Source organism: Streptomyces sp. NPDC012474 (genome assembly GCF_042955185.1).
Classification (GTDB): Bacteria; Actinomycetota; Actinomycetes; order Streptomycetales; family Streptomycetaceae; genus Streptomyces; species Streptomyces cahuitamycinicus.
The window spans coordinates 171,980-282,967 of record NZ_JBIBEP010000004.1; the positions used below are offsets into that span (position 1 = coordinate 171,980).

Annotated in this window: 105 protein-coding genes, 2 tRNA genes, 1 pseudogene and 1 riboswitch (2 of these 109 only partly in view); of the genes and pseudogenes, 35 read left to right on the forward strand and 73 right to left on the reverse strand. The window is 72.1% G+C overall.

All coding sequences use genetic code 11. The features are described from left to right. The 3 genes in view from ACFY9S_RS11430 to ACFY9S_RS11440 are tightly spaced (at most 4 nt apart) and all read right to left on the reverse strand, a layout consistent with a single transcriptional unit that may run on beyond the window. Nucleotides 1–809, reverse strand: partial view of a family 16 glycosylhydrolase gene (locus ACFY9S_RS11430; RefSeq protein WP_391125876.1) — the 5' portion only. Its footprint begins 13 nt before the window's first position; 809 of the gene's 822 nt are visible here — the first part of the coding sequence; its start codon is at nucleotides 807–809; its stop codon lies off the left edge, out of view. Between the two features lie 4 nt (nucleotides 810–813). After that, a complete protein-coding gene (locus ACFY9S_RS11435) occupies nucleotides 814–2,568 on the reverse strand; it encodes an NAD(P)-binding domain-containing protein (protein WP_391125878.1) in 1,755 nt (584 codons plus the stop codon). After that, the gene (locus tag ACFY9S_RS11440) at nucleotides 2,565–4,394 is read right to left on the reverse strand and encodes a glycosyltransferase (protein WP_391125881.1); all 1,830 of its coding nucleotides are present in this window, start codon (nucleotides 4,392–4,394) and stop codon (nucleotides 2,565–2,567) included. The genes ACFY9S_RS11435 and ACFY9S_RS11440 overlap by 4 nt, the downstream gene beginning before the upstream one ends. Nucleotides 4,395–4,588: 194 nt before the next feature. Here ACFY9S_RS11440 and ACFY9S_RS11445 point away from each other — a divergent pair, with 194 nt between their 5' ends. Continuing rightward, complete coding sequence (locus ACFY9S_RS11445) at nucleotides 4,589–5,461, forward strand: alkaline phosphatase family protein (RefSeq protein WP_391125884.1); 873 nt, start codon at nucleotides 4,589–4,591, stop codon at nucleotides 5,459–5,461. Between the two features lie 9 nt (nucleotides 5,462–5,470). Here the strand turns inward: ACFY9S_RS11445 and ACFY9S_RS11450 are convergent, their stop codons facing one another. Beyond that, a complete protein-coding gene (locus ACFY9S_RS11450) occupies nucleotides 5,471–6,556 on the reverse strand; it encodes a GNAT family N-acetyltransferase (RefSeq protein WP_391125886.1) in 1,086 nt (361 codons plus the stop codon). Beyond that, entirely contained in the window at nucleotides 6,553–7,644 is a 1,092-nt protein-coding gene (locus ACFY9S_RS11455; protein ID WP_391125889.1) for a phosphotransferase, read from the reverse strand. The genes ACFY9S_RS11450 and ACFY9S_RS11455 overlap by 4 nt, the downstream gene beginning before the upstream one ends. Nucleotides 7,645–7,805: 161 nt before the next feature. Here ACFY9S_RS11455 and ACFY9S_RS11460 point away from each other — a divergent pair, with 161 nt between their 5' ends. Continuing rightward, nucleotides 7,806–8,534 (forward strand): TetR/AcrR family transcriptional regulator C-terminal domain-containing protein, encoded by a 729-nt coding sequence (locus ACFY9S_RS11460; RefSeq protein ID WP_391125892.1) that lies wholly within the window; start codon nucleotides 7,806–7,808, stop codon nucleotides 8,532–8,534. Here the strand turns inward: ACFY9S_RS11460 and ACFY9S_RS11465 are convergent. From ACFY9S_RS11465 to ACFY9S_RS11475, 3 genes are all read right to left on the reverse strand, one after another. Then, the gene (locus ACFY9S_RS11465; protein WP_391125895.1) at nucleotides 8,500–9,324 is read right to left on the reverse strand and encodes a DUF427 domain-containing protein; all 825 of its coding nucleotides are present in this window, start codon (nucleotides 9,322–9,324) and stop codon (nucleotides 8,500–8,502) included. The two genes, ACFY9S_RS11460 and ACFY9S_RS11465, sit on opposite strands and share 35 nt — an antisense overlap. 54 nt (nucleotides 9,325–9,378) lie before the next feature. Then, on the reverse strand, nucleotides 9,379–10,362 hold the full coding sequence (locus ACFY9S_RS11470) for an aldo/keto reductase (RefSeq protein ID WP_391125898.1): 984 nt from the start codon (nucleotides 10,360–10,362) through the stop codon (nucleotides 9,379–9,381). Between the two features lie 135 nt (nucleotides 10,363–10,497). Further along, nucleotides 10,498–10,571: transfer RNA gene (locus tag ACFY9S_RS11475), tRNA-Pro, on the reverse strand. 99 nt (nucleotides 10,572–10,670) lie between these two features. On the opposite strand from ACFY9S_RS11475, the gene ACFY9S_RS11480 reads away from it, so the two are divergent. Both ACFY9S_RS11480 and cobF read left to right on the forward strand, forming a co-directional pair. After that, a complete protein-coding gene (locus ACFY9S_RS11480; protein ID WP_391125901.1) occupies nucleotides 10,671–11,210 on the forward strand; it encodes a DUF309 domain-containing protein in 540 nt (179 codons plus the stop codon). Nucleotides 11,211–11,360: 150 nt separating this feature from the next. Next, a complete protein-coding gene (gene cobF / locus ACFY9S_RS11485) occupies nucleotides 11,361–12,131 on the forward strand; it encodes a precorrin-6A synthase (deacetylating) (RefSeq protein WP_391125904.1) in 771 nt (256 codons plus the stop codon). 59 nt (nucleotides 12,132–12,190) lie between these two features. Here cobF and ACFY9S_RS11490 read toward each other — a convergent pair whose 3' ends face one another. The 3 genes from ACFY9S_RS11490 to ACFY9S_RS11500 all read right to left on the reverse strand — a co-directional run bounded on the left by ACFY9S_RS11490 (nucleotide 12,191) and on the right by ACFY9S_RS11500 (nucleotide 15,051). Beyond that, nucleotides 12,191–12,931, reverse strand: a complete 741-nt coding sequence (locus ACFY9S_RS11490) for a cobalt-precorrin-6A reductase (RefSeq protein ID WP_391125907.1) — start codon at nucleotides 12,929–12,931, stop codon at nucleotides 12,191–12,193. A 49-nt stretch (nucleotides 12,932–12,980) separates the two neighbouring features. Beyond that, nucleotides 12,981–13,754 (reverse strand): sulfite exporter TauE/SafE family protein, encoded by a 774-nt coding sequence (locus tag ACFY9S_RS11495; protein WP_102913242.1) that lies wholly within the window; start codon nucleotides 13,752–13,754, stop codon nucleotides 12,981–12,983. Between the two features lie 109 nt (nucleotides 13,755–13,863). After that, entirely contained in the window at nucleotides 13,864–15,051 is a 1,188-nt protein-coding gene (locus ACFY9S_RS11500; protein WP_391125910.1) for an acetyl-CoA C-acyltransferase, read from the reverse strand. A gap of 211 nt (nucleotides 15,052–15,262) precedes the next feature. Between ACFY9S_RS11500 and ACFY9S_RS11505 the strand changes: the two genes are divergently transcribed. From ACFY9S_RS11505 to ACFY9S_RS11520, 4 genes are read left to right on the forward strand one after another with little or no spacing between them, the layout of a single operon-like run. Next, nucleotides 15,263–15,493 (forward strand): WhiB family transcriptional regulator, encoded by a 231-nt coding sequence (locus ACFY9S_RS11505; protein WP_391125913.1) that lies wholly within the window; start codon nucleotides 15,263–15,265, stop codon nucleotides 15,491–15,493. After that, the gene (locus tag ACFY9S_RS11510; protein WP_102913240.1) at nucleotides 15,490–15,966 is read left to right on the forward strand and encodes a Dps family protein; all 477 of its coding nucleotides are present in this window, start codon (nucleotides 15,490–15,492) and stop codon (nucleotides 15,964–15,966) included. Before ACFY9S_RS11505 ends, ACFY9S_RS11510 begins: the two co-directional genes overlap by 4 nt. Nucleotides 15,967–16,018: 52 nt before the next feature. Further along, nucleotides 16,019–16,363: a DUF3140 domain-containing protein gene (locus tag ACFY9S_RS11515; protein WP_031135226.1), complete on the forward strand. Its 345-nt coding sequence runs from the start codon at nucleotides 16,019–16,021 to the stop codon at nucleotides 16,361–16,363. A 3-nt stretch (nucleotides 16,364–16,366) separates the two neighbouring features. Then, complete coding sequence (locus tag ACFY9S_RS11520; protein WP_391126593.1) at nucleotides 16,367–17,014, forward strand: endonuclease; 648 nt, start codon at nucleotides 16,367–16,369, stop codon at nucleotides 17,012–17,014. 172 nt (nucleotides 17,015–17,186) lie between these two features. Here ACFY9S_RS11520 and ACFY9S_RS11525 read toward each other — a convergent pair whose 3' ends face one another. From ACFY9S_RS11525 to ACFY9S_RS11555, 7 genes are read right to left on the reverse strand one after another with little or no spacing between them, the layout of a single operon-like run. Continuing rightward, nucleotides 17,187–17,876, reverse strand: a complete 690-nt coding sequence (locus tag ACFY9S_RS11525) for an SDR family oxidoreductase (protein ID WP_391125917.1) — start codon at nucleotides 17,874–17,876, stop codon at nucleotides 17,187–17,189. Next, nucleotides 17,873–18,754, reverse strand: coding sequence for a cupin domain-containing protein (locus tag ACFY9S_RS11530; RefSeq protein ID WP_391125920.1), 882 nt, complete (start codon nucleotides 18,752–18,754; stop codon nucleotides 17,873–17,875). Before ACFY9S_RS11530 ends, ACFY9S_RS11525 begins: the two co-directional genes overlap by 4 nt. Beyond that, the gene (locus tag ACFY9S_RS11535) at nucleotides 18,751–20,112 is read right to left on the reverse strand and encodes an amidohydrolase family protein (RefSeq protein ID WP_391125923.1); all 1,362 of its coding nucleotides are present in this window, start codon (nucleotides 20,110–20,112) and stop codon (nucleotides 18,751–18,753) included. The genes ACFY9S_RS11530 and ACFY9S_RS11535 overlap by 4 nt, the downstream gene beginning before the upstream one ends. A gap of 41 nt (nucleotides 20,113–20,153) precedes the next feature. Next, complete coding sequence (locus ACFY9S_RS11540; protein ID WP_391125926.1) at nucleotides 20,154–21,134, reverse strand: pyruvate dehydrogenase complex E1 component subunit beta; 981 nt, start codon at nucleotides 21,132–21,134, stop codon at nucleotides 20,154–20,156. Further along, nucleotides 21,122–22,099, reverse strand: a complete 978-nt coding sequence (locus tag ACFY9S_RS11545; RefSeq protein WP_391125929.1) for a thiamine pyrophosphate-dependent enzyme — start codon at nucleotides 22,097–22,099, stop codon at nucleotides 21,122–21,124. Before ACFY9S_RS11545 ends, ACFY9S_RS11540 begins: the two co-directional genes overlap by 13 nt. After that, nucleotides 22,099–23,493: a M24 family metallopeptidase gene (locus tag ACFY9S_RS11550; RefSeq protein WP_391125932.1), complete on the reverse strand. Its 1,395-nt coding sequence runs from the start codon at nucleotides 23,491–23,493 to the stop codon at nucleotides 22,099–22,101. The genes ACFY9S_RS11545 and ACFY9S_RS11550 overlap by 1 nt, the downstream gene beginning before the upstream one ends. 52 nt (nucleotides 23,494–23,545) lie before the next feature. Next, nucleotides 23,546–24,187, reverse strand: coding sequence for a cupin domain-containing protein (locus ACFY9S_RS11555; RefSeq protein ID WP_391125935.1), 642 nt, complete (start codon nucleotides 24,185–24,187; stop codon nucleotides 23,546–23,548). Between the two features lie 206 nt (nucleotides 24,188–24,393). On the opposite strand from ACFY9S_RS11555, the gene ACFY9S_RS11560 reads away from it, so the two are divergent. From ACFY9S_RS11560 to ACFY9S_RS11580, 5 genes and pseudogenes are all read left to right on the forward strand, one after another. Next, nucleotides 24,394–25,209, forward strand: coding sequence for a hypothetical protein (locus ACFY9S_RS11560; protein WP_391125938.1), 816 nt, complete (start codon nucleotides 24,394–24,396; stop codon nucleotides 25,207–25,209). A gap of 149 nt (nucleotides 25,210–25,358) precedes the next feature. Continuing rightward, on the forward strand, nucleotides 25,359–26,171 hold the full coding sequence (locus ACFY9S_RS11565; RefSeq protein ID WP_391125941.1) for an SAM-dependent methyltransferase: 813 nt from the start codon (nucleotides 25,359–25,361) through the stop codon (nucleotides 26,169–26,171). Between the two features lie 74 nt (nucleotides 26,172–26,245). Continuing rightward, nucleotides 26,246–26,515 (forward strand): annotated as a pseudogene (locus tag ACFY9S_RS11570) (amidohydrolase family protein); the annotation flags it as partial. Nucleotides 26,516–26,591: 76 nt separating this feature from the next. Next, entirely contained in the window at nucleotides 26,592–27,128 is a 537-nt protein-coding gene (locus ACFY9S_RS11575) for an NUDIX hydrolase family protein (protein ID WP_102911208.1), read from the forward strand. A 32-nt stretch (nucleotides 27,129–27,160) separates the two neighbouring features. Next, nucleotides 27,161–28,162 (forward strand): family 43 glycosylhydrolase, encoded by a 1,002-nt coding sequence (locus tag ACFY9S_RS11580; RefSeq protein ID WP_391125944.1) that lies wholly within the window; start codon nucleotides 27,161–27,163, stop codon nucleotides 28,160–28,162. A gap of 70 nt (nucleotides 28,163–28,232) precedes the next feature. Here the strand turns inward: ACFY9S_RS11580 and ACFY9S_RS11585 are convergent. The 13 genes from ACFY9S_RS11585 to ACFY9S_RS11645 form a co-directional block, all read right to left on the reverse strand. Further along, nucleotides 28,233–28,306 (reverse strand) — tRNA-Pro (locus ACFY9S_RS11585). Nucleotides 28,307–28,545: 239 nt separating this feature from the next. After that, on the reverse strand, nucleotides 28,546–28,905 hold the full coding sequence (locus ACFY9S_RS11590; protein ID WP_391125947.1) for an MmcQ/YjbR family DNA-binding protein: 360 nt from the start codon (nucleotides 28,903–28,905) through the stop codon (nucleotides 28,546–28,548). Between the two features lie 29 nt (nucleotides 28,906–28,934). Then, nucleotides 28,935–29,462, reverse strand: a complete 528-nt coding sequence (locus tag ACFY9S_RS11595) for a GNAT family N-acetyltransferase (RefSeq protein ID WP_391125950.1) — start codon at nucleotides 29,460–29,462, stop codon at nucleotides 28,935–28,937. Continuing rightward, nucleotides 29,459–30,031 carry a helix-turn-helix domain-containing protein gene (locus ACFY9S_RS11600; RefSeq protein WP_391125953.1) on the reverse strand — a complete coding sequence of 191 codons (573 nt, stop codon included), beginning with the start codon at nucleotides 30,029–30,031 and terminating at the stop codon, nucleotides 29,459–29,461. The genes ACFY9S_RS11595 and ACFY9S_RS11600 overlap by 4 nt, the downstream gene beginning before the upstream one ends. A gap of 46 nt (nucleotides 30,032–30,077) precedes the next feature. Next, nucleotides 30,078–30,980, reverse strand: a complete 903-nt coding sequence (locus ACFY9S_RS11605) for a LysR substrate-binding domain-containing protein (protein ID WP_391125956.1) — start codon at nucleotides 30,978–30,980, stop codon at nucleotides 30,078–30,080. A 36-nt stretch (nucleotides 30,981–31,016) separates the two neighbouring features. Beyond that, nucleotides 31,017–32,210, reverse strand: a complete 1,194-nt coding sequence (locus tag ACFY9S_RS11610; protein ID WP_391125959.1) for a glycine C-acetyltransferase — start codon at nucleotides 32,208–32,210, stop codon at nucleotides 31,017–31,019. Between the two features lie 33 nt (nucleotides 32,211–32,243). Continuing rightward, nucleotides 32,244–33,272, reverse strand: coding sequence for an L-threonine 3-dehydrogenase (gene tdh / locus ACFY9S_RS11615; protein ID WP_391125962.1), 1,029 nt, complete (start codon nucleotides 33,270–33,272; stop codon nucleotides 32,244–32,246). Nucleotides 33,273–33,450: 178 nt separating this feature from the next. Further along, nucleotides 33,451–34,023 carry a GAF domain-containing protein gene (locus ACFY9S_RS11620; RefSeq protein WP_391125965.1) on the reverse strand — a complete coding sequence of 191 codons (573 nt, stop codon included), beginning with the start codon at nucleotides 34,021–34,023 and terminating at the stop codon, nucleotides 33,451–33,453. A 60-nt stretch (nucleotides 34,024–34,083) separates the two neighbouring features. Continuing rightward, entirely contained in the window at nucleotides 34,084–34,713 is a 630-nt protein-coding gene (locus ACFY9S_RS11625; RefSeq protein WP_391125968.1) for an ATP/GTP-binding protein, read from the reverse strand. Then, nucleotides 34,691–35,062 carry a DUF742 domain-containing protein gene (locus tag ACFY9S_RS11630; protein WP_062930368.1) on the reverse strand — a complete coding sequence of 124 codons (372 nt, stop codon included), beginning with the start codon at nucleotides 35,060–35,062 and terminating at the stop codon, nucleotides 34,691–34,693. Before ACFY9S_RS11630 ends, ACFY9S_RS11625 begins: the two co-directional genes overlap by 23 nt. 2 nt (nucleotides 35,063–35,064) lie before the next feature. Then, nucleotides 35,065–35,496, reverse strand: coding sequence for a roadblock/LC7 domain-containing protein (locus tag ACFY9S_RS11635; RefSeq protein ID WP_031135180.1), 432 nt, complete (start codon nucleotides 35,494–35,496; stop codon nucleotides 35,065–35,067). A 68-nt stretch (nucleotides 35,497–35,564) separates the two neighbouring features. Then, nucleotides 35,565–37,802: an ATP-binding protein gene (locus tag ACFY9S_RS11640; protein WP_391125971.1), complete on the reverse strand. Its 2,238-nt coding sequence runs from the start codon at nucleotides 37,800–37,802 to the stop codon at nucleotides 35,565–35,567. 634 nt (nucleotides 37,803–38,436) lie between these two features. Continuing rightward, nucleotides 38,437–39,702, reverse strand: a complete 1,266-nt coding sequence (locus ACFY9S_RS11645) for an MBL fold metallo-hydrolase (protein WP_391125974.1) — start codon at nucleotides 39,700–39,702, stop codon at nucleotides 38,437–38,439. Between the two features lie 128 nt (nucleotides 39,703–39,830). Between ACFY9S_RS11645 and ACFY9S_RS11650 the strand changes: the two genes are divergently transcribed. Further along, on the forward strand, nucleotides 39,831–41,009 hold the full coding sequence (locus tag ACFY9S_RS11650; protein WP_391125977.1) for a Glu/Leu/Phe/Val dehydrogenase dimerization domain-containing protein: 1,179 nt from the start codon (nucleotides 39,831–39,833) through the stop codon (nucleotides 41,007–41,009). A 95-nt stretch (nucleotides 41,010–41,104) separates the two neighbouring features. After that, nucleotides 41,105–41,716, forward strand: a complete 612-nt coding sequence (locus ACFY9S_RS11655; protein WP_391125980.1) for a TetR family transcriptional regulator C-terminal domain-containing protein — start codon at nucleotides 41,105–41,107, stop codon at nucleotides 41,714–41,716. A 94-nt stretch (nucleotides 41,717–41,810) separates the two neighbouring features. On the opposite strand, the gene ACFY9S_RS11660 is transcribed toward ACFY9S_RS11655, so the two are convergent. From ACFY9S_RS11660 to ACFY9S_RS11675, 4 genes are all read right to left on the reverse strand, one after another. Continuing rightward, nucleotides 41,811–42,596, reverse strand: coding sequence for an SGNH/GDSL hydrolase family protein (locus tag ACFY9S_RS11660; protein WP_102907316.1), 786 nt, complete (start codon nucleotides 42,594–42,596; stop codon nucleotides 41,811–41,813). A gap of 145 nt (nucleotides 42,597–42,741) precedes the next feature. After that, the gene (locus ACFY9S_RS11665) at nucleotides 42,742–43,458 is read right to left on the reverse strand and encodes a DUF6250 domain-containing protein (protein ID WP_391125983.1); all 717 of its coding nucleotides are present in this window, start codon (nucleotides 43,456–43,458) and stop codon (nucleotides 42,742–42,744) included. Nucleotides 43,459–43,640: 182 nt separating this feature from the next. Continuing rightward, nucleotides 43,641–44,570 carry a peptidoglycan DD-metalloendopeptidase family protein gene (locus ACFY9S_RS11670; protein WP_391125986.1) on the reverse strand — a complete coding sequence of 310 codons (930 nt, stop codon included), beginning with the start codon at nucleotides 44,568–44,570 and terminating at the stop codon, nucleotides 43,641–43,643. A 4-nt stretch (nucleotides 44,571–44,574) separates the two neighbouring features. Next, a riboswitch (cyclic di-AMP (ydaO/yuaA leader) is annotated at nucleotides 44,575–44,736 on the reverse strand. Between the two features lie 309 nt (nucleotides 44,737–45,045). Beyond that, nucleotides 45,046–47,121: an alpha-galactosidase gene (locus ACFY9S_RS11675; protein WP_391126598.1), complete on the reverse strand. Its 2,076-nt coding sequence runs from the start codon at nucleotides 47,119–47,121 to the stop codon at nucleotides 45,046–45,048. A 179-nt stretch (nucleotides 47,122–47,300) separates the two neighbouring features. On the opposite strand from ACFY9S_RS11675, the gene ACFY9S_RS11680 reads away from it, so the two are divergent. After that, complete coding sequence (locus ACFY9S_RS11680) at nucleotides 47,301–48,098, forward strand: tyrosine-protein phosphatase (protein WP_391125989.1); 798 nt, start codon at nucleotides 47,301–47,303, stop codon at nucleotides 48,096–48,098. A 16-nt stretch (nucleotides 48,099–48,114) separates the two neighbouring features. Here ACFY9S_RS11680 and ACFY9S_RS11685 read toward each other — a convergent pair whose 3' ends face one another. From ACFY9S_RS11685 to ACFY9S_RS11780, 20 genes are all read right to left on the reverse strand, one after another. Next, a complete protein-coding gene (locus ACFY9S_RS11685; protein ID WP_102907312.1) occupies nucleotides 48,115–48,234 on the reverse strand; it encodes a DUF6126 family protein in 120 nt (39 codons plus the stop codon). Beyond that, nucleotides 48,231–48,875 (reverse strand): helix-turn-helix domain-containing protein, encoded by a 645-nt coding sequence (locus ACFY9S_RS11690; RefSeq protein WP_391125992.1) that lies wholly within the window; start codon nucleotides 48,873–48,875, stop codon nucleotides 48,231–48,233. Before ACFY9S_RS11690 ends, ACFY9S_RS11685 begins: the two co-directional genes overlap by 4 nt. Before the next feature lie 82 nt (nucleotides 48,876–48,957). After that, nucleotides 48,958–50,373, reverse strand: a complete 1,416-nt coding sequence (locus ACFY9S_RS11695; protein WP_391125995.1) for an aminotransferase class III-fold pyridoxal phosphate-dependent enzyme — start codon at nucleotides 50,371–50,373, stop codon at nucleotides 48,958–48,960. Further along, the gene (dxs, locus tag ACFY9S_RS11700) at nucleotides 50,370–52,265 is read right to left on the reverse strand and encodes a 1-deoxy-D-xylulose-5-phosphate synthase (protein WP_391125998.1); all 1,896 of its coding nucleotides are present in this window, start codon (nucleotides 52,263–52,265) and stop codon (nucleotides 50,370–50,372) included. Before dxs ends, ACFY9S_RS11695 begins: the two co-directional genes overlap by 4 nt. Before the next feature lie 29 nt (nucleotides 52,266–52,294). Next, nucleotides 52,295–53,452 (reverse strand): flavodoxin-dependent (E)-4-hydroxy-3-methylbut-2-enyl-diphosphate synthase, encoded by a 1,158-nt coding sequence (gene ispG / locus ACFY9S_RS11705; protein ID WP_391126001.1) that lies wholly within the window; start codon nucleotides 53,450–53,452, stop codon nucleotides 52,295–52,297. Between the two features lie 4 nt (nucleotides 53,453–53,456). Then, entirely contained in the window at nucleotides 53,457–54,479 is a 1,023-nt protein-coding gene (gene hpnH / locus ACFY9S_RS11710; protein ID WP_391126005.1) for an adenosyl-hopene transferase HpnH, read from the reverse strand. A 5-nt stretch (nucleotides 54,480–54,484) separates the two neighbouring features. Next, nucleotides 54,485–55,126: a 1-hydroxy-2-methyl-2-butenyl 4-diphosphate reductase gene (locus tag ACFY9S_RS11715; RefSeq protein ID WP_391126008.1), complete on the reverse strand. Its 642-nt coding sequence runs from the start codon at nucleotides 55,124–55,126 to the stop codon at nucleotides 54,485–54,487. Beyond that, nucleotides 55,126–57,120, reverse strand: coding sequence for a squalene--hopene cyclase (shc, locus tag ACFY9S_RS11720; RefSeq protein WP_391126011.1), 1,995 nt, complete (start codon nucleotides 57,118–57,120; stop codon nucleotides 55,126–55,128). Before shc ends, ACFY9S_RS11715 begins: the two co-directional genes overlap by 1 nt. Before the next feature lie 122 nt (nucleotides 57,121–57,242). Next, the gene (locus ACFY9S_RS11725; RefSeq protein WP_391126601.1) at nucleotides 57,243–58,376 is read right to left on the reverse strand and encodes a polyprenyl synthetase family protein; all 1,134 of its coding nucleotides are present in this window, start codon (nucleotides 58,374–58,376) and stop codon (nucleotides 57,243–57,245) included. Then, complete coding sequence (hpnE, locus tag ACFY9S_RS11730; protein ID WP_391126014.1) at nucleotides 58,376–59,788, reverse strand: hydroxysqualene dehydroxylase HpnE; 1,413 nt, start codon at nucleotides 59,786–59,788, stop codon at nucleotides 58,376–58,378. The genes ACFY9S_RS11725 and hpnE overlap by 1 nt, the downstream gene beginning before the upstream one ends. Continuing rightward, entirely contained in the window at nucleotides 59,788–60,351 is a 564-nt protein-coding gene (locus tag ACFY9S_RS11735; RefSeq protein ID WP_391126017.1) for a DUF6380 family protein, read from the reverse strand. Before ACFY9S_RS11735 ends, hpnE begins: the two co-directional genes overlap by 1 nt. Next, a complete protein-coding gene (gene hpnD, locus ACFY9S_RS11740) occupies nucleotides 60,348–61,298 on the reverse strand; it encodes a presqualene diphosphate synthase HpnD (protein ID WP_391126020.1) in 951 nt (316 codons plus the stop codon). Before hpnD ends, ACFY9S_RS11735 begins: the two co-directional genes overlap by 4 nt. Beyond that, nucleotides 61,295–62,197, reverse strand: a complete 903-nt coding sequence (hpnC, locus tag ACFY9S_RS11745; RefSeq protein ID WP_391126023.1) for a squalene synthase HpnC — start codon at nucleotides 62,195–62,197, stop codon at nucleotides 61,295–61,297. Before hpnC ends, hpnD begins: the two co-directional genes overlap by 4 nt. A gap of 360 nt (nucleotides 62,198–62,557) precedes the next feature. After that, a complete protein-coding gene (locus tag ACFY9S_RS11750; protein WP_102907300.1) occupies nucleotides 62,558–63,337 on the reverse strand; it encodes an ABC transporter ATP-binding protein in 780 nt (259 codons plus the stop codon). Next, nucleotides 63,330–64,259 (reverse strand): ABC transporter permease, encoded by a 930-nt coding sequence (locus ACFY9S_RS11755; RefSeq protein ID WP_391126026.1) that lies wholly within the window; start codon nucleotides 64,257–64,259, stop codon nucleotides 63,330–63,332. Before ACFY9S_RS11755 ends, ACFY9S_RS11750 begins: the two co-directional genes overlap by 8 nt. 107 nt (nucleotides 64,260–64,366) lie before the next feature. Then, nucleotides 64,367–65,239 carry a glycosyltransferase gene (locus ACFY9S_RS11760; protein WP_391126604.1) on the reverse strand — a complete coding sequence of 291 codons (873 nt, stop codon included), beginning with the start codon at nucleotides 65,237–65,239 and terminating at the stop codon, nucleotides 64,367–64,369. 5 nt (nucleotides 65,240–65,244) lie between these two features. Continuing rightward, nucleotides 65,245–66,024 carry a CDP-alcohol phosphatidyltransferase family protein gene (locus tag ACFY9S_RS11765; RefSeq protein ID WP_391126029.1) on the reverse strand — a complete coding sequence of 260 codons (780 nt, stop codon included), beginning with the start codon at nucleotides 66,022–66,024 and terminating at the stop codon, nucleotides 65,245–65,247. Next, a complete protein-coding gene (locus ACFY9S_RS11770; protein ID WP_391126032.1) occupies nucleotides 66,002–67,063 on the reverse strand; it encodes an iron-containing alcohol dehydrogenase in 1,062 nt (353 codons plus the stop codon). Before ACFY9S_RS11770 ends, ACFY9S_RS11765 begins: the two co-directional genes overlap by 23 nt. Then, nucleotides 67,051–67,803, reverse strand: a complete 753-nt coding sequence (locus ACFY9S_RS11775; protein ID WP_030840917.1) for a sugar phosphate nucleotidyltransferase — start codon at nucleotides 67,801–67,803, stop codon at nucleotides 67,051–67,053. The genes ACFY9S_RS11770 and ACFY9S_RS11775 overlap by 13 nt, the downstream gene beginning before the upstream one ends. Beyond that, nucleotides 67,800–69,617 (reverse strand): DUF5941 domain-containing protein, encoded by a 1,818-nt coding sequence (locus tag ACFY9S_RS11780; RefSeq protein WP_391126035.1) that lies wholly within the window; start codon nucleotides 69,615–69,617, stop codon nucleotides 67,800–67,802. Before ACFY9S_RS11780 ends, ACFY9S_RS11775 begins: the two co-directional genes overlap by 4 nt. Nucleotides 69,618–69,893: 276 nt before the next feature. Here ACFY9S_RS11780 and galE point away from each other — a divergent pair, with 276 nt between their 5' ends. The 3 genes from galE (at nucleotide 69,894) to idi (ending at nucleotide 72,838) form a co-directional block, all read left to right on the forward strand. Then, a complete protein-coding gene (galE, locus tag ACFY9S_RS11785; RefSeq protein WP_391126038.1) occupies nucleotides 69,894–70,865 on the forward strand; it encodes a UDP-glucose 4-epimerase GalE in 972 nt (323 codons plus the stop codon). Between the two features lie 148 nt (nucleotides 70,866–71,013). Beyond that, nucleotides 71,014–71,952, forward strand: coding sequence for a cation diffusion facilitator family transporter (locus ACFY9S_RS11790; protein WP_391126041.1), 939 nt, complete (start codon nucleotides 71,014–71,016; stop codon nucleotides 71,950–71,952). 292 nt (nucleotides 71,953–72,244) lie between these two features. Continuing rightward, the gene (idi, locus tag ACFY9S_RS11795) at nucleotides 72,245–72,838 is read left to right on the forward strand and encodes an isopentenyl-diphosphate Delta-isomerase (protein WP_102907292.1); all 594 of its coding nucleotides are present in this window, start codon (nucleotides 72,245–72,247) and stop codon (nucleotides 72,836–72,838) included. A gap of 24 nt (nucleotides 72,839–72,862) precedes the next feature. Here the strand turns inward: idi and ACFY9S_RS11800 are convergent, their stop codons facing one another. Next, complete coding sequence (locus ACFY9S_RS11800; protein ID WP_391126607.1) at nucleotides 72,863–73,369, reverse strand: ATP-binding protein; 507 nt, start codon at nucleotides 73,367–73,369, stop codon at nucleotides 72,863–72,865. A 219-nt stretch (nucleotides 73,370–73,588) separates the two neighbouring features. On the opposite strand from ACFY9S_RS11800, the gene ACFY9S_RS11805 reads away from it, so the two are divergent. Next, nucleotides 73,589–74,344 (forward strand): enoyl-CoA hydratase-related protein, encoded by a 756-nt coding sequence (locus ACFY9S_RS11805; protein WP_391126045.1) that lies wholly within the window; start codon nucleotides 73,589–73,591, stop codon nucleotides 74,342–74,344. Here ACFY9S_RS11805 and ACFY9S_RS11810 read toward each other — a convergent pair. After that, the gene (locus tag ACFY9S_RS11810) at nucleotides 74,331–74,966 is read right to left on the reverse strand and encodes a DJ-1/PfpI family protein (RefSeq protein WP_391126048.1); all 636 of its coding nucleotides are present in this window, start codon (nucleotides 74,964–74,966) and stop codon (nucleotides 74,331–74,333) included. The two genes, ACFY9S_RS11805 and ACFY9S_RS11810, sit on opposite strands and share 14 nt — an antisense overlap. Nucleotides 74,967–74,999: 33 nt before the next feature. Then, nucleotides 75,000–75,959, reverse strand: a complete 960-nt coding sequence (locus ACFY9S_RS11815; RefSeq protein ID WP_391126051.1) for a DJ-1/PfpI family protein — start codon at nucleotides 75,957–75,959, stop codon at nucleotides 75,000–75,002. A 114-nt stretch (nucleotides 75,960–76,073) separates the two neighbouring features. Here ACFY9S_RS11815 and ACFY9S_RS11820 point away from each other — a divergent pair, with 114 nt between their 5' ends. The 4 genes from ACFY9S_RS11820 to ACFY9S_RS11835 all read left to right on the forward strand — a co-directional run bounded on the left by ACFY9S_RS11820 (nucleotide 76,074) and on the right by ACFY9S_RS11835 (nucleotide 80,308). Further along, entirely contained in the window at nucleotides 76,074–76,949 is an 876-nt protein-coding gene (locus tag ACFY9S_RS11820; protein WP_391126053.1) for a hypothetical protein, read from the forward strand. 66 nt (nucleotides 76,950–77,015) lie between these two features. Continuing rightward, the gene (locus ACFY9S_RS11825; RefSeq protein ID WP_252100478.1) at nucleotides 77,016–77,147 is read left to right on the forward strand and encodes an LPFR motif small protein; all 132 of its coding nucleotides are present in this window, start codon (nucleotides 77,016–77,018) and stop codon (nucleotides 77,145–77,147) included. 99 nt (nucleotides 77,148–77,246) lie between these two features. Then, on the forward strand, nucleotides 77,247–79,646 hold the full coding sequence (locus ACFY9S_RS11830; RefSeq protein ID WP_391126056.1) for a helix-hairpin-helix domain-containing protein: 2,400 nt from the start codon (nucleotides 77,247–77,249) through the stop codon (nucleotides 79,644–79,646). A 113-nt stretch (nucleotides 79,647–79,759) separates the two neighbouring features. Further along, entirely contained in the window at nucleotides 79,760–80,308 is a 549-nt protein-coding gene (locus ACFY9S_RS11835) for a putative glycolipid-binding domain-containing protein (protein ID WP_391126059.1), read from the forward strand. Here ACFY9S_RS11835 and ACFY9S_RS11840 read toward each other — a convergent pair. Next, complete coding sequence (locus ACFY9S_RS11840; RefSeq protein WP_391126062.1) at nucleotides 80,305–81,945, reverse strand: ATP-binding cassette domain-containing protein; 1,641 nt, start codon at nucleotides 81,943–81,945, stop codon at nucleotides 80,305–80,307. The genes ACFY9S_RS11835 and ACFY9S_RS11840 overlap by 4 nt on opposite strands. 29 nt (nucleotides 81,946–81,974) lie before the next feature. Continuing rightward, a complete protein-coding gene (locus ACFY9S_RS11845; protein WP_391126065.1) occupies nucleotides 81,975–82,997 on the reverse strand; it encodes an oxidoreductase in 1,023 nt (340 codons plus the stop codon). A 66-nt stretch (nucleotides 82,998–83,063) separates the two neighbouring features. Here ACFY9S_RS11845 and ACFY9S_RS11850 point away from each other — a divergent pair, with 66 nt between their 5' ends. Further along, complete coding sequence (locus ACFY9S_RS11850) at nucleotides 83,064–84,014, forward strand: FAD-dependent oxidoreductase (protein WP_391126068.1); 951 nt, start codon at nucleotides 83,064–83,066, stop codon at nucleotides 84,012–84,014. Between the two features lie 73 nt (nucleotides 84,015–84,087). Here the strand turns inward: ACFY9S_RS11850 and ACFY9S_RS11855 are convergent, their stop codons facing one another. The 3 genes from ACFY9S_RS11855 to ACFY9S_RS11865 form a co-directional block, all read right to left on the reverse strand. Then, nucleotides 84,088–85,812, reverse strand: coding sequence for a BCCT family transporter (locus tag ACFY9S_RS11855; protein ID WP_391126071.1), 1,725 nt, complete (start codon nucleotides 85,810–85,812; stop codon nucleotides 84,088–84,090). An 85-nt stretch (nucleotides 85,813–85,897) separates the two neighbouring features. Then, nucleotides 85,898–87,172, reverse strand: a complete 1,275-nt coding sequence (locus ACFY9S_RS11860) for a M14 family zinc carboxypeptidase (RefSeq protein ID WP_391126073.1) — start codon at nucleotides 87,170–87,172, stop codon at nucleotides 85,898–85,900. Next, nucleotides 87,169–89,133, reverse strand: a complete 1,965-nt coding sequence (locus ACFY9S_RS11865; RefSeq protein ID WP_391126076.1) for a Xaa-Pro dipeptidyl-peptidase — start codon at nucleotides 89,131–89,133, stop codon at nucleotides 87,169–87,171. Before ACFY9S_RS11865 ends, ACFY9S_RS11860 begins: the two co-directional genes overlap by 4 nt. A 246-nt stretch (nucleotides 89,134–89,379) precedes the next feature. Here ACFY9S_RS11865 and ACFY9S_RS11870 point away from each other — a divergent pair, with 246 nt between their 5' ends. Beyond that, complete coding sequence (locus tag ACFY9S_RS11870) at nucleotides 89,380–90,873, forward strand: M1 family aminopeptidase (RefSeq protein ID WP_391126079.1); 1,494 nt, start codon at nucleotides 89,380–89,382, stop codon at nucleotides 90,871–90,873. Between the two features lie 137 nt (nucleotides 90,874–91,010). Further along, a complete protein-coding gene (locus ACFY9S_RS11875) occupies nucleotides 91,011–91,898 on the forward strand; it encodes an arginase family protein (RefSeq protein WP_391126083.1) in 888 nt (295 codons plus the stop codon). 81 nt (nucleotides 91,899–91,979) lie between these two features. Here ACFY9S_RS11875 and ACFY9S_RS11880 read toward each other — a convergent pair whose 3' ends face one another. Continuing rightward, nucleotides 91,980–93,446 carry an amino acid permease gene (locus tag ACFY9S_RS11880; RefSeq protein WP_391126085.1) on the reverse strand — a complete coding sequence of 489 codons (1,467 nt, stop codon included), beginning with the start codon at nucleotides 93,444–93,446 and terminating at the stop codon, nucleotides 91,980–91,982. A 218-nt stretch (nucleotides 93,447–93,664) separates the two neighbouring features. On the opposite strand from ACFY9S_RS11880, the gene ACFY9S_RS11885 reads away from it, so the two are divergent. Further along, nucleotides 93,665–94,390: a MerR family transcriptional regulator gene (locus tag ACFY9S_RS11885; protein ID WP_391126088.1), complete on the forward strand. Its 726-nt coding sequence runs from the start codon at nucleotides 93,665–93,667 to the stop codon at nucleotides 94,388–94,390. Here the strand turns inward: ACFY9S_RS11885 and ACFY9S_RS11890 are convergent. The 4 genes from ACFY9S_RS11890 to ACFY9S_RS11905 form a co-directional block, all read right to left on the reverse strand. Continuing rightward, nucleotides 94,376–96,562, reverse strand: coding sequence for a 3-hydroxyacyl-CoA dehydrogenase NAD-binding domain-containing protein (locus ACFY9S_RS11890; protein WP_391126091.1), 2,187 nt, complete (start codon nucleotides 96,560–96,562; stop codon nucleotides 94,376–94,378). The genes ACFY9S_RS11885 and ACFY9S_RS11890 overlap by 15 nt on opposite strands. A 34-nt stretch (nucleotides 96,563–96,596) precedes the next feature. Continuing rightward, nucleotides 96,597–97,811 (reverse strand): acetyl-CoA C-acetyltransferase, encoded by a 1,215-nt coding sequence (locus tag ACFY9S_RS11895; RefSeq protein ID WP_391126094.1) that lies wholly within the window; start codon nucleotides 97,809–97,811, stop codon nucleotides 96,597–96,599. Nucleotides 97,812–97,822: 11 nt separating this feature from the next. Further along, nucleotides 97,823–98,968: a CoA transferase gene (locus tag ACFY9S_RS11900; RefSeq protein ID WP_391126097.1), complete on the reverse strand. Its 1,146-nt coding sequence runs from the start codon at nucleotides 98,966–98,968 to the stop codon at nucleotides 97,823–97,825. A gap of 110 nt (nucleotides 98,969–99,078) precedes the next feature. Next, nucleotides 99,079–99,459, reverse strand: a complete 381-nt coding sequence (locus ACFY9S_RS11905) for an MmcQ/YjbR family DNA-binding protein (RefSeq protein WP_102913961.1) — start codon at nucleotides 99,457–99,459, stop codon at nucleotides 99,079–99,081. A 91-nt stretch (nucleotides 99,460–99,550) separates the two neighbouring features. Between ACFY9S_RS11905 and ACFY9S_RS11910 the strand changes: the two genes are divergently transcribed. Next, nucleotides 99,551–100,729: a saccharopine dehydrogenase NADP-binding domain-containing protein gene (locus tag ACFY9S_RS11910; RefSeq protein WP_391126102.1), complete on the forward strand. Its 1,179-nt coding sequence runs from the start codon at nucleotides 99,551–99,553 to the stop codon at nucleotides 100,727–100,729. Between the two features lie 5 nt (nucleotides 100,730–100,734). On the opposite strand, the gene mmpA is transcribed toward ACFY9S_RS11910, so the two are convergent. Next, nucleotides 100,735–100,881, reverse strand: a complete 147-nt coding sequence (gene mmpA, locus ACFY9S_RS11915; RefSeq protein WP_010042861.1) for a morphogenic membrane protein MmpA — start codon at nucleotides 100,879–100,881, stop codon at nucleotides 100,735–100,737. A 180-nt stretch (nucleotides 100,882–101,061) separates the two neighbouring features. On the opposite strand from mmpA, the gene ACFY9S_RS11920 reads away from it, so the two are divergent. After that, nucleotides 101,062–101,256 carry a hypothetical protein gene (locus ACFY9S_RS11920; protein WP_102914274.1) on the forward strand — a complete coding sequence of 65 codons (195 nt, stop codon included), beginning with the start codon at nucleotides 101,062–101,064 and terminating at the stop codon, nucleotides 101,254–101,256. Here ACFY9S_RS11920 and ACFY9S_RS11925 read toward each other — a convergent pair. Beyond that, nucleotides 101,244–101,936, reverse strand: coding sequence for an endonuclease V (locus ACFY9S_RS11925; protein WP_391126105.1), 693 nt, complete (start codon nucleotides 101,934–101,936; stop codon nucleotides 101,244–101,246). The two genes, ACFY9S_RS11920 and ACFY9S_RS11925, sit on opposite strands and share 13 nt — an antisense overlap. A 63-nt stretch (nucleotides 101,937–101,999) precedes the next feature. Here ACFY9S_RS11925 and ACFY9S_RS11930 point away from each other — a divergent pair, with 63 nt between their 5' ends. Then, nucleotides 102,000–102,284, forward strand: a complete 285-nt coding sequence (locus tag ACFY9S_RS11930) for a YciI family protein (protein ID WP_391126108.1) — start codon at nucleotides 102,000–102,002, stop codon at nucleotides 102,282–102,284. A 10-nt stretch (nucleotides 102,285–102,294) separates the two neighbouring features. Here ACFY9S_RS11930 and ACFY9S_RS11935 read toward each other — a convergent pair whose 3' ends face one another. Both ACFY9S_RS11935 and ACFY9S_RS11940 read right to left on the reverse strand, forming a co-directional pair. After that, nucleotides 102,295–102,618, reverse strand: coding sequence for a plasmid stabilization protein (locus tag ACFY9S_RS11935; protein ID WP_102913972.1), 324 nt, complete (start codon nucleotides 102,616–102,618; stop codon nucleotides 102,295–102,297). Nucleotides 102,619–102,688: 70 nt separating this feature from the next. Further along, the gene (locus ACFY9S_RS11940) at nucleotides 102,689–103,783 is read right to left on the reverse strand and encodes a WD40/YVTN/BNR-like repeat-containing protein (protein WP_391126111.1); all 1,095 of its coding nucleotides are present in this window, start codon (nucleotides 103,781–103,783) and stop codon (nucleotides 102,689–102,691) included. 257 nt (nucleotides 103,784–104,040) lie between these two features. Here ACFY9S_RS11940 and ACFY9S_RS11945 point away from each other — a divergent pair, with 257 nt between their 5' ends. Next, nucleotides 104,041–104,457 (forward strand): SsgA family sporulation/cell division regulator, encoded by a 417-nt coding sequence (locus tag ACFY9S_RS11945; RefSeq protein ID WP_031135075.1) that lies wholly within the window; start codon nucleotides 104,041–104,043, stop codon nucleotides 104,455–104,457. A gap of 142 nt (nucleotides 104,458–104,599) precedes the next feature. Here ACFY9S_RS11945 and ACFY9S_RS11950 read toward each other — a convergent pair whose 3' ends face one another. Continuing rightward, a complete protein-coding gene (locus ACFY9S_RS11950) occupies nucleotides 104,600–105,244 on the reverse strand; it encodes a GPP34 family phosphoprotein (RefSeq protein WP_391126114.1) in 645 nt (214 codons plus the stop codon). 302 nt (nucleotides 105,245–105,546) lie between these two features. Here ACFY9S_RS11950 and ACFY9S_RS11955 point away from each other — a divergent pair, with 302 nt between their 5' ends. The 3 genes from ACFY9S_RS11955 to ACFY9S_RS11965 all read left to right on the forward strand — a co-directional run. After that, on the forward strand, nucleotides 105,547–107,172 hold the full coding sequence (locus ACFY9S_RS11955) for an ATP-binding cassette domain-containing protein (protein ID WP_391126117.1): 1,626 nt from the start codon (nucleotides 105,547–105,549) through the stop codon (nucleotides 107,170–107,172). A gap of 10 nt (nucleotides 107,173–107,182) precedes the next feature. Continuing rightward, complete coding sequence (locus ACFY9S_RS11960; protein ID WP_391126120.1) at nucleotides 107,183–109,462, forward strand: ATP-binding cassette domain-containing protein; 2,280 nt, start codon at nucleotides 107,183–107,185, stop codon at nucleotides 109,460–109,462. 138 nt (nucleotides 109,463–109,600) lie between these two features. Continuing rightward, nucleotides 109,601–110,988, forward strand: the 5' portion of a protein-coding gene (locus ACFY9S_RS11965) for an Orn/Lys/Arg decarboxylase N-terminal domain-containing protein (RefSeq protein ID WP_391126123.1). It continues 991 nt past the right edge of the window; 1,388 of the gene's 2,379 nt are visible here — the first part of the coding sequence; it begins with the start codon at nucleotides 109,601–109,603; its stop codon lies beyond the right edge, outside the window.

Here is a 110,988-nt window from a genome sequence, read left to right on the forward strand (position 1 = left end):
ACGCGCACCCAGTCCACCGTCATCCGGGCCGAGTCCACCGAGGAGGGCGGCGACTGCGGCACTCCGACGGCGAGATTGACCAGGACCTCCATGGGCACGTGCGGGATCCGCTCGGGCTCGGTCACCCGGAAACGCCGGGTCCCGTCGACGTACCAGCTCACCTCGTCGGGGGTCCAGAGCATGGCGAAGACGTGGTGCTCGTCCGGGAACGGGACGGGGCCGTAGGTGCCGCGGGCCCGCTGCTCGCCGTCGGGGCCGCGCCAGTGCGCGTACATGAAGACCCGGTCGGTCCCCCCGAGGAACTCCATGATGTCGAGCTCGGGCGGCGTGAACTTGGACGCGGGCATCATCCAGAACGCCGGGAACATGCCCGCCTGTTCGGGGATGCGGATGGACGCCTCGAAGTATCCGTAGGTGAAGACGTGCCGGGGGTCGCCGTACCAGTCGTCCCGGCCGGTCGAGATCATGCCGGAGCGCCAGGGGTACGTCCTGCCGTCGCTGGCCCGTGTCTCACGCCGCTCGGCGTCCAGGCGGAGCTTGCCGTCGCGGACGGACACCTGGCCGGGCAGGTACCACTGCTCCTCGTCGTTGCCGCTGTTGGTGCAGCCGTCCTCGTTCCAGTCGTAGCAGGTCGCCCAGCGATCGGTGTCGAGTTCCGAGCCGTCGAACTCGTCGTGGAACGTCAGTTTCCAGTCCTGCGGCACGGGCTCGGGCCGGGACGCGTCCGTGTCCGGCTCGGTGGCACTGCAGCCCAGGGCCAGCACCAGTGCCAGCGCGGCCAGGGCGGGGCGCAGTCGTCGCGCGCGCACGGGGCTACCGCCGTTTCCCGGCCGTCACGGCGGCGGTGAGGCGACGGGCGGCGAAGCCGGTGCCGGTGACGAACCGCAGCAGCGGCCCGAAACTCGGGGCCGCCGCAAGCCCGGTGAAGTACAGGCCGGGCGTCGAGGACTCGAACCCGGAGTTCAGCACCGGCGCCCCGGCGAAGACCCGCAGTGACTGCCTCAGGCCCGGATCGAGAAGGTCCAGGCGGCGGATGTCGACCCGGTAGCCCGTGGCGGCCAGGACGTGGTCGACCACGATGTCCTCCGGATAACCGTGCTCGTCGAGCAGCCGCAGCCGGACCACCCCGTACCCCGGCTCGGCGCAGACCAGCGTGCGGCCGCACAGCACCGGGAACCGGCCGGCCGCCCGCTCCTTCAGCCACCAGGCCCCGGACGGTCGCGGTACGGTGCGCAGCAACTCCATGCGCAGCGGCGCGGGGAGGCGGCGGTAGGCCGCCCCGCCCCGGCTGACGGCAGCCAGCAGCGGACGTCCGGGGCCGAGTGGGGAGCCGGGCACCGGCAGCCGGGACCGGCCGCCCGTTCCGTTCGGCGGCGGCGGGTCGAAGACCACGGCCGGCGTGCGGGCCACGACGGTGGGCCGGGCCCGGGCCTCGTGCAGCAGGGTCGCGCACTCGAGGGCGGACTGCCCGGCCCCGAGGACGGCCACGCGTTCCCCGGTGAAGCGGCGCAGATCCCGGTGCTGACCGGTGTGCGAGGCGAGCCCTCGCGCTGTGCACGCCCGCAAGGCCCGGGGGAGGTAGGCGTAGGGCACCGCACCGGTGGCGAGCACGACGCAGGCGGCGAGCGGTTCCTCACCGGAGTCGAGGAGCACCCGGAAGCCGCCCTCCGCGGCGCGGATCCGGCGCACCCGGCACGGCTCCAGTTCAGGCACCTGGTGCTGCTGGAACCAGCGTCCGTAGTCGACGTATTCGGCGAGCGGCACCAGGCGGTCGTCGTCGGCCGCGGCCAGACCACGAGCCGCGCGGAAGTCCGCGAGGGCGTAGCCGTGCCGTGGTGTCGCGATCGCCGAGGCGGCCGGGGCGGTCTGCAGGAGCATGCCGTCGGGCATGTGGGCCCGCCACGACTCCATGGTCTGACCGAAGACACGCAGCCGTACCCGGGCGGCCCGCAGGTGGCAGGCGGTGGCCAGGCCGTACGGGCCGGCTCCGACGACGGCGACGGCGACCCGGTCGTTCGGCGGGCGGGGGTTCCGCGGCCGCGCGGGCGCGGTGCCGGGGGCCGTCCGTGGCGTGGTGCCCGGCTCGTGGGGGGTGTCCGGTTCGCGAGGGGTGTCCGTCGCCGGGGCGGGCCGGGTGCCGGGGACGGGCGGTGCGTCGTCCGGGGCGGTGGGCCGGGCTCCGGGCCGACGGCTCCCCGGTGTGGGCAGCAGCGCCAGGAGCGAGGTCATGGCCGCGAGGGTGATGATCGCCCGCGTGGTGGTGAAGGTCTCGCTGAGGTAGAACGGCTCCACCGCGAGGACCGCCAGGCACAGGCTGAGCAGCACGGCGAGGAACGCGGTCTCCACGACGTACGGCCAGCCCCTCTCGTGCCAGGGCGTGGGCCTGGCCCACCGCGTCGCCGCGAACCCCGGGCACAGCAGCAGGAACACGCAGACGACCGCCGTGCGGGGGACGCCCCCGTCGGGCAGGGTCAGGGTCGCGGCGAGCGCGAGCCAGCCGGACAGGGCGAGCGCGATGCGCAGCGGCCATCGCCGGCGCGGCGGAAGGCTCATGGGGAGTGTGGTCATGACGCCTCTCCCGCGTCGGGGTTCTGGTAGCGGAAGACCACGGCGTCCTGGTTGCGGAACACCCGCACGAAGCCCCAGGTGTTCGACATCGCCTCGTCCATGCGCTGCATGGTGTCGGCAGGCAGGGTCCCGTTGAGGTAGCACTCGGCGGCCTGAGCGCGGCTCAGCACGATGTAGGCCGGTTCCCGCACGGTCGCCCCGTCGATGAACGGGTCCAGCCCCTCGATCGGGTTCTCGACAAGTCGCTGGCGTACTTCCAGCTCCTGTTCGTTGAGCTGGATCCGCGGATGCTTGTCGTAGTTCATCTCCAGGCCGGGCACGTCCGACGTGAGGGAGACGATGAGGGACCCTGGAGGGGTGGTGGCCGTGACGAAGTGGGTGGCCGCCACCTCCTCCTCGGTGAAGTAGTTGGCCGACTCCTTGCCGTAGTAGCCGAAGAGCAGCCCGCCGAGCATCGCCAGCAGCAGCGGGGCGACCATGAGGACACGCAGCCGTGGATGTCTTCGGGATTCGAACAGCAGGGCCGCGATGAGCAGGGCGGCGGCGGGCAGCGCGAACAGGTAGGCGCGGAAGATCATCTCGCCGCCGTAGGAGTTCGCGATCAGGACCGGCATGGGGGCCAGGACGAGCAGCGGCATGCCGGTACGGCGGGTCCAGCGGCGCCGGACGAACGCGAGGGCCGCCAGCAGGAACACGGCGGCGGACAGACCGCGGTCGACCCAGGAGACCACCACCTGCCCGGGCGCGGCGGTACCCAGGGTCGCCAGTCCGGAGACCACGTTGGAGTCGGGTTCCAGCAGCGCGCCGACGAACTCGCTCAGATTGGCCGAGACGAACGGCCGCGCGACGGTGGCGTCCCAGACCACGGTCAGCAGCACCCCGGCGCCCAGCACCGGCAGCAGGACCCGCCGGTTGCGGCGCGGGAGGGACAGGGCGACCAGGGCGCTGACCATCATCAGCGGGGTCAGCGGGTGAGAGCAGACGATCACGCCCATGATCAGCACGGCGAGCAGGAATCTGCCGACGGGCCATGCCCTGGCCCGGTCGCCCGGTGGCCGCTCGGCGAAGGCCCGCAGCTGTCCCATCACGAGGGCGATCAGTGCGACGAAGAGCAGGAACGCGAACGCCTGGGGCGCGAAGTAGTCCTGCCCGACCCACGAGCAGGAGTAGAAGATCCAGACCGCTCCCCAGATCAGCCTCCGGTTCGTGGTCACGGCCCGGTAGATCAGCAGCAGCGGGGCGAGGAGCAGGACGTTGTTGACGGGTGGGGCCCACACCGCGTAGCCGAGCGCCGACTCCAGGCCGGTGGCCTGCACCACCAGTGCGTTGAGGTGGAAGAAGCCCGGCCACTGGTCGTAGACGTCGAGTTTCTCCGCGCCGGGCACGCTGCCGCCGTTGCGGATCATGGCGTCCACGACGGCGACGTGCTTCCACGCCCAGCCGTAGCGCAGGGTGGGGTACAGCAGCGCCGGCGTGGCGTGCAGGACCGCGATCAGCCCGAGGACGTAGGCGGCGAACCAGCCGCCCCGGGTCCGCCGGTCGGACAGCGCCACGCAGAAGCCGACGGCGAGCAGCCCGAGAGCGGCCCAGAAGAGCACCGGAAGCACCTGGAGCAGGCCCAGGTCGGTCATGGCGTTCAGGTTCACGTGGCGCAGGGAGAGCAGCCACAGGACGAGCGCGAGGGGCAAGGCGGCCCGGGCCGCCCACTGCAGTGCCGTCGTCCGCCGCCCACCCGACGGCCCGACCGGCGTCCCGTCGGGTCGCCGCATCTCCAGGGGAGCACGCGGTGACCACTGACCGGTCGTCAGCGGCGAACGCTTGCCCATGGATATGCCTCCCGCACAGCGGGTGCGACGACCGGGCCGAGGGCGCCATCCGTGGCGCTTCCTCCATCGGCACACACCAGAGATCCAGCCGACCAAGATGCGGCATAAGTGCTAAAAATTACGTTACTGCCGTTTGCTGTGACCGGCAGCGCGGATGGACCGACGGTCAGGGGAGAGCAGTGACACCACGGGTGATGACACCGTTCCGGCCGGTGCACCGCATGCGGACGTCGCTCGTCGCCGCCTGTGCCGCCCTCGCGATGCTCCTCCCGGTCGCGGGCTGCGGCTCCTCGGACCAGGGCAGCGGCGTCCCCCGACCGGACCACATCGTGGTGGTCGTCGAGGAGAACCGGGGCTACGAGGACATCATCGGCTCGCCCGAGGCCCCGTTCCTCAACGAACTGGCCCGCAAGGGCGCCAATCTGACCCAGTTCTTCGCCATCACCTATCCGAGCCAGCCGAACTACCTGGCCCTGTTCTCCGGTTCCACGCAGGGCGTCGACAACGACTGCCCGAACGATTTCTCCTCCCGCAACCTCGCCTCCCAGCTGCTGCAGGCCGACCTGACGTTCACCGGCTACGCCGAGAGCCTGCCGAGCGTCGGTTTCAAGGGCTGCACCAGCGGCCCCTACGTGCGCCGGCACACACCGTGGGTGAACTTCACCAACCTGCCCGACTCGGTCAACCGCCCGTGGACGGACTTCCCGGAGGACTTCTCGGACCTGCCGGAGGTCTCCTTCGTCATCCCGAACCTCGACAACGACATGCACGACGGCGGCATCGAACGGGGCGACGCCTGGCTGCGGAAGAACCTCGGGGACTACGCCGACTGGGCGATGACCAACAACAGCCTGCTGGTGGTCACCTGGGACGAGGACGAGGGCGGCGAGGACGAGGACAACCACATCCCGACCGTCGTCGTCGGCGAGCAGGTGAAGCCGGGCGACAACGACCAGCCCAACAACCTGTACGGGCTGTTGCGCACCATCCTGGACGCCTACGACCTCGACCCGCTCGGCCACAGCGCCGAGGCCGAGCCCCTGGACATCTTCAAGGGCGACGGCTGACCGGCGCGGTCAGGCGTCCTGGAACCGGATCACGCGTTTGACCGCCGTGCGCAGTCCGCGCTCGGCCCTGGAGACGGGCAGCCGCTCCCGCCAGTAGCGGGGGGACGGGCGGCCGACCGCTCCGAAGCCGGCCTTGAAGTGCTCCAGCGAGGATCCCGGGGCCGACTCCCCCAGGTCGAAGATCCGGCAGCCCTGCTCGCAGGCCTCCTCGATGGCCAGCCGGTACAGCAGCGGTGTCGCCCGGACCGGGTGGGCGACCTCGCGGTTCATGGCGGCCCGCCAGAACTTGGCGTGCGGGCCGTGCCGCAGGACGACGATGGACGCGGCGGGCTCCCCGGCACTCCAGGCCACCCAGAGCGCGCAGGACGCGCCGAACCGGTCGGCCACCGCGTCCAGCCGCTCGGTGGGGAACTCCCGCCTCCTGCGCCACCGGGCCAGCACCGGCGGCTCGTGCTGCTGGGCGGCCCAGCGCTCGATGGACCGGTCGTACAGCTCCTGGAAGACGGGAACGAGCCGGCCGGTGCGGTCCACCTCCACGTCGAGGTGTGCCTTCTCGGCGCGTTTGACGTCCCGCCTGACCCGGGTGTGGAAGCGGTCCCGCCACACGGCGCCGAAGCCGCCCTCGAGGTCCACCGCCTGCGTCATGTGGGGTTCCAGCCGGAAGGCTCCCGGGGCGGCCCGCTGCCACAGCTCCGCGCCCTGCGGCCGCAAGCGCACCCCGACGCGCAGGGCGGGCAGGCGCGCCAGGTCGTCGAAGACCGCCCGCGCCTGTTCGTACCCCGCCCCCTCGGGCGTCACCGGCCCGCCGATCCCCCACCCGGCCGGCCAGGACTCCCGCACATCCAGCCGGCGGGGGCGCCGCACCCTGCCGACGAGCGGCAGCACGATCCGGCTGCCGTCGGGGAACGCGTAGAGCCGGCTGGCGTCCCGGTACGGCCCGGTCGCACACAGGCAGTCGAGCCAGGTGGGCGTCTGGGTGACACAGATGTCCTGGTCCCGCGCGGCCAGTTCCCACCATGTCGCCCGCGGGGCCGGGGTGGTGACATGCGCGGGACCGGACGCGGTGTCGATCAGGAGTTCGGCTGATGTGTTCACGGCGTTCTCCTGCGGTGCAGGGGGCTCTGCGCCGCTTCCCGGGCGGGCGCCTCGCCCTCGTGCGCCAGTACCTCCCCGAGCACGGACACGACGTTGTCGGCGACCCACCGGTGGCTGCGCGCGTACCGGGCGGACTTCTCCAGGTTCCCCGCGACGTGCCAGAGCCAGGTCAGCAGCGTCACGGCCGTCTCCGCCCGCGGGCCGGAGGGCAGGGCCCGCACACCGGCGAGCAGCCGCCGGTCCTCGGGCAGCAGAGAGGCCCGCCGCAGCACATCGGCCACGACCCCGCCGAACTCCCGCCCCGAGAGCTGGTGCCGCATGGTCAGCACGAAGGTGTGGCAGTCGAGCAGGGTGGGGCCGTCCGGGACCGCGCCCGCCCAGTCGATCACCCCGGTCAGGGTCCCCCGCCGCTCCGACAGCAGCACGTTGCCGGGATGGAAGTCGCCGTGCGTCCACCCCACCAGCAGATGACGTCCGGCCAGATCGCGCTCCATCCGTTCGCGCACGGCCGCCAGGGCCTGTGCGCCCTCCCCGTGGCGGCACCAGCGGACCTCCTCGGCGAGGACGGCCAGCCGGGGCTTCACCCAGTCGGCCAACCGGTCCGTCACCTCCTGCGTCCGCCCGGTGGCGCGATGCAGTTCGCGGATCGCCGTGAGGGCGGACACCGTGATGCGGCGGGCCGGCTCCGGCGAGCGCCGCAGCAGTACGTCGGCCTCCACACCGGGCAGGCAGGTCTCCACCAGCAGCGGCAGCGGCCCGTCCAGGCGCCGTTCCTCCACCACGGGGAGCAGCCGCCGCCACGCGCCGAGCCGCTCGTCCCGGGTCAGCTGCCGCACGGCCTCGCACTCGTGCGCCAGCGAGGCGGTGGCGCGGGCGCTGCGGGGATGCTTGACGACGGCTGACTGCGAGTCACCGTCGTCGAGCCGGAAGACGAGGAGATCGGAGAAGGTGCGCCGGGGCCGGTGCGGCTCGCCTTCCGAGCCGAGCGAGGCCGTGAGCCTGCGGGCCGCCAGCGCGTCGACGGGACGGGTCACGAGAGGGACGGGACGCAAGGGGAGGAGGCCCCTCAGCTCCTCGGTGAACGTCACCCGGCACTCCCTTCAGCCAGATGCGCACGAATAGCCCTATATCACCTTCTTTCATCTTCAGTGCAGCTCGGCTGAGGTGCGACTCGGCCCGCATCGTGTATGTGTACGTCGTAGAGGGGCCGGCCCCGCCGGCCCCGTCCTTCGGTACACGAGGAGGCAGCATGGCGAACGGCCGTGGTCCACGCGAGGCCCGCCGCGCCAGCGACCGCGGCCGCTACGGCCGGCTGAACCGGGAGCGGGTGCTGGCCAGCGCCCTGGCGCTGGTGGACCGTGAAGGGCTCTCGGCGCTCAGCATGCGCCGCCTCGGCACCGAGCTCGGCGTGGAGGCCATGGCGCTCTACCGGTACGCGTCGAGCAAGGACTCCCTGCTCGACGGCCTGGTCGAGGCGCTGTACCTGGAACTGGAGGAGCGGCTGGCCGCCGACCCCGGCCAGGACCCCGACTGGCGGGCCGGGCTGCACCGGAACGCCCGGGCCACCTACGAGGTGTGCCTCACGCACCCCCAGGCCGTGCCGCTGCTCGCCACCCGTCTGCTGGCGGTGCCACTGGCCCGGAGGCCCGCCGCGGTCCTGCGCGATCACGAGAGGGTGCTGACCCTGCTGCGGGGCGCCGGTTTCGACGAGGCGGCCGCGGCAGAGGTGTTCCGCGCCTTCACGGCCTGGCTGCTGGGCTACGTGTTCGTGGAACTGCGCCCCACGGTGGACAACCCGGACGAGACCGACCCGGCCTTCCGTCTCGGACTGCACCGGCTGTCCGCGAAGGAGCTGCCGATGCTGCGGGAGACGGCGGCGGCGCTCGCCGAGCGGGGCGGCCCGGAGGGTCTCGCGGCCGGGCTGGACGCCCTGCTCGACAGCTTCACGAGCGGCTCCTCTTCCGCAGCATCCCGCTGAACGGCGTGTCCGGCCGTTCCAGGCGCTCCCCGTCGAGCGTGATGTCGACGACCTCGTTGAAGAAGGCCACCCGCCCCTGGATGGCCGCCACCGCGGGCAGCGGCTCCGGGTAGGTCCACACGAGGTTGGGCGGCACATCGGCGTCGCCGCGCCAGGACCAGTAGGAGGCGGTGCCCTTGTAGGGGCATCCGGTGTGGTGGCCGGTGGCGTCGAGCAGGTCGAGGCGGACGTCCTCGCGGGGGAGGTAGTAGCGGGTGGGCAGGGAGGTCTCGAAGAGCAGGACGGGGTCGTGGCTGTCCGCTACGACCTGCCCGTCGATCTCGACCCGCACGTGTCGGCTGCTGGGCAGCGCGTCGACGCGTTTGTGCGGGTCACGCGGGTGGATGAAGATCTCCTCGTCCTCCTCGTACCAGTGGTCGAGGCCCGTGTCGGTGCGCAGGAACCACTCGAAGGCGATGTGACCGGCCAGGTCGTCGGCGGGGAACGTCCAGGCCGCGTTCTTCCGTACCTCGCCGTCCGCGTCGAGGTCGTAGAAGATCCGGGAGCCGGTGTGGGCGCCCGTGGGCGGGCTCGCGGCCGGGCGGAGGAGGCCGGTGCGGACGTCCTCGCGGGGGAAGACGTACTGCGGCACGGGCAGGTGGGGTTCCCAGACGAGCACGGGGTGCCGGCTGTCGACGACGATGACGTCGCCCTTGCGGCCGCGCACCCAGCGCTCGCTGGGCTCCCACATCAGGCCTTCCGGGGTGGTCCTGATCGAGCGTGCGCCGGGGTGGGCCGGATGGGTGGTCATGGCCGGTGCTCCTTCCGGAGGTCCGTTGCCGTTCCCCTCCACGGTCCCACGGTGTCAGTGCGCCGCGTCCAGCCGGGCGCGCTGCTCCGGGGTCAGTTCCAGGTCCACGGCCGCCAGGTTCTCCTCCAACTGGGCCACCGAGGAGACCCCGGCCAGGGGCAGGACAGGCAGTTCGCCGCCGATCTGCCAGGCCAGCACCACCTGGTTGACGCTCGCGCCCGTCTCCCGGGCCACCTCCCGCAGTGCCTCCAGCCGGGCCGGGGTGCCGGGGTGGTCGAAGTCGGCGGGCAGCCGCTCCGGGCGGGCGTAGGCGCCCTTGAGCAGCGGCGAGTACGCGACCAGGGTCAGACCGGGCTCGGCCCTGAGGTAGCCGAGCAGGTCGGGGCCCGCGTGGCCGAGGCTGCCGTCCGGGAACAGGGCGTCGGGGACGTCGGCTCGGGGGCGCAGGTGGGTGTGCGCGTACTGGAGGACCTCGTAGCCGGGCAGTCCGGCCGCGGCGGCGAGGGCCCGGGCCCGCTCCACGCGCCAGACGGCGTGGTTGCTCACGCCGAGCAGTCCGGCGGTGCCCTCGGCGACCAGGGCGGCGAAGGCCTCGACGGTCTCCTGGAGCGGGACGGTGTGGTCCTCGATGTGCGCGTACAGCAGGTCCAGCTTCTCCAGGCCGAGCCGTTCCCGGCTGCGCTCGGCGGATTCGCGCACGACCTTGGCGGACAGGCCCTCGGGGTTGTCGATGTAACTGGCGCCGGGGACCAGGGGGCGGGCGCCGAGCTTGGTCGCGATGACGATCTCGTCGCCGATGCCGCGGCTGCGCCGCCAGCGGCCGAGCAGCTCCTCGCTCTGGCCGCCCTGGCCGCCGTCGGTCCAGAACGCGTAGTTGTCGGACGTGTCGATGAAGTTCCCGCCGGCTTCGACGTAGCGGTCGAGCACCGCGAAGGACGTCGCCTCGTCCGTCACCGAGCCGAACAGCATCGCGCCGAGCGCGAGGACACTCACCTCGCGGCGGGTCGTGGGGTCCGTGCCGATCGTGCGGTACTTCATGGGCGTCTCCCTCGGACCGGCCCCGGGGTTCGGGGCACGCCGGGGAGTCTTCAGCTTGGAGTGCTCTTGAAGTCAAGGGCGTACGCACAACGAAAAGGGCCCCGCAGGCATCGGCCTGCGGGACCCTTCGCACCGTCGGGACGACAGGATTTGAACCTGCGACCCCTTGACCCCCAGTCAAGTGCGCTACCAAGCTGCGCCACGTCCCGGTGCGCGCCACCCGCGGTGAACCGCGTGATCGCGCGAACAGCACTTTACCCCAGACCCCTGGCCGCGCCGAAAGCGGGCCGGGCGGGACAATCGGCCTTATGGGCAGCACAGGAGAGACCGACCCGGACCGGCCGGGCGACGCACGGGACCGCGACGATGAGGGGCGGGCGCGCAACGCCCGGCCCCGGGACGGACTCGGGCGGCCCCTGCCGTACGGCGCGGAGGGCGTGCCCCGGCAGCCCGAGGGCGTCGTCCGCACCCCGGAGGCAACCGTCGCGGAAGCGCAACGGCTGCTGGACGAGGGCAAGCCCTTCCACGCGCACGAGGTGTTCGAGGACGCCTGGAAGTCGGGGCCCGACCAGGAGCGCGAGCTGTGGCGCGGACTCGCCCAGCTCGCCGTGGGGCTCACGCACGCCGCCCGGGGGAACCTGACCGGCGGGGCCCGGCTCCTGCGGCGCGGGGCGGGAGCTGCCGAGGCCTGGGTGTCGGGGGCCGGGCAGGCCCTGCCGCACGGGATCGACGTCGTGAGCGTGGCGGCGTGGGCGCGGGAGCTGGCCGGGGACGTGGAGCGAACCGGCCGGCCGGTGGACGCGGGAGCGCGGGCGCCTCGGCTGCGGGGCCCGGCAACCGGGCGTTGAGCTGCGGCGACGGGGGAACCGGCTCCCCGAGGTGATCGGCGAACCCCAGGAGGACGCGGACGGCGTGCCTCTGTTCGCCTCGCCCAAGCCAGGGGGCCACGGGCCGACCTCGGTGTACCCGGCCCGGTCCCGGTGCGGCAGACTCGGGCCGTGCGAAAGATTCATGTCATCGGTATCGGCGCGGGCGACCCCGACCAGCTCACCCTCCAGGCGGTCAGGGCGCTGCGGAGCACGGACGTGTTCTTCATCCTGGAGAAGGGCGAGGTGAAGGCGGATCTCACCGGGCTGCGCCGGGACATGCTCGACGCGCACGTACCCGGGGGGACGTACCGCGTCGTGGAGGCGCGTGACCCGGAGCGGGACCGGAGGGCCGGCGGCGCGGCCTACTCCCCCGCCGTCGGGGACTGGCGCAGCGCCCGGGCCGACATCTACGAGCGGCTGATCACCGAGGAGCTCGGCGAGGAGCAGACCGGCGCGTTCCTGGTGTGGGGCGACCCGTCGCTGTACGACAGCACGCTGGGGATCCTGGAGGAGGTGCTGGAGCGGGGCTCCGTGGCGTTCGACTACGACGTCGTGCCCGGCATCAGCAGCGTCTCGGCGCTCGTCGCCCGGCACCGCACAGGACTCAACCGGGTGGCCCGGCCGGTACAGATCACCACGGGCCGACGGCTGGCGGAGGGCTTCCCCGAGGGCGTGGACGACGTGGTGGTGATGCTCGACGCCCACCAGACCTTCCGGCAGTACGCGCACGAGGACGTCGACATCTACTGGGGCGCCTACATCGGCACTCCGGACGAGATCCTCGCCTCCGGCCCGATCGCCGAGGCGGCACCCCGCATCGAGCGGTTGCGGGCCGAGGCCCGTGAGCGCAAGGGCTGGATCATGGACACGTATCTGCTGCGCCGGCACCCCCGCGACTGAGGGGGACCGGCGGGCACATCCTGGGCGAAGTCCCTCGCGACCGGCTGGGTGTGAGCGTCCTACCCCGGTCCCAGCCGGTCCAGCACGCCCTCCACATCGGGTACGGCCGTCACACCGTCCGGCAGCGGCGGCCGCCGTACGACCACGACCGGCAGTCCGAGGTCCCGGGCCGCGGTCAGCTTGGCCGCCGTCGCCGCTCCCCCGCTGTCCTTGGTCACCAGGACGTCGACGCGGTGCTCGCGCAGCAGGGCCGTCTCGCCGGGGACGGTGAACGGGCCCCGGGCGAGCAGCACATGGGTGTCGGGCGGCATCGGCGGCTCGGGGGGATCCACCGATCGGACGACGAAGTGGAGTCGTGTCAGGTGGGCGAAGGAGGCCAGGCCGAGACGCCCGGTGGTGAGGAACGCCCGGCGGCCGAGACGCGGAAGCAGGTCGGCTGCCGCCTCCAGCGAGGGGACCGGGTGCCAGTGGTCTCCGGGGCCGGGCCGCCATCCCGGCCGGCGGAGCACCACCGCGGGTACGCCGGTCTCGGTCGCGGCGCGGGCGGCGTTGGCCGTGATCGACTCGGCGAAGGGGTGCGTGGCGTCGACGAGCGCGTCCACGCCCTGCTCCCGCAGCCATTCGGCCAGCCCTCCGGCCCCGCCGAAGCCCCCGACGCGTACGTCCCCGTCGAGCGCCCCGGGCGTCGCGGTACGCCCCGCCAGGGACGTCGTGACGCGGACACCGGGGCGCGCGGCCAGCGCGGCGGCCAGGGCACGGGCCTCGGCCGTGCCGCCGAGGATCAGGACATGAGAGGACACGGCGTCGAGCGTACGAGGTCCGGCAAGAGGACCGGCGCTGTCGCGGGACTCAGCGCAGCAGTAGTTGCAGACCGCCCACGACGGTCGCCGCGATGACGAGCTGCTCGAACAGCCGCTGGTTGATCCTGTGCACGGCCCACTTGCCGAGCAGCGCGCCGGGCACGACGAACGCCACGAGCGCCAGGTCCAGGAGCAGCGACGGACCGTCGATCAGGCCGAGGCCCGCGCTGAAGGGCAGCTTGGAGACGTTCACGATCAGGAAGAAGAAGGCCGAGGTACCGAGGAAGCCGAGCTTGCGGAAGCCCGCGGAGAGCAGGTACATCGACATCACGGGGCCGCCCGCGTTGGCGACCATGGTGGTGAAGCCGCCGAGGACACCGTAGGAGCGGGCCTTGAGACGGCCTGGGCGCGTGGTGACCGACTCCGGCCCCTCCTCCGCGTCGGCCGCGCGCCGGCGCCACACCGTCACGGCCGCCATCAGCAGCAGGATCGCGCCGATCGAGGTCCGTACGACCGCGTCGTTTGCCCAGACCAGGAACACCGTGCCGACGACTACACCGGCGGCGACCGCCGGGAACAGCCGCCACAGGGTGGGCCAGTGGGCGTGCCGCCGATAGGTGGCGACGGCCAGGAGGTCTCCGGCGATCAGGATGGGAAGCAGCACGCCGGTGGAGGCGCGGGCGGGCAGCACCGCCGCGAAGATGGCGAGACTGACCGTGTTGGCCCCGCTCACGGCGGTCTTCGAGAAGCCGACGAGCAGGGCCGCGAAGGCGAGGGCGGCGAACTCCCAGCCGGTGATGTGCCAGAGCGTCATGGTGTTCATGCGAACACTGATGCTATGTGCAACGAACGGGCGGCCGTAAGCGCCGTCTCGCCTGCTGGGCCCACCGAAGCCCGCGGAGCCGGCGCCCGACGGCCGCTGCGTCCTGCCGCTACGTCCTCTCGACGAGGACCGCGCTCCCCTGCCCCACGCCCACGCACATCGTGGCGAGCCCGCGTCCCGCCCCCGTACGCCGCATCCGGTGGAGCAGCGTCGTCAGGATGCGGGCACCGGAGCAGCCCAGGGGGTGGCCCAGCGCGATGGCGCCGCCGCTGGGGTTGACCAGGCCGGGGTCGATGCCGAGCTGGTCCACGCAGGCCAGGGCCTGGGCGGCGAAGGCCTCGTTGAACTCGGCCTCCTCCACGTCGCCGACGCTCCACCCGGCGCGGGAGAGCACCTTGCGGGTGGCAGGGACCGGGCCGATGCCCATGACGTCGGGGTGGACTCCGGCGGAGGCGCCCGCGACATAGCGGCCCAGGGACTCCAGGCCCAGGTCGTTCAGGGCCTCCTCGCTGACGAGGAGGAGGCCGGCGGCGCCGTCGTTCATCGGTGATGCGTTGCCCGCGGTGACCGTGCCGCCGTTCCGGAAGACCGGCTTCAGCCGGGCCAGCTTCTCGGGCGAGGTGTCCTCGCGGACGCACTCGTCGGTGTCGACGACCACCCCGTCGGGGCGCTCCACGGGGAGGAGCTCGTCGTCGAAGTGGCCGTTCTTGCGGGCCAGGGCGGCGCGCTGGTGGCTGCGCAGGGCGAAGTCGTCCTGGCGTTCGCGCGGGATGCCGTACCGTGCGGCGACCTCCTCGGCGGTCTCGCCCATGGCCAGCAGGCCGTGCAGGTCGCGCATCGCCGGGTTGACCAGGCGCCAGCCGAGGCGGGTGTCGGCGGTCTCCATGCGGTGCGGCAGGGCGTCGTCGGGGCGGGGCAGGACGAAGGGGGCCCGGCTCATCGACTCGGAGCCGCCCGCAATCACGACGTCCGCCTCGCCCGCGGCGATGGTGCGGGCGGCCGTGGTCACGGCTTCCAGGCCCGATGCGCAGAGGCGGTTGACGGTGGCGCCGGGCACGGAGTCGGGGACGCCGGCGAGCAGCGCGGCCATGCGGGCGACGTTGCGGTTGTCCTCGCCGGCCTGGTTGGCGGCGCCCCAGTAGACGTCGTCGATCCGCGCGGGGTCCAGCGCGGGCACGCCGGTGACCAGGGCCCGCACGACGGCGGCGGCGAGATCGTCGGGCCGGATCGTCGAGAGGGATCCCCGGAGCTTGCCGATGGGGGTGCGGCGGGCGGCCGCGAAGTGGACGGGACGCACGAGAGGCTCCTCACGCCGCGCATCAACGCGCATTAATTAGCACTGCTAGTTTCGGACTATAGCCCCTTGGTCCACCCTCTGTGAAGATTCTGCGCCTCCCGGGGTCCCCGGGAGGTCATATCGCAGGCCGGACGACCCTCACCCGACGCGTTTGCACCAGTGCGCCCAGGGCACCCGCGCGTTCATGGAGTGGTTGCGGAGCGCCGCCTGCGTGGACGAGGACCCAGAGCTGTTCTTTCCCGTCGGCACCGCCGGCCCCGCCCTGCGTGACGTGAGCGCCGCGAAGCGGGTCTGTGCGCGCTGCCCGGTTGCCGACCCGTGTCTGAGTTTCGCGCTGAGCAGTGGTCAGGCCTCGGGCGTGTGGGGCGGCACCGGCGAGGAGGAGCGCGACGCACTGCTCCGGACGACCAGGAACGACGCGAGAAGGAGAAGTGCCCAATGACGGCTGTGAGGAGCACACTGCCCGACGACGCCCGCAAGGTCTCCTGCGAGGCACTCCAGGACACCCTGGTGGATCTGCTGGGGCTCTCGCTGGTCGGTAAGCAGGCGCACTGGAACGTCGTCGGGCCCCGTTTCCGGTCCATCCACCTCCAGCTCGACGAGGTGGTCACCGCGGCCCGGGACTTCGCCGACACCGTCGCGGAGCGGTCCGCGGCGCTGGGCGTCCCGCCGGACGGCCGGCCGGAGACCATCGCCAAGGCCTTCACGCTGCCCGCCCCGAAGGAGGGCTGGGTGCGCGACTCGGACGCCGTGCAGGTGATGGTGGAGGCGCTGCAGGACGCGGTCGGCCGGCTGCGTGAGCGCGTCGACGCGACCGAGAAGGCTGACCCGGTCACCCAGGACCTGCTGATCAGCGTCACCGCGGAGCTGGAGAAGCAGCGCTGGATGTTCGACGCCGAGAACTTCCCCCGCTGACCCGCGGGGGAAGGGCACAGGGCAACCGACGCACGTACGGAAGGGGCAGGCGATGACCGACGCCCTCGAACTCGACGCGCTGTGGGAGGACTTCCACCGCGTGGTGAACATGACCTCGCAGGAGCTCGCGGCCTGGCTGCGGGTCCGCGACGCCGACGAGGCCACCGAGCCGCTGCCGGACCAGGCCGGCTCGGCCACCGGGCAGCACGTCCTGGCGATCCTCCAGAAACGGCGCACCGACCTGACCGAGGACGACCTGCGCGTGATGCGGAAGGTCGTGGACACGGTCACCGGCCAGGTGGACCTGGAGAACGAACCCGAGCCCGAGGTGACGGCCGAGGACACCCGGCGCCGGCACCGGCTGATGACGGTCGGGCACGACCCGCTGAAGGGATAGGCCCTGAGCCGCCCGGAGCGCGTCGTACGGGAACTCCTCGGCGCGCACGGCCGGACGTACGCCGACGAGGCGGGCGTCGGGCTGAAGGACACACCGCAGCCGCTGTACCGGCTGCTGGTGCTGTCCCACCTGCTCAGTGCCCGTATCCGCGGCTCGGTCGCGCTGGCCACCGCCCGTGCCCTGCACGAGGCGGGGCTGCGCGACCCGCGCCGCATGGCGCAGGCCGGCCGGCAGCAGCGGGTCGACGCCCTGGGCCGGGGCGGCTACCGGCGCTACGACGAGCGCACGGCCACCCAGCTCGGTGACGCCGCCGAGCTGTTGAGCGAGCGGTGGGGCGGTGATCTGCGGCGGCTTCGCCGGGAGGCGGACGGCAAGGTCTCCGAACTGCGCCGCCTTCTCCGGGAGTTCCCCGGAATCGGGCCGGCTGGTGCCGACATCTTCCTGCGTGAGGCGCAGGGCGTCTGGTGGGAGGCGGCCCCCTACCTCGACGCCAAGGCCCTCCAGGGCGCCGAGCGGCTGGACCTGCCGAAGGACCCGGAGCGCCTGACCGAACTGGCCGGCGACACCGACCCGGCCGTCTTCGCCGCGGCGTTGATGCGGGCGGCGGTGGACAAGGAGGTCGCGCGGGACACACTGCGGCGTGCCGGGTGACCGGCACCTCAGCCGGCACGTCCCGCCGGTACCTCCCCTCGGCACCTCGCGCCGACCCCCCGGTCGGCACCTCGCGCCGGCCCCCCGCCGGTACCTCGCGCCGACCCCCGTCGGCACCTCGCGCCGGACCCGCCGCCGGCACCTCCCTCCGACACCTCCGCCACAAGGCCGCTCACCCGAGCAGCCACCCCCCGTCCACCGTCAGTTCGACGGCGTTGACCGACCGGTTGCGCAGCAGGAAGTCCACCGCGTCCACCACGTCCGCCATGGCGGCGAGCCGTCCCGTGGGTGTCTCAATGCGCAGCGCGGCGAGCACCTTCTCCGGCTTGGCCTGCCAGTACGGGCTGTCACCCACGACGCCGGGGTGCACGGCGTTGACCCGGATCGGAGCGAGTTCGACGGCCAGGGAGTTCATCATGCCCCGCACCCCCGCGTTGACCGTCGCCACCGTCGTCGCGCCCGGATAGGGGCGTTCCTTGGCCTGGCCGCCGAACAGCACGATGGAGCTGTCGTCGTGCAGCCGGCTGCGCAGCGTGTGCACGACCTCCGTGTAGCCGACCAGCTTCAGGGTGACCAGCCGCAGGGCGGCGTCGATGTCGTAGTCGCTCACCTTGTTGTCGTCCCGGGAGACGCCCGCGATCACGAGATGGTCGACGCGCCCCATGCCGGCCAGGGCCGCCGCGATCTCCAGCGGCCGGGCCAGGTCGAGGGCGAGTCCGCGGGCGCCGCATTCCTTCGCGACCGCTTCGGCCCGCTGGGCGTCGCGGCCGGTGAGGACGACGTCGTCACCTTGCCCGGCCCGCGCCCGGGCGAACTCCAGCCCGATCCCGGACGTACCGCCGACGACGAGCACACTGCTCATGACTTCTCCTCCAGTGCCGCACGCAGATAGTCCCAGTCCCGCGTGAACCGGTACGAGTGCCGTGACGGCGGTTGCGGCGCCTGTGTCTCCAGCCAGCGCAGCGTCCCCTGCCCCGCGTTGACGAAACCGTGCACACATCCGGCGCCCGCCCAGGCCAGATCGCCGGGCTCCAGCCGGTACCGCTCGCCGTCCAGGGTGGCCTCGGCCACGCCCTCCAGGATCAGATAGGTCTCCTCGAAGGGATGGTCGTGGGTTCCGATGACCCCGTCGGACGCGTACTGCACCATGAACATCGTCGACGCGACCGCGCCCAGATCGCCGTCGATCATCATCTTCACCGTGATCCCGCTGTAGACCAGCAGCGCGGTCCGCATGCTCGCCGTGACGGCCAGCAGATCCTGGGACTGCTGGTTGGGATCCATCTGGCCGGGCTCGAAGTGGCCGAAGCGGCGGGTGCGCGGGTCGCGGACGTCGACCCGGGACGGCTCGCGCGCGGGCAGGTCCGGGACGGCCTGGGTGTCGTGTCCGTAGCGGGCGCGCGGCACCGGGGCCAGCATGTCGGCCCAGCGGCCGCCGGTGCCCCCGGCACCGCGCCAGGCGTGCGGGACGCCGGTCGGCAGCAGGCCGTAGTCGCCCGCCTCCAGCAGGTACGAGCCGTCGGGCAGGTCGAGGATCACGCTCCCGTCGAGGAGGTGGAAGGTCTCCTCGTACGAGTGCACATGAGCGGGCACCCGGCCGTCCGGGAGCAGTTCGCACAGGCCGAAGCCGGTGTGGACGCTGCCGTCCTGCTCGCCGACCAGCGCCCGGCGCCGGTGCCCCCGGCCGTCGTGGGGCGGCTCGGGCAGGTCGGCGGCGTGGCGCACCAGGTGATTGGTCATGCCGGTGCCTTCGCCCCCTTGGCCTCCTTCGCGGCAAGGAGCCGGTCGCGGGACTCGCCGACGAGCCGCAGGGCGCGTGCCGTGTCGCCGAGGAGCCTGCCGTCGCGCTTGTGGATCACACCGTCGACGAGGACGGTGGCCACGTTGGACACGTCGGCGCACAGCGTCACCGCGGCCACCGCGTCGTGCACGGGGGCGACGTTCGGGGCGGTGGCGTCGATCGTGACGATGTCGGCGCGCTTGCCGGGGGTCAGGGAGCCGGTGCGGTCCTCAAGACCGGCGACGTGGGCGCCGTTCACGGTGGCGATCTCCAGCATCCGACGTGCGGTCAGCATGGTGTCGGGGACCGGCATGTTGGCCTGCCAGCAGTCGGCGTTGACGCGTGCGCGTTCGGCGCCGAAAGCAGCGCGGATCTGGGTGAACATGTCGCCGGGGACGGTGGTGACGACGTCGATGCTCAGCGACGGCCGCAGACCGTGCTCGATGGCCTGCATCACGGGCGGCCAGCCGTGCCCCATCTGGAGCTCCACCTGCGGCGCGACCGACACCGTGCCGCCGCTGTCGGCGACCATCCGCCACTCCTCCTCGCTGAGGTAGCAGCTGTGGACGTAGGTGGTGTCCGGGCCGAGCAGCCCCATGCCGTGGAGCTGCCTGACCATGCCGAAACGGCCGGCGAGGCGACCCATGGCCACGTGCACGGTGATCGGGAGACCGAGCTCGCGCGCCAGGGCCCACTCGGCGGTGACGACCTCGTCGACGCAGAAGCCGGGTCCGCGGGTGGCGAGACCCATGGTGAGCAGGCCGTCGTCGGACGCGAAGTGCGTCGACCGGATCCGCCGTACGTCGTCCGCCGGGATCACGATCCTGCTCTCGAACCAGTACTCCGCGAGGGAGGTGTTGGCGCTGCCGTACGCGTACCGCGCCCGGATGCCGGATTCCTTCAGGCCCTGGACCGCCGCGTCCGGGTGCTCGGGGGTGTTGTTGATGTGCGACCAGTCGACGAGCGTGGTGATGCCGGCGTTGAGGCACTCCAACGCGCCCGCGAGGTTGCCGGCGTACACGTCCTCGGGGGTGTACAGCGGTGCGAAGGTGTCGAGGATGTCGACGAAGTAGTCGTCGAGGGTGGCGTCGGGGGCGACGCCCCGGATGGGGGCCTCCCAGGTGTGGCGGTGGGTGTCGACGAAGCCCGGGATCACGATGTGGCCGGTCACGTCGAGGACCTCGGCGTCGGCGCTGATCTCGGGTTCGACGGCCGCGATCCTGCCGTCCTCGACGAGGACGTCCCCCTGGGGCAGGTCCCCGATGTCCGGGTCCATCGAGATCACGTGACCGGAGCGCAGCAGTGTCCTGGTGGTCATCGCGCTTCCTCCCATGGGGTGTTCCGTGGCGGGTGTGCGGCTCAGTAGGCGGCGAGCCTGCGGACCTCCGTGACGACCTTGTCGACGGTGGGGACGACCTGCTCCTCCAGCGCATCGGCGAACGGCAACGGGACACACTCCCCCGCCACCCGCCGCACGGGCGCGTCCAGCAGGGCGAATCCCTCGTCGGCGACGACCGACACGACGGTGGCGCCCCAGCCGCCCTGGTACGGGTTCTCCTCGACGGTGAGGAGCCGGGAGGTCTTCTCCAGCGAGGCGAGGACGGTCGCTGCGTCCAGCGGGACCAGGCAGCGCAGGTCGATCACTTCGGCCTCGATGCCCTCCCCGGCCAGGACGTCGGCGGCCTTCAGCGCCAGGGGAACCATCGAGGCGAGCGCGACGAGCGTGATGTCGCCGCCCTCCCGGACGACCGCGGCCCGGCCCAGCTCGACGACGTGACCGGTCGGGGGCGGCGGACCCTTGGTCGCGAACAGCCCCTTGTGCTCGAAGAAGACCACCGGGTCCTCGCTGCGGATCGCCGCCGCCAGCATGCCGATGACGTCGGCCGGTGTCGCCGGTGCCGCGACCTTCAGCCCGGGGACGGTCAGCGCCCAGTTCTCGGTGGCTTGGGAGTGCTGGGCGCCGAAGCCGAGCCCGCCGCCGTTGGCGGTGCGCACGACGAGGGGGACGGTCACCTGGCCGCCGGTCATGTAGCGGACCTTGGGGATCTCGTTGGCGAGGTAGTCCCAGCAGCAGGCCAGGAAGTCGGAGAACATGATCTCCGCCACGGGCCGCATCCCGGTCATGGCGGCGCCCATCGCCGCGCCCACGATGGCCTGTTCGGAGATGGGCGTGTCCCACACCCGCCCGGGTCCGAACTCCTCCAGCAGCCCCGTGGTCGTCTTGAACACCCCGCCGGCCGCGGCGATGTCCTCCCCGAGGCACACCACCGACGCGTCCCGGCGCATCTCACGCGCGAGGCCCTCGGCGACGGCCTCGCGGTAGGTGATCACGTCCGCCATGCGACACCTCCGTCCGCCCACACGTCGGTCAGTGCCTCCCGCGGATCGGGCGGCGGCGCGGCCTTCGCCGCCTCCACGGCCCGCTCCACGACGGCCCTGGCCCGCTCGTCGGCCCCGGCCAGCGTCTCCTCGCCCACGCCCAGCTCGGCCAGGCGCCCCCGCGCCAGGTCCAGCGGGTCGTGCTTCAGCCACCGTTCGACCTCCTCGGCCGGGCGGTAGGCCGCCGGGTCGGCGCGGCTGTGCCCGAAGTGCCGGTAGGTCTCGGCCTCCAGCACGGCGGGCCCGTCTCCGGCCCGGGCCCGCCGCGCGAGCCGTCCCACCGCCTCCTCGACCGCCACGACGTCGTTGCCGTCGACGACCTCGCCCGGGATGCCGTGGGCGGGGGCCCGGTCGGCGGCGGGGCGGGGCACGGCCGTGACGTCGGCGATGGGGGTGTACTCCATGTACAGGTTGTTCTCGCACACGAACAGCACCGGCAGTTTCCACACGGCGGCCAGGTTGAGCGACTCGTGGAAGGCGCCGATGTTGGTCGCGCCGTCGCCGAAGAAGGCGACCGCGAGCTGCTCGGTGCCGCGCAGCCGGGCCGACCAGGCGGCGCCCACCGCCATCGGGAGATGGGAGCCGACGATGGCGTACGAGCCGAGCATGCCGGTGGCCGCCTTGGTCAGGTGCATGGAGCCGCCCTTGGCCTTGCACAGCCCCGTCGCCCGGCTCATCAGCTCGGCGAGGCACTCCTCGGGGGTGGCGCCGCGGGCGAGGGCATGGTGGTGGCCCCGGTAGGTGGCGAACACGTAGTCGTCCGGGCGCAGGGCGGCGCTCGCCCCGACGGCGATGGCCTCCTGCCCGGCGGCCAGGTGTGTGGTGCCCTTCACCAGGCCCCGCAGGAACAGGTCGTGGGCGGCCTTCTCCGTCCGGCGGATGACGTTCATCCGCTCGTACCGGTCGAGGAGCGCGGTGGCGTCCATCAGTGCTCCTGCCGGGCCGTCCGCCGGTCCGTGGTGTGCGCGGGTGAGCGCTCCCCCGTGTCCGCCCGCGCGCGGTCCCCGGTGTTGAGGTGGGACTGCGCCTCGCGCCGGGTGTTCAGCTCGCCGCCCACCGTCCAGTACTTGCGCCCGGCCACCAGCAGTTCCTCGGCGGGGAACTTGGTGATGACCTCGCAGCCGTCGGCTGTGACGACCAGTTCCTCCTCGATCCGGGCGGCGGACCAGCCGTCGGCGGCCGGCCAGTACGTCTCCAGGGCGAACACCATGCCCTCTTCCAGGACTTCGGGGTGGTCGAGGGAGACCAGACGGCTGAAGATCGGCTTCTCCCAGATCGACAGGCCGACGCCGTGGCCGTACTGGAGGGCGAACGCCGCGGTCTCGTCGGCGAAGCCGAACTCCTCGGCGCGCGGCCACACCCGGACGACGTCGGCGGTGGTCGCACCGGGCCGGACGAGCGCGATCGCCTCGTCCATGTACTCCCGGCAGCGCACGTACGCGTCCCGCTGCGCCCGCGAGGCGCTGCCCACGGCGAACGTGCGGTAGTAGCAGGTGCGGTAGCCGAGGTGGCTGTGCAGGATGTCGAAGAAGGCCGGATCGCCGGGGCGGATCAGCCGGTCGCTGTAGACGTGCGGATGCGGTGAACAGCGCTCGCCCGAGATGGCGTTCACGCCCTCGACGTACTCGCTGCCCAGGTCGTAGAGCACCTTGCTGACCAGGCCGACGCACTCGTTCTCCCGCACGCCCGGACGCAGGTACCCGTAGAGCTCCTCGTACGCCGCGTCGACCATGGCGCAGGCCTGGGTGAGCAGGGCGATCTCGTCGCCGGTCTTGATGCGGCGGGCCTCCAGGAAGACCTGCTGCCCGTCGACGACGTCGATGCCCTCGGCGCGCAGCGCGGCGAGGACCGGCATCTCGGCGACGTCGACGCCGAGGGGTTCGCCGGCGAGCCCGTGGTCGCGCAGCTCGGCGGCGATCTTGGCTGCCACGTCCTCGGCGATCCCGGCGTCCGGGTGGAAGGCGCCGCGCAGGGTGGAGATGCCGGCCCGGGCACCGGTGGGCGGGCCGCCCTTGCCGTCGCTGTGATCGAGCCACGGGTTGTACAGCTGGTGGTGGCGGGCGGCGGAGCCGAAGTCCCAGACGACCGGTTCGCCGTCGCGTACCAGCAGGGCGAAGCGGATCAGCTTGTCCATCGCCCACGTGCCGATGTGGGTGGCCGTCATGTAGCGGATGTTGGCGAAGTCGAAGCTGAGGACCGCGCCCAGGGGGGAGCGGTTCAGGGACTCGCGCAGCCGGGCCAGCCGCTGCCCGCGCAGCCGGTCCAGGTCGATGCGCTCTTCCCAGTCGACGGCGTTGGGGCCGTATGTGCGGATCGCCATGGCGACCACCCCCACTTCGGAGTGAACGCCCGTGCGCGATGGGTGTCAAGTGTCACTGAACATCGCCGGACACGAACCAGACGCCCACGGCCGGTACCCCTCCATCGTTGCGGTAGCGGTGGGGTGTCGTCGACTCGAAGCAGACGGAGTCGCCCGGCCGCAGCGTGTACTCCTCGAATCCGAGGGTGAGGACCAGCTCGCCGGAGGTGAGATAGCCGTACTCGGTGCCGGGGTGCCGCATCAGCGCGCCGGAGCCCGAGGAGGAGCCGCCGGGCCGGTACGTCACCAGCAGGAAGTCGGCCTCCGCGCCCGGCACCCGCCCCAGACGCTCCCACACGACCCCCGAGTCCAGCTCCAGCGTCTCACGCCCGCCCACGCCGACCAGCGGCCCGATCCGCCGCCCCGGCTCGGCGGCGAGGGCGGCGAGGGCGTGCGGCACGGTGCCGGGTGAAGCCCCGGGCGAGGACGCGACGGCGTTCTCCCGTACGTCGAAGAGGGACTCGACGGAGATGCCGAGGGCCGTCGTGATCGCGTACAGGGTGCTGACCGACGGCTGGCTCTTGCCGGTCTCGATCTGCGACACGAGGCTCGGCGACACCCCGACCTCCCGGGCCAGCGCGCGCAGGCTCGTACCGCGCTCCAGACGCGCCTGCCGGATGCGCGCGCCGACGGGCGGCACGACGGCGGGTGACACGGGCGGCTCCTCTGCTCGGGCGGCTGGTGGGTCTTGCGCGGTGTCTTGTGCAGTCTCATTGAACATCGCGCGGGAGCCCTGACGCCAGAAGTCGGACGGTCCCCGCGCCCGGCGGCGCTCACCCGATCGGTCCCGCGCCGGTGGTGGGCGCTAGGCGCCGGTGGTGCGCTGAAGGGCACGCGTCACGTTCTCAGGAGGCACTCCCGATGACCCGTCGTCCGTCCCGGCTCGTCCGCGTTCTCTCCCCCGCCCTGGCGGCAGGCACGCTGCTCTGCACCGCCTCCTGCTCGGACGACGGCGGCACGGACGGTTCGCGCGTCCGGGGCGTCACCGCGTCACAGGTCGCCGGAGAGCGGCAGACCCCCTCTCCCACCGCCACCCTGTCCACGGACGGCGCCCGGACCGCGCTGATCACCGAGGCGGACATCGAGGACGACTGGACGCAGGTGAAGGACACCGAGGCCGAGAACTGGCACGACAGCCTGCTCATCGGCACCGTCGACGTCTCCGACTTCCTCACCGCCAAGACCCAGGCGTCCGACTGCCGGCGGCTGCTCGGCTCGCTGTTCGACGACGATCTGCTGGGCAGGCCCTCGGGCGCGTCCGAGCTGCGCGGCTTCCAGCAGGGCGACTCCCGCCTGCTGTACCAGGTCGCCTCCTACGACCGGACCGACCCGCAGGACTCGCTGAACTGGATGGGCACCCTGCCGGAGAACTGCGACCAGTTCACCGTGACCGACGGCGGGGAGAAGCGCACCGTCCAGGTCATCGAGATCCCGCTGCCCAAGGCGGGCGACGCCCGTCAGGGGCTGCGCGTGACGGTGCAGGGCTCGGCCGGCGGCGACGACGCGACGCTGACCCTGGACGTCGCCGCTGTGCGGGTCGGGGACGACGCGATCACCGTCACGGCCGGCGGGCTCGACGGGGACGAGAACGACTCCGCGCAGCAGGCCGTGCGGCAGGGCACCCAGCGGCTCAAGGACGTCCTGGCCGGGAAGTCACCCGCCCCGAGCCCCAACTGAGCCGTTCGGCACGGCGATCGCCTCCTGCGAGCCACCCGGCGCCGACCCCCCGCGCCCGCTCCGCCGATTCCCGGGACAGCGTGATCATCGGAGCGGCACAATGGCGGCGATGACCGGTTCCGGTCGGGCGTGCGAGGAGAGGACGAGTCGTGAGTGATGTCCACACCCCTTCGGGAGGGTCGGCGAGGCTGAACACCGGTGTGGCGCACAACGCGCGCGTGTGGAACTACTGGATCGGCGGCAAGGACAACTACGAGGTCGACCAGCAGGTCGGCGAGCAGGTCGCCGGCATGTTCCCGATCATCCGGGACATCGCCCGGGCGGACCGGGACTTCCTCGGCCGGGCCGTGTCGTTCCTCGCCGGCGAGCGCGGAGTGCGGCAGTTCCTCGACATCGGCACGGGACTGCCCACGGCGGACAACACCCACGAGATCGCCCAGCGGCTCGCGCCCGACTCCCGCATCGTCTACGTCGACAACGACCCCATCGTGCTGGTGCACGCCCGCACCCTGCTCACCGGCACCCACGACGGCGTCACCGCCTACGTCGACGCCGATGTGCACGACCCGGACGCCATCCTCGAACGGGCGGGGCAGAATCTCGACTTCACGCAGCCGGTCGCCGTGATGATGCTGGGCATCCTCAACTTCGTGCTCGACGTCGAGAAGGCCCGGGACATCGTGCGCCGGGTGATGGCCGCGGTGCCGTCCGGCAGCTTCCTGGTCCTCACCCATCCCACCTTCGACGACGAGCTCGGCGGCGCGGGCCAGATCCCGGCCATGAAGTTCTGGAACGAGAACGCGACTCCCCCGATCACCGCCCGCAGCGGCGCGGACATCGCCGCGTTCTTCGAGGGGCTGGAGGTACTGGAACCGGGCATGGTGTCGTGCGGGCAGTGGCGTGCCCGGCCCGGATCGGCCGTGCTGGTGCCGCAGTACGGCGCGGTGGCCGTGAAGCCCTGACGGCGCCGCCTTCGCCGGAGGAGACCCAGGAGAACGCGGAGGACGTATGACCCCTGGCCTATCCCGTGCCGGGCGGTCCGTCCCGGGCCGGTGCGGTCCTCGCGGAGGCTCTGGAGATCACACCGTTCCGCAGGCTCCTGTACAGCTCCGACGCCTACGGTGTGCCCGAGTTCCACCACCTCGGCGCGCTCGCTTTCCGGCAGGGCCTGGCGGGGCTGCTCCAGGAGCGGGTGGACGCCGACGAACCGGCCCTGCCGGAGGCGCTGCGGATCGCGCGGTGGGCCGGGTGGGACAACGCCCTGCGGGTCTACCGGCTGCCAACCGAAGGGCCGGAGGACGATTGAACCGGCGTGTGGCCGGTCACAGTTCTCCAGGAGCGGCTACCCAGGAAGTCCGAACGGCTGAAAGTATGATCAAGCGATGTCTGACATGACCGAAACCACGCCCGGCTGGCTGTCCTCCGACGACCTGGAGATGACGCGCGCCCGCATGCCGATCCTGTACGTCGACGCCGTCCCGGTCCGGGTCGACGACAGCGGCGAAGTCACGAGTGTCGGTGTGCTGCTGCGCATGGGGCCCGACGGAACGGTCAGCCGGACGCTGGTCTCCGGCCGTGTGCTGCACCACGAGCGCGTCCGCGACGCCCTCCTGCGCCATCTGGAGAAGGACCTCGGCCCGGTCGCGCTGCCCCGGGTCCCGGCGTCGCTCCAGCCGTTCACCGTCGCGGAGTACTTCCCGACGCAGGGCATCACGCCGTACCACGACCCGCGCCAGCACGCGGTGTCCCTCGCCTACATCGTGCCGGTGACGGGTGACTGCCGACCCCGGCAGGACGCGCTGGACCTGGTGTGGTTCAGCCCGCAGGAGGCCGTCTCGGAGGCGGTGCAGAGCGAGATGCCGGGCGGGCACGGGGTGCTGCTCAAGCAGGCGCTGGCCCACGCGGGTTGCGCGATCTGACCGTCGGGAGCACTGAGGAAAGGACCTCGCCGATGCGGCTGCCGGACATGCCGCTGCACGACCCGTTCGTCGTCGCCGACGACGCCACCCGCACCTACCACCTGTACACGTCCAACGTCCCCTCCGTGTCAGGCGTGGACGGCACCGGCACGATGGTCTACCGCAGCCGTGACCTGCGCGACTGGACGCCGCCGGTGGTGGTCTTCCTGACGGCCGGGCAGGAGGGCATCTGGGCCACGGACGGCGCGTGGGCGCCGGAGGTGCACGCGTGGGACGGCGGGTACTACCTGTTCACGACGCTCCACAACACGGACCGGCCGCTTCCGGTTCCGCCGCCGAACCAGTGGGGTGTGCCCTTCCGGACCCCGACCCACATGCGCGGCACGATCACGGCGGTCTCCGACTCCCTGCTCGGCCCCTTCACGGTGCTCGACCCGTCGCGCCCGGTCCCGCCCGAGCACCTCATGACCCTGGACGGCACGCTGTACGTCGACCCGTCCGGGCAGCCCTGGATGGTGTACGCGCACGAGTGGCTCCAGACGATCGACGGAACGATGGAGGCGATCCGGCTGACCCCCGACCTCTCCCGGACGGTCGGCGACCCGGTGTACCTCTTCAAGGCCTCGGACACGCCCTGGACCTCAGAGCAGATCCCCGCCGGCGTTCCGCACCAACTCCCGCCCTACATCACCGACGGCCCCCAGCTGTACCGCTCCCCCGACGGCTCCCTGCTCATGCTGTGGTCGACCTACGAGAAGAACGTGGCCGGCCAGGACGGCACGGTCAGCGGCGGCTACGTGCAGACCTACGCCGTGTCCGCATCAGGGGACCTCGCGGGACCGTGGGAGCAGCGCCGTCCGCTGGTACGCGACGACAGCGGCCACGGCATGCTCTTCCACACCTTCGACGGCCGCCTGATGATGATCCTCCACCGGCCCTTCGAGAACGCCCGCGGCAAGCTGTACGAGATGCGGCTCGACGGCGACGAGCTGCAGATCGTGCGCCGGCGCGACGACCTGGACGGCGGCGGCTGACCCGACCCGGTGACACCCGGAAAGCAAGCAGAGGGTCCACCGATATCGGCGGACCCTCTGGTCGATTCTGTCGGGACGACAGGATTTGAACCTGCGACCCCTTGACCCCCAGTCAAGTGCGCTACCAAGCTGCGCCACGTCCCGTTGCCCGTCTGACCTGGGGATTCCCCTGGCCGAACGTGCAGGGAAACAATACCGCACTCGCGCCGGTGATCGCGCATCCGTTTGCGGGCCTCCGCCGGGCTGGGCGTGGCCGTCGCGAACTACGGCGGTACGGGCGGGGGGAGGAGCATGCCGCCGCCCACGTCTCGACGCCCGGTCGCTGCGGGAGCGCATCGGGGGCTTCGTCGGGGCGGCGGTTCCCGCGTGAGACCCCGATGAGGTCACTCCCCCGCCACGACGCCCAGCCGGGGGTGTGCCTCCAGGAGCCTGGTCGGGGCGGCCTGACGCCAGGAGTCGGCCAGGATGTCCCGCAGCTCGGCTTCGTCCTCGATGGCGCGGAGCCGGGCCCGCACCCAGGCGAACTGGGACTCGTGGTCGGCGATCCAGAACTTCCCCGGCTCGGCGAGCACCAGTTCGTCACGCTCTTCCTTGGGGCAGCGCACGGCGATGGAGGTCTCGTCCTCCGGCAGCGTGGCGAACATCTTCCCCGCGACCCGGAACGTGGGCATGCTCCAGGCGATCTTCTCCGTCGTGTCCGGCAGGGACAGAGCGATACGTCTTACGTCTTCGGCATCCGGCATGGCAGGACCGTATCGGCTCCCACTGACAATCACCTGGTGAGAGCGGTTGCCGGTACGCGCTTGTAGTAGATCGTGGTCGGTCGCAGCACTCCGCCGGGGTCGGCCGCGTAGTCGGGGATCGCGCCGATCGCGGTCCAGCCGGCGGACCGGTACAGATGCTCGGCGGGGCTGCCGGTCTCGGTGTCCAGGTGCAGGAGGGTGACGCCGGCCGCCACGGCCTCGTCCTGCGCGGTGGCCAGGAGCCCGCGCCCGAGGCCGCGCCCGCGGGCGTCCGGGTGCACCATCAGTTTCACGAGCTCGGCGCGGTGACGGCTGTTGGCCTTGTCGGGGAAGGCCAGGCTCACGGTGCCGAGCACCCGGTCCCCGTCGTGCGCCGCCCATACGACGACCCGGCCCGCGGCCACGTCGGCGGCCCGCCCCTCCCACCAGGCCAGGGCCTGCGCATGAGAGAGCGGGGCGAGGAAGCCGACGGAGGCGCCACCGTTCACGGTGTCGACCAGCAGGTCCGCCAGCTTCCCCGCATGTCGCAGCAGTCGGGCTTCGTCCAGTCGGTTCACGGCCGCACCACCGCCAGCAGGTAGCGGACGCCCTCGCGGGCGGCGCACCGGAACCGGGTCGGGCCCCACACCCGCATCCGCAGACAGTCGCCGGCGCCGAGGTGGTGTTCGGTGTCCTGCGCGGTCACGTCGAGGGCCCCTTCCAGGATCCAGATGTGCTGCTCCAGTCCGGCGACGGGCGGGCGGTCGTAGGCGATGTCGGCGCCGGGCGAGAGGCGCGCTTCGACGAGTTCGCCGCGCAGGGCGGAATGCGGGGGTGACACGGACCGCCGTACGAAGCCGGAGGCCCGGTCCTGCCACACGGGCTGCGCGGTGGAGCGGACGACGGCCTCCGGTTCGGCCTCGACCTCGCTGAGCAGCTGGGACATCGTGCGCCCGTACACCGCGCACAGGCGGTTCAGCAGTGCGGTCGTGGGGCTGGTCTCCGCCCGTTCGGCCCGGGACAGGGTCGACCGGCTCACCCCGCTTCGGTCCGCCAACTCGCCGAGGGACCAGCCGTGTTCGGCTCGCAGCTCGGCGAGGCGTGCGCCCAGCCGGGCGTCGACGGGGTCCACCTCGTCGCTTCTCATATCCGGGACGCTATCCCGCAAATGAGACAGCCGGGTTACGGACCGCTCACACCTGGGCAGCCGCCCCGAGTGCGTCCAGCACCGGGCGGATCAGGGGGTGCTCCTCGGCTCCCCGGCGTACGGCGGCGAAGACCCGCCGGGTGGGGGCCGTGCCGTCGACGGGGCGGACGACCACTCCGGCGAGGTCCATGCCGCGCAGCGCCGAGCGCGGCACCAGGGCGACGCCCGCGTCGGCCGAGGCGAGGGAGACGACCGCGCGGAAGTCGTCCGAGGAATGCTCCATACGGGGCTGGAATCCGGCGTTCTCGCAGGCCAGGATCACCACGTCGTGACAGGGGTTGCCGGGGTAGGGGCCGATCCAGGCGTCCTTGGCCAGTTCGGCGAGCGGCACCTCGGCGGTGTCGGCCAGGCGGTGCGTGACCGGGACGACCGCGTCGAAGGGCTCGGCGTACAGCGGGACGTGGGCCAGTCGCGGGTCGTCCGCCGGCGGTGCCCCGCGGTACTCGACGGCGACGGCGACATCGACCTGCCGGTCCAGCACCATCGGCAGGCTGGCGTCGCCCTCGGCGTCCTGGACGCGGATGCGGATCCCGGGTGCCGACCGGGCGAGAGCGGCCACCGCGGGCGCGACGACCAGGGCGATGCCGGTGGCGAAGGAGGCGACCGTGACGGTGCCGGCGGCTCCCGAGCTGTACGCGGCGAGTTCGGCCTCGGCCCGCTCCAGCTGGGCGAGGACGGCGTTGGTGTGGTTGAGCAGGATCTCACCGGCGGGGGTGAGCCGTACGCCCTTGGCGCCGCGCTCGACGAGCCGGTGGCCGGTCTCCTGCTCCAGGGCGGCGAGCTGCTGGGAGACGGCGGACGGGGTGAGGTACAGCGCGGCGGCAGCCGCCGTCACCGTGCGGTGGTCGGCCACCGCACGGAGGATGTGGAGCCGCCGCGCTTCGATCATGCGATCGATTGTCTCAAATGCACCGGGTGCTGCCGGTCAGCCCTCCAGCTGCGCCCGTGCCGCCACGAAGGCGTCGACCGCGCGGTCGACGTCGTCCGTGGAGTGTGCGGCCGACAGCTGGACGCGGATCCGGGCCTGCCCCTGCGGCACCACGGGGTAGGAGAAGCCGATGACGTAGACGCCGCGCTCCAGCAGCAGCTCGGCCATGCGCCCGGCGACCGCCGCGTCGCCGATCATCACCGGGGCGATGGCGTGGTCGCCGGGGAGGACGTCGAAGCCCTCCTCGGTCATGCGGCGACGGAACAGGGCCGTGTTCTCGGCGAGCCGGACGCGCAGGTCGTCCGCCGCCTCCAGCAGGTCGAGGACCTTCAGGGAGGCCGCGGCGATCACGGGAGCGAGGGTGTTGGAGAAGAGGTACGGCCGGGAGCGCTGGCGCAGCAGGGCCACGATCTCGGCGCGGGCGGCGACATAGCCGCCGGAGGCGCCGCCGAGCGCCTTGCCGAGGGTGCCGGTGATGATGTCGACGCGGTCCATGACGCCGTGCAGCTCCGGCGTCCCGCGGCCGCCGGGGCCGACGAAGCCGACCGCGTGCGAGTCGTCGACCATGACCATCGCGTCGTAGCGGTCGGCGAGGTCGCAGATCTCGCGCAACGGGGCGACGTAGCCGTCCATGGAGAAGACGCCGTCCGTGACGATCAGCCTCCGGCGCGCGTCGGAGGCCTCCTTCAGGCGGGCCTCCAGCTCGGCCAGATCACGGTTGGCGTAGCGCAGGCGGCGGGCCTTGGACAGGCGGATGCCGTCGATGATCGACGCGTGGTTGAGCGCGTCGGAGATGACCGCGTCCTCGGGGCCGAGCAGCGTCTCGAACACGCCGCCGTTGGCGTCGAAGCAGGAGGAGTACAGGATCGTGTCCTCCTGGCCGAGGAACGCCGACAGCCGCGCCTCCAGTTCCTTGTGCACCTCCTGGGTGCCGCAGATGAAGCGGACGGACGCCATGCCGTAGCCCCAGCGGTCCAGGGCCTCGTGGGCGGCGGCGACGACCTCGGGGTGGTCGGCGAGGCCGAGGTAGTTGTTGGCGCAGAAGTTGAGGACCTCGCCGGGGCGGCCGCCCGCGGTGACGTTGACGGTCGCGGACTGCGGGCTGCCGATCACGCGCTCGGGCTTGTGCAGTCCGGCGGCGCGGATCTCGTCGAGGGTGGCGCGCAGGTCGTCGCGCACGGAGTCGAACATGAGGGCTCCTGAAGGGCTTGCGGTGAGGGGGAGTTACGCGGTCCAGTCGAGGATGACCTTGCCGCCGCGGCCGCTCGCCGCGTCGGCGAACGCCGCCTCGAAGTCGCGGAAGCCGTACCGGCCGGTGATCACGGGCGCGAGGTCGAGGCCGCCTTCCAGCAGCACGGACATCGCGTACCAGGTCTCGAACATCTCGCGGCCGTAGATGCCCTTGATGGTGATCATCGAGGTGACGACGCGGGCCCAGTCGACGGGGAACTCCTGCGCGGGCAGACCGAGCATCGCGATCCGGCCACCGTGCGTCATGTTGGCGATCATGTCGCGCAGAGCCTCGGGGCGGCCGGACATCTCCAGGCCGATGTCGAAGCCCTCGCGGAGGCCGAGGGTGCGCTGCCCGTCGGCGATGGCGGCGCCGGAGACGTCGAGCGCGAGGCTGACGCCGATCTTGCGGGCCAGTTCCAGCCGCTCCTCGCTCACGTCGGTGATCATGACGTTGCGGGCTCCGGCGTGCCGGGCCACGGCGGCGGCCATCAGGCCGATGGGACCCGCGCCGGTGATGAGGACGTCCTCGCCGACGAGCGGGAAGGACAGCGCGGTGTGCACGGCGTTGCCGAACGGGTCGAAGATCGCGGCCACGTCGAGGTCCACGGCCACCCGGTGCACCCAGACGTTGGCGGCGGGCAGGGCGACGTACTCGGCGAACGCCCCGTCCCGGCCCACGCCCAGACCGACGGTGGCCCGGCACAGGTGCCGCCGCCCGGCCAGGCAGTTGCGGCACTTGCCGCACACCAGGTGGCCCTCGCCGCTGACCCGGTCACCGATGCCGATGTCGGTGACGTCGCGCCCGGTCTCGACGACCTCCCCGACGAACTCGTGCCCGAGCACGAGCGGGGTGCTGATGGCCTGTCGGGCCCAGCCGTCCCAGGCGCGGATGTGCAGGTCGGTACCGCAGATTCCGGTGCGCAGCACCTTGATGAGGACGTCGCCGGGCCCGACGGCCGGCTCGGGGACGTCCGCGAGCCACAGCCCGGGTTCCGCTTTCTGCTTGACCAGCGCCTTCACCGCTACGGCTCCTGAGGGTGGGTCCCGGCTCCGGGCATGCCGAAGGAACCCCTGGGCCGGGAGAGGAGTGGGATCGCACAGCAATCTGCCGTACGGCGGCCGACCGGTCCATCGAGGATTTCTTAAGCGCCGCCTCAGCTTTCCTTCACGCCCTCGGGGCCCCGCGGGAATCGGGGTTTCAATAGGGCGGCAGGCCGTCCCGGCTCTCCAGTTCCACGACGAGCAGCGCGGCGTGCTCCTTGATCGCCGTCAGGCCGGGCTTCCCCCACGGGCGCGGCTCGACGTCCGCGACGCTGACCGTGCCCAGCACCAGGCCCGTGGCCTCGATGAGCGGCGCCCCGAGATAGGAGCGGATGCCGAACTCGTCGACCACCGGGTTGCCGGCGAACCGCGGATAGTCACCCACGTCCTCCAGGGCAAGGGCCTTACGGCGTGCCACCACATGGGGGCAGAAGCCGTGGTCGCGGGGCAGGGAACGACTGAGGCGCGGGCTGGTGCCGTCGCTGCGCACCACGGGAGCGACAGGCGGCACAAAGAGGCCCGCGTAGAACTGCCCGTGCTCGTCGGGGAGGTTGACCATGGCGTACGGCGCCCCGGTGAGCTCGGCGAGGCGGTGCGCGAAGGCGTCGAGTGCGGGTTCGGGGCGCTCCCCCAGGCCCAGTCGGCGCAGACGGCGGGTGCGGGCGGGAGCCTCCTTGTCCTCGGGTGTGAGCAGCAGACGACCGGCCGGGCGCGGCGGGTCGTAGGTCATGGGCGAGCTCCTGGGCTGTGGGCTTGCGGCATATATGAACTCCGTGGCGGGTGGGAGGGGTCACATGTGGGCGCCATACTCCGTGGCGGGGGCAGGGGTATGGGCGATGAGGTGGCGTACCAGGGTCAGCAGGGTCTGGACGCCGGAGCTGGAGATCCGCGCGTCGCAGCACACCACGGGGACGTCCGGCGACAGATCCAGGGCACCGCGCACCTCCTCGGGGTCGTAGCGGTAGGCACCGTCGAACTCGTTGACGGCGATGATGAAGCCGAGGCCTCGTTGTTCGAAGAAGTCGACGGCGGCGAAACACTCCTGCAGCCGGCGGGTGTCGGCGAGGATGACCGCGCCGAGCGCGCCCTCGCACAACTCGTCCCACATGAACCAGAAGCGCTCCTGTCCGGGTGTGCCGAACAGGTACAGCACATGTTCCGGGTCGAGGGTGATGCGGCCGAAGTCCATGGCCACGGTCGTCTCGACCTTGTTCTCGATGCCGTCGAGGTTGTCGGTCGCGGCACTGACGGTGGTGAGCAGCTCCTCCGTACTGAGCGGCGCGATCTCACTGACCGCGCCGACGAAGGTCGTCTTGCCCACGCCGAACCCGCCCGCCACCAGGATCTTCAGCGCGGTGGGGAACGGGTCGGCGCCGTGGCCCGGTCCGTCGGTGTAGTCAGAGCTGTCGTCGTAGTCCATCGAGCACTGCCTCCAGAAGGGCCCGGTCCGTCGGGTTGTGGTGGAACGCGGGGGGCTTGGTGGTCAGCGCCCCGCAGTCGACGAGGTCCGCCAGCAGCACTTTGGTGACGGCCACCGGCAGTTTGAGGTGGGCGGCGACCTCGGCGACGGCGACGGGCACCCGGCACCGTTCGAGCGCCTGCGCGTGTTCGGGACCGAGATAGCCGAGGGGGGTCGCCCCGGTGGCCATCACCTGCGACACGAGGTCGAGCGCGACGGTCGGACGGGTGCGGCCGTTGCTGACCGTGAACGGCCGCACCAGCCGCCCGGCCGCGTCGTCGAGCCAGGGCCCGTCACCGGCCGCCGTCACGCTCAAGGCCTCATCGCCGGGGATTCGACGGACTGCCGGGGAGCGGTCACCAGGTAGGGGCGGACGCTCTTGACCAGCATGGCCATCTCGTAGCCCAGCACGGCCGCGTCGGCCTCGCGGCCTGCGAGCACGGCCAGGCAGGTGCCGGAGCCGGCGGTGGTGACGAACAGCAGGGTCGAGGCGAGCTCGACGACGACCTGCCGGACGTCGCCGCCGTCGCCGAAGCGGACACCGGCGCTGCGGCCGAGGGAGTACAGACCGGAGGCCAGTGCGGCCATGTGGTCGGCGCTGTCCGGGTCGAGGCCGTGCACGGACTTCACGAGCCCGTCGCAGGAGAGCAGCACCGCGGCACTCGTGTGCGGGACGCGCTGCACGAGGCCGCTCATCAGCCAGTCGAGATCGGAAACATGGGCGGTCGGCGCATCGCTCGCCATGGTGGATCGACTCCTTGGGGTACGAAGGTCTGCGGGAGCGCTGGGGGTGGGGGTGGAAAGGGGGGTGGTCATCCGGCGGGTGCGCTCCCGTCCTGCCGGGTGGTGGTCGTGCGGTGGTCGGAACGGGGCCCGGACGCCGGCCTGGTCGAGGGGGACAGCTCCGAGGGGAGCGCCTCTAGGTGAACCGGCCGGACGGGCATCGGGTCCCGGTGTGCGGGCCCGGTGGGTGCCGGGCCCTCGGAGCCGGAGTCCATGGGGGCGGAGTCCATGGGGGCGGCGCCCATGTGGGTGGGGTCCCTGTGGGCGGAATCCCTGTGGGCGAGGTCCATGTGGGTGGGGCCCCTGTGGGCGGAATCCCTGTGGGCGAGGTCCATATGTGCGGAGTCCCTGGAGGCCGCCTCCGTGTCGCCCCACTCCGTGTTCCCGGCCTCCATGTTCTGCTGTGCCTCCGCGAGGCTGATGCCGCGCTGGAAGGCGGCCATCAGTCCGGGATCGTGGCCCACGAGGTGCTCGGGGTCCTGGCGTGGCGTCGGGCCGTCACGCAGCTGGGGTGCGATGTGCTCCTGGGCGCGGCGGCGGGGCAGTTGGGGCTTGCCCATGGTGCCGCGCACGGTGCCGTTGCGTGGAGTGGGAGGCGTGGTGACGTTCTCGGCGAGGACGCGCCGGTCGTCGGGACTGATGCCGGGCCGTGCCTCGGCCGGGGTCGGACGCTCCCGACGGGCCCCGCGCATGGGCAGGGGCGCGGGCCGGCCGTCCTCCTCGCGTCCGCCCGGGTCGAGTTCGGCTTCCTGTTCGTGTCCTTGGGCAGGAGCGGGGAGCGGGGCCGACGGCCCTGCTCCGGACGCGGGCAGCGGCACGGACGAGACCCCGAAGTCAGCGTCCCCGACCCGGGATTGCCCTCGGGACGCGCCCTGGCCGACGCTGGTACGGACGCCGCTCCCGGCCCCGTCCAGCCCATACGGCCCGGTCTGCGAGCCGAACCCGGCCTGCCCGTCCGGCCGCCGCGGCGTGGCCGGACGGTCCGTACCGCCCGCTCCGGCGGCCGGTTGCCCCGCTGCTCCGGGCGTCCCCGCTCTCGCCTCCGCTCCCGCCTCCGCTCCCAGCAGCGCCTGCGGCACGACGAGCACCGCTTGCACTCCGCCGTAGATGTTGGTCTGGAGGCGGACGGTGATGCCGTGCCGCCGGGCGAGCTGGGAGACGACGAACAACCCGATGCGGCCGTCCGCGAGGAGCCGGGCGACGTTCACCTGATCGGGGTCGGCGAGCAGCGCGTTCATCCGCGTCTGCTCCTCCAGCGGCATGCCGAGTCCGCGGTCCTCGACCTCGACGGCGAGCCCGGAGGTGACGAGGTTGGCGCGCAGCAGGACCTGGGTGTGCGGGGCGGAGAACACCGTGGCGTTCTCGACGAGTTCGGCCAGCAGATGGATGACGTCGGCGACGGCGTGGCCGCGCAGCTGGCCGTCGATCGGCGGGACCAGTTTGACCCGGGAGTACTGCTCTACCTCGGCGATGGCCGAGCGCAGTACCTCGGTCATGGAGACCGGGTTGCTCCACTGACGGCGGGAGACGGCCCCGCCGAGCACGGCGAGGTTCTCGGCGTGGCGGCGGATGCGGGTGGCGAGGTGGTCGACGTGGAAGAGCCCCTTGAGCAGGTCGGGGTCCTCCATCTCGTTCTCCAGCTCGTCGAGGATGGAGATCTCGCGGTGCACCAGCGACTGCAGGCGCCGGGCGAGGTTGACGAAGACCTCCAGCTTCTGTTCGCTGCCGGTCTGGCTGGAGAGCTGGGAGGCCTGCACCACGGCGGTGACGGCGCCGTCGTGCGCGCGGGACAGGTCGGCGGTGAGGAGGTCGAAGTCGTCGGCGTCCTCGGCGGGAGGGCCGGTCCGGTTCTGCGGTGCGAGTGGGGGCGGGCCGTCGCCGCGGCGCAGCGTCTCGACGAGGGTGCGCAGGTCGGCCTCGCGCCGGGCGGTGCTGCGGCGCAGACCACCGATGCGGTCGTGCACGGACCGGGCGGCCCGGTTGGCGGCGACCGCGGCGACGGCGATGCCGACGAGGGCCACGAAGACGGCGCCGCCGAGCACGGCCCACAGAGTGAGGCCCGGCCGCGCTCCGGTGGACCGGACGGTGAAGAGGACGGCGGCGCAGCCGCTGAGGGCGACGGCGACCGGGGGCAGCACCGCGAGACGCAGCAGCTGGGGCCGTATGTGGGTCTCGGGCAGCCCGGGTGCGGTGCGGACGGCGGGCCGCCCGTGCCGCCCGCCCTCACGGCGGTCTGCGCGTGCGGCCGGGGCGCGGAGGTGAGACATCGGTGTCCTCGTACTGGTCCGTCGGGCTTGGGTGCCAGGGGGGCTCGCAGGGGTGCGTCCGGGTTCACGTGCCCGCTTGCGCGCTCCCCGGGTCGTGCGCCCGGACTCCCCTCGCGTCCGCCCGGCGCCGGCGCCACCGGGGCCCGCATGCCGGCCCGGGCCGAAGGACCCGGCACCAGAAGTGCCGCCCCCGGCAACGCCCGTGCCGCCACCGGCGGCAGCGGTGTCACCGGTCCTGGCGCCCGGGTCCGTGGCCTTGGCACCGGCGTCGCCGACCGCGGCCGGGCCGGCGTCGGTGGCGCGCGGGCAGCGGGGATCCCCGTCGCGTCGACTCCCTCGTCCGCCCTGCGCCTGCACGTGCCGGCCCCCGCTCCCTTGGTCCGCCCTGTTTCCCGACGGCCACTGACAGTAGTCACCACCGCATCATGTGCGGTGGGCAGTTGACAAACTCATACGGTGAGCGTCCCGCTCTGGTATGAGGTCTCGTACGACAGACCGATAACACCTCTGTACATCCGGCCATGAATACAACGAGTTCGATCCGACCTGGTCAGAAGCTGTCACACAGAAACGGCGAGGGCCGGGGAGCCTCTCGCTCCCCGGCCCTCGCCGTCGGTCTGACGTACGCCCCGGATCAGCCCGCCGGGAGCGCCTCGGGGTCCTCGCTACCCCGGCCGGCCCGACCGGAATCGTCACTCACCGTGTTGGCCTGGGCCACGGCTGCAGCGTCCGACGCGGTCTTGATCCCGGCTCCAGTGAGGGCCTGCTCGACCGCGCGGCCACCCGCCGGGGCAAGCGCCACCCCACGCCACCACGGCTCGGACGGGACGTTCTCCGCAGCGGGCTCGAAGGGCTCGCCGGGCCGGGGCAGGGCCACGCCCGCGCCCACCGCGCGGGCGGCCGCGAGCGTCCCCTCGCCGGGGTCCGCCCACGGGTGCGTCGCCAGATTGAAGGTGGCCCAGTGGATCGGCAGCATCGGACCGCTCTCCGGCCCGCCCTGGAGGCCGAGGTGGGCGCGCATGCCCTCCTCGGGGGTCATGTGGATGTCGGGCCAGAAATCTGAGTACGCGCCGATCTGGATCATCGTGGTGTCGAACGGCCCGTGCTCGGCGCCGATCTCCTTGAATCCGTCGAAGTAGCCGGTGTCCCCGCTGTGGTAGATCCGGTGTTCCTCACCGGCGACGACCCAGGAGGCCCACAGGGTGTGCTGGGTGTTGCGCAGTCCGCGGCCGCAGAAGTGCCGGGCCGGGGTGGCCGTGAGGCGCAGTCCGCCCGTCTCGGTGGTCTCGTGCCAGTCCAGCTCGCGCAGCCGGCCGGCGGACACACCCCAGTGCTCCAGGTGCGCGCCGACGCCGAGCGGCACGGCGAACAGCGTGTCGGTGCCCGCGAGCGCCTTGATGGTGGGCATGTCCAGATGGTCGTAGTGGTCGTGCGAGATGACCACGACGTCGACCGGGCCGAGCGCGGCCAGCGGCAGGGGCACGGGGTGCAGCCGCTTGGGCCCGACGAAGGGGAAGGGGGAGCAGCGCTCCCCCCACACCGGGTCGAACAGGACGCGTCGGCCGTCGATCTCCGCGAGGACGCTGGAATGCCCCATCCAGGTCAGCCGCAGGCCGGTGGCCGGGGGCCCGGCGATGTCGGCGAGGGTGGTGGAGTACACCGGAACAGTGCCCTTGGGGGTGCGGCGGGGCCGGGTGTCCTTGTCGAAGAAGACCTTCGCGAAGTCCAGGGCCGAGCCCGAGGGGCGGGTCCGCGCGGGCCCGCCGGGGTTCTGGAAGACCCCGTCCTTGAAATGAGGCGATCTGCGGATGCGCGCCATGCGCTCACCGCTCGGGTCCGCGCCGAACGCCCCGGGCTGCAGCGCGCGGGGCCCGGAGCTCAGGGTACGGAAACCGGCCACGGTACCTCCAGGTGGAGTCGGTCAGGCTTTCCATTATGGTCGGCCCCTCCGGCACCACCGGATCGCAGGGGCCCCACGGGAGTGGATACTGACCGGTGATTCAGTATCCCGGCGGCGAAGGATCCCGTATGGCCACCCCCCTGCTGTCCCTGACCTGGACCGATCACCTCACGGGACGGCAGGGCTTCCTGGTCGTCGACCGGCTGGTGCGCGGGGTCGCCAGCGGCGGTCTGCGGATGCGCGCGGGCTGCACCCTGGAGGAGGTCACCGGCCTGGCCCGCGGCATGACCGTGAAGGAGGCCCTGCACTACGACCCCGCGAGCCGCTACGTCCCGCTCGGCGGCGCCAAGGGCGGCATCGACTGCGACCCCCGGGACCCGGAGGCGTACCCGCTGCTGGTGCGCTACCTGCGCGCGATGCGGCCGTACATGGAGAGCTGCTGGACGACGGGCGAGGACCTGGGGCTCACCCAGGACCTGGTGGACCGGGCGGCCACCGAGGCGGGGCTGGTCTCCTCGATACAGGCCGTGTATCCGCTGCTGGACGACGAGGCCGAGGCCCGGCGGCGACTCCGGGACGCGTTCGCGGTCGAGGTCGACGGGCTCGGCCTGGACGAGCTGGTCGGCGGCTGCGGTGTGGCAGAGGCGGCCCTGGCCGCCCTGGACCGGGCCGGTGTGCCGTACGCGGGGACGCGGGTCGCGCTCCAGGGGCTGGGCACCATGGGCGGAGCCACCGCTCGCTTCCTCACCCGCGCGGGGCTCACGGTCGTGGCCGTCGCCGATCTCAAGGGCACGATCGCCAACCCGGCGGGCCTCGACGTCGAGTCGCTGCTCGCCGCCCGGGACGTCCACGGCACGGTGCACCGCTCCGCGTTGCGCCCCGGCGACCGCGAACTGCCCGGCGGCGCCTGGCTGTCGGCCGACGCGGAGGTGCTGGTGCCGGCGGCCGTGTCGTACGCGATCGACGCCGGGAACCAGGAGCGGATCACCGCCCGCTGGGTGGTGGAGGCGGCCAACATGCCCGTACGGCCGGAGGCGGAGCCGCTGCTGGCCGCGCGCGGGGTGACCGTGCTGCCGGACGTCGTGGTCAACTCGGGGACGAACGCCTGGTGGTGGTGGACGCTGTTCGGGGACATCGGCGCCGACGCCGAGGAGGCGTTCGCCCGCACCCGTCGCTCGGTGCGGGACCTGGTCGAGCGGATGCTGGGCCGCGCGGAGGCCGACGGGACGACCCCGCGAGCCGCCGCCCACGCGATCGCGGCGGACCGGCTGCCGCTGATCGCGGAGCGGTTCGGCTGGTTCCGCTGAGGTGCCCGCCGCCTCCCGAGGCTGCTGTCGCGGGCCGGCCGGACAGGCCGGAACGCCCCGTCGAGGGGCCGTACGCGCGTGGGTAGGGTGACGGAGTGACGAGAGTCCGGTTGAGCGTGGCCCAGCGGCGCGGGGATCTGCTGCGGGCCGCCATCGAGCAGATCGAGGCGAGGGGTGTGGCGGCGGTCAGGATCGCCGACGTGGCCTCGGCGCTGGGCGTGAGCAACGCACTGGTCCTCTATCACTTCTCCACGAAGGAGCAGCTGGTCGCCGCCGCGTTCCGGCACGCGGCGGAGGGCGACCTGGCACATCTGCGCAAGCTGCTCGGCCGCCGCTCACCCGCGCTGCGCCGGCTGCGGTCGGCCGTACGGTGGTACGCCCCGACCGGGCAGGCCAAGGGCTGGCGGCTGTGGATCGAGGGCTGGGCGGCGGCGCTGCGCGATCCGACGCTGCGGGAGGTCGCCCAGGACCTCGACCGGCAGTGGAAGGCGGCCCTCGGCGAGGTCATCGCGGAGGGCGTGGCCGCCGGCGAGTTCCGCTGCCCGGACCCGGCCGGTACGGCCCTGCGTCTCACCGCCCTCCTCGACGGCCTCGCCGTCCAGCTGACGTCCTACGGCGCGGTGCCGCGATCGCGGGCCCAGGAATGGGTGGAGGAGGCGCTGATCCGTGAGCTGGGCCTGGCCCGTGAAGAGCGGCTGACCCCTTAGGGCCTGTCGTTCGCATCACGCCGCAGACGCGGCTGCGACGCCTGCGGGCGGCGCCGGTTCCGACCGGCGCCGCCCGCACGCGCAGGAGCCGCTCTCACGCCACCGATGCGATCCGCATCCTGATGTCGTCCGGCGACAGCGCCCCCTTGGCCGTCACATGGTCGCCCGACGACTCCCCGCGCAGCCGGCGCCCGATCCACGGCACCAGGAACTCGCGCGCCCACGCGACGTTGTCCCGCCGCGCGTCGAGTACGCCGCGCGGGGGCAGCGGAGGCCACTCCTGCTCGGGGTCGGCCGGCACCTCGAGGCCGAGCACCTGGCCCGCGCGGAGCGCCACGCGCGTGTGCCCCTCGGGCGACAGGTGCAGCCGGTCCGCGTCCCAGGCCCTGCGGTCTCGCACGCTGCGCAGGGACCACAGGTCGAGCACGGGGCAGCCGTACCGGTCGGCGATGGCCCGGACGTGTCCGTTGTACGTGGCGATCTTGCCGCGCAGGTGCTTGAGCACGGGCACGCCACGGGTGTCGAAGCCGGTCGTCACCATGACCGTGCCGGACACGGCGGTGAGCTGGGCCAGAGCACGCTCGAAGCGCTCGGCCACCTCGTCCGGGTCGGTGCCCGGCCGGATGATGTCGTTGCCCCCGGCGCAGAACGAGACGAGGTCCGGGGCCATGTCGACGGCCCGCGGAACCTGGTCCGCCACGATCTGGTCGAGGAGTTTTCCGCGTACGGCGAGATTGGTGTATCGGAAGTCGCCCTCGGGCCTGCGGTCGGCGAGCAGGACGGCGAACCGGTCGGCCCAGCCGACGAACGCCCCGTCGGGGCCGGGATCACCGACGCCCTCGGTGAAGCTGTCCCCCACCGCCACGTACGACCCGATCACTGCTCTGCTGTCATTCTTCGAATCGTCTGCCACAGCAGCTCATGATTCACCTTCGAATGTGACCTACGCGACCGTAGGAAGGGATTGACGGGCGGTGAGATAAGCCACTCCCAAAGCGTTCGCAAACTCCGGAATACACCGCTTGTCAGGGATGTTTCGGGGTGAGCCGCCAGACCCGGAATCCACTGATCCGGAAATGGCTCCAGACGGTCCGGAAGGCGAAGTGGCCGCTCGTGTAGGGCTGTGGGTCGGTGTGGTCGAAGACGAGCCGCCCGTTGTTCCACCACCGGACCGTCGAGCCGTCGGAGACGATCCGGACCCGGTTGGGCTCGTTCGGGACCAGCAGCGGTTCGGTGTAGTCGAACACCAGGGGGCGGACGCCGGGTTCGCCGACGTAGCGGCGCAGCCGGGTCGTGGTGTTGTAGTTGGCCCCGTACCCCGCGTAGTACGTCGTGAGGTGGTCGTACTCGTCGAGGGCGCCGCCGCGCGCAGTCGCGAAGAGGTCGCCCGGGGAGCGTACGTCGGTCGCGTTCCAGAAGTTGTTGAGGTCCGAGACCCGGTCGTTGACCCCGCCGTCGGAGACGGGGGTCGCGGTGTACTCGAGGACGTACGGCCCTTCGAGCCGCTGCCTGAACCACACGGTCGCGCCGCTCGGCACGTCGATCTCCAGGATGCCGCGGGAGGCGGTGACGGCGCCGCCGTCCTGGAGTTCGGTGACCCACTGGCCGAGGCCGTGGCAGAAGTCGTCGCGGGCGAGGAGGCGACGGTGACGGGGTGCGGCGTGCGCGGCGGCCGTGGGGGCGAGGGCCGCCAGGGCGGCTCCGGCGGCCAGGGCTCCGAACGCTCTGCGGGTGGTCGGCACGGGACACAGCTCCTCGGGAAGACTCTGGAAAGCGCTTGCACTCCGGGCGGGATCACTCTGTCCCAACTGCCGCCGCATGTCGATCCCTTGACACGGCCGACCGTGCGCACACGTCGAAGGCCGGACCCGGGGATCGGGGTCCGGCCTTCGGCCGCGTGTCAGGCAGGTGGTCGTGCGGCCGGTCAGCCGACGGAGACGCCGTGCGAGCGCAGGAAGGCGACCGGGTCCATGTCCGAGCCGTAGTCCGGCGTGGTGCGGATCTCGAAGTGCAGGTGCGGTCCGGTCACGTTGCCCGTCGCGCCCGACAGGCCGACCTGCTGCCCGGCGGTCACGGTCTGGCCGGCCGAGACGGAGAGCTGGGACAGGTGGGCGTACTGGGCGTAGTGGCCGTCGGCGAGCTTGATGACGACCTGGTTGCCGTAGGCGCCGCCCCAGCCGGCGGAGACGACCGTGCCGGCGCCGACGGCCTTGAGGGAGGTGCCGGTCGGGACGACGAAGTCGACACCGGTGTGGTAGCCGCTGGACCACATGCTGCCGGACATGCGGTACGGGGTGCTGACGGTGGCACCGGCGACCGGGAGGCTGTAGCCGCCGGCGTTGCTCTCGGCGGCGGGCTTGGCGGCGGCCGGCTTCGCGGCGGTCTCCGCCTGCGCGGAGGACTCGCCGGCGGACGGCTGGGAGGCCGGGGGCTTCGGGGCGGAGGCCTTCGGCGCGGACGGGGCCGAGGACTGCGGCGCGCTCGCCGCCTGCTTGCCGATCGACAGCTTCAGACCCGGGTGGATCAGCGACGGGTCGGAGCCGACGGCGTCACGGTTGTCGGCGTAGAGCTTCTTCCAGCCGCCGCTGACGTTCTGATCGTCGGCGATCTTCGCGAGATAGTCGCCGGCCTGCACGGTGTACGTGCGGGCGCCGGTCGCCTTTTCGGCGGCCTTCTTCTCGGCCGCCGGGGCCGACTGGACGGCCTTTTCGGGAGCCGACTGCGGGGTGGCGGCATGGGCGCCGGCGGCCCCCATGAGCGGCAGCGCGAGAGCGGCTCCGCCGGTTCCGGCGACGGCGATGGAGCGGGTGAAACGCTGGGCTTTGGGACGGCGGTGCTTACCCTTCGCGGGCATGGCGAATTCCTCTCCGTCGCCTGCGAGGTGAGCTGTCGGGTGCGGGCTGGAGATGCCCGGCCGCGCCTGGGCGCGGCTTAACCCCAAGCCGTTCCGGGAACCGGAACAGGCGTCTTACCTGTGGGTCCCCCGCTCCTGCCGTACGTCGGGTCAGTGTGTGCGGGCTCCGGTCGGCGGCAGGATTAGGCGTCCGTCCGGATTGGTGTGGAACGTAAGCGACCAGGACGCAAACGGACAAGCTTGCGGTTGCCCGTGACGGTGTTTCTCTTGACGCGTCGACACATCCGCGGTCACCGAGCGTGGATTACCGATCTCCCGCTTTTCCCAACCGCCCTGAACAATGCGTGAATTACGTGAACATGGCGACAACAGATCGTCACGAATATGACGATGGTCACGCACCCCGACCTCATCTCCTTTACGATCGGGGCACGTTATCCCTAAGCGGCTCAATCGCCCTATTCGGACAGAACGCCTACTTCCGCTTAAGACGGACGACCACGGCGTTCAGATCCCCTCGCAGGCCGACCCGCAGTCCGTGATGAAGCAGCACGGCCCCGCGGTGGACTTCACCCGTTTCGAGGCATTCGTACGACGCGGTCGGGTCGAGGGCACGCATCCGGAGCGCAGGTACGGGCTCGCCGTAGCGCTGCGCCTGGAGCCAGGCGAGGACGACCGTCTCGTCGCCGAGGACGTACTGCACCGCGCTCAGCCCGCCCCGCGGGGGACGCAGCCGGTACTGGTCGCCGCGCTGCACCACGGGCCGGATCCCCTTGTAGAGCCCCACCCACTCCCGCGCCTCGGCGAGCTCCTCCCGCGTCCACCGCGTGAGATCGCCGCCGACCCCCAGCACCCCGGCCATGGCGCTGACGAACCGGAACCGCAGGGAGCTGGCCCGCCGATTGAGCATGGCGTTCGGACTGTCGGTGACCCAGGCGGCCATGACCCGGGCCGGATGGATCTGGCTGAAGCCGTGCTGGATGGCGAGCCGGTCGAGCGGGTCGGTGTTGTCGGAGGTCCACACCTGGTCCGTGCGGCTCAGCACACCGAGGTCGATCCGCCCGCCGCCGCCCGAGCAGGACTCGAAGGCCACGCCGGGGTGGGCGGCCCGCAACCGGTCCAGCAGGGCGTACAGGCCGTGCACGTGGTCGACCCACAGCCGCTGCGGGTAGGGGTCGTCCGGCCAGCCGGCGTCGGTGAAGCAGCGATTGAAGTCCCACTTGACGTAGTCGACCGGCGCTCGGGAGAGGAGCCCGTCGAGCTGCTCCCACAGGTACTCCCGGACGTCCTCGCGGGCGAGGTTGAGTACGAGCTGATTGCGGAACTCCGTCCGCTTTCGTCCCGGTTGGTACTGCACCCAGTCGGGGTGCGCGCGGTACAGGTCGCTGTCCGGGTTGACCATCTCGGGCTCGACCCAGATCCCGAACTGCATGCCGAGGCCGTGCACGTGGTCGGCGAGGGGCTTCAGCCCGCCTGGGAAGCGGTCGGGGTTGGGGCTCCAGTCGCCGAGCCCGGCCCGGTCGCTGGTGCGCGCCCCGAACCAGCCGTCGTCGACCACGAAGAGCTCGACACCCATGGCGGCCGCCCGCTCGGCGAGCGCCCGCTGCTGCTCCTCGGAGATGTCGAACTCGGTGGCCTCCCAGGAGTTGAACAGCACCGGCCGGTCCCGGCCCGCGTCCGGGATCACATGCGCCCGCTGGTAGGCGTGCCAGGCGCGGCTCGCCCCGCCGAAACCGCCGTCGCTCCAGAGCCCGGCGAAGACCGGGGTCGTGTACGACTCCCCCGCGCCCAGCGTCAGCAGGCCCGAGTCGTCCCAGCCCGCCCCGCCGGTGATCTGCACGCGCGCGTCAGGGAGCTGGGCCACGGTGATGCGCCAGGACCCGGACCAGCCCAGGGCGCAGCCGTAGACCTCGCCGCGTTCCTCGGTGGCGTCGGTGTCCAGCGCGACCCACGGCAGGTGCTGGTGGGAGGTGTGGCCGCGGCGGCTGCCGATGACCTTCTCGCCGTGGGTGAGGCCGGAGCGCGTCAGCCGGGACTCGGCCCCCCAGCGGCCGTGCAGCTGGGACAGCCGCCAGGCCTCGCGGTCGGGCAGGGTCCAGGTCGCGGAGTCGGCGCGCAGCAGCTCGACGGCCGGCCCCCGGTTGTCCAGGGTCACCCAGCGCTCGACGACGTCCGTCGCGGAGGGCGTCCGGTAGTGCAGCGTGACGGCCAGGTCGCCGTCGCGGAACCGGAGCCGCAGCTCGCCGTCCTCGGCGTCGTGCCCCTCGAAGAGCCATTCGGTGCCGCGCCTCTCGGCCGTGCGCACGGACAGGGCGGGGCGGACGAACCGGGGGCCGCCCTCGACCGGGTACTCCTCGCGTCCGTCGAGCGGGGACTCGAAGGGCCAGTACTCCGGCAGCGGCCGGACGGCGAGGGCCTCGGCGTCGGCGAGCCCGATCCGGGGTCCCCAGTGCAGGTGCAGCAGCTCGTCCCGGTCGGTGACATGGACGGCGTAGCTGCTGGCCGGCCCGGAGAGCACCCACGTACGACCGTCTTCGGAGATCTCCAGCATCATGCCCTCACAGATTCGAACAAGCCCGACCAGGTGCGACCAGGCGGCAACATCATCAAGGGCCGCGGGGGCTGCGGGCAACGCCTGTGGACAACTCATTGCCCCAGGCAGGCATGTCGTATCGTCGAGTGACGCCCGTCGACGAGCCGCGCCGGCGGCGCCGAAGGGGAGGAGCCCTCGTGACACAGCAGGTGCCGTCGACCGAGCCGGAGCTGGCCGGAGTGCGCAACTTCCGTGACGTGGGCGGACTTCCGACCGTGGACGGGCGACGGGTGCGCCAGGGCGTGCTGTTCCGCAGCGGCCACCTCGCCCACGCGACCGGGGAGGACGCCGCCTTCCTGACCACGCTGGGCCTGCACACGATCTTCGACTTCCGCAACGCCGCCGACCAGAGGCTCGAAGGGCCGGACGTCGCGCTGCCGGGCGTGCGCAATGTGAACCTGCCGCTGAGCGATCCCGCCGACGGCGCCGAGTTCTGGAGGATGGTCCGCGACGGCGACCTGGACCAGCTGCGCGCGATCCTCTCGGACGGCAAGGGCGCGGACCGGATGATCGCCTCGTACCGCATGATCATCAAGGACCGCACCGGTGAGCACTCCCGGGTGCTGCACGCGCTCGCACAGGACAGCGTCCCCGCACTGATGCACTGCGCCGCCGGCAAGGACCGCGCGGGTCTGTCCGTCGCGGTGACGCTGCTCGCGGTGGGTGTCGAGCGCGAGGCGATCGTCGACGACTACCTGAAGTCGAACGCGAAGCACCGCCGTTACAAGGTGCACCGCAGCAGCTCCGCCGCCTCGGCCTACTCCCCCGAGGTCATGGACCTGCTCAGCCCGCTCTTCGACGCGCGCGCCGAGTACCTGACGGCGGCCTTCGACACCATCGAGCAGACCTGGGGCGGCGTCGACACCTACCTGGAGAAGGGGCTGAAGCTCACCCCGGAGACCCGGGAGCGGCTGCGCGAGCGGCTCCTCGACTGAGACACCCGGGCGGGCGCTACTTCGCCCCGACCTCGAACAGCAGATAGACGAACGCGGCGAAGATGTGGCCTGCGATGAGGTAGACGAACAGCCTCACCCACAGGGCGCGGGGGAACTTCTCCTCCATGTCCCTCATGACACGTCTCCAGGGGTGGGGCCCAGGCACAGGCCGGCCGTGGGGCTCTGCAGCAGGGTGTGTACGAAGAGCAGCTCGACGCCGTCGTGGTCCTCGGCGGCGATCCGGTGCGGGGTGAGCGAGTCGAAGTGGGCGCTGTCGCCGGCCGCCAGCCGGTGCGTGGTGTCTCCGAGCCGCAGCCGCAGCCGGCCGCGCAGCACGTGGAGCCACTCCTCGCCGGGGTGCACGCGCACGATGTCGCCCTGGGATCCGTGGGGGACGTGGACGCGCAGGGCCTGCATCCCACGGCCGGGGGCGCCGGCCTGCCAGTAGGTCCAGCCGCCCGCCGCGGTGGGTTCCATGTCCGCCGCGCGGATGACGGAGTCCCGTTCGGCGACCGTCTCGCCGAGCAGTTCGGAGACCGTCGTACCGTAGATGCGGGCGAGTGCCAGCAGCATCGGCAGCGAGGGCTGGCGCTGCCCGGTCTCCAGTCGGGAGAGGTGGGCGGGCGACAGCCCGGCGGCGCGGGCCGCGGCCTCCAGCGTCAGGGAGGCCTGGCGCCTCAGTGCGCGCAGCTGGGGCGCGACGGCCGGCAGCGCGCCGGCCGGCGGTTCGCCCGGCGAGCCGGCCCCGGAGGGCCGCTCGGTCTCGGAGGAGCTCATGCCTCCATTCAGCCGGAGCGTTGCCTCAGCGGCAAATTTCTTGCCTCTCAGGCAACCCCCCAGGCAACCCCGGCTCCTGGTCTCAGCGGTTGGCCACCGCCTGCCTGACGAGCGTCTTGCCGAAGTCCCACACCAGTCCGCCGTTGTGCGCGTCGTCCATCACGGCCGTGAAGGCGTCGACGAACCGGTCCACCTCCCGCTCGCCGATGATCAGCGGCGGGATCAGCTTGATCACCTCCATGTGGTCGCCGGAGACCTGGGTGAGGATCCGGTGCCGCTGGAGCAGCGGCACGACGACCATCTGCGCGAAGAGTCCCTTGCGGGCGGCCTGGAGCATGGCCCAGCGGCTGCGCAGCTTCAGCGACCTGGGCCGGCCGAACTCGATGCCGATCATCAATCCCCGGCCGCGGACCTCGGCGAGCATCTCGTACCGGTCCGTGAGCGCGGCCAGCCGGGATCTGAGCTGCTCCCCGGTGGCCCGGACGTTCGCGACGATCTGCTCGTTCTCCATCACGGACAGCACCGCAAGGCCCGCCGCCATGGCCTGCGCGTTGGACCCGAAGCTCGCCGAGTGGACCAGCACCCGGTCCATGGACGAGTAGACCTTCTTGAAGATCCAGTCCTTGCCGATCGTGGCACCCACCGGCACGTAGCCGCCGGAGAGCGCCTTGGCCACGCACACCAGGTCCGGTTCCACGCCGTCCTCGTGCTGGTAGCCGTAGAAGTCGCCGGTCCGGCCGAGGCCCGTCTGCACCTCGTCGGCGATGAGCAGCGCCTTGTGCCGGTGCAGCAGCTCCTGGGCGGCCCGCAGATAGCCGGGCGGGGACTCCAGCACGCCCTTGCCCTGGATCGGCTCGACGATCAGGGCGGCGACGTCGCCCTTCTTCAGCTCCCTCTCCAGCGCGTCGAGGTCGCCCAGCGGTACGGCCGTGTCGGGCAGCAGCGGGGCGAAGCCGTCGCGGAAGCCGGATTCGCCGTTCACGGAGAGGGAGCCGGTGGTCAGGCCGTGGAAGGCGTGGGCGCAGTACAGGACCCTGGGCCTGCCGGTGACGAACCGGGCGAACTTCAGGGCGCCCTCGACGGCCTCGGTGCCGCTGTTGCCGAAGAACACCCGGTCCAGGTGGGGGCTGTGCGCGAGCAGCTTCTCGGCCAGCAGACCGGGCAGCGGCTGGCAGTCGAACCGGGTCAGGTCGGCCAGGCCGGCGTCCACCACGTCGTGCAGCGCCTTGCGCACCACGGGATGGTGGCGGCCCAGCCCCATCACCCCGAAACCGGCGAGCATGTCCAGGTAGTCGTTGCCGTCCGCGTCGTAGAAGCAGGCGCCCTCGGCGCGCTCGTAGACCTTGTCGAAGCCGATGGTGCGCAGCATGCGCGGGAGCTGGTGGTTGAGGTAGCGGGTGTGCAGCTCGTAGCGCTCGGCTCCGCGCTCGGCCAGCAGCTTGCCGAGGTCGAACTCCCCGGCCTGCGACGACTCCGACGCGGACTCGGCGGTTGTCATTCCTGTGGCTCCTTGGACAGCTCTTCCCTGACGGTCAGGCTCGCGCTGATGCGTCCGGCGACCTCGACGGGTGTCAGGCCGATGTCGGCGAGCACCTCACCGCGCTTGGCGTGCGCGAGGAACTGGTCGGGGATGCCGAACCGCCGCACCGGCACGTCGACGTCGGCGTCGCCCAGGGCCAGCGCCACGGCCGAACCGACCCCGCCCGCCCGGCTGTTGTCCTCGACGACGGCGACCAGGCGGTGTTCGGCGGCGAGGCCCGGGAGCGCCGGGTCGACGGGCTTGACCCAGCGCGGGTCGACGACGGTGCAGCCGATGCCGCGTGCTTCAAGCAGCTCGGCGGCCTGGAGGCACACCGGCGCCATAACGCCTACGGCCACCAGGAGAGCCTGCGGTTCGGAGGACCGGTGCAGCACGTCCAGTCCGCCCACCCGGTCGAGCGCCGGGACCGACGGGCCGACGGACTCCTTCGGGAACCGCAGCAGCGTCGGCGCGTCGTCGACGGCGACGGCCTCCCGCAACTGGGCGCGCAGCTGGTCGGCGTCCCGTGGCGCGGCGATCCTGAGGCCGGGCACGACCTGGAGGACGGACAGGTCCCACATGCCGTTGTGGGAGGCCCCGTCGACGCCGGTGACCCCGGCCCGGTCCAGCACGAGGGTGACTCCGCAGCGGTGCAGGGCCACGTCCATGAGCAGCTGGTCGAAGGCGCGGTTGAGGAAGGTGGCGTAGACGGCGACGACCGGGTGCAGGCCGCCCGTCGCGAGGCCCGCCGCGGACACGGCCGCGTGCTGCTCGGCGATCCCGACGTCCCACACGCGGTCCGGGAACCGCTCGGCGAACCCGCCCAGACCCACCGGGTGCAGCATGGCGGCGGTTATCGCCACGACGTCCTGGCGCTCCTCACCGATTCTGACGATCTCCTCGCCGAACACCGAGGTCCAGGAGGGGCCGCCCGACGGGGAGAGCGGCGCGCAGGTCAGCGGGTCCATGACGCCCACGGTGTGGAAGTGGTCCTGCTCGTGGGCGAGGGCGGGTTCGTAGCCACGGCCCTTCTCCGTGAGGCAGTGGACCAGCACCGGCCCGTGGAAGCGCTTCGCGCGCCGCAGCGCTGACTCCACGGCTCCGGTGTCGTGCCCGTCGATCGGCCCCAGGTACTTCAGCCCCAGGTCCTCGAAGAGGCCCTGCGGTGCGAACGCGTCCTTGAAGCCCTTCTTCGCGCCGTGCAGGGCCTCGTAGAGGGTGTTTCCGACCAGGGGCGTGCCCTGGAGCACGTCCTTGCCCCAGGCGAGGACCCGTTCGTAGCCGTCCGTCGTGCGCAGCGTGGCGAGGTGGTTGGCGAGGCCGCCGATGGTGGGGGCGTAGGAGCGTTCGTTGTCGTTGACGACGATGATCAGTGGCCGGTCCTTGGCGGCGGCGATGTTGTTCAGTGCCTCCCATGCCATGCCGCCGGTGAGCGCCCCGTCGCCGATGACCGCGACGACGTGGCCCCTGCCGCCCTGCACCTGGCGGGCCTTGGCGAGCCCGTCGGCCCAGCCGAGGGCCGTGGAGGCGTGGCTGTTCTCGATGACGTCGTGCTCGGACTCCTCGCGCGAGGGGTAGCCGGACAGGCCGCCCTTGCCGCGCAGCTTGGAGAAGTCCTGGCGTCCGGTCAGCAGCTTGTGGACGTAGCTCTGGTGGCCGGTGTCCCACAGGATGCGGTCGACCGGCGACTCGAAGACCCGGTGCAGGGCGATGGTCAGCTCAACCACGCCCAGGTTGGGTCCCAGGTGGCCGCCGGTCCTGGCGACCGCGTGCACCAGGAACTCCCGGATCTCTTCGGACAGTTCCCCCAGTTCCGCCTCGGACAGCGCCTTCAGGTCACGCGGTCCCCGGATGCTCTCCAGAATCGTCACGCTCGGGCCCCCTTCGCATTCCGTGCTGCTCAGCTCACGGTGACGGCCGGCTCCCCCGACCCCACGCCGTCCTGCTCCATCTGCTCGGCGATCTTCATCGCCTCTTCGATCAGCGTCTCGACGATCTTGGACTCGGGGACGGTCTTGATGACCTCGCCCTTCACGAAGATCTGCCCCTTGCCGTTGCCGGAGGCCACTCCGAGATCGGCCTCCCGCGCCTCGCCGGGCCCGTTGACCACACACCCCATGACGGCGACCCGCAGCGGCACTTCCATGCCGTCGAGCCCGGCCGTGACCTCCTCGGCCAGCTTGTAGACGTCGACCTGGGCGCGCCCGCAGGACGGGCACGACACGATCTCCAGCCGGCGCTCCTTGAGCCCCAGGGACTGGAGGATCTGGATGCCGACCTTGACCTCCTCGGCCGGCGGCGCGGACAGCGACACCCGGATCGTGTCGCCGATGCCCCGGGACAGCAGCGCCCCGAACGCCACCGCCGACTTGATCGTGCCCTGGAACGCCGGCCCCGCCTCCGTCACACCCAGGTGCAGCGGGTAGTCGCACTGCTCGGCCAGCCGGCTGTACGCCTCGATCATCACGACCGGGTCGTTGTGCTTGACGGAGATCTTGATGTCGCGGAAGTCGTGCTCCTCGAAGAGAGACGCCTCCCACAGGGCGCTCTCCACGAGCGCCTCCGGGGTCGCCCTGCCGTACTTCTGGAGCAGGCGACGGTCCAGCGACCCGGCGTTGACGCCGATCCGGATCGGGGTGCCGTGGTCCTTGGCCGCCTGGGCGATCTCCTTGACCCGGTCGTCGAACTGCTTGATGTTGCCCGGGTTGACGCGGACCGCCGCGCAGCCGGCCTCGATGGCCGCGAACACGTACTTCGGCTGGAAGTGGATGTCCGCGATCACCGGGATCTGCGACTTGCGGGCGATGGTCGCGAGCGCGTCCGCGTCGTCCTGGGTGGGGCAGGCGACCCGGACGATCTGGCAGCCGGACGCGGTGAGCTCCGCGATCTGCTGCAGGGTGGCGCCGACGTCCGACGTCCGGGTCGTCGTCATCGACTGCACCGACACCGGGGCTCCGCCCCCGACCGCCACCGGACCGACCTGGATCCGGCGCGACACGCGCCGCTCGGCGACCGGCCGGGCCGGCACCTCGGGGACACCCAGCGAGACAGCGGTCATGACGTCACTCCCGGTTCCCGGAGACCGTCTCGCGCAGGGCGCGCAGGGACTCCTTCAGCGATCCCATGGTGGCGAGGACGGCGGTGGGCTCGTACCCGCAGTGCGCCATGCAGTTGGCGCAGCGCGGGTCCTTGCCGCGGCCGTACTTGTCCCAGTCGGTGTCCTCGACCAGCTCCCGGTACGTCGGCACGTACCCGTCGCTCATCAGGTAGCAGGGGCGCTGCCAGCCGAAGAGCGAGTAGTTCGGGATCGCCCACGCGGTGCAGGGGAAGTCGACCTTGCCCTCCAGGAAGTCCAGGAAGAGCGGCGAGTGGTTGAGCCGCCAGCGCCGCCGGTTGCCGCCCGCGAAGGCCTTCTTGAACAGCTCGCGGGTCTGCTCCACACCGAGGAAGTGCTCCTGGTCGGGGGCCTTCTCGTAGGCGTAGGCGGGCGAGATCATCATCTCGTCGACCTGGAGGTCGTCGTTGAGGAAGTTCAGCACCTCGATGATGGTCTGCGGGGTGTCGGTGTTGAAGAAGGTCGAGTTGGTGGTGACCCGGAAGCCGCGCCGCTTGGCCTCCTTGATCGCCTCCACGGCCTCGTCGAACACGCCCTCCTTGGCGACCGACTCGTCGTGCCGCTCGCGCAGCCCGTCGATGTGCACGGCGAAGGCGAAGTAGGGCGACGGCGTGAAGTTGTCCATCTTCTTGCGCAGCAGCATGGCGTTGGTGCAGAGGAAGACGTACTTCCGCTTGGCCACCAGCTGGCGCACGATCTCGTCGATCTGCGGGTGCATCAGCGGCTCGCCGCCGGCGATGGACACCATCGGGGCGCCGGACTCCACGACAGCCCCCACGGCCTGGGCGACGGGCATCCGCTGTTTCAGCACCCCGGCCGGATGCTGGATCTTGCCGCACCCCTCGCATTTGAGGTTGCAGGCGAACAGCGGCTCCAGCTCCACGATCAGCGGGAACTTGTCCCGCCGACGCAGCTTCTGTTCAGCCAAGTATGTAGCGACCTTGATGGACTGTCGGAGCGGCATGGCCATCTGGCTCACCTCCTGGGGAGCAGCAAGGAACGGTGCCATTCGAAGAAAGCGGGAAGGACGGAACGAAGGACGCGGAAAGCTGATATTCCACCGCGCACCGTGCCGATCCGGACGAGTTCATGTTCAGGAGCGTCCACGACCACCCGGACGGCCGCAACCGGGCGCTCGCCTGCGCGCACGGCGCTCAGGAGCGTGACGGCGGACTCCATGTCGACCGCGATCGCGCCCGTCGCGCGCAGAGCGGACCGTTCGGGGCCGCGCACGACGTGGTCGGAGCCGGTGAGCGGCCCGGTGTGCACGGTCCTGCCTGGCAGCGTCCGGGCCAGCTCCTTGACCAACAGTTCGGTCCCCACGCAGGGCGTGGTGCCGCGCGGGTCGCGGGTCTCCTCGGCGACGACCAGATCGCCGGGGTGCATGCCCGGCGCGAGCCCCGCGCAGAAGCCGGTGGCCAGCACCGCGGCGTCACGCAGGGCCGGGTCGGCCAGCATGCGGGTGACGGCCTGCTCGGCGGCGGCCGGCCCCATGCCCGTCCGCACCACCGTGACCGGCCCGTCGGCCCCACCGCGGCCGCCCGCGCGCAGGGCGAACTGCTCGATGCCGAGGGCGCAGGCGATCAGCAGCGGGACCGGGGCGGGCTGCGCGCTCATCAGCTCCCCTCGTGCCGGTCGGCGAAGGGCTCCCCGTGGACGTACCGGCCGAGCGCCGTGAGCGGGAACACCTGCCGGTAGAGGTGGTAGTTGATCGAGAAGTCCCACGGGAAGCCCGTCCCCGTGAAGTGCGGCTCATCCCAGGAGCCGTCCTCCCGCTGGGTGGCGGCGAGCCACTCGACACCGCGTTCGACGGCCTTGGAGTCGCGCTCCCCCGCCGCGAGCAGGGCCATCAGCGCCCATGCCGTCTGCGAGGCGGTCGAGTCGCCCCGGCCGCTCCACTGCCCGGCGTCCTTGTAGGAGCGCAGGTCCTCGCCCCAGCCACCGTCGTCGTTCTGGACCGACTCGAGCCAGGCGACGGCCCGCCGGATCGCCGGGTGCGCGGCGGGAAGGCCGGCGGCGGTCAGAGCGGGGACGACGGAGCCGGTGCCGTAGACGTAGTTGACGCCCCAGCGCCCGAACCACGAGCCGTCCGGTTCCTGCTCTGCCAGCAGCCACTCGATGCCCCGCCGGGTGCGGGGGTCGTGCGCGAGGCCCTCGACGGCGAGCATCTCCACGACGTGCGCGGTGACGTCCGCGGAGGGCGGGTCGATGACCTCGCCGAAGTCGCAGAACGGCAGCCGGTTGGGGAAGGGGCTGGTGTTGTCGACGTCGAAGGCGGCCCACGCGCCGTTCTTTGACTGCATGCCGAGCGTCCAGCGCATGCCGCGGACGACGGCCCTGTCGAGGCGCTCCGGGTCGTGGTGGGCGATCCGGCGCAGCGCGAGGATCACCTCCGCGGTGTCGTCGATGTCGGGGTAGTTGTCGTTGTGGAACTCGAACGCCCAGCCCCCGGGCGGCAGTCCGGGCCGCTTCACGGACCAGTCACCGGGCCGGACGATCTCCTCGCCCAGCATCCAGTCGGCCGCCTTCACCAACTGCGGGTGATCGGCGGGCAGTCCGGCGTCGACGAGGGCGATGGCGGCCAGGCAGGTGTCCCACACGGGTGACTGGCAGGCCTCGATCATCCGGGCCCCGTCCTCGCGCCACACGGCGAAGCGGTCCAGGGACGCCAGCCCCTCGCGCATCACGGGGTGTTCGAGGTCGTAGCCGAGCAGATGCAGGGCGATGAGGGAGTAGACCGCCGGGGGCTGGATCCCGCCCCAGCAGCCGTCGTTCTCCTGCCGCTCGATGATCCAGCGGGCGGCGCTGTTCATGGCGGCTCTGCGCAGTCTGCGCGGGGCGACCTTCCGCAGGGCGTGCAGGCCCTTGTCCATCCGCTGGAATGCGCCGTCCCAACTGAACGGCGACGCAAGGGGCTGCGGCGGGTTGGGCCGGTCCGGGTCGGTGTGCAGCTCGTCGAGCGGGAAGGGCGCGGGGCGTACCGGCCGCTTCGCGGAGACGATCGTCAGCGGGACGATGGTCTGCCGGGCCCAGCAGCCGAAGTCGTAGATGTTGAGCGGCACCCACTTGGGGAAGAGGACGAGCTCCGGCGGGAGTTCGGGCAGGTCCTCCCACTTCCACCAGCCGAACAGGGCCAGCCAGATCCGGGTGAAGACCCGGGCGGCGGCGATGCCGCCCCGCGCGCGGATCCAGGCGGAGGCCTTCGCCATGTGCGGGGCGTCGGGCGCGTCACCGGCCATGCGGAGGGCGACGTACGCCTCGATGGTGGCGGACAGTTCGCCCGGTCCGCCGTAGAAGGTGGCCCAGGTGCCGTCCGCGCCCTGCTCGCCGCGGATGAAGAGGGCGGCGGCCCGCGTGGTCTTCTCGTCGCGGATGCCGAGGAACTGACGGAGCAGCAGGTCCTCGGCGTCCATCGTGACGTTGGTCTCGAGGTCGCCCTTCCACCAGCCCTGGGCGTCCTGGCGGGAGAGCAGGAAGTCGGTGGCGCGGCGGGCGGCGCGTGCGGCGGCTTCCGGTACCCCGGCCGCCCCGGGGGTGTGCGTGTCGGTGTCGCTGGCCGCGGCGGCGCGGGGTGGCAGGGCCCCGGTGCTTCCGTCGGTCGTCGCTGTCATGGCTTCCCCTTCGTGCAGTCCTGCATGGCGTGCATCTGCTGTGGGTCCGCCGTCGGCCGGTGCTCCGTGATGACTCACGGCACCGGCCGGCGACTACGCGAGGGCTATTCGGCCGATGATGATCATCTCTTTCGTACGACGACGAAGTCCGCGAGGGCCGTGAACTGTGCCCGCACCCGGTCGGGCATGTCCACGGCGTCGAGGGCCTCGATGGCGATGGTGTGCTGACGGCGTGCCTCGTCGGCGGTCCACTCGCGGCCGCCCGCCTCCTGGATGAGGGCGGCGCGGGCCGCGAACTCCTCCTCGGAGAAGTTCTCGAAGTCGCTGGCCTTGGCGTCGGCGGCGAGGATCTCGCCGAGCCGCTCGGAGGCCGGGCCGCCGGCTGCGAGCGCTGCCACGACCGGCAGGGACTTCTTGCGCTGGCGCAGATCGCTCCAGGTCTGCTTGCCGGTGGCGACCGGGTCGCCCCAGATGCCGAGGAGGTCGTCGACGGCCTGGAAGGCGAGGCCCAGGTGGTAGCCGTACTTCTCCAGCGTGTCGGCGGTGCGGTCGTCGGCGCCGCCGAGGACCGCGCCGATGGAGCTGGCGCAGGCGAGCAGGGCGCCGGTCTTGTTGCCCTCCATCTCCAGACACTCCTCGACGCTGACGCGGTCGCGGTGTTCGTAGGAGATGTCCTGGGCCTGGCCGTCGATCAGGGCGCGGGTGGCGGTGGTCAGACGGCGGGTGGCGCGGCCGGCCTCGGCGGTGCCGAGTTCGAGGAGCACCTCGTTGGCGAGGGCGAACAGGGCGTCGCCGACCAGGATGGCCTGGGCGGGGCCGTGCACCTTCCAGACCGTGTCGCGGTGACGGCGCTGCTCGTCGCCGTCCATGAGGTCGTCGTGGAGGAGGGAGAAGTTGTGGACCAGTTCCACGGCGACGGCGCCGGGGATGCCGGTCTCGGGGGCGGCGGACATGACCTCGGCGGACAGCACCGCGAGGGCGGGACGCACGGCCTTTCCGCCGTCGCCCTCGGCGGGATTGCCGTGGGCGTCGATCCAGCCGAAGTGGTAGGCGGCAACAGTGTCCATGGGAGGTGCCAGGCGGTCGACGGCCGCCCGCAGTACCGGAGTGGCCAGGGTCCGGCCGCGCTCCAGCAGCGCGGTCACGTCCACCGCCTCGGCAGTCTTCGAGGCCGGGGGCACAGTGGGCACAGTCTCTCCTCTTGTTGCGGTACCGGGGGTGCGGGGGCCGCCTGCCGCGCCGGCCTGAGCCGGCATCATGCCGCCTCCTCGAACTCGAAGAGGGCTTGCGGACGGGGCCGGCCCAGGGCGCCCAGCACGGCGTCAGCCGCGCTCACACCACTGCGGACCGCACTCTCCATGGTCGCGGGCCACCCGGTGGCGGTCCACGCTCCGGCCAGGTAGAGGCCGGATGCCTTGGTGCGGGCGCCGGGCCTGAGGCGCCCGACGCCGGGGGTGGGAGCGAACGTCGCGGTGCGCTCCCGGGTGACGAAGAAGTCCCTCACTTCGGCGCCGCGGGCCGGCGGCAGCAGCCGCTCCAGCTCGGGCACGTACCGCTCGCGCAGCACCGCGACGGGCGTGTCGATCTCGTCCTGCGCCGCCGACTGGGACACCGCGAGGTACTGCCCCTCGCGCAGCCCGGAGGCGTCGGTCCGGTCGAAGACCCACTGCACGGGGCTGCCGAGGGCGGTGAAGAACGTCCGGCCGAGGACCTTCCGGTCGTACACCACATGGACGTTGAGGATGGGCGCGGTGCCGATCTCCAGGAGCCGTTCGGGCGCGTCGAGGGCGCCCGCGGGCAGCAGACCGTGCGCCTCGCGCTGCGGTACGGCGAGGACCACGGCGTCGGCCCGGAGCCTCTCGCCGGGCACCTCGACGGTCCACTGCCCGTTCCCGTCGGGGGAGACGGAGGTGACGCGGGCGCGGAGCTCGGTGCGCACGCCCGCGGAGTCGAGCGCCTTGCGGGCCAGCCGGTCGTGCAGCTCGCCGAGCGGGACGCGCGCCCAGCCGATGTCGGCCGCGCCGGGGTCGGACAGCAGTCCCGTCTTGAACACCATCGCGGCGAGCGCCAGGGAGGCGTCGCCCGCGACGGCGTTGAGGGTGGCGACCCCGACCAGGTCCCACAGGGCCTCGACGGCGCGCTCCGACTGGCCGTGCGCGGCCAGCCAGCTGCCGAAGTCCTGTGTGTCCAGCGCCGGGTCGGTGAGGTCGAGTCCCTTGAGGGCGAGCGCGGCCCGGCCCACCCTGACCCGGTCGGCGAGCGACAGGTGCGGATAGGCGGCGAGGCTGCGCCCCAGGTGCAGCGGCACGGGCAGGGCGTCCCGCCGCAGCCTGCCCAGCCGGCGTCCCGCGGGCCGGGCGAGGTCGAGGACGGGTACGTCGAGCCGGTCCTGGAGCGGGGCGAGCGCCGTGCCGTCGATGCGGTCGAGGAACCAGCGGTAGGCGGTGCAGCAGCGCAGGTACACGTGCTGGCCGTTGTCGACGGTGAGATCGCCGCGCCGGAACGAGAAGGCCAGGCCGCCCAGTCTCGGCCTGCCCTCCAGCAGGGTGACGCGCACCCCGGCGTCGGCGAGCGCGAGCGCGGTGGTGACACCGGCGAGCCCGCCGCCCACCACGACGGTGTGCCGCCCGTCCGCGACCGGTCCGTGGGACCGCGTGCCGTCGGTCATCACGCCCCCTCCCCTGCGCGGCGGCCGTGCCGCTCGATGGGGGCACGACCGGCCGTCTGTGTCAGGGACGCGGCCCCGCACCGGAGGGTTGCCCGCCGGTTGTCTCCGACAGCTTGGCCGAGAGATGCGCCGCACCCGCGCTGCGCCACCCGGGCCACGCGCGCGAAAGCCCCCGGCCCGACGCCGGCGGCTGCGGCGCAACCCCGTTGCAGGACCGGGGAGAACACCCGCTCGACCGCGTCACGGGCCCGAAGGGCGTCGTCCCACCCACACGCGGCCACCCGGGCCACCTGGGCCGACTGGGCCGACTGGGCCGACTGGGCCGACTGGGCCGACTGGGCCGACTGGGCCGACTGGGCCGACTGGGCCACCCACACACAAGCACCCGGCCCGGCGCGCCTCAGCCGACGCACCGGGAAGACCACCGGCCCGGTCTCGTGGCGGGCCTGCGGGGCGGGCGGCAGCGTGCTCTCCGAGACTGCCCGGCGGCACAGGCCCGCACCCGCGTGACCGGGGCGAGCCCGGTCGTCGGTGGCGTCTTCCTGGACCGGTCCGTTCGTCACGCACGCCTCCTGACGGTCCGCCGGGTCACATTCCGGGCGTCGAGACCGGACAGGCCGCGCACGGCGACGTACGCCTTCTCCCGGCCGGGCAGGGAGACCCGGCCGCGCAGCACGGCCTCCGGGTCGCGCTCGATGCGGTCGAGGAGGCGGCGGTAGATGCCGGCCATGGCGGCGACACAGGCGCCGCTGCGCCGGTCGAGCATGGGGAGCAGCCGGTAGCCCTCGGCGAACAGAGCGCGGGCCCGTCGCACTTCGAAGTGCACGAGGCCCGCGAAGTCGGAGCCCTCCGGTGGCCGCGGCCCGCTGAAGCCGGCCGAGCAGCCGAACTTGGCGAGGTCGTCGGCGGGCAGATAGGTACGCCCGCCCGCGGCGTCCTCTCGGACGTCTCTGAGGATGTTGGTGAGCTGGAGCGCGAGCCCGAGCGTGTCGGCATACTCGGGCGCGCGGTCGACGCCACGCGCCCCCGGCTCCGTGCCGAAGACGCCGAGGGAGAGGCGCCCGATCGCGCCCGCCACGCAACGGCAGTAGACCTTCAGGTCGTCCCAGGTCTCGTAGGTCTCGCCGCGGACGTCCATCAGGACGCCGTCGATGAGCTCGTCCAGGCCACCGAGCGGGATCGGGAAGGCCCCGGCGGCATGCGAGAGGGCGACGGCCACCGGGTCGGTGTCGTCCTCGGCGACCTCGTCCTCGCGGATCCGGGTGAGCAGCACCCGTGTCTCCTCCAGCCTGGCCACCTTGACGTCGTCGGCGAGCGCGCCGTCACCGATGTCGTCGACCCGCCGCGAGAACGCGTACAGCGCCGACATCGCCCGGCGCTGGGGCGTCGGCAGCAGCCGGATCCCGTAGGCGAAGTTGCGGGCCTGGCGCCCGGTGACGGCCTCGCAGTAGCTGTAGGCGGCGAGTACCGGTGGGGACGCGTGTGGTTCCGGCTCCACGGTGCGGATCACCCCTCTCCTCGCAGAGTCACGCCCACCTCACGCAGCAACCGGACCTTGCCGGGCTTGGGCGGGCCGGGAAGTACGTCGTATTCGGCGGCGGCGATCGCGTGGAGGGCCGCCCTTCCTCCCGCCACGAACCCCGCGAGCAGCAGCTTCAGCCTGCCGTGGACGCTACCCACCAGGGGGGCGCCTTCATTCAGGAGATCCCCGGCCCTTTGCGCTTCGTACGCAATCAACGCACGGACCGACGCTCCGGCGGTTTTCGTGGCGAGATCCGCTTCCTGGACGTGGAAGCGCTTCATGTCGGCCGCGGGCAGGTAGACCCGGTCGCGGGCGAGGTCCTCGGCGACGTCCTGGAGGTGCTCGACGATCTGCAGGGCCGTGCAGATCATGTCGGAGCGGCGGATCCGCTCGGGTGTGGGGGTGCCGGTGACGGCGAGGACGAGACGGCCCACGGGGTTGGCGGACAGCGCGCAGTAGGCGAGCAGGTCGTCGTAGGTCTCGTAGCGGCCGACCAGCTGGTCCTGGCGGTTGGCGGCGATCAGGCCGAGGAACGGCTCGGGGGTCAGCGAGCGGCGGCGCACGGTCGGCTGGAGGCGGCGCAGCAGGGGGTGGCGCGGGGTCGCGTCGAAGACCCGGCGCAGGTCGGCCTCGAAAGCGTCCAGCAGGACCAGCCGGTCTTCGGCCTCCCGCGGGGACACACCGAGCAGGCGGGCGTCGGCGCCGCCGGGGGCCAGGTCGCCGTCGCCGATGTCGTCGACCAGGCGGGCGAAGCCGTAGACGGCCATGAGGTCCGTGCGCCAGGCCCGGGGCAGGAAGAAGGGGGCCACCGGGAAGTTCTCGCCGGCGGCCTTGTCGAGTGTGCCGCGCTCCGGATCGAGGGGGCGCGCCGTGCCGGTTCCCGTCACCGCCGGCTGCCCGGCGCGGGGACGGCACGTGCTGCGTGGAGCTGGGGAGTTTCCGAAGCCATCGCCGTCACATCTCCCGTTCTACACTGCCGACCCAATACGCACTATTTCGGACACGCCGCCCAGCCGTCCGCACGGTGGCCCGACGGGCGGTGTCGCGCATTATTGCCCTGATTGCCGTGTTTCGGGACCGGTACAGCTTACGTTGTACAACGCGACACGGTTCGTCAGGGTGCACCGCACATCACGAGAACACACCGATTGGCCCCCAAGATTCCCAAGATGGGCCGGAGTTGACGTTTCCTTTGCAGACGCGGGGCCCCGCCGGAGCAGTTCCGCCGGGACCCTGGCCGAATCGGGCTACTTGCCCGTGAACTTCTCGTACTCCTTGAGCACCTCGTCGGTGGGGCCGTCCATGCGCAGCTCGCCGCGCTCCAGCCACAGGACGCGGTTGCAGGTGTCGCGGATGGACTTGTTGTTGTGACTGACCAGGAACACCGTGCCGGCTTCCTTGCGCAGCTCGCGGATGCGGTCCTCGGAGCGCTTCTGGAACTTCCGGTCGCCGGTGGCCAGGGCCTCGTCGATCATCAGGACGTCGTGGTCCTTGGCCGCCGCGATGGAGAAGCGCAGCCGGGCCGCCATGCCCGATGAGTAGGTGCGCATGGGCAGGGTGATGAAGTCGCCCTTCTCGTTGATGCCGGAGAAGTCGACGATGTCCTGGTAGCGCTCCTTGATCTCCTCACGGGACATGCCCATGGCGAGGCCGCCCAGGATGACGTTCCGCTCGCCGGTGAGGTCGTTCATCAGGGCCGCGTTGACGCCGAGCAGCGAGGGCTGGCCGTCGGTGTAGACCTTGCCCTGCTCGGCGGGCAGCAGACCGGCGATGGCCCGCAGCAGGGTCGACTTGCCGGAGCCGTTGGAGCCGATCAGGCCGATGGCCTCGCCGCGGTACGCCACGAAGGAGACGCCGCGCACGGCGTGCACCTTGCGCACGCCCCGCTCCTCGCCCCGCTTGATGATGCGGCTGAGGGCGGCGGTGGCGCTGCCCTTGCCGGTCTTGGCGCCGTTGACGCGGTAGACGATGTGCAGATCGTCCGCGACGACGGTGGGGACGCGCGCGTCCTGCTTCTGCTCAGCCACGGCCGTACCTCTCCTCCGCCTTCCAGAAGTACACGAAGCCGCCCAGGGCGAAGAGCACGGCCCAGGCGCCCGCGGCCGCCCACACGTGGTCCGGGAGGAACTTCGAGCTGTAGTCGTCGATGAGGGCGAAGCGCATCAGGTCCATGTAGATGGCGGCCGGGTTCCACTGCAGGACGTTCGCGATCCAGGCCGGCTTGTCCGCCAGGAAGATCGGGATGGAGAACATCACGCCGGAGGCGTACATCCACGTCCGCATCACGAACGGCATCAGCTGCGCGAGGTCCGGGGTCTTGGCCCCCGCCCGGGCCATGATCAGCGCGAGGCCGGTGTTGAAGAAGAACTGCAGGACCAGCACCGGCACGATCAGCAGCCAGGACAGGTCCGGGTAGTGGCCGAAGCCGACCGTGATGGCGAACAGCACGATCATCGAGAACATCAGCTGCTGGAGCTGCTGCAGCGCGAAGGAGACCGGCAGCGATGCCCGCGGGAAGTGCAGGGCGCGGACCAGGCCGAGGTTGCCGGAGATCGCGCGCACGCCCGCCATCACCGAGCTCTGCGTGAAGGTGAACACGAACACGCCCGTCACCAGGAACGGGATGTACACCTCGCGCTCCATGCCCCGGTCGGCCTCGAGGAGCAGCCCGAAGATGAAGAAGTACACGGCGGCGTTCAGCAGCGGCGTGGCCACCTGCCACAGCTGGCCGAGCTTGGCCTGGCTGTACTGGGCGGTCAGCTTCGCGCGGGAGAAGGCGAGGATGAAGTGCCGCCGGTCCCACAGCTGACGGACGTACTCGATGAGGGACGGCCGGGCGCCGCTCACGGTCAGCCCGTGCTTGGCGGCGAGTTCCTTCGCCGTGAGGCCCTCGTCGGGCGCCGCGGGCGCGCTCACCGCGACCGTGGCGTCGTGCGTTGTCTCACTCACTAGTGGAAACTTTCGTCTTCGAGATGCTCGGCCTGTGCCGGGGTCTGGCATGAGCCGGGGGCCGGGGTAGGCCCGGAGGCTCCCGGGTATCGCCGGGTACGAGCTTGTCAGATGACGGGGGGCCGGCCCAGCCGGGTCAGCCGCCACACCGTACGCCACTTCATGGGCCGGCGGGGCCCGCACGAGGTGGTCCAGCCTTCGCGGAATCCGCCGAACCAGGCCCGCAGCGCGCTGCGGGAGGGACGGCGCAGCAGGGTGAGCAGCAGCCAGACACCGAGGTAGACCGGGACGAGCGGCGCGGGGAGGTTGCGGCGGGCCAGCCAGACGCGGTTGCGGGCGACCATGCGGTGGTAGACCGCGTGCCGCGAGGGAGCGGTCGTCGGGTGGTACAGCACCATGTCGGACCGATAGTCGATCATCCAGCCGGCGTCGAGGGCCCGCCAGGCCAGGTCGGTTTCCTCGTGGGCGTAGAAGAATTCGTCCGGGAGGCCGCCGACGTCGTCGAGGACCCGGGTGCGGACGGCGTTGGCGCCGCCGAGGAACGTGGTCACGCGCGAGGAGCGCATCGGGTCGGAGGCCCGCAGCCGGGGGACGTGGCGGCGTTGGGTGACGCCGGTCTCGGGGTCGGCTATGCGGAAACTCACGATGCCGAGCTTCGGGTCGGCCTCGAACGCCTCGCGGCACAGCTCGGCGGTGTCGTGGCTCGCGAGCAGTCCGTCGTCGTCCAGGAAGAGCAGGATGTCGACGTCCCGGCCGGCCGGGCCGAAGGCCTCGATGCCGACGTTGCGGCCGCCGGGGATGCCGAGGTTCTCGGGCAGCTCGATGGTGCGGACGCCCTCGGGGACGTCCGGCACGGGCGAACCGTTGCCGACCACGACCACCTCGACCCGGTCGCCGTCCTGTTTGGCGACGGAGTCGAGCAGGGCGCGCAGCTCCTCGGGCCGGTTGCCCATGGTGATGATGACGGCGCCGACCTTCATGCCGCTCACTTCAGCCTGCTGGAGGCGAGGATGGACACCAGGTGCAGCAGGGTCTGCAGCAGCGCGATGCCGGCCAGCAGCGCGACGCCGAGCCGCGAGAAGAACAGGTCACCGCGGGCCTGGTCGACGATCGCCAGCACGAGGATCAGCAGGGACGCCTCGATGCCGAGGATGAGGCGGTGGAACTTCAGGGCGCCGGCGGCCCTGCGGGCCAGCGCCATGCCGGACGAACGCATCTCGGCGGCGGCCTCCTGGACCGGCGGCTTGCCGGTCTGGTGGCGGGCGACGCCGACGAGGTCGGTCTCGGCCTTGATGAGGATGGCGCCGAGGGCGGCCAGGGTGCCGAGGAAGGCCCACAGCCAGTCGATACGGCCGGTGCCCCACAGGTCGGCGGCGCGCAGGCCGAAGCCGGTGAGCACGGCGGCGTCGGTGAGGTAGGCGCCGACGCGGTCCAGGTAGACGCCACTGAGGGAGTACTGCTTCCGCCAGCGCGCGATCTCGCCGTCGACGCAGTCCAGCAGCAGGTACATCTGGACGCACACCACGCCGAGGACGGCGCCCGCGATCCCCGGCACGAGCAGTGCCGGGGCCGCGAGCACACCGAAGACGGTCATCAGGTAGGTGAGCTGGTTGGGCGTGACCCTGGTGTTGACCAGGTAACGGTCGACCCGCAGGGACACCTCACGCATGTAGAGGCGTCCCATCCAGTGCTCACCGCTGCGCCGGTCCTTCACCCCCGCGGGGTGAACGACGGGGCGGAGTTCAGCTACCGATGGCCTTGACATAGTCGGCGTATGCGTCCTTGATCTGTTCGGTGTTCAGGTCGAGGTGTTCGAGGATGGTGTAGCGGCCGGGGCGGGTCTCCGGGGCGAACTCGACGGCCTTGACGAACTCGTCCGTCGTGAAGCCGATCTCGTCCGGCCGTACGGGCAGGCCGTGCCGGCGCAGCACCTCGGCCATGTACGCCGACTCGTCGTGCGCGCCGCGCAGCCACATCGCGAAGGCCGCGCCGAGACCGCACTGCTCGCCGTGGGAAGCGGCGCGTTTGGGGAACAGCAGGTCGAAGGCGTGGTTGATCTCGTGGCACGACCCCGAGGCCGGCCGCGAGTCGCCCGAGATCGACATCGCGACGCCGGTGAGGACGAGCGCCTCGGCGAGTACCTGGAGGAAGCCGTTGTCACCGACCCCGCCCGGGTGCCGGAGCACCGCCTCGCCCGCCTGGCGGGCCATGGCGGCGGCGAGTCCGTCGATCTTCTCGTCCTTGACGCGGTTGGCCAGTTCCCAGTCGGCGATCGCGTTGATGTTGGAGATCGCGTCACCGATGCCCGCGCGCACGAAACGCACCGGGGCCTCGCGGATGACGTCCAGGTCGATGACGACCGCGATGGGGTTCGGCACCCCGTAGGAGCCGCGGCCCGCGTCGTTGTCGAGGGTGGCGACCGGCGAGCACAGGCCGTCGTGCGCGAGGTTCGTGGGCACGGCGACCAGGGGCAGGCCGACGCGTGCCGCGGCGAACTTGGCGCAGTCGATGATCTTGCCGCCGCCGAGGCCGACGACCGCGTCGAAGTGGCCGGCCTTTATGTCGCTCGCCAGCCGGACCGCGTCGTCGAGGGTGCCGCCGCCGACCTCGTACCAGGTGGCGCCGGGCATGCTCGGCGAGATGCGCTCGCGCAGCCTGGCGCCGGAGCCGCCGCTGACGGCGACGGCGAGGCGGCCGGAGTGCGAGATGCGCTCGTCGGCGAGGACGCACGCCAGGTCGTCGAGGGCACCCGGGCGGATGTCGACGACGAGCGGGGAGGGGATGAGCCGGGTCAGTACTGGCATGCGATCTCCCGTCCGCGGGCGAGGTCGTCGTGATTGTCGATCTCCACCCACTTGACGTCGCCGATCGGCGCCACGTCGATACGGAAGCCGCGGTTCACGAGCTCCTGGTAGCCGTGCTCGTAGAACTGCTGCGGGTCGGTCTCCCAGACGGCCTTGAGCGCGTCGGCCAGCTCGGGGGCGGCGTCGCCCTCGATCAGCGTCACGCCGATGTACTCGCCGGTGGCCTCGGCGGGGTCCATCAACTTGGTGATCTTCGTCATGCCCTTCTCGGGGTCGACGACGACCTTCATCTCCTCGTCGGCCAGGTCCTTGACCGTGTCCAGGGCGAGGATGATCTTCTTGCCGTCGCCGCGGGCGGCGAGCAGCGTCTTCTCGACGGAGACCGGGTGGACGGTGTCGCCGTTGGCGAGGATCACCCCGTCCTTGAGGGCGTCACGCCCGCACCACAGGGAGTAGGCGTTGTTCCACTCCTCGGCCTTGTCGTTGTCGATGAGGGTGAGCTTGAGGCCGTACTTCTGCTCCAGGGCCTCCTTGCGCGCGTACACGGCCTCCTTGCGGTAGCCGACGATGATCGCGACCTCGGTGAGACCGATCTCGGCGAAGTTGCCGAGGGTCAGGTCGAGAACCGTGGGTTCGCCTTCTATGCCCGCGGGGCCCACCGGCACCAGCGCCTTGGGAAGGCTGTCGGTGTAGGGGCGCAGACGCCGTCCGGCGCCGGCCGCGAGCACGAGGCCGATCATGCGGTTTCTCCTTCATCGTGTACGGCGGGTGCGCCACCCTGGTGGGCGGCGACCCAGAAGCGGATGCTCTCGACGAGCACCAGCAGGGCCACGGCCACGGCCAGTGCCGTGAGCGCGACCGTGAACTGCGAGGCGGTGAGCAGCGCGGCGAGGACGGTGACGAGCAGCGTCCGTCCTTCGTGCCCCCCGATGGAGCGCACCAGCCAGGCGGGAGGCGCTCCGGCGTCGCCGCGGATGCGGTAGACCGTGTCGTAGTGATGGTAGGCGACCGCGGCGACCAGCCCGAAGGCCGCGGGAAGGGCTCCGTTCACGTCCGCCTTGGCCGCCAGGATCAGGACCGTGCCGTACTCGGCGGCGCGCAGGAACGGGGGCACCAGCCAGTCGAGGGCGCCCTTGAGGGGGCGGGCGACGGCGAGGCCGGAGGTGAGGGCGTAGGCGACCGCGGCGACGATCGGCCAGGGTCCGCCGAAGCCGGTCAGGGCCGCCGTGAGGACGGCGGCGAGGCCGCCCAGGAGGGCGACGGCGGGGGCGGTGAAGCCCGGCAGCCTGCGGGCGGGCTTCCTGAGCGCCTCGGCGAGGCCCTCGGCGAGCGGGCCGCTGTCCGCGAGGTCGGCCAGGGCGGCGGCGGCCCGGTCGGTGCGCCTGGCCTTGCGGGTCAGGGAGCGCAGCATCCGGCCGGCCGTGGTGTAGGTGGCCGCGAAGGCGCAGCCGATGAGGAGCGCGTAGAAGGTGATGCGGGGCGTGGTGACAGCGGTCAGGACGGCGATCATCGCCCAGCGCTCGCCGATGGGCAGGACGATCATCCGCCGGACCCAGACGGTCCAGCCGACGCTGTCGAGCTTGCCGGACAGGGCGGCGGTGGGGCTGGTGTTGGCGGTGGCGTCGTGGTTGGCCTCGTTGAAGGAGAAGTCCACGACGTGCCGACAGGTCTGCAGGACCATCGCGCCGAGGGCCAGCGCCCAGACGTCGTCGCCCCCGCGGGCGGCTCCCAGCGCGAGGCCCGCGTAGTAGGCGTACTCCTTGGCCCGGTCGAAGGTGGCGTCCAGCCAGGCGCCGAGCGTGGAGTACTGCAGGGAGTAGCGGGCGAGCTGGCCGTCGGTGCAGTCCAGCACGAAGGACGCGATCAGCAGGACGCCTGCCGCGACGAAGCCGCCGCGGGTGCCGGTGGCCGCGCAGGCCGCCGCTATGAGGGCGGTGAGCAGCGAGGCGGTGGTGACCTGGTTCGGGGTCAGGCCGCGGCGGGCGCACCAGCGGGCGATGTAGCGGGAGTAGGGGCTGATGCAGTGGGTGGTGAAGAAGCCGTCGCGGGACTTCACGGCCGACTTCAGGCGTACGGCCTCGTCGTCGACGTCCGCCACCGCCTGCCGGGCCTCGTTGCGGGCCTGCGGGTCGGCGGGGACGGCGGCGACGAGGCTGCCCAGCTCGGGGCGGTGCACGGCGGTGCCGTCGGCGTCGAGGGCGGAGAGGATGCGGTCGGCGAGGCTGCTGTCGACCAGCGTGGTGCCGCCGCCGGCGGAGTTCTCGCGGGCCATGGCACGGGTCAGGGCCTGGCGGCCCGAGGCCTGGGCCGTGACGGCTCCGGGGATCGCGGCGAGCGGGAAGCGGGGGTCGGTGAGGCCGAGGCGCAGGGCGTGCACGTGCCCCACGAAGCGGGCGTCGACCAGGGCGACCCGTTCGCCGCCCGGCACCTCGGCGAGGAGGGTCTCGGCCTCGGCGGCGTCGGTCGCGATCCGGAGGTCGAACCCGAGGGACCGCAGGTCGGCCTCGATCGACGATCCGGGGACCGGCTGGCCGGTGAGGATGGCGGTCGACAACCGAATTCACTCCCTGGGTACCGACGCGTCCGCGCCAGTGACGTACATGGTGGGGGCGCCCTCTCCGGTGGCTCCCGGGCGGCATGTCGGCAGAGGCTATCGGATGCCGGGACGGCCACGTTCACCACCCGTTCGGCGGATGGATCGACGTGGTTCGCACAAGCCTTTGCCGCGATCATCATCGTGGATCCGGGGCCCGCCCCACAAACCGCGCCCCCTATGGGGACATCGGGGACACTGCGGGGGCGCCGCCGTGGCCGCATAGGGTGGGCGACCATGACGTGGCTGATCACCGGCGGTGCCGGCTATATCGGAGCACATGTGGCCAGGGCCATGGCCGAGGCGGGGGAGCGCGTCCTCGCGCTGGACGACCTGTCGGCCGGGGTGCCCGCGCGGCTCCCCTCCGAGGTCCCGCTCGTGCGGGGCTCCTCGCTGGACGGGGAGCTGCTGAAGCGGGTCTTCGCCGAGCACCGTGTGACGGGTGTGGTGCATCTCGCGGCGCGCAAGCAGGTCGCCGAGTCCGTCGCGCAGCCGACGCGGTACTACCGGGAGAACGTCGGCGGCCTGGTGACCCTGCTGGACGCGGTGGCCGGGGCGGGGATCAGGCGGTTCGTGTTCTCGTCGTCGGCGGCGGTGTACGGCGACCCCGGTGTGGACCTCATCACGGAGGACACGCCCTGCGCGCCGGTGAACCCCTACGGCGAGACCAAGCTCGCCGGGGAGTGGCTGGTGCGGGCGGTGGGACGGGCGCACGGGATCTCCACGGTATGTCTGCGCTATTTCAACGTGGCGGGCGCCGCCGCGCCGGAGCTGGCGGACACCGGCGTCTTCAACATCGTCCCGATGGTCTTCGACCGGCTGACCCGCGACGAGGCGCCCAGGGTCTTCGGCGACGACTACCCGACCCCGGACGGCACCTGCGTCCGTGACTACATCCACGTCGCCGACCTGGCCGAGGCCCACCTGGCGGCGGCGCGGCGCCTGGCGGCCGGCGGCGGCACGGGTGACCTGACGGTCAACATCGGCCGCGGCGAGGGCGTCTCGGTCCGTGAACTCGTCACGGTCATCGGCGAGGTCACCGGCGACCGCCGGCCGCCGCTCGTCGAGGAGCGCCGCCCCGGGGACGCCCCCCGGGCGGTGGCCTCGGCCGCCCGGGCAGCCGCCGAGCTCGGCTGGACGGCGCGGCGCGGGGTGCGCGAGATGGTCGAGTCGGCCTGGCGGGGCTGGCTGCTGCACCGCGGCTCCTGACTGACCGGAGGCGCCCTGACCTGCACGTGGTTTCCGCAGGTCAGGGCACATGACAACGGTGTTCAGTGCCGCGTTGCACATACCCCCTCCCCGTAGTTCACTGGGGCCCCCGAGCACGATCAGGCGGACACAGGGAGGCTGACTTCTCATGGGGGCTGGGCACGATCACGGGCACGCGCACGGCGCGGCGGCCGGCGGTACGGCGACCTCGGCGTACCGCGGCAGGCTGCGAACCGCGCTGGCGATCACCCTCGGCATCGTGGTCGTGCAGATCGTCGGCGGCGCCCTCGCCGACTCGCTCGCGCTCGTCGCCGACTCCGCGCACATGGCGACGGACGCCCTGGGCCTCGGCATGGCACTGCTCGCGATCCACTTCGCGAACCGCCCGCCCAGCGAGCAGGCCACCTTCGGCTACGCCCGCGCGGAGATCCTCGCCGCCCTGGCCAACTGCCTGCTGCTGCTCGGGGCCGGCGGGTACGTGGTGTACGAGGCGGTCCAGCGCTTCATCACACCCGCCGAGACCGAGGGCCGGCTGGCCCTGCTGTTCGGTGCGATCGGCCTGGTCGCGAACCTGGTGTCGCTGTCACTGCTCATGCGCGGCCAGAAGGAGAGCCTGAACGTGCGGGGCGCGTTCCTGGAGGTCGCGGCCGACGCCCTCGGTTCGGTGACCGTGATCGTCTCGTCCGTGGTGATCATGCTCACAGGCTGGCAGCGCGCCGACCCGATCGCCTCGCTCGTCATCGCGCTGATGATCGCGCCCCGGACGTGGAAGCTGCTGCGCGAGACGCTCTCCGTGCTGCTGGAGGCCGCCCCCAAGGGGGTCGACATGGCGGAGGTGCGCTCGCACATACTCGCCACGGACGGCGTGGAGGACGTCCACGACCTGCACGCCTGGACGATCACCTCGGGCATGCCGGTGCTGTCGGCGCACGTGGTCGTCAGCCCGGAGGCGCTGAACGCGATAGGCCACGAGAAGATGCTCCACGAGCTCCAGGGGTGCCTCGGTGACCACTTCGACGTGGAGCACTGCACCTTCCAGCTGGAACCGAGCGGGCACGCCGAACACGAGGCGCGGCTCTGTCACTGACGCGGTTGTTCGTGGGGCTCTTGAGGCAGATGGGGCGCACTCCGCTGCGAGTGCGCCGGGGAACGCAACCCTCCGCCGTGCGCGCGCGTCCTGAGCCCCGCAGCTCCGCCATGGACGATTTTCCGCCTGCCCGGCCGGGCACGATCACCTACCGGGTCCCTTTCCCGGCGTCGGACCGGTGCCGACCGCGGTCCGCGCCGCCGCGCGGGACATGCGGGCGTGCCGCGAAGTGCCGGGAGTGCCGGATTCGTACGGCAGACTTGGGGCGCGAAGACCGATGTGAAGGATGGGTATGCCGATCACACCTGCCACCGCGACGCACAGCCCGTCGAACGGCACCGCGGACGCGATTTTGCTGGAACTGGTCGACGAGGACGGCGTGACGATCGGCACCGCGGAGAAGCTCGCCGCCCACCAGCCGCCCGGACAGCTGCACCGCGCGTTCTCGGTGTTCCTCTTCGACGAGTACGGCCGGCTGCTGCTCCAGCAGCGCGCACTGGGCAAGTACCACTCCCCCGGTGTGTGGTCCAACACCTGCTGCGGCCACCCCTACCCCGGCGAGGCCCCCTTCGCGGCGGCTGCGCGGCGCACGTTCGAGGAGCTCGGTGCCTCCCCGTCCCTGCTGGCCGAGGCGGGCACGGTCCGCTACAACCACCCGGACCCGGAGTCCGGTCTGGTGGAGCAGGAGTACAACCACCTCTTCGTCGGCATGGTGCAGGCCGTGGTGCGGCCGGACGCGGAGGAGGTGGCGTCGACGGTGTTCGTGACCCCGCCGGAGCTGGCGGAGCGGCACGCCAAGGACACCTTCTCGTCCTGGTTCATGACCGTCCTGGACGCGGCCCGGCCGGCGATCAGGGAGCTGACGGGCCCGTCGGCCGGCTGGTGACCCGGGCCCTGCCGGAGCGGGGCCTCAGGCGAAGCGCGCGGGTTTGAGCGGCAGGGCGGCCCAGATCACCTTGCCGCCGCTCGCGGTGTACTCGACCTCGCACACGCCGCCCGCCTCCCGGGTGACCTCGCGCACGAGGAGCAGGCCGCGCCCCCCGGTCCGGCCGTGGTCGGTCTCCAGGGCGGTGGGCCGGTACGGGTGGTTGTCCTCCACGGACACCCGGAGCCACTCGGCGCCGACGGCCAGCTCGACGGCGATGGTCGGCGACAGCACCGCCGCGTGCTTCACGGCGTTCGTCACCAGCTCCGAGACGATCAGCAGCAGTCCCTGGGCCAGGTCGTCCGAGACCGGTACGCCCTGACGAAGCAGCAGGTCCCGTACGGCGTGCCGTGCCTGGGGGACCGAGGCCTCGACCGCCGGTGCGGTGAACCTCCAGACCCCCTCGTACGGCAACGGATCCGCGGGCGCGGGGCCGAGGGGCGCCGCGCCACCCTCTGGGCGCGGGCCGAACCCACGCCCGTCGTCGTCCATCGTCCGGTCGCCACCCTCGCGCTCGATTGTCGCCACACCCCGAAGTGTTGGTAACGATGCGCCTCGCACCCCGACACTGAACACAAGTCAGCAGATATCGAGCGCTTCTGACCGTTGGCGTATGACACGGTCAGTTGTGGGACTGGTCCTGTCCCTGTTGTGCCGTCTCGGCGAACTATTCGGGTTGTACGGGTTTGGCATCCGGATAGCATCCGGCGCATGGAGCCGCAGCTGGAGCACCGCGTGACCGAGTCGGTCGCGACGGTCGTCATACGCCATCCCGAGAAGCGCAACGCCATGACGGCCTCGATGTGGCGCTCGCTTCCCGTCCTGCTGGAGGAGCTCGCCGCGGATCCGGCCGTACGGGCGCTGGTGCTGACCGGTGAGGGCGGCACGTTCTGCGCCGGGGCCGACATCTCGACGCTGCGTGGCTCGCCCGAGGAGGCGCAGGGGCTGGCCGTGCGGGCCGAGGAGGCGCTGGCCGCGTTCCCGAAGCCGACACTCGCCGCCATCCGGGGGCACTGCGTGGGCGGCGGGTCGCAGCTGGCGGCGGCCTGCGATCTGCGGTTCGCCGAGGAGGGGGCGCTGTTCGGGGTGACGCCCGCGAAGCTCGGCATCGTCTACCCGGCCTCCTCGACCCGGCGGCTGGTGTCCCTGGTGGGGCCGGCCACCGCCAAGTACCTGCTGTTCTCCGGCGAGCTGATCGAGGCGGAGCGGGCGTTGCGCACCGGGCTCGTCGACGAGGTGCTTCCCGAGGGTGAACTCGGCAAGCGGGTCGCCGAGTTCACCCGTGTCCTGGTTGCGCGTTCACAGCTGACCCAGGCGGCGGCCAAGGAGTTCGCGGACGGGCGTACGGACCGGGACGCGCACTGGGCCGGGCAGGCGCGCGCGAGCGGCGACACCGCCGAGGGGGTCGCCGCGTTCCTGGAGCGCCGGCAGCCGCGGTTCGGCTGGAGTGTGCCTACGTCAGGATGAGGCCGGCGTGCGACCGGAGCAGTTCGACGAGGTGCGCGGGGGCCTTCTCGGGCGATCCGGCGTCGTAGGGCGGCTGCGGGTCGTACTCGGTGGCGAGCTGGATGATCCGGGCGTGGTCGTCGCCGGCGATCCGGCCGAGGAGCGTCAGTCCCATGTCGATGCCGGCGGAGACGCCGGCCGCGGTGACGTACTTGCCGTCGGTGACGACCCGCTCCCCCGTCGGCTCGGCCCCGTGGCGCTTCAGCTCCTCCAGGGCCAGCCAGTGGGACGTCGCCCGGCGGCCCTCGAGCAGTCCGGCGGCGGCCAGCAGCAGGGAGCCGGTGCACACGGACGTCGTCCAGGTGCTGGTGGCGTCGGCCGTGCGCAGCCAGGTGAGCAGGGGCCCGTCCGCCGCCAGCGGGAGCGGGCCGGGGCCGCCGGGGACCACGATGACGTCGGGGCGCGGTACGTCGGCCAGGGCCCGGTCGGCGATGAGCGCGAGGTTCCCCGAGTCGTTGCGGACGGGGCCGGCCTGCTCGGCGACGAAGACGGTCTCCGCGCCCGGGACCTGGCCGAGGGTCTCGTAGGGTCCGACGGCGTCGAGGGCGGTGAAGCGGTCGTAGAGGGCGATGGCGATCTGCATGGGGTCCTTCCGGTCGGCTGATGTGGACGGGATTCAGTAAGTGGCGGCGGGGCGGAAGCGGCGGCGGTACTCGGCCGGGGGCGTCCCCAGTGCCCTGACGAAGGCCCGGCGCATGGCCTCGGGCGTGCCGTAGCCGCTGGCGCGGGCGATCTCCTCGACGCCGCCGGCGGTGTCCTCCAGCAGGCGCCTGGCGTGTTCGAGGCGGACACGGTCCACGTAGCGGCCCGGTGTCATGCCGGTCTCGGCGCGGAAGGCGCGGGCGAAGTGGCGGGGCGAGAGGCGTGCGCGGGCGGCGAGGGTGTCGACGCAGAGGTCCGCTTCCGGGTGGTCGGTGATCCACCGCTGGACGTCCCGGAGGGGCTCGCGCTGTGCGGTCTGGGCCGCGAGCTGGGCGCTGAACTGGGCCTGGTTGCCGGGCCTGCGCAGGAACACCACCAGGTGGCGGGCGATGGTGAGGGCGGCGTCCCGGCCCAGGTCCTCCTCGACCAGGGCGAGCGCGAGGTCGATGCCGGCGGTGACACCGGCCGAGGTGGCGATGTGCCCGTCGCGCACGAAGACGGGGTCGGGGTCGATCTCGACGGCCGGGTGCTCGCGGGCGAGCCGGTCGCAGTACGCCCAGTGGGTCGTGGCGCGGCGGCCGTCCAGGAGGCCCGCCGCGGCCAGCACGGCAGCACCGGTGCAGATGGAGACCAGGCGGCCGGCACGCGGGCCCCGCTCGCGCACCCAGGCCACCAGACGCGGGTCGGGCCGCAGGCTGCCCGACCCGCCGGGGACGAGGAGGATGTCCGGGTCCGGCGCGGTGGCCAGCGATCCGTCGGGCACGAGGGTCAGGCCGCTGGTGGTTCGCACGGGCGCGCCGTCCACGGACGCCGTGCGGATCCGGTACGCCCCCGGGGAGAGCAGGTCCGCGCCCGCGAAGACCTCCACGGGCCCGGTGACGTCGAGACTCTGCAGGCCGTCGAAGAGGACGGCGAGAACCGTGCGCTGGACCATGCCGTCGATTCTTCGCGGGAGCGGAGTATGGCGGCAAGGACGAGTACCCCACCTTTCCTGCCATCGGACGCCGGGCCGTAGAGTACATACCAAGCGGTTGGTAACCTGCCGGGCATGACGACTGCCGCCCTGGAGCCGCGCGCCGGCCGACGCTGCCACAACATGCTCAACTCCCTGCACGCGACCCACTACTTCTCACCCGACCTCGGGCGGGAGCTGGGCGCTGTCGGGATCACCGACCCGCGTGCCGTGAACTTCGCCGTGCGGGCCGCCGCCCTCGGACCGGTCGGGGCCGGGGCCGTCACGGCGGCCTTCTACAACTACAAATACGAGCTCGTCGCCCGGCATGTGCCGGCGGTGTGGGAGAACGCCGCACCCGGGCAGGTCCTGGCGGCACGGGTGCGTGCGGTCGACGCGACGCTGCGCCGCCTGCTCGGCGAGGAGGCCCTGGCATCGGCGGAGATGGCGGAGGCCGCGCGGCTCGCGCTGCGCGCCGCCGAGGCCTGCTCGCGCGAGGCGCGTCCGCTGTACGCCGCCCACGCCGATCTGCCCGTCCCCGAGGAGCCGCACCTCGCCTACTGGCACGCGGCGACCCTGCTGCGCGAGCACCGGGGCGACGGGCACCTGGCCGCCTTGATGTCCGCGGGTCTTGACGGTCTGGAGGCGCTGGTGACCCACACGGCGACGGGCAAGGGCATGACCCCGAAGTGGGTCTGCGCCACCCGTGGCTGGAGCCGGGAGGAGTGGGACGCGGCGACGGAACGGCTGCGCGGGCGGGGGCTGCTGGCGGCGTCCGGCGACCTCACCGACGAGGGCGTCGCGCTGCGGCGGGACATCGAGCACGAGACGGACCGCCTGGACCGCGCCCCGTACGAGCACCTGGGCCCGGACGGAGTGGCCCGGCTGACCGAGCTGGGCGGGGTGTTCGCGCACGCGGCGCTCGTGGCCGGGGCGTTCCCCGCGGACCTGGTCGGAAAGGGTGACGCATAGTGACGCGTCCGTGAGGTACCCGCTCTCCACCGGCCGGCGCGGCCGGGAGTGAGAAAGGGGAATTCCGTGTTCCGTGCTATCGCAGACGTGCTGCGCCAGATCGGCGGCGCGATCGCCACCGTCGTGACGCTGCCCTTCCGGGCGCTCGCCCGGCTCTTCGGCGGGGCCTCGTCCTCCACCCGCAGCCGCAGGGCCTGACCGGAACCCCGGCCCGCCGGGTGCCGCCCTGATCCCCGGGTGTCCGTGACACCTGCCACAATTGCCGCGCAACCTCAGCGGAGAAGGCGGTACGGGATCGTGACGACACCCGGGTCCATCGGGTCCATCAACGCAGTGTCCATCGAAGGCAGGATCGCCGAGGAACTCGGCGTACGGGAGCGGCAGGTCAGGGCCGCCGTGGAACTGCTCGACGGCGGTTCCACGGTGCCCTTCATCGCCCGCTACCGCAAGGAAGCGACCGAGATGCTCGACGACGCGCAGCTGCGCACCCTCGAGGAGCGGCTGCGCTACCTGCGGGAGCTGGAGGAGCGGCGGACGGCCGTCCTGGAGTCGGTGCGCGAGCAGGGCAAGCTCACCGAGGAGCTTCAGGCGAGCATCCGGAGCGCCGAGACGAAGGCGCGCCTGGAGGACATCTACCTGCCGTACAAGCCCAAGCGGCGCACCAAGGCGCAGATCGCCCGCGAGGCCGGTCTAGAACCGCTGGCGGAGGGCCTTCTCGCCGACCCGGGCGTCGAGCCCCTCGCCGCGGCCGCCGCGTTCGTCGACGCCGACAAGGGCGTAGCCGATCCGCAGGCCGCCCTCGACGGCGCCCGGGCGATCCTCACCGAGCGGTTCTCGGAGGACGCCGACCTGATCGGTGAGCTGCGCGAGCGCATGTGGGTCCGCGGGCGGCTGGCCGCCAAGGTGCGGGACGGCAAGGAGGAGGCGGGCGCGAAGTTCGCCGACTACTTCGACTTCGCCGAGCCCTTCACCGAGCTCCCCTCGCACCGCGTCCTCGCGATGCTGCGCGGGGAGAAGGAGGAGGTCCTCGACCTCGTCCTGGAGCCCGACGAGCAGACGGACGGGCCCTCCTCGTACGAGGGGATCGTCGCCCACAAGTTCGGGATCACCGACCGGGGGCGCCCCGGCGACAAGTGGCTGAAGGACACGGTCCGCTGGGCGTGGCGCACCCGCCTCCTCGTCCACCTCGGCATCGACCTGCGGCTGCGGCTGCGCACGGCCGCCGAGGACGAGGCGGTGCGGGTGTTCGCGGCCAACCTGCGCGATCTGCTGCTCGCCGCCCCGGCGGGCACGCGTGCGACGCTCGGCCTGGACCCCGGTTTCCGTACGGGTGTGAAGGTCGCCGTCGTCGACGCGACCGGCAAGGTCGTCGCCACGGACGTCATCCACCCGCATGTCCCGGCCAACCGCTGGGACGAGGCCATCGCCAAGCTGGCCCGGCTCGCGAAGGAGCACGCGGTCGAGCTGGTCGCCATCGGCAACGGCACGGCGTCGCGCGAAACCGACAAGCTCGCCGGGGAGCTGATCGTCAAGCACCCGGAGCTGAAGCTCACGAAGGTGATGGTGTCCGAGGCCGGCGCGTCCGTGTACTCGGCGTCCGCCTTCGCCTCGCAGGAGCTGCCCGACATGGACGTGTCGCTGCGCGGCGCCGTGTCGATCGCCCGCCGGCTCCAGGACCCGCTGGCCGAGCTGGTGAAGATCGACCCGAAGTCCATCGGCGTCGGCCAGTACCAGCACGACCTGTCCGAGATGAAGCTGTCGCGTTCGCTGGACGCCGTGGTGGAGGACTGTGTGAACGGTGTGGGCGTGGACGTCAACACGGCGTCGGCCCCGCTGCTCGCCCGGGTCTCCGGCATCACCTCCGGGCTCGCCGAGAACATCGTGGCGCACCGCGACCAGAACGGGCCGTTCAAGGCCCGCGGTGAGCTGAAGAAGGTGACGCGGCTCGGTCCGAAGGCGTACGAACAGTGCGCGGGCTTCCTGCGCATCCGGGGCGGTGACGACCCGCTGGACGCGTCGAGCGTGCACCCCGAGGCGTACCCGGTGGTCCGGCGCATGGTGAAGACCACCGGGCAGGAGGTCGCCTCGCTCGTGGGCAACACCGGGGTGCTGCGCTCGTTGAGGCCGCAGGACTTCGTGGACGAGACGTTCGGTCTGCCGACGGTCACGGACATCCTCAAGGAGCTGGAGAAGCCCGGCCGCGACCCGCGCCCGGCCTTCAAGACGGCCGCCTTCAAGGAGGGCGTGGAGAAGATCTCCGACCTGTCGTCCGGGATGATCCTGGAGGGCGTCGTGACGAACGTCGCCGCGTTCGGGGCGTTCGTCGACATCGGCGTCCACCAGGACGGCCTGGTGCACGTCTCCGCGATGTCGAAGACGTTCGTGAAGGACCCGCGGGACGTGGTGAAGCCCGGGGACATCGTCAAGGTGAAGGTGCTCGACGTCGACATCCCCCGCAAGCGGATCTCGCTGACGCTGCGCCTGGAGGACGAGGCGGCCCAGCAGGGGCAGCAGGGCGGCGGTCCCGGTGAACGCCGGCAGCGCGGCGGGCGTCCGCCGCAGCAGCGGCAGGGCGGTGGTGCCGGGCGCCGTGGGGGCGGTGGCGGTTCGCGTCAGGCACCGCCGCCTGCCAACAGCGCGATGGCCGACGCGCTGCGCCGCGCGGGGCTGACGGATCCCAAGGGCGGCAAGCGCTGACTGCCCCGCCGGGAAGGCCGTGGGGAGCTGCGGGCCCGTTGTGGCTGGTCGCGCAGTTCCCCGCGTCCCTGGGAAAGAGGCGCTTCGCGCCCTGTCCGTTCTAGGGTTGCCGCATGCGTGCCATCACCTGGGAAGTGTCCGGGAGCCAGGGGGTCGAGACCGCCTGGGTCCAGCTCGGAGAGGGCCGGCTGCGGGCGCGCGGGCGGGCCGTCGGTACCGTTCCGGAACCGTACTGGATCTCGTACGAGCTTCAGACCGCACAAGGGTTCGTGACCAGGCGGCTGACTGTCACGGCGGAGGCCGAGGCCGGGACCCGGGAGCTCGTTCTGCTCCACGACGGTCAGGGCCGATGGACCGCCAACGATGAGCCGCTGCCCGAGGTCGACGGCGCCCTCGACTGCGACCTGGGCCTGTGCCCGCTCACCAACACCATGCCGGTACTGCGGCACGGGCTCCATCAGGCGCCGGGCGAGCGGGAGTTCCTGATGGCCTGGGTGTCGGTGCCGGACCTGGCGGTGCGGGGGTCGCGGCAGACGTACACGCATCTCGGCCCCGGGCGGGTCCGGTTCGCCTCCGGCGACTTCCGCAGCGACCTGGAGTTCGACGAGGACGGATACGTCGTCGACTATCCGCGGCTGGCCACTCGTCTGACGTCCGGTTAGCGCTCGGTCACCTTGCCGTCCGCCACCTCCAGGCGGCGGGTGACGTGTACGGCGTCCAGCATGCGGCGGTCATGGGTGACCAGCAGGAGGGTGCCCTCGTAGGCGTCGAGGGCGGACTCCAGCTGCTCGATGGCGGGCAGGTCGAGGTGGTTGGTCGGCTCGTCGAGGACCAGGAGGTTGACGCCTCGGCCCTGGAGCAGCGCCAGGGCGGCCCGGGTGCGCTCGCCCGGGGAGAGGCTCGCGGTGGGGCGCAGGACGTGGTCCGACTTGAGACCGAACTTGGCCAGGAGGGTGCGGATCTCGACCGGTTCGGTGTCCGGGACGGCCGTACGGAAGGCGTCGAGCAGGGACTCCTCGCCGTGGAACAGCTTGCGGGCCTGGTCGACCTCGCCGAGCAGGACGCCCGAGCCGAGCGCGGCGTGCCCGGCGTCCAGCGGGACACGGCCGAGGAGGGCGCCGAGCAGTGTGGACTTGCCGGCGCCGTTCGCGCCCGTCACCGCCACCCGGTCCGCCCAGTCGATCTGCAGGGAGACGGGGCCGAGCACGAAGCCGCCGCGGCGCACCTCGGCGTCCCGCAGGGTCGCGACGACGGCGCCCGAGCGCGGGGCCGACGCGATCTCCATGCGCAGATCCCACTCCTTGCGGGGCTCCTCGACGACGTCCAGGCGCTCGATCATGCGCTGGGTCTGGCGGGCCTTCGCCGCCTGCTTCTCGCTGGCCTCGCTGCGGAACTTGCGGCCGATCTTGTCGTTGTCGTTGCCCGCCTTGCGGCGCGCGTTCTTCACGCCCTTGTCCATCCAGGAGCGCTGCGTCTGGGCGCGGTCCTGGAGGGCGGTCCTCTTGTCGGCGTACTCCTCGAACTCGTCGCGGGCGTGCCGACGGGCGACTTCCCGCTCCTCCAGGTAGGCCTCGTAGCCACCCCCGAACAGGTTGATCTGCCGCTGGGCGAGGTCGAGTTCGAGGACCTTGGTGACGGTGCGGGTGAGGAACTCGCGGTCGTGGCTGACGACCACCGTGCCGGCGCGCAGGCCGCTCACGAAGCGTTCGAGGCGCTCCAGGCCGTCCAGGTCGAGGTCGTTGGTCGGCTCGTCGAGGAGGAAGACGTCGTAGCGGGACAGCAGCAGGGAGGCGAGGCCGGCGCGGGCCGCCTGGCCGCCGGACAGGGACGTCATCGGCTGGTCCAGATCGACCGCGAGGCCGAGGGAGTCGGTGACCTCCTCGGCACGTTCGTCGAGGTCGGCGCCGCCGAGGCCGAGCCAGCGCTCCAGGCTGGTGGCGTAGGCGTCGTCGGCGCCGGGCGCCCCGTCGACCAGGGCCTGGGTCGCCTCGTCCATGGTGCGCTGCGCCTCGGCGACGCCGGTGCGGCGGGCCAGGAACGCCCGTACGGTCTCGCCGGGCCGGCGGTCCGGCTCCTGCGGGAGGTGGCCGACGGTGGCGGCCGGCGGGGACAGGCGCAGGTCGCCCTGCTCGGGCGCGATGAGTCCGGCGAGCATCCTGAGCAGGGTGGACTTGCCCGCGCCGTTGGCTCCGACCAGGCCGATCACGTCGCCGGGCGCAACGACGAGGTCGAGTCCGGCGAACAGGGAGCGGTCGCCGTGGCCGGCGGCGAGGTTCTTGGCGACGAGGGTGGCAGTCATCAGAGCGCCGATTTTAACGGCCGGGCCGCTCAGCGGTTCACGGCCGCCACCAGGACGCTTCCGGCGGTGCGGGCCACGACGAACGACCGCCCCCGGACCGTCTTCGCGTCGAGGGCGACGCGATGGCGGCCCGTTTCGAGGACGCCGTCGAAGATCTCGTGGGTGTGGGTGCGGGAGAGCCGGTCGAGGCGGTAGGCGGTGAGGGTGACACGGCAGGCGGAGGTGACCTCGACGTCCGCGCCGCCGTCGGTGGCGGTGAGGCCGGTGAGGCGGCGCCGGTCGGCCGGGCTGCGGTCCAGGGCGTGTTCGATCTGGGCGACGAGGAGGGGGACGATCGGGGCGAGGCCGTCGACGTGGGCGACCGGGACCCCGGCGCGCTCGAAGGCGCGGCGGACGGCGGCACGTTCCTGCTCGCCGGCGGCGTGGCCGAAGGCGACGGCGCCGTAGGCGCGGAGTTCGTCCGGGGGTACGCCGTCGGCGTCATGGGCGATGTCGGCGCCGACACCGATGGTGCGCAAGGCCGCGGCGAGCTTGGCGAGGACGGCGACGCGGGAGCCGATCAGCAGCACGCGGCGCCGGGGATCGGGCGCGGAGCCGTTCAGCAGGGCGCCCAGAGCCGTGCGGTACTCGGCGCCGCGGAACCGGAACGGGCCGATGCCGTGGTATCCGTTGAGCTCCAGATCCGCGTGTTCGTCGGTCTGCCAGGCGAAGTCCCGCCAGATGAAGTCCTCACCGTCGCACCGGATGACCGCGGTGACGGCTCCGCAGGCCAGGTCCTCGCACTCGGGACAGCCGTAGACGACGTAACGGCCGCCGGGCAGTGGGGCCTCGCTCTCCAGGAGCAGGCTGCGGACCTGCGCGGTGAAGATCGCGGGAGGGACGTCGGAGGCGAGCGGGGAGACCGCGTCGAGGTCGGAGAGCTGGAACAGCAGCGGGCGTCCGTCGACGATGAAGTCCACGAAGTCCCGGTGGACCTGGTAACCGCCGTCGTTGAGGACTCCCCCGGCCCGCATCGCGGGAGCCAGGCCGAAGGTCGCGTACTCGGCACACATGCTGTGAGTATTCCCACACTGCGCGTGATGTGAGCACGGCATGACACATTCCGCTACGGTCCGGGCATGGCGAGTGAGTCGAGTGGCGAGATCGTGGTGGTCGGTGGCGGCGTGGTCGGGCTGACGACGGCCCTGGCTCTCGCGGAGCGCGGGCGGCGGGTTCGGGTGTGGACGCGGGACGCCGTCGAGGCGACCACCTCAGCCGTTGCGGGTGCGCTGTGGTGGCCGTACCGGATCGAACCGGTCGCGACGGCGCGGACGTGGGCGCTGCGGTCGCTGGAGGTGTACGAGGAGCTGGCCGCACGGGACGAACCGGCCGGTGTACGCATGGTCGAAGGGGTACTGGGCGAGACCCGCCTCGACGAGGCCGACGCGTGGCTGGCGGGCCGGGTGCCGGGGCTGCGGGCGGCCACGGCCGGCGAACACGCGGGCACGGGTCTGTGGGCACGGCTGCCGCTCATCGACATGCCGGCCCATCTGCGGTGGCTTCGGGAGCGGTTCGTCGCGGCAGGCGGTGCGATCGAGACGCGTGCGGTGTCCGGGTTCGCGGAGGTGGACGCGCCGGTCGTGGTCAACTGCACGGGCCTCGCCGCGCGGGAGTTGGTGCCGGACCCGTCCGTGCGGCCCGTGCGGGGGCAACTGGTCGTCGTGGAGAATCCCGGGATCGACACCTGGCTGGTCACCACCGACGCCGCCGGGGAGCACACGTACCTGTTCCCGCAGCCGGGCGGGCTCGTCCTCGGCGGTACGTCCGAGGAGGACGCCTGGTCGCTGGAGCCCGACCCCGCGACGGCCGAGGCGATCGTCCGGCGCTGTGCGGCGCTGAGGCCGCAGGTCGCCGGGGCCCGCGTGCTGGAGCACCGGGTCGGTCTGCGGCCCACCCGGCCGGCGGTCCGGCTGGAGCGTGACGCCCTGCCGGACGGGCGGCTCCTGGTGCACAACTACGGCCACGGCGGCGCGGGCGTCACCGTGGCCTGGGGGTGTGCGGAGGAAGCGGCGCGGCTGGTCGCGGGCTGAGGACGCGCGGCGCCGTCCCGGGCGCAAGGGCGGCCCGGGTCCACCGGACCCGGGCCGCCCTTCGCCGTGCGGATCAGTGCTTGCCGATCGGGTCGCCCTCCACGTCCGGGCCACGGCCCGGGCCGACGCGGAACTCGAACTCGCCGTCGTACTTCTTGTGTCCGGCCATGACGGCCATTTCGACGGCTTCGGAGCCCATCTGCTCACGCACGATCACCGGGTCACGGCGAAGGTCGCGCATCAGGGCGATACACATGAAGATCATCACGACGACGAACGGTGCCGCCGCGAGGATCGTGAGGTTCTGCAGCCCGGTCAGCGCGTCACCCTGCCCGCTGCCGACCAGCAGCATGATCGCGGCCACCGCACCGGTGACCACGCCCCAGAAGACCACCACGAAGCGGCCGGGCTCGAGGGCGCCCTTCTGCGACAGGGTGCCCATGACGATCGAGGCCGCGTCGGCGCCCGAGACGAAGAAGATGCCGACGAGGACCATCACGAGCAGGCTCGTGGCGGTGGCGATGGGGAACTGCTGGAGCACGCCGAAGAGCTGGCCCTCCGGGGTCGCCTCCTTGCCGAGCTGCCCCTCCTCCTGCATCTTCATGGCCGAGCCGCCGAAGATCGCGAACCAGACCAGGCTGACCGTGCTGGGCACGAGGATGACACCGCCGACGAACTGGCGGATGGTGCGGCCGCGGCTGATGCGGGCGATGAACATGCCCACGAACGGCGTCCAGGAGATCCACCACGCCCAGTAGAAGACCGTCCAGCTGCTCAGCCAGTCGGGGACGCCCTCGCCGCCGCTCGCCTCGGTGCGACCGGCCAGCTGGGGCAGGTCGCCGAGGTAGGCGAAGACGGAGGTGGGCAGCAGGTCGAGGACGATGATGGTCGGACCCGCCACGAACACGAACAGGGCGAGCACCAGCGCCAGCACCATGTTCGTGTTGGACAGCCACTGGATGCCCTTCTCCACACCGGAGATCGCGGACGCCACGAAGGCCAGGGTCAGCACCGCGATGATCGTGACGAGCAGCCCGGTGCTCACCTCGTCCATCCACTTCAGCTCCTGCACACCGGAGCCGATCTGGAGCGCGCCGAGCCCCAGGGAGGCGGCGGAGCCGAAGACGGTCGCGATGATCGCGAGGATGTCGATGGCCCGGCCGACGCCGCCGTTGGCGTTCTTCTTGCCGATCAGCGGGGTGAAGACGGCGCTGATGGTCTGCCGGCGCCGCCTGCGGAAGGTGCTGTAGGCGATGGCGAGGCCGACCACCGCGTAGATCGCCCAGGGGTGGAGCGTCCAGTGGAACAGGGTGGTGGCCATGGCCGTCTCCATGCGGTCACCGGAGTCGGCCGGGTTCGTGCCCGGCGGGGGCGTGCCGTAGTGCGACAGCGGCTCGCTCACGCCGTAGAACATCAGGCCGATGCCCATGCCCGCGCTGAACATCATCGCGACCCAGGACACCGTGCGGAACTCGGGTTCCTCGCCCTCCGTACCGAGGTGGATACGGCCGTAGCGGCTGATCGCGAGCCAGAGGGCGAAGACGACGAAGCCGGAGGCGGCGAGCATGAACGCCCAGCCGCCGTTGTGCATCAGCCCGCCGAGCATGGTGGTGGAGACATCTGTGAGCGAGTCGGTCGCCGCCGCGCCCCAGACCACGAAGGCGAGGGTGAGCACCGCCGTGACGCCGAAGACGATGCGGTCGGTCTGCGGCCGGTCCTGACCGGGCAGGCCCGCTTCCGACCCCGGCAGCGCGGGTCCCTCGGGGGAGTCCTTGTCGCTTGGTCGTTCTTGCGTCACTGGCGGCACCTTTCATCTGGGAAAGCAGGGTAGAACGTAGGTCCTCCGTAACGCTGCTACCACGTGTGGCGTAATTTCACCCCTCTCAACATGCGGTTTCGGATGAACCTCCGGTCAGGTGGTACTCGGCCCGGTCGTCGAGCAGCAGCGGCACGAGCGCTCGCAGGGGCTGGCGCAGGGGGACGAGCACGCCAGCGCGGCCCTTGCGCACGCGCACGCCGTGCAGGGCGAGTTCGTCGCCGACCTCGGCGTACTGGGCGGCGGTGAGCCGGTAGCCGCAGGGTGGATTCTGGATGATTTCGGCCGGTTCGGGCGGGTCGTTGTCGGCGCCGCCGACGTAGACCGGGCCGGTGGTGGTGTAGCCGGCGAGCCGGGCCCCGGCCGTCGCCGTCTCGATCCTGCCGCGGCGCTGGTCGGTGTATTTGTACAGGCCCTTGAGAGCGTCGAGCTGGGAGGTGACCCTGCGGCGGTTGTTCAGGGCCTCGTCCGCCTTCTCCGCCTCGGTGAGCGGGTCGACACGGCTCTCGATGAGCAGCCCGACGGAGTGCTTCACACCGGACATGTTGCGCAGAATGCGCTCCTGGCCGTCGCCGGCGACCTGTCTGACCGGCTCACCGGTCCGCGGGTCGGTCCAGATGCCGTAGGTGCCGGTCGAGTGGCCGGCCCGCTGGGCGGCGGGCCGGACGTACGACTCGGACAGGGTCGTGGCCTCGTCGTGGACCGCCTCGTGGGTGTTGAGGTTGCGCGGCCACAGGTCGAAGAGGTCCTTGTCGTAGTACGGCGGGGTGGCGCCGTACTCGTGCAGGTCGTAGACGACGTCGGGGCGCTGGTCGCGGATGAGGGCGGCCAGGGCGCGGCCCTCGGCGGTCTTCAGGGCGAGATGGTCGCGGTTGATGTCGACGCCGTCGCCGTTGCCCCGGGTGTTCGCGGCCCGGCCGTCCGGGTTGGCGGTGGGCACGACCAGGACCGTGGTGCGGTCCAGGAAGCGCCGGGTACGGCTGTCCCGGGCGTACGCGAGGTCGCGGACGGTGGACAGGCAGGCCTCGCGGCCGGAGGGTTCGTCGCCGTGCTGGCTGCAGACGAGCAGCACCTTGCTGGGGCTCGGGCTGGTGCCGATGCGCACCAGCCGGAGCGGGCGGTCCTGCTTCGTCGTGCCGAAGCGGGTCATGGAGACGCGGCCACTGGAGCGGTCGACCGCCTTGAGGAAGTCCTGCTCCTCGGGCTGGGTGGTCCAGCGGGCGCCGTTCGACTGTTCGAAGCCGGTGCGCGGCGGGGAGCCGGTGGCCGCCTGGGCCGGTGCGGCGACCAGGGAGGCGGTGAGTGCCGTGATGGTCAGGACGAGGGCGCCGGCGCGGGTCACCGGTTTCCCTCCGGGACGCGGTGCGTGGTGCGCGGCTCCCGGACGCCGTCCAGGATCGTGGCGTCGCGGGTGGCGGGCGCGGCATCGGTGGTGGCGCGGGCGAAGGCGGTGGCTCCGCCGACGAAGGGGACGCGCGCAGAGGTGCGCGAGAGGTCCAGCGTGAGTGCCGGCTTGTCGGAGGGAGGGTCGATGAGGCCCTGGTCGGTGCCCGCGACGATCAGCGCCAGGCGGTGGCCCTTCGGCACGACGTGGTCGGTCGCCGCCAGGTCGAGGGTGATCGTGTACCGCTTGCCCGGGGTGAGCGGGGAGCCCTTGTGGTCGGAGGCGTGGTTGCCGAGGTCGGCCCAGCCCCGGCTGACGACCGTGTAGTCGACGTCTGCGGTCTTCGCCTTCGTCTCCTTGAAGCAGGAGCTGTCGCTGGTGGTGCTCGCGCCCCAGCAGGTGCGGTCGGTGAGGGTGGTGACGCCTTCACCGGCGTCCGCGTAGTCGCGGATGGTGGCGGGGCCGACGTCCACGAGGACGGCGGAGAGATGGGCCGTCGGGGTGGAGGGCGTCGCGGTGACGGTGACCTCGGAGGAGCCGGACAGGCGCAGGTCACGGGTGAGCGGCCCGGTCGCGAAACCGGCCTTCTCCGGTGTCGGCTTGTCGATGTGCGCGGCCCAGTCGGTCTCGCTCAGTTCCGGGTCGTCGGTGAAGCTCTCGGTGCCGTGACCGCGGTGCAGGCCGAGGGTGCCGACGCCGGCCTGGGGGCCCCGGTCGGGGCGCAGGGTGGCGGCCCGGGTGCCACTCGGCGGCCAGACCCGGGAGGTGTCCCACCGGTCGGGCGCGCGTTCGATGTCGGCCATGGGTTCGCGGTCGATGCCGTTGTCGACGCCCATGAGTTCGTGGTCGAACCAGCGGTGCAGCGTCTTGACCCAGGCGCCGCGCCGGAAGTCGAAGGGGTCGACGTGCCCGGTCCGGGACAGCCAGATCTTGCGCTCGACGCCGTTCTTCGCGAGGGCGTCCCACCACGGGCCGACGTGCTTCATGCGGACGTTGAGGTCCTGCATGCCGTGGACGAGGAAGACGCTGGCCCTGACCTTGCGCGTGGCCTTCACGTAGTCGCGCTCGGTCCACAGCGGGGTCCGGTCGCCGGTGCGCGGGGCGCCGTCGGTGAGTTTCTTCTGGACGGCTCCGCACTTGGCGCGCGCGTCGGGGCTGTTGACGTACTCCGACAGCCACTGGGGGCCGGAGTCGTAGAGGGGAGCGCCCTGCTGGAAGTAGTAGTCGTACCAGGAGGAGATGGCGCTGATGGGGACGATGGTCTTCAGGCCCTTGACGCCGGTGGCGGCCACGCCGTTGGCGATGGTGCCGTCCCAGCTCTTGCCGATCATGCCGGTGCGGCCGTTGGTCCAGCCGGCCTGGGCGCGGGTGGTGCCGGTGCGGCTCGTGTACGCCTTGGCCCGGCCGTTCAGCCAGTCGACGACGGCCTTGGCGGACTGGACGTCGGAGCGGCCACCGACGTCGACGCAGCCGTCGGAGCGATTGGTTCCGGCCAGGTCGACACCGACGAAGGCGTAGCCGCGCGGGACGAAGTAGTTGTCGTAGTAGAGCGGCATCTGCGCGACACGGCCCTGCGCGTCGTACGTCTTCTTCTGGCTCTCGTTGCCGCGCCCGCAGCAGGAGTAGTACGGGCTGGCGTCCATGATGACGGGGATCTTGCGGCCCTGCCGGGCGGTTTCGCGGGGGCGGACGATGTCGACGGCGACCCGGTCGGTCTTTCCGTCGCGGTCTGCGTCGAGCCCGGTGTCCACCCAGACGGCCTCGCGGATGGCGTTCCCGTAGGAGTAGACGGGTTCGCTCCCGCGCGGGGTGGCCGGGGCGGCCTGTACGGCCACCGGGGTGATCAGGGTGGCCAAGAGGGCGGCCGTGGCCGCCGTCGCGAGCGGTCTCCAGGTCGTGAAGCGCGTGCGTTTCGGCATGCGCCGGACGGTACATCGGTGAACTGCCGTGCAGAAGAGGGCAGCTGACGGACCGGCGTGTCCCGGACGGGCCCTCGGGGCGGGGTGTCCCATGTCGGCCGAATGGCGATCGTGTGACAGCAGGGACCATGGACATGATCAGGGACACAGGGAGTCAATAGGCTCCGGACAAGACCCACGACAAACCCGGACAGATTCCCGACAGACCCCTGACCGACCTCGGGGCCCTACGACTTGGAGCCTTGCGTGCACCGCAGAATCATCGCGCCGGGAGCCCTGGCCGCGTCCGTTCTCCTGCTGGCGATCCCGGCATCGGCCGCGCCCCACTCCCCCGGCGCACCGGGCATCGGCGACCCCTACTACCCGGACTACGGCAACGGCGGCTACGACGTCTCCCACTACGACCTCCGGCTGAAGTACCAGCCGGCCACGGACGAACTGGAGGGCACGGCGACCCTCGTGGCCCGCGCCACGCAGGATCTGTCGAGCTTCAACCTGGACTTCCTGCTGGACGTCGGCGAGGTGCGCGTCAACGGAGCGAAGGCCTCGTTCCGGACCTCGGGCGAGCAGGAGCTGGAGATCACCCCGAAGACCCCGCTGGACCGGGGCTCGCCCGTCACGGTCGTCGTGCGCTACCGCGGGGTGCCGTCGTCGAAGCAGGCCCACGGCTTCACCAGCTGGCACCGCACCCCTGACGGGGGTGTCGCGGCGAACGAGCCCGAGGCGGCGGCGTGGTGGTTCCCGAGCAACGACCATCCGCTCGACAAGGCGACGTACGACGTCTCCGTGCTGGTCCCGGACGGCACCCAGGCCATCTCCAACGGCACGCTGCAGTCGACGAGTTCGCGGCTCGGCTGGACCCGCTGGAACTGGCGGTCCGACAAGCCGCAGGCCACGTACCTCGCCACCCTCGCGGTCGGCGAGTTCGACATCACGACGGGCACGACCGAGGGCGGCATCCCGGTTCTCAACGCCTACAGCAAGGATCTCGGCGCCCATGCCGGGGCGGCGCGGGCGAGCATCGAACGGACCGGGGAGATCGCGGACTGGCTCGCGGGGTACTTCGGGCCGTACCCGTACAACGCGCTCGGCGGGTACGTGCCGAACACGGACACCGGATACGCCCTGGAGACCCAGACCCGGCCGTTCTACAGCCCGCGGCAGTTCGCGGGCGGGTCCAACGTGTCCGTCGTCGTCCATGAGCTGGCCCACCAGTGGTACGGCGACGAGGTGTCGCTCAAGCGCTGGAAGGACATCTGGATCAACGAGGGGTTCGCCCGGTACGCGCAGTGGCTGTGGTCCGAACACGAGGGCGAGGGCACGACGCAGGAACTCGCCGACCACGTGTACGCCTCCCATCCGGCCGACGACCCGTTCTGGACGGTGAAGCCCGGGGATCCCGGCCCTGAGAACCAGTTCGACATCGCGGTCTACGATCGCGGCGCGCTGGCCGTCCAGGCGCTGCGCAACAGCATCGGCGACGAGGCGTTCGTCACCATCCTCAAGGGCTGGCCGGCGAAGTACGCCCACGGCAACGCGTCCGTGGCGGACTTCCGGCGGTACGCGGAGGAGGTGTCGGGCAAGCCGCTGGCCGCGCTGTTCGACACATGGCTGTTCCAGCCGTCGAAGCCGGGGGCGCCGGCAGCCCGGGCCGCGGCGGTGGCGAAGGCAGGGAAGGGGGCTCCCCAGCCCCGGTCGTGGAAGCGGATCGCTGCGACGAACGGGGTGCACGAGCACTGACGCACGGGCTCGTGGGGGACGAGGGAGTCCGGGCGCCGCCCGGCGCGACCGGCCTCGGCTTTCGCTCTACGGTGGGCTCGTACGCGCCGGTCGTACGGGCCCGGCGGCCGGGCAGGGTTGCTGAACGAGGAGCAGGCGTGCGGAACACGGCGATCGTCGAGGCACCGTCCGTGCTCGGGCTGCGCCCCACCGGTGTCGAGGAGCTGGCGGCGGCACTCCAGGGGGCCGGGCTGGCCCAGGGGCTCGGGGCGGTGCGGGCGGGCCGGGTGGAGCCTCCGCCGTACGAGCCGGAGCGGGACCCGGCAACGGGGCTCCTCAACCCGGGCGGCATCGCCTCGTACTCCGGCGCGCTGGCCGACGCGGTGGGCGGCGTCCTCGACCGGGGCCGGTTCCCCGTCGTGCTCGGCGGTGACTGCAGCGTGCTGCTCGGCACCCTGCTCGCGCTGCGCCGCCGCGACCGGCACGGCCTGCTCTTCCTGGACGGACACAGTGACTTCTACCAGCCGTCCGCGGAGCCGGCCGGTGAGGTGGCCTCCATGGAACTCGCCCTGGCCACCGGGCGCGGCCCGCGCGTGCTGGCCGACCTGGAGAGCCGGGGCCCGCTCGTGCGGGACGAGGACGTCGTCGCCCTGGGTTTCCGGGACGCGGAGGAGTCCGCGTCGTACGGGATGCAGCCGCTGCCGCCGGCGCTGCACGCGATGGAACTGGACACCGTGCGCGCCCTGGGCGCGGCCGAGGCGGCCCGGCGCGCGGTCGGGCTGCTGACCGGCGGCGGCGCGGACGCCGGGTACTGGATCCATCTGGACGCCGATGTGCTGGACGACGCGGTCATGCCCGCCGTCGACTACCGGCAGCCCGACGGTCTGACCTGGCAGGAGCTGGAGACCGTCCTGCGCACGGCCCTGTCCGGCGGCGGGGCGGTGGGCCTCACCGTCGCGATCTTCAACCCCCGGCTGGACCCGGACGGCACCATCGCGCAGCGCCTCGCCGACTGCCTGGTGCGGGCCTTCGACAGCCAGGGCTGAGCCGGTCGGCCCTCGCCGGAATCTGAGGCGCCGTGCGAGGGCGGGGCCCTTGTCCCAGCTGAACAGGAGGGCCCCGGTCCGCTACTTCGTCAGCTGCGACAGTTCCTGGTCCGCCGTCCGGGACACCCGGCGGCGGACGGCGAACCAGCCCGTCACCAGCATGGCCGCGATCAGCGGGATGAGCAGGAGGGTCTTGCGGCCGACCTCGGGGTCGTTCCACATCATGCCGAGGCAGGCCAGCAGGAAGGCGATCGTGGTGATCTCCGTGACCGGGCTGAAGGGGAGGCGGAAGGACGGGCGGGTGACCTGGCCGGCCTTGGCGCGGCGGACGAAGACCAGGTGGCAGACCATGATGATCACCCAGGTGCTGATGATGCCGAGGGAGGCGACGTTCAGCACGATCTCGAAGGCCTGGGCCGGCACGAGGAAGTTCAGGCCGACGCCGAGCACGCACACCGCGCAGGTCAGCAGGATGCCGCCGTAGGGGACCTGGCTGCGGTTCATGCGCGCGGTGAACTTCGGGGCGGAGCCCGCCATCGCCATGGAGCGCAGGATGCGGCCCGTGGAGTACAGGCCGGAGTTGAGGGAGGACATGGCGGCCGTGAGGACGACCAGGTTCATCACGTCGCCCGCGGCCGGGACGCCGATCTTCGACAGCACCGTGACGAAGGGGCTCTGGTCGGCCGAGTAGACCGAGCCGGGCAGGAGCAGGGCCAGCAGGACGACCGAGCCGACGTAGAAGAGGCCGACGCGCCACATGATCGAGTTCACGGCGCGGGGGACGACCTTCTCCGGCTCGGCGGTCTCACCCGCGGCGACACCGACCAGCTCCAGCGCGGCGTACGCGAAGATCACGCCCTGCATGACCAGGACGACCGGCATCATGCCGTGCGGGAAGACGCCGCCGTTGTCGGTGATGACGCTCAGGCCGGGGGTCTGGCCACCCACCTCCTTCTGCGTGGCGAGCAGGAAGATGCCGATGAGCATGAAGCCGACCAGCGTCGCGACCTTGATGATCGAGAACCAGAACTCCATCTCGCCGAAGATCTTCACCGAGATCAGGTTCACCGCCAGCACCACGGCGAGGGCGACCAGTGCGAGCACCCACTGCGGGACGTCGGTGAACAGGCTCCAGTAGTGCGTGTAGAGCGCGATCGCGGTGATGTCGGCGATCCCGGTGGTCGACCAGTTGAGGAAGTACATCCAGCCGGCGACGTACGCGCCCTTCTCGCCGAGGAACTCGCGCGCGTACGACACGAAGGAGCCCGAGGACGGGCGGTAGAGCACGAGCTCGCCGAGGGCCCGGACCACGAAGAAGGCGAAGACGCCGCAGACCAGGTAGGCGATCGCCAGCGCCGGGCCGGCGCTCTGGAGGCGGCCGCCCGCGCCCAGGAAGAGCCCGGTGCCGATCGCGCCTCCGATGGCGATCATGTTGACGTGGCGGGCCTTGAGGTCCTTGCTGTAGCCGGCGTCACCCGCGTCCGCGGGCACCTGCGCCGCGTCACGGGGGGATGCGGCTGCTGCCGTGTTCACGGCGTCCTTGCTCACGGTGGATCCACTCTCTGGTGCGCCCGAGCGGGTCGCGCTCGGCTTCCGGACATACGTAGGGCCTGCGCCCTCGGTAAAGGCACAGACCGAGGGGCCGCCTTCCCCCACGCCGCGCGGCCCACGCGATGGCATACGTCACACGGCGCTGCTTCTCACACGGCCGTCACCCGGGTCGCCGGAGGTTTCACAGCACTGGTGGGACAGCGATACTGCTGCACATGACGACGACCGACACCGAGGAGCCGACCCTCACGATCGACGAGCTGGCCGCCCGGGCCGGCGTCACGGTGCGCACGGTCCGCTTCTACGGCACGAAGGGGCTGCTGCCGCCGCCGGTGCTCGGTCCGCGGCGCGTCGGGCACTACGGGCGCGATCATCTGGCCCGGCTGGCGCTGATCGAGGAGTTGCAGCAGCAGGGCATGACGCTGGCCGGCATCGAGCGCTACCTGCGGCAGCTGCCGCCGGACCTGAGCGCGCACGACCTCGCCATCCACCGGGCCGTGGTGGCCTCCTGGGCGCCGGAGAGCGTCGAGACGGTCACCCGGGCGGAGCTGGGGCGGCGGGCCGGACGGCCGCTGGGCGACGAGGACGTCGAGCGGCTCGTCGCCATGGGCGTGGTCCGGCCCGCGGACGGCGGGTACGAGGCCGACCTCGGGCTGCTGCGGCTGGGCGCCGGGCTGCTGGACGTGCCGCTCTCGCAGGAGGCGATCTTCGCGGCGCGCAAGGTGCTCGTCGAGCACGCGCGCGCCGCGGCCCGTGAGCTGTCCCAGCTCTTCCGCGGTGAGGTGGCGGAGCGTGATGCGCGGGACGTGCGGTCCCTGTCGGCGCACATGCATCCGCTGGTGGTGCAGGCGCTCCTCACCGCGTTTCAGCGGTCGCTGAAGGAAGAGCTGGGCGAGTGGCTCACCGGGCCGTCGGGCTCCGGCGGGTCAGACGCGCGCTGAGTCGCTGAACCGCTCCCCCTTCTCCGCCTTCTCCACCAGCAGCGCGGGCGGGGCGAAGCGCTCGCCGTACTGCTCGGCGAGTTCCCGCGCGCGTGCCACGAAGCCGGGCAGGCCACCCTCGTAGCCGTTGATGTACTGCAGCACGCCGCCGGTCCAGCCCGGGAAGCCGATACCGAAGATCGAGCCGATGTTGGCGTCGGCGACGGAGGTCAGCACGCCCTCCTCCAGCAGCCGGACGGTGTCCAGCGCCTCGGAGAACAGCATGCGCTCCTGCATGTCCCGGAACGGGATCCGGTGGCCGGGCCTGGTGTAGTGCTCGCGCAGTCCGGGCCACAGGCCGGTGCGCTTGCCGTCGTCGCCGTAGTCGTAGAAGCCGGCGCCGCCGCTGCGGCCGGTGCGGCCGAACTCGTCGACCATGCGGTCGATGACGGCTTCGGCGGGGTGGGCCGCCCAGGTGCCGCCCGCCTCCTCGACCGCCCGCTTCGACTCGGCCCGGATCTTGCGGGGCAGGGTCAGGGTCAGCTCGTCCATCAGGGACAGCACCTTGGCCGGGTAGCCGGCCTGGGCGGCGGCCTGCTCGACCGAGGCGGGCTCGATGCCCTCGCCGACCATGGCGACGCCTTCGTTGATGAAGTGGCCGATGACACGGGAGGTGAAGAATCCGCGCGAGTCGTTGACGACGATCGGCGTCTTGTTGATCTGCCGCACCAGGTCGAAGGCGCGGGCCAGGGCCTCCTCGCCGGTGCGCTCGCCCTTGATGATCTCGACCAGCGGCATCTTGTCGACCGGCGAGAAGAAGTGCAGGCCGATGAAGTCACCCTGGCGCTCCACGCCTTCGGCGAGGGCGGTGATGGGCAGCGTGGAGGTGTTGGAACACAGCAGCGCGTCGGGCTCCACGACGTGCTGGATCTCCTGGAACACCTTGTGCTTGAGGGAGGTGTCCTCGAAGACCGCCTCGATGACGGCGTCGCAGCCGGCCAGGTCCTGGACCTCGGCGGTGGGGGTGATGCGGGCGAGCAGCGCGTCGGCCTTCTCCTGGCTCGTACGGCCCTTGGCGACGGCCTTGGCGCACAGCTTCTCGGAGTAACCCTTGCCCTTGAGGGCCGCCTCCAGGGACACGTCCTTAAGGACGACGTCGATGCCGGCGCGGGCGCAGGAGTAGGCGATGCCCGCGCCCATCATTCCGGCGCCGAGGACGGCGGCCTTGCGGACCGGCCGCCGTTCGACGCCCTTGGGGCGGTTGGCGCCGGAGTTGACCGCCTGGAGGTCGAAGAAGAACGCCTGGATCATGTTCTTCGACGTCTGTCCGGCCGCCAGGTCCACGAAGTAGCGGGCCTCGATGACCTGCGCGGTCTCGAAGTCGACCTGGGAGCCCTCGACGGCGGCGGCGAGGATGTTGCGCGGGGCCGGGTAGGGGGCGCCGTTGGTCTGCTTGCGCAGGCTGGCCGGGAAGGCGGGCAGGTTCGCGGCGAACTTGGGGCTGGCCGGTGTGCCGCCCGGGATCCGGTAGCCCGGCTTGTCCCAGGGCTGCTGGGACTCGGGGTTGGCGTCGACGAAGGCGCGGGCCTTGGCGAGCATGTCCTCCGGGCTGTCGGCCACCTCGTCGACGAGGCCGTTCTCCAGGGCGCGGCGGGGGTTGTACTGGGTGCCCTGGAGGAGCACCTTCAGCAGGGCGTCGGCGATGCCGAGCATGCGGACGGTGCGGACGACGCCGCCCCCGCCGGGCAGCAGGCCGAGGGTGACCTCGGGGCAGCCGATCTTGGAGCCGGGCGCGTCGAGGGCGACGCGGTGGTGGCAGGCCAGGGCGATCTCGTAACCGCCGCCGAGGGCCGCGCCGTTGAGGGCGGCGACGACGGGCTTGCCGAGGGTCTCGATGCGGCGCAGGTTCCGCTTGATCGCCATACCGCCGTCGAACAGCTCCTGGGCCGTCTCGGGCGTGACACGGATGAGGTCGCGCAGGTCGCCGCCGGCGAAGAAGGTCTTCTTCGCGGAGGTGATGATGACGCCCCGGACGGAGTCCTTCTCGGCCTCCAGGCGGTCGGCGACGGCGGCGAGGGAGTCGCGGAACGCCTGGTTCATGGTGTTCGCGGACTGGTTCGGGTCGTCGATGACGAGGGTGACGAGGCCGGTGCGGTCCTGTTCCCAGCGGATGGTGGTGGACTCAGTGCTCATGTGGAGGTGCTCCGTGTGGTCCGTCGGGAGGGGGTCAGATGCGCTCGACGATCGTGGCGACGCCCATGCCGCCGCCGACGCACAGCGTGGCGAGGCCGTAGCGCTTGTCCTGGCGTTCCAGTTCGTCGACGAGGGTGCCGAGGATCATCGCGCCGGTGGCGCCGAGGGGGTGGCCGAGGGCGATCGCGCCGCCGTTGACGTTGACCTTGTCCAGGGACAGGCCCATGTCCCGCACGAAGCGCAGCACGACCGCCGCGAACGCCTCGTTGATCTCGACGAGGTCGATGTCGTCGATGGTCAGTCCGGCCTTGGCGAGGGCCTTGCGGGTGGCCGGGGCGGGGCCGGTGAGCATGATGGTCGGCTCGGAGCCGGAGACGGCGGCGGAGACGATCCGTGCGCGGGGCGTGAGGCCGTAGCGCTCGCCGGTCTCCTTGGAGCCGATCGCGACGAGCGAGGCGCCGTCGACGATGCCGGAGGAGTTGCCCGCGTGGTGGACGTGGTCGATCTGCTCCACCCAGTGGTACTGCTGGAGCGCCACCGCGTCGAAGCCGCCGAGTTCGCCGACGTCCGCGAAGGACGGCTTCAGCTTGGCCAGGGAGTCGGCGGTGGTGCCGGGGCGGGGGAACTCGTCGTGGTCGAGGACGACGAGGCCGCTGCGGTCCCTCACCGGGACGACCGACCTCTCGAAGCGGCCGTCCTTCATCGCGGTGGCCGCCCGCTCCTGGGAGAGCGCCGCGTACTCGTCGACGTCGCGCCGCGAGAAGCCCTCGATGGTGGCGATGAGGTCGGCGCCGATGCCCTGCGGCACGAAGTTGACCTGGAGGTTGGTCATCGGGTCGTTGAACCAGGCGCCGCCGTCGGAGGCCATCGGCACCCGGGACATGGACTCCACGCCGCCCGCGAGGACGAGGTCCTCCCAGCCGGAGCGCACCTTCGCGGCGGCCAGGTTGACGGCCTCCAGGCCCGAGGCGCAGAAGCGGTTCTCCTGCACGCCCGCGACGGTGTCGGGCAGGCCCGCGGCGATGGCGGCGGTCCGGGCGATGTCGGAGCCCTGGTCGCCGACGGGGCTGACGACGCCGAGGACGATGTCGTCGACGGCGGCCGGGTCGAGGTCCGGGAACCGGGCGCGGATCTCGTGGATGAGTCCGACGACCAGGTCGATGGGCTTGGTGCCGTGCAGGGCGCCGTTCGCCTTGCCGCGGCCGCGCGGGGTGCGGATCGCGTCGTACACATACGCTTCGGTGCTCACGAGGAGGCCTTTCACTGAGGGGTGCGGGGCGACGGGAGCAGCCCGGGGACGTCCCAGTCCCGGGCGACGTCCGCCGTGTCGGCGCCCGGCCGGGCCGGGCCGGTGCGGACGGAGGTCGGGGTCGCGGAGAAGCGGGGGGCCGGGGCGGGCTGGGTGATGCCGCCGTGGTCGGTGAAGGTGCCGCGGGCGGCCAGGTGCGGGTGGTGCGGGGCCTCGCGGAGCGACAGCACGGGCGCCACGCACGCGTCGGTGCCGTCGAAGACGGCCGTCCACTCGTCCCTGGTGCGGCTCTTGAAGCGGGCGGCGACTTCCTCGCGCAGTTCGTCCCAGCGGGCGATGTCCTTGCGCGCGGCGGCCCGGTCCTCGACGCCGAGGAGGGCGAGGAACTCCGCGTAGAACTGCGGCTCCAGGGCGCCGACGGCCATGTAGCGGCCGTCCGCCGTCTCGTAGGTGCCGTAGTAGGGGCAGCCCCCGTCCAGGAGGTTGGCGCCGCGGCGGTCCTGCCAGCCGCCGGCGGCGAGCATGCCGTGGATCATCGCCGAGAGGTGGGCGGTGCCGTCGACGATGGCGGCGTCCACCACCTGGCCGGTGCCGGTCGCGCGGGCGTGGTGGAGGGCGGCGAGCACGCCGACGACCAGGTAGAGGGAGCCGCCCGCGTAGTCGCCGAGCAGGTTGGCCGGGACCGACGGCGGCTCGTCCGGGCGGCCGATCATGCCGAGGATGCCGGTGGGGGCGATGTACGCGACGTCGTGCCCGGCGCGCTGCGCCAGCGGTCCGTCCTGGCCCCAGCCGGTCATCCTGCCGTAGACGAGACGCGGGTTGCGGGCGCGGCAGGCCTCGGGCCCGACCCCGAGGCGCTCCGCGACGCCCGGGCGGTAGCCCTCGACCAGGATGTCGGCGCGGGCCGCGAGGTCGAGGACCTGCTCCGGGCCGCCGGCGGCCTTCAGGTCGACGACCACCGAGCGCTTGTTGCGGTTGGTGACGTCGCAGGCCGGGTCGATGCCGAGTCCGGGACCGCCCGGGCGGTCCACGCGCACGACGTCGGCCCCGAGGTCGGCCAGGAGCATGGCGGCGAACGGGCCGGGTCCGATGCCGGCCAGCTCGACGACGCGCACGCCGGAGAGCGGGCCGTGTCCTGGCGTCCTTGCCGTGGTCATCCAGCCCCCAGTGCTGTGACACATCTGATGTAACACCAGTGATGCTAAGAACGTGTTCCACTCGGCACAAGCCCTGAACGAGCAAGCGCTTAGCAATCTGCCGGACGAGGTCAGTGCCCGTCCAGCACGACTATCAGCCGCTTCGGGGCGATCACCCGATAGCTCTCCTCCACCCAGTCGCAGAGCACCTCCGCGGCCGGGGCGCCCTGCCGCTCCAGGGGGATGCTCACCCAGCCCGCCTTGCCCAGGCCGTATCCGGCGGGTTCGGCGCCGGGGCAGGCCAGCGCGTGCGCGTGCGCCGTCTCGTCCTTGAGCTTCACCGTCACTCCCAGGGGGTAACTGCCGTCCTGGACTCCGAGGAAGACGAACACCTTCTTGTTGACCTTCGCGACGGACTCGCCCCAGGGGAACTCCTCGACGGCATCCGGCAGCCCCAGTGCGAACGCGCGCACTTTCTCCCACTTCTTCAGGGCATTCCTGGGCACGGTCATCGTCGTCCTCCGGGCTCGTCGTCGGGCTCCGCACTCCTCACGCTAGCCTCGGCCACCGACAGCGGCACGGGCTGCACGACCGAGGGGTGTCATGAGCAGGCAAAACAGGACGGACCGTCCGTACGACATCGTGCTCTTCGGAGCGACCAGTTTCGCCGGGGTGCTCACCGCCGGGTATCTGGCCGCCCACGCGCCCGAGGGACTGCGCTGGGCGATCGCGGGCCGCAGCGAGGAGAAGCTGGCGCGGCTGCGGGAGCGGCTGCCCGCCGAGGCGGAGATCGGCGTGCTGCGCGCGGACGTCTCCGACCCGGCCTCGCTGCGCGATCTCGCCGAGCACGCGCGCGTGGTGGCCACGACCGTCGGCCCGTACGTGACCTACGGCGAGGAACTCGTCGCCGCCTGCGCGGACTCCGGGACCGACTACCTGGACCTGTGCGGCGAGCCGGAGTTCGTGGACCTGATGTACGTCCGGCACGACGCCCGCGCGCGGGAGACCGGGGCGCGGCTGGTGCACGCCGCCGGGTTCGACTCGGTCCCGCACGACCTCGGCGTGTACTTCACCGTGCAGCAGCTGCCGGAGGACGTGCCGCTGTCGGTGGAGGGCTTCGTGACCGCCGACGCGGCCTTCTCGGGCGGGACCTTCGCCTCCGCGCTCGGCCAGTTCGCGCGGCAGCGGCAGATGGCGGCGGCCGCGCGGGACCGGCGGCGGAACGAGCCACGGCTGGTGGGGCGGCGGACGTCGGCCCCGCTGGGCGGTCCGCGGTTCGCCAAGGAGGTCGGCGCGTGGGCGCTGCCGATGCCGACCATCGACCCGCAGATCGTGCGGCGCTCGGCGTCGGCCCTCGACCGGTACGGGCCCGACTTCCGCTACCGGCAGTACGCGGCCGTCCGGCACCTGCCGGTCGCCGTGGGCGGGGTCGCGGCGGTCGGCGCGCTGGTCGCGGCGGCCCAGGTGCCGCCCGCGCGGCGCTGGTTGTCGGACCGACTGAAGCCCGGGGACGGGCCGAGCCCCGAGAAGCGGGCGAAGAGCTGGTTCTCCGTGCGCTTCGTGGGCGAAGGCGGCGGCAAGCGGGTGCATACAGAGGTCTCGGGCGGCGACCCCGGCTACGACGAGACGGCCAAGATGTTCGCCGAGTCCGCGCTGTGCCTGGCCTTCGACGACCTGCCGAAGACGGCGGGCCAGGTCACCACCGCGGTGGCGATGGGCAACGCGCTGATCGACCGGCTGCGCGCGGCGGGCATCCGCTTCCGCGTCGCGTCGGCCCGCTGAACCTCCTACAGCGGCCACTCGGCGATGGTGTAGATCATCCCGGCGATCCAGCCGAGTCCGGCCAGCACGGCGAGGATCAGCCCTATGGTGACGGCCCGCTCGACGGTCTGGGTCGGGCCGGCGACTGGCTTGGGGGCACGGTGCGTCGTCATGCGCCCCAGCCTGCCGACGGGCGGGGTGGGCGGGCATCCGTACAGCTACTCAGAGCCGGTACTCAGATCGCGGCGCCCCGTCCCGCCCCGGCCGGTCCCCCGACTTGAGGCTTTGCGCACTCCGGCCTCGGCAGAAGCTCCAGAAGTGCCAACAAGGACTTCAATGAAACCATTGAAGGCATGAAGTTTCTTCTCGAAGTCACCATGGACGACGCGGCGTTGGCGAAGGACCCGGCCGGGGAGCTGGGCCGGATCCTGAGGTACTGGGGCGGCAACCTCCGGCACTACGCGCTCCGCCCCGGGGACGGCTCGGCCGTCTACGACTCGGAGTACCGGGAGGTGGGCCACTGGCACGTGACCGATCAGACGGAGTAGGCCTCCCGGAGGGCCTTGCGGCACAGCGCGTCCGCCCTGCGGGTGGTTTCCGGGAGGCGGTAGGCGGGGGTCAGCGCGAGGGTGTGGGCGCAGGCGTGGTCCAGCGTCACCCGGTGGCCGGCGGAGACGAAGACCGGCTTGACCCCGTCCCGGGTGCGCAGGGCCCGGCCGACCTCCTCGGAGCCGGCGAGGAGCGCGGAGGCGCTGCCGCGCGGGGTGTCGGGGGCGTCGTAGGTGAAGGTGAACGGGTTCTTGGCGACGCCGATCGTGGGCAGGCCGGTCAGGACGCCGAGGTGGCTGGCGAGGCCGAAGCGGCGCGGGTGGGCGAGGCCGTAGCCGTCGCAGACGACCAGGCCGGGCGGGCAGGGCAGGGCGTCGAGGGCGGCGAGGACCGTGGGGATCTCGCGGAAGGCGAGCAGACCGGGTACGTAGGGGAAGGAGATCCGGCCCACCGCGGTGGCCTCGGCGACGACTTCGAGGCTCGCACCGTCCAGGACGACCGCGGCCGCCGTGACGACGTCCCGTTCGTCGTCGTAGGCGACGTCGACCCCGGTCACCCGGCCCGATCCGGGCGACGGGCCCGGCTCGTCGAGGATCACGCGTGCGCGCAGTTCGTCCTGGACGGCGCGGGCCTGTTCCTCTGTGGTGGGCCAGCCTTCGGGGATGCGTACGGTCGTCATGGTGGCCTGAGCCTACGGGCTCCCCGGGCGGCCGGACGGAGGCCCGGGGGTGGTCTCCCGACCATGTTCGTGCCGGAGCTGACGTGCACCGCCCCGCTGGAAGCCGTCGACGCCGCGCGGAAGGAGCACGTTGACCGGCTCGACCGGCGGGGGGGTCTTCCTCGCCTCCGGGCGCAAGACCCCCGCGACGGCGGGGTGATCATCGCCGTCGCGGGGGATCGCGCGCGGATCGAGGAGGTCACCGCGGAGGGCCCGTTCGTCACCGCGGGCGTGTGCGCGTACCGCGTCACCGAGTTCACGGCGACGAAGACGGCGCCCGCGCCGGAGGCCTACCGGGAGACCCTCTGAGGCATCCGCCTCACTTGCCCAGTGCGCGCTGCAGCTGGCTCTTGTTCATGCTGGAACGGCCTTCGACGCCCTTGCGCTTGGCCTCCTGGTACAGCTGGTCGTAGGTGGGGCCCTGGGAGCCCTGTCCCGACCGCTGGCCACCGCGCTTGCCGGACGACATGTCCTTCGTGGAGGTGCGGCTGGCCGTCTTCGACTCGCCGGAGCGGGCGCGTTCCTTGTTCACCGTCCGCGCGGCGATCTCCTTGGCGCGGCCGGTGCTCTCGCCCCGGTCCTGCGCACTGTCCTTGATGTGTTCGTACTGGCGCTCCCGCTTGGAGCTCGAACCGCGTGGCATTCTCGCTCACTTCCTTTCACGATCAGTGAACGAGTACCCACGTTGCCAACGATCAGGACACCCCGCATGCTCAGTGCTCCAGGCGGGCAACGCGGCCCTTCTCGCCGGCGGCCCAGCACCCGTGGTCCGGGGTGCAGTCGACGGTGTCGTAGGAACCGGTGTCGACGGTCCGCCAGGTGCGGCCGGCGTCCGTGGTGAGGTCGGTGCCGCCGGGACCGACGGCGAGGGCGGCGGTGCGGCTGTGCGGGAGCCAGGCGACGCCGGAGCGGTAGGCGGGCGGGGGTGTGGCGGCCGGGCGCCAGGAGCGGCCGCCGTCGGAGGTGCGTGCGGCGGCGCGCGGCGAGGGCTGGTCGGGCCGGTAGTCGCCACCGACGGCGAGGCCCCGGGTGCGGTCGCGGAAGGCGAGCGCGAAGACGCCGCGGGCCGGGTCGCCCGCCGGGAGGGGCGTGTCGGTGGCCGTCCAGGTGAGGCCCCGGTCGGCGGAGTGCAGCACACGTGCGCGCGCGGCCCCGCCGGTGGCGAGCCAGACGTCCTTCGGCCCGGACGTCACCAGGCACTGGCCACTCGCCGCGAAACCGGCCTCGCCCTCCTGCGCGGCCGGCGTGCCACGGTCCGGCAGCACCTTCCAGGTACGGCCGCCGTCGCCGGTCGACAGGAGGCGGAACCTGCCGTCCACCGGGTCGCTCATCGCGAGGCCGTGGCGGTGGTCGAAGAAGGCGAGGCAGTCGTAGAAGGCCTTGGGGTCGGTGTTGCGGAAGGACTCCGTCCAGGTCGCTCCGCCGTCGTCGGTGCGGTAGACCCGGGATGCCTCGCCCTCGCCGATGGCCAGAACCACGGCCCGGCGCGCGTCGAACGCCTCGACGTCCCGGAACTGCAACTCCCCCGCGCCGGGCGGTGAGACGTTCCGCCAGGTCGCCCCGGCGTCGGTGGTGCGCAGCACGGTGCCGCCCGTACCGGCGACCCAGGCGGTGTTCCGGCTGACCGCGGCGAGGCCCCGGAACCGTGTCTCCGGAGTGCCGGTGTCCTTGAGTTCCCAGTGCGGCACCCGGCGCTCCGGTTCGTGCGCCTGTGCCGGTACGCCGGTCAGGGCTGCCAGTGCCGCCGCGCAGGCCGCAAGCGCGGTCGCCCTGCTGCGTGTTCGTCCCGTCGGTCGCGTGCTCCCCATGCGCCTCATGGCGGGGGAAGCTAGCCCACCACCCGGGTACCGTCCAGATGGCCTCACCGGCGCTCCTGGTGCTGCGGAGGGTGCCACAAGTGCCCTTCGGGGCACAGGAGGAGAGTCACGTCACTCTGGTGCATGAACACGGTGACAGAGGTCACTCGCATTTCGTGTGCACGGATTGGCTGATTCCGTCGTCTCTTCCAATGCCCGGCCTCATCCGCCCGGAAGTGTCCGCCCAGCCGTCACAAGGGAGCAAGGCGTTGTCCATCGTCATCGAGCAGCCCGTGGAGGCCCGCCTCGTCGCCGCCGCGCCGCGTATGCCGAGCATTCCCGCGACGCTGCACTACGACCGGCGTGATCCTTTCGCCGTCCGTATGACCTTCCCCGCCCCGGCCACGCTGGAGGGCGTCGAGGTCTGCTGGACCTTCTCCCGTGAGCTGCTCGCCGCGGGCCAGAAGAACGCCGAGGGGCACGGGGACGTGCGCGTGCGGCCCTACGGCTACGACCGCACGGTGCTGGAGTTCCACGCCCCCGAGGGCACCGCCGTGGTCCACGTCCGCTCCAGCGAGATCCGCCGGTTCCTGGAGGCCACGAGCGAACTCGTGCCCGTCGGTCTGGAGCACCTCCAGCTGGACCTGGACCACGGTCTCGCCGAGCTGATGCGGGACGCGTGCTGAGCCGACGGGAGCGCCCCAGGGGGCGTTGACCTCACCGTGGCCGAGCGGGTCCGCCGGCCACCCGTAGGTCCCGGGCCGGCAACCCCCGGCCACCGCGCCCGACGCCGCATCGCTGCCGGTGCGGCCCCGGCCCTGGCTGGTGTCAGGGCGACGCCGCCACCGCTGCCCCGGCCGTCAGCGCCGTGCTCAGGTCGCGCACGATCCCGTGCAGTCCGGCCGTCGCCGCTCCGGCCCGTTCGGTGAGTTCCGCGGTGCGCCGACCGGGAGTGCTCTCGCCGAAGAGGCCGGCCGCGGCGGCGAGGACGGCGAGGACGGCGTCCCGCTCGGAGATCTCGGCGACCGGCAGCGGACCGCGCAGGACCTGCCGGGTCTCCTCCCGCAGCAGCTCCACGGCGGCCTTGCCCTCCAGCGCGTACTCCACGGACGGGAACACGCCGAGGACCCGTCTCTTCTCCGCCCGCAGATACCCTTCGGCCACCAGCTGCTCCCGTACGGCGTCGAGGGTCACCCGCGCCCGCAGCGTCACCCAGGTTCGCCAGGGGTGCGGGCACGACTCGCGGACGAGTTCGAGCAGCCCGTCGAGGACCGCGTCACCCGTGCTCGTATCCAGGTCGGCCGGTGTGGCGATGCCGTCCTCGTCGGTGAGCAGGCCGCGGCGGGCCAGCTCGACGAGGGCACCGGCCCGCACCGGTCCGGGCCGGTGGGCGGCGCCGCCGGCTGCCGGCCGGTCGGCGTCCCAGGCCAGCAGGCAGAGCCGGGCCGGCAGCGTGAGCGGGCCGTTGGGCACGGGGCCTCCTCGGGCGGGCGGGATCGGGTTCCACGTTAATTCGTTGACAGGCTCAGAGCGCCCTCGTACGGTGTAAAGCGTCCCTGTTGCCGCCGATTGGAGAAGGACGTTGCTCGTCTGAGGTCCTGAGACACCGCGTCACACCCGACTGGTGTGCGCTGCGTGCGACCTCGGCGTTCGAGCCGTCCTCCGGTGCGGGGCATTTTTCATGCCCGTGGTGTGCCATGGAGCCTCCCCCTGGTCGCAGGTGTCTCGACACGCGTTTGCCCCTGACCGCTTCGAGCATCCGCGAGTGAGGCCCCATGTCTACTTCCATCACCGTGTCGTCCCTCTCGTTCACCTGGCCCGACGGCAGCCCCGTCTTCGAGGGCCTGGACGTCGCGTTCGGCCCCGGCCGGACCGGCCTGGTCGGCATCAACGGGTCCGGAAAATCAACCCTGTTGAGGCTGATCGCCGGTGAACTCACACCGGCCGACGGCACCGTCCGCGTGGCCGGCGAGGTCGGCTACCTCCCGCAGAACGTCACGCTCGACACCGCCCTGCGCGTGGACGAGGCCCTCGGCATCGCCGAACAGCGCGCCGCCCTGCACGCCATCGAGGCCGGCGACGTTTCCGAGACGCACTTCGAGACCGTCGGCGACGACTGGGACGTGGAGGAACGCGCCCTCGCCACCCTCGGTGAACTCGGGCTCGGACACATCGGGCTGGACCGCACCATCGGCGAGGTGTCGGGCGGCGAGTCGGTGCTGCTGCGCCTGGCCGCCCTGCTGCTGCGCCGTCCCGACGTGCTGCTGCTGGACGAGCCGACCAACAACCTCGACCTGTACGCCCGCAGGCGGCTGTACGCGGCCGTCCAGTCCTGGCCGGGCGTGATGGTCGTCGTCAGCCACGACCGTGAACTGCTGGACCTCGTCGACCAGATCGCCGATCTGCGCTCCGGCCAGGTCACCTGGTACGGCGGCAACTACTCCGTCTACGAGGAGGCCCTGGAGATCGAGCAGGAGGCGGCCGAGCGCATGGTGCGCGTCGCCGAGGCCGACTTCCGCAAGCAGAAGCGCGAACTGACCGACGCCCAGGTCAAACTGGCCCGCCGCAAGCGGTACGGGCAGAAGATGTGGGACCAGAAGCGCGAGCCGAAGATCGTCATGGGGGCACGCAAGCGCGCGGCGCAGGAGTCCGCGGGCAAGCACCGCATCATGCACGAGGAGAAGCTCGCCGAGGCCAGGGAACGGCTCGACGAGGCGGCGGAGGCGGTCCGGGACGACGACGAGATCCGTGTCGACCTGCCGTACACGGCGGTGCCGCCGGGGCGTACCGTCCTCACGCTGCAGGATCTCGGGCTCCGCTACGGCGCCCGGGTGAAGGGCGGCCTGGAGCTGCGCGGTCCCGAGCGGGTCGCGCTGATCGGTCGCAACGGCGCGGGCAAGACCACACTGCTGCGCACGATCACCGGGGAGCTTCCCCCGGAGGCGGGCGAGGTGCGGGCGCACGTCCCGCTGCGGTTCCTGCCGCAGCGGCTCGACGTCCTCGACGGCGAGCGGACCGTCGCCGAGAACGTGGCCCGGTACGCGCCGGGCGCCACCAACAACCGGGTCCGGGCGCGGCTGGCGCGCTTCCTGTTCCGGGGCGCCCGAGCCGACCAGAAGGCGGCGACGCTGTCCGGCGGCGAACGCTTCCGGGCGGCACTGGCCGCGCTGATGCTGGCCGAGCCCGCGCCGCAGCTGCTCATGCTGGACGAACCGACCAACAACCTCGACATGGCGAGCGTCCGGCAGCTCACCACGGCCCTGGAGTCGTACGAGGGGGCGCTGATCGTGGCCAGTCACGACCTGCCGTTCCTGGAGTCGCTCGGCATCACGCGATGGCTGGTGCTGGAGGAAGGAGAACTGAAGGAAATCACGCCAGAGGCTGTCTGGTTTTCCGCCTAGCGTCGGTGGCATGACCGACTTCGCACACGATGCCATCACCCTGACCGGAGCACGCGAGAACAACCTCCAGGACGTCACCCTGCGCATCCCGAAAGGCCGGCTGACGGTGTTCACCGGCGTTTCGGGGTCGGGGAAGTCGTCCGTCGTCTTCGACACGATCGCGGTGGAGTCGCAGCGCCAGCTGAACGAGACGTACCCCTGGTTCGTCCGCAACCGGCTGCCCAAGTTCGAGCGGCCGCACGCGGACGGCCTGGAGGACCTCACGCCGGCGATCGTCGTCGACCAGCGGCAGGTCGGCGGCCACTCCCGGTCCACCGTCGGCACCATGACCGACGTCTACTCGGTGATCCGGGTGCTGTTCTCCCGGTACGGCACTCCGAGCGCCGGGCCGGCGACGGCGTACTCGTTCAACGACCCGTCGGGCATGTGCCCCGGGTGCGACGGCCTCGGCCGGGCGGTACGGCCCGACTGGGACCGCATCCTGGACCCGGACCGTTCCCTCGCCGAGGGGGCGGTCCGCTTCCCGCCCTTCGCCGCCGGGACCTGGCAGGGGAAGACGTACACCAACAGCGCCGACCTCGACCCGCACAAGCCGGTGAGACGCTTCACGGCCGCCGAGCGGGAGTTCCTGATGCGCGGGCGGCCCGGCAGCAAGGTCACGGTCAACGGCACGGGCGGCACCTGGACCACGGAGTACGAGGGGCTGGCCGTCCGCTTCGAGCGGCTGTACCTGAAGCGGGACCTGTCGGCCATGAGCCAGAAGACCCGGGAACTGGTGAGCGCGTTCCTCGTGGAGGGCACCTGCGTGGACTGCCACGGAGCCCGCCTCAACGCGGCAGCCCTGGCAACCCGGATCAACGGCCGGTCGATCGCCGACTGCACCCGTATGCAGATCTCCGACCTGATCGCCGTGCTGAGGGAGATCGACGACGCGGTGGCCGGGCCGATCGCCTCGGCCGCCGTGGTCGCGCTGGAGCGCATCGAGGCGATCGGCCTCGGCTACCTCAGCCTCGACCGGGAGACGGCCACGCTCAGCGGCGGGGAAGGGCAGCGGCTGAAGACGGTGCGGCACCTCGGCTCCAGCCTGACCGGCATGACGTACATCTTCGACGAGCCGAGCGTCGGCCTGCACCCGCGTGACGTGGGCCGTCTCGGCGACCTGCTGCTGAGGCTGCGCGACAAGGGCAACACGGTGCTGGTCGTCGAGCACGACCCGGACGTCATCGCGCTGGCCGACCACGTCGTCGACATGGGCCCGGGCGCCGGTGCCGGGGGCGGCACGGTGGTGTTCGAGGGGACGCCGCAGGAACTGGCCGTGTCCGGCACGCTCACCGGGCGTTGCCTGCGCACCCGTACGGCGGTCAAGGACGAGGTGCGGGAGCCGAGGGGCGAGCTGTGGGTCAAGGGCGCGGACCGGCACAACCTGCGGAACGTGACCGTACGGTTCCCGGCCGGTGTGCTCACGGCGGTGACCGGTGTCGCGGGGTCGGGGAAGAGCACCCTGGCCGGGGAGTTCACCGCGGCGCACGAGGAGGCCGTGGTCGTCGACCAGTCGTCGATCGGCATCTCGGGCCGCTCCACCCCGGCGACGTACCTGGGGATCATGGACACGGTGCGGAAGATCTTCGCCCGGGAGACGGGGGCCGGCGCGGGCCTCTTCAGTTTCAACTCCGGCGGGGCCTGCGGCACCTGCGGGGGCCGGGGCGTCATCTACACCGACCTCGCCTTCATGGACCCCGTGACGACGACCTGCCACGACTGCGAGGGACGGCGCTTCAAGGAGGAGGTGCTGCGGCTGACCGTGCGGGGCAGGTCCGTCGCGGACGTCCTGGGGATGACGGCCGAGCAGGCACTCGGCTTCTTCGACGACACGGGCGTACGGCGCCGGCTGCGCGCCCTGCGAGACGTCGGACTGACGTACCTCACCCTCGGCCAGCCCCTCTCCACGCTCTCCGGCGGTGAGCGGCAGCGCATCAAGCTGGCCACGCGACTGCACCGGACGGGTGCGGTCTACGTGCTCGACGAACCGACGACCGGCCTGCACATGGCGGATGTGGAGGGCCTCGTCGCCCTGCTGGACCGGCTGGTCGACTCGGGCAACACGGTCGTCGTCGTGGAGCACAACCTCGACGTGATCGCCCGGGCCGACTGGGTGATCGACCTCGGCCCGGACGGCGGCCGGGACGGCGGCGAGATCGTCTTCGAGGGGATGCCTCGTCAGCTCCTGGACGTCGAGGGGTCGTTCACCGGGGAGCATCTGCGGCGGGCGGTTCGGCACCAAGGCCGGTGAACCGGCGCGCCGACGTCAACGCGCGGTCCGCTGGTTGGGCCCGATGGGGTGGTTTGGCCCACCGCAGGCCGATCACGCGTGCGGGGCCCGCGAACACTGGACGGGGGGTGGCGCGGGCCACCGGCGAGGGGGAACGGCATGGCCGACGGCACGGTTCTGGTGGCGGTGGCGGAGCATCCGGAGGACGGGGGCGCCACCGCCGGGCAGTTGACGCGCATCACCGAGGGAATCCGGGCGCGCGGCTTACAGGTGCGCCGGGTGGTGAGCGTCGCCGACGCCGAGGCGGTGCTCAGGACCGAGGCGGGGCTGGCCGCGGCGGTGGTCGCCTGGGACCTTCCGCCCGGGCCGGGGGACGGGCCGGGCGGTGCGACGGTGCTGCGCCGGATCGGACGCCGGTTCCAGAACCTGCCGGTCTTCCTGGTCATGGCCGGCGAAGGGCTGGGTGAGCTGCCCCTGTGGGTGTCGCAGTCGGTGGTGGGCTATGTGTGGCCGCTGGAGGACACGCCCGCGTTCATCGCCGGGCGGATCACCACGGCCGCACGCGCCTACCAGGACGCCCTGCTTCCGCCGTTCTTCAAGGCGCTGCGGCGCTTCGACGACGCGCACGAGTACTCGTGGCACACGCCCGCGCACTCCGGGGGTGTCGCCTTCCTCAAGTCGCCCGTGGGCCGGGCGTTCCACGAGTACTTCGGGGAGCGGCTGCTGCGCAGCGACCTGTCGATCTCGGTGGAGGAGCTCGGCTCGCTGTTCGAGCACACCGGGCCGATCGGCGAGGCGGAGCGCAACGCCGCGCGGGTCTTCGGCTCCGACCACACGTACTTCGTCCTGCACGGCGACTCCACCTGCAACCGCCTGGTCGGCCACTTCAGCGTGACCCGCGACGAGATCGCCCTGGTGGACCGCAACTGCCACAAGTCGGTTCTGCACGGCCTGGTCGTCTCCGGAGCGCGACCGGTGTACCTCGTCCCCACCCGCAACGGCTACGGCCTCGCGGGCCCCCTGCCGCCGGCCGAGATCGCGGCGGAGTCGGTGGCGGCGCGGATCGCGGCGAGCCCGCTGACGGCGGACGCCGTGTCGTCCCGCGCCCAGTACGCGGTGTTCACCAACTCCACGTACGACGGGCTGTGTTACGACGCGGTGGCGGCGGCCCGGGCGTTCGCCGCCGGGACGCCACGGCTGCACTTCGACGAGGCGTGGTTCGCGTACGCCCGCTTCCATCCGCTCTACGCCGGGCGCTACGGCATGTCGGTGGACGAGGAGGCCTTCCCCGGCCCCGACCGGCCGACGGTCTTCGCGACCCAGTCCACCCACAAACTGCTGGCGGCGCTGTCGCAGGGCGCCATGGTGCACGTCAGGCCCGCGCCGCGGGCACCGGTGGAGCACGACCGGTTCAACGAGGCGCTGATGATGCACGGCACCACGTCACCGCTGTACCCGATGATCGCCTCGCTGGACGTGGCCACGGCGATGATGGACGGCCCGCAGGGGCAGTGGCTGGTCGACGAGGCGGTGACCGAGGCGATCCG

What these genes read in the sequence shown, in the direction of transcription:
- ACFY9S_RS11435 (WP_391125878.1), bottom strand. Translation starts at nt 2,568, where the DNA reads ATGACCACACTCCCCATGAGCCTTCCGCCGCGCCGGCGATGGCCGCTG.
- ACFY9S_RS11440 (WP_391125881.1), bottom strand. Translation starts at nt 4,394, where the DNA reads ATGGGCAAGCGTTCGCCGCTGACGACCGGTCAGTGGTCACCGCGTGCT.
- ACFY9S_RS11445 (WP_391125884.1), top strand. Translation starts at nt 4,589, where the DNA reads ATGACACCGTTCCGGCCGGTGCACCGCATGCGGACGTCGCTCGTCGCC.
- ACFY9S_RS11460 (WP_391125892.1), top strand. Translation starts at nt 7,806, where the DNA reads ATGGCGAACGGCCGTGGTCCACGCGAGGCCCGCCGCGCCAGCGACCGC.
- ACFY9S_RS11465 (WP_391125895.1), bottom strand. Translation starts at nt 9,324, where the DNA reads ATGACCACCCATCCGGCCCACCCCGGCGCACGCTCGATCAGGACCACC.
- ACFY9S_RS11470 (WP_391125898.1), bottom strand. Translation starts at nt 10,362, where the DNA reads ATGAAGTACCGCACGATCGGCACGGACCCCACGACCCGCCGCGAGGTG.
- ACFY9S_RS11480 (WP_391125901.1), top strand. Translation starts at nt 10,671, where the DNA reads ATGGGCAGCACAGGAGAGACCGACCCGGACCGGCCGGGCGACGCACGG.
- ACFY9S_RS11495 (WP_102913242.1), bottom strand. Translation starts at nt 13,754, where the DNA reads ATGAACACCATGACGCTCTGGCACATCACCGGCTGGGAGTTCGCCGCC.
- ACFY9S_RS11510 (WP_102913240.1), top strand. Translation starts at nt 15,490, where the DNA reads ATGACGGCTGTGAGGAGCACACTGCCCGACGACGCCCGCAAGGTCTCC.
- ACFY9S_RS11515 (WP_031135226.1), top strand. Translation starts at nt 16,019, where the DNA reads ATGACCGACGCCCTCGAACTCGACGCGCTGTGGGAGGACTTCCACCGC.
- ACFY9S_RS11525 (WP_391125917.1), bottom strand. Translation starts at nt 17,876, where the DNA reads ATGAGCAGTGTGCTCGTCGTCGGCGGTACGTCCGGGATCGGGCTGGAG.
- ACFY9S_RS11530 (WP_391125920.1), bottom strand. Translation starts at nt 18,754, where the DNA reads ATGACCAATCACCTGGTGCGCCACGCCGCCGACCTGCCCGAGCCGCCC.
- ACFY9S_RS11535 (WP_391125923.1), bottom strand. Translation starts at nt 20,112, where the DNA reads ATGACCACCAGGACACTGCTGCGCTCCGGTCACGTGATCTCGATGGAC.
- ACFY9S_RS11540 (WP_391125926.1), bottom strand. Translation starts at nt 21,134, where the DNA reads ATGGCGGACGTGATCACCTACCGCGAGGCCGTCGCCGAGGGCCTCGCG.
- ACFY9S_RS11545 (WP_391125929.1), bottom strand. Translation starts at nt 22,099, where the DNA reads ATGGACGCCACCGCGCTCCTCGACCGGTACGAGCGGATGAACGTCATC.
- ACFY9S_RS11550 (WP_391125932.1), bottom strand. Translation starts at nt 23,493, where the DNA reads ATGGCGATCCGCACATACGGCCCCAACGCCGTCGACTGGGAAGAGCGC.
- ACFY9S_RS11560 (WP_391125938.1), top strand. Translation starts at nt 24,394, where the DNA reads ATGACCCGTCGTCCGTCCCGGCTCGTCCGCGTTCTCTCCCCCGCCCTG.
- ACFY9S_RS11575 (WP_102911208.1), top strand. Translation starts at nt 26,592, where the DNA reads ATGTCTGACATGACCGAAACCACGCCCGGCTGGCTGTCCTCCGACGAC.
- ACFY9S_RS11580 (WP_391125944.1), top strand. Translation starts at nt 27,161, where the DNA reads ATGCGGCTGCCGGACATGCCGCTGCACGACCCGTTCGTCGTCGCCGAC.
- ACFY9S_RS11590 (WP_391125947.1), bottom strand. Translation starts at nt 28,905, where the DNA reads ATGCCGGATGCCGAAGACGTAAGACGTATCGCTCTGTCCCTGCCGGAC.
- ACFY9S_RS11600 (WP_391125953.1), bottom strand. Translation starts at nt 30,031, where the DNA reads ATGAGAAGCGACGAGGTGGACCCCGTCGACGCCCGGCTGGGCGCACGC.
- ACFY9S_RS11605 (WP_391125956.1), bottom strand. Translation starts at nt 30,980, where the DNA reads ATGATCGAAGCGCGGCGGCTCCACATCCTCCGTGCGGTGGCCGACCAC.
- ACFY9S_RS11610 (WP_391125959.1), bottom strand. Translation starts at nt 32,210, where the DNA reads ATGTTCGACTCCGTGCGCGACGACCTGCGCGCCACCCTCGACGAGATC.
- ACFY9S_RS11620 (WP_391125965.1), bottom strand. Translation starts at nt 34,023, where the DNA reads ATGACCTACGACCCGCCGCGCCCGGCCGGTCGTCTGCTGCTCACACCC.
- ACFY9S_RS11625 (WP_391125968.1), bottom strand. Translation starts at nt 34,713, where the DNA reads ATGGACTACGACGACAGCTCTGACTACACCGACGGACCGGGCCACGGC.
- ACFY9S_RS11635 (WP_031135180.1), bottom strand. Translation starts at nt 35,496, where the DNA reads ATGGCGAGCGATGCGCCGACCGCCCATGTTTCCGATCTCGACTGGCTG.
- ACFY9S_RS11640 (WP_391125971.1), bottom strand. Translation starts at nt 37,802, where the DNA reads ATGTCTCACCTCCGCGCCCCGGCCGCACGCGCAGACCGCCGTGAGGGC.
- ACFY9S_RS11650 (WP_391125977.1), top strand. Translation starts at nt 39,831, where the DNA reads ATGGCCACCCCCCTGCTGTCCCTGACCTGGACCGATCACCTCACGGGA.
- ACFY9S_RS11670 (WP_391125986.1), bottom strand. Translation starts at nt 44,570, where the DNA reads ATGCCCGCGAAGGGTAAGCACCGCCGTCCCAAAGCCCAGCGTTTCACC.
- ACFY9S_RS11675 (WP_391126598.1), bottom strand. Translation starts at nt 47,121, where the DNA reads ATGCTGGAGATCTCCGAAGACGGTCGTACGTGGGTGCTCTCCGGGCCG.
- ACFY9S_RS11685 (WP_102907312.1), bottom strand. Translation starts at nt 48,234, where the DNA reads ATGAGGGACATGGAGGAGAAGTTCCCCCGCGCCCTGTGGGTGAGGCTG.
- ACFY9S_RS11690 (WP_391125992.1), bottom strand. Translation starts at nt 48,875, where the DNA reads ATGAGCTCCTCCGAGACCGAGCGGCCCTCCGGGGCCGGCTCGCCGGGC.
- ACFY9S_RS11695 (WP_391125995.1), bottom strand. Translation starts at nt 50,373, where the DNA reads ATGACAACCGCCGAGTCCGCGTCGGAGTCGTCGCAGGCCGGGGAGTTC.
- ispG (WP_391126001.1), bottom strand. Translation starts at nt 53,452, where the DNA reads ATGACCGCTGTCTCGCTGGGTGTCCCCGAGGTGCCGGCCCGGCCGGTC.
- hpnH (WP_391126005.1), bottom strand. Translation starts at nt 54,479, where the DNA reads ATGGCCATGCCGCTCCGACAGTCCATCAAGGTCGCTACATACTTGGCT.
- ACFY9S_RS11715 (WP_391126008.1), bottom strand. Translation starts at nt 55,126, where the DNA reads ATGAGCGCGCAGCCCGCCCCGGTCCCGCTGCTGATCGCCTGCGCCCTC.
- shc (WP_391126011.1), bottom strand. Translation starts at nt 57,120, where the DNA reads ATGACAGCGACGACCGACGGAAGCACCGGGGCCCTGCCACCCCGCGCC.
- ACFY9S_RS11725 (WP_391126601.1), bottom strand. Translation starts at nt 58,376, where the DNA reads ATGCCGGCTCAGGCCGGCGCGGCAGGCGGCCCCCGCACCCCCGGTACC.
- hpnE (WP_391126014.1), bottom strand. Translation starts at nt 59,788, where the DNA reads ATGACCGACGGCACGCGGTCCCACGGACCGGTCGCGGACGGGCGGCAC.
- ACFY9S_RS11760 (WP_391126604.1), bottom strand. Translation starts at nt 65,239, where the DNA reads ATGAAGGTCGGCGCCGTCATCATCACCATGGGCAACCGGCCCGAGGAG.
- ACFY9S_RS11765 (WP_391126029.1), bottom strand. Translation starts at nt 66,024, where the DNA reads ATGTCAAGGCCATCGGTAGCTGAACTCCGCCCCGTCGTTCACCCCGCG.
- ACFY9S_RS11770 (WP_391126032.1), bottom strand. Translation starts at nt 67,063, where the DNA reads ATGCCAGTACTGACCCGGCTCATCCCCTCCCCGCTCGTCGTCGACATC.
- ACFY9S_RS11775 (WP_030840917.1), bottom strand. Translation starts at nt 67,803, where the DNA reads ATGATCGGCCTCGTGCTCGCGGCCGGCGCCGGACGGCGTCTGCGCCCC.
- galE (WP_391126038.1), top strand. Translation starts at nt 69,894, where the DNA reads ATGACGTGGCTGATCACCGGCGGTGCCGGCTATATCGGAGCACATGTG.
- ACFY9S_RS11790 (WP_391126041.1), top strand. Translation starts at nt 71,014, where the DNA reads ATGGGGGCTGGGCACGATCACGGGCACGCGCACGGCGCGGCGGCCGGC.
- idi (WP_102907292.1), top strand. Translation starts at nt 72,245, where the DNA reads ATGCCGATCACACCTGCCACCGCGACGCACAGCCCGTCGAACGGCACC.
- ACFY9S_RS11800 (WP_391126607.1), bottom strand. Translation starts at nt 73,369, where the DNA reads ATGGACGACGACGGGCGTGGGTTCGGCCCGCGCCCAGAGGGTGGCGCG.
- ACFY9S_RS11805 (WP_391126045.1), top strand. Translation starts at nt 73,589, where the DNA reads ATGGAGCCGCAGCTGGAGCACCGCGTGACCGAGTCGGTCGCGACGGTC.
- ACFY9S_RS11810 (WP_391126048.1), bottom strand. Translation starts at nt 74,966, where the DNA reads ATGCAGATCGCCATCGCCCTCTACGACCGCTTCACCGCCCTCGACGCC.
- ACFY9S_RS11815 (WP_391126051.1), bottom strand. Translation starts at nt 75,959, where the DNA reads ATGGTCCAGCGCACGGTTCTCGCCGTCCTCTTCGACGGCCTGCAGAGT.
- ACFY9S_RS11820 (WP_391126053.1), top strand. Translation starts at nt 76,074, where the DNA reads ATGACGACTGCCGCCCTGGAGCCGCGCGCCGGCCGACGCTGCCACAAC.
- ACFY9S_RS11835 (WP_391126059.1), top strand. Translation starts at nt 79,760, where the DNA reads ATGCGTGCCATCACCTGGGAAGTGTCCGGGAGCCAGGGGGTCGAGACC.
- ACFY9S_RS11840 (WP_391126062.1), bottom strand. Translation starts at nt 81,945, where the DNA reads ATGACTGCCACCCTCGTCGCCAAGAACCTCGCCGCCGGCCACGGCGAC.
- ACFY9S_RS11845 (WP_391126065.1), bottom strand. Translation starts at nt 82,997, where the DNA reads ATGTGTGCCGAGTACGCGACCTTCGGCCTGGCTCCCGCGATGCGGGCC.
- ACFY9S_RS11850 (WP_391126068.1), top strand. Translation starts at nt 83,064, where the DNA reads ATGGCGAGTGAGTCGAGTGGCGAGATCGTGGTGGTCGGTGGCGGCGTG.
- ACFY9S_RS11865 (WP_391126076.1), bottom strand. Translation starts at nt 89,133, where the DNA reads ATGCCGAAACGCACGCGCTTCACGACCTGGAGACCGCTCGCGACGGCG.
- ACFY9S_RS11885 (WP_391126088.1), top strand. Translation starts at nt 93,665, where the DNA reads ATGACGACGACCGACACCGAGGAGCCGACCCTCACGATCGACGAGCTG.
- ACFY9S_RS11890 (WP_391126091.1), bottom strand. Translation starts at nt 96,562, where the DNA reads ATGAGCACTGAGTCCACCACCATCCGCTGGGAACAGGACCGCACCGGC.
- ACFY9S_RS11900 (WP_391126097.1), bottom strand. Translation starts at nt 98,968, where the DNA reads ATGACCACGGCAAGGACGCCAGGACACGGCCCGCTCTCCGGCGTGCGC.
- ACFY9S_RS11905 (WP_102913961.1), bottom strand. Translation starts at nt 99,459, where the DNA reads ATGACCGTGCCCAGGAATGCCCTGAAGAAGTGGGAGAAAGTGCGCGCG.
- ACFY9S_RS11910 (WP_391126102.1), top strand. Translation starts at nt 99,551, where the DNA reads ATGAGCAGGCAAAACAGGACGGACCGTCCGTACGACATCGTGCTCTTC.
- mmpA (WP_010042861.1), bottom strand. Translation starts at nt 100,881, where the DNA reads ATGACGACGCACCGTGCCCCCAAGCCAGTCGCCGGCCCGACCCAGACC.
- ACFY9S_RS11920 (WP_102914274.1), top strand. Translation starts at nt 101,062, where the DNA reads ATGAAGTTTCTTCTCGAAGTCACCATGGACGACGCGGCGTTGGCGAAG.
- ACFY9S_RS11925 (WP_391126105.1), bottom strand. Translation starts at nt 101,936, where the DNA reads ATGACGACCGTACGCATCCCCGAAGGCTGGCCCACCACAGAGGAACAG.
- ACFY9S_RS11930 (WP_391126108.1), top strand. Translation starts at nt 102,000, where the DNA reads ATGTTCGTGCCGGAGCTGACGTGCACCGCCCCGCTGGAAGCCGTCGAC.
- ACFY9S_RS11935 (WP_102913972.1), bottom strand. Translation starts at nt 102,618, where the DNA reads ATGCCACGCGGTTCGAGCTCCAAGCGGGAGCGCCAGTACGAACACATC.
- ACFY9S_RS11940 (WP_391126111.1), bottom strand. Translation starts at nt 103,783, where the DNA reads ATGGGGAGCACGCGACCGACGGGACGAACACGCAGCAGGGCGACCGCG.
- ACFY9S_RS11955 (WP_391126117.1), top strand. Translation starts at nt 105,547, where the DNA reads ATGTCTACTTCCATCACCGTGTCGTCCCTCTCGTTCACCTGGCCCGAC.
- ACFY9S_RS11960 (WP_391126120.1), top strand. Translation starts at nt 107,183, where the DNA reads ATGACCGACTTCGCACACGATGCCATCACCCTGACCGGAGCACGCGAG.